The organism is Marisediminitalea alba (genome assembly GCF_002993365.1).
In the GTDB taxonomy this organism is placed as follows: domain Bacteria; phylum Pseudomonadota; class Gammaproteobacteria; order Enterobacterales; family Alteromonadaceae; genus Alteromonas; species Alteromonas alba.
The window spans coordinates 1-115,343 of sequence record NZ_PVNP01000204.1; the positions used below are offsets into that span (position 1 = coordinate 1).

General features: G+C 49.9%; 108 protein-coding genes and 1 pseudogene (1 of these 109 running past the window's edge). 67 read left to right on the forward strand and 42 right to left on the reverse strand.

The annotated features are described in order from the left end of the window. Nucleotides 1-211: pseudogene (locus C6Y40_RS21195) on the forward strand (IS1595 family transposase); the annotation flags it as partial. Nucleotides 212-369: 158 nt separating this feature from the next. Here C6Y40_RS21195 and C6Y40_RS21200 read toward each other — a convergent pair. Further along, nucleotides 370-2,151 (reverse strand): choice-of-anchor I family protein, encoded by a 1,782-nt coding sequence (locus C6Y40_RS21200; RefSeq protein WP_105936391.1) that lies wholly within the window; start codon nucleotides 2,149-2,151, stop codon nucleotides 370-372. 200 nt (nucleotides 2,152-2,351) lie between these two features. On the opposite strand from C6Y40_RS21200, the gene C6Y40_RS21205 reads away from it, so the two are divergent. Then, on the forward strand, nucleotides 2,352-3,152 hold the full coding sequence (locus C6Y40_RS21205) for a M48 family metallopeptidase (protein WP_105936392.1): 801 nt from the start codon (nucleotides 2,352-2,354) through the stop codon (nucleotides 3,150-3,152). A gap of 51 nt (nucleotides 3,153-3,203) precedes the next feature. On the opposite strand, the gene C6Y40_RS21210 is transcribed toward C6Y40_RS21205, so the two are convergent. Continuing rightward, entirely contained in the window at nucleotides 3,204-4,052 is an 849-nt protein-coding gene (locus C6Y40_RS21210; RefSeq protein WP_105936393.1) for a mechanosensitive ion channel family protein, read from the reverse strand. Nucleotides 4,053-4,442: 390 nt separating this feature from the next. Between C6Y40_RS21210 and C6Y40_RS24845 the strand changes: the two genes are divergently transcribed. The 6 genes from C6Y40_RS24845 (at nucleotide 4,443) to C6Y40_RS21235 (ending at nucleotide 8,050) form a co-directional block, all read left to right on the forward strand. Continuing rightward, nucleotides 4,443-4,595, forward strand: coding sequence for a hypothetical protein (locus C6Y40_RS24845; RefSeq protein WP_164464649.1), 153 nt, complete (start codon nucleotides 4,443-4,445; stop codon nucleotides 4,593-4,595). A gap of 108 nt (nucleotides 4,596-4,703) precedes the next feature. Then, nucleotides 4,704-5,432, forward strand: a complete 729-nt coding sequence (locus tag C6Y40_RS21215) for a 16S rRNA (uracil(1498)-N(3))-methyltransferase (protein ID WP_105936394.1) — start codon at nucleotides 4,704-4,706, stop codon at nucleotides 5,430-5,432. Between the two features lie 114 nt (nucleotides 5,433-5,546). Further along, a complete protein-coding gene (gene gshB / locus C6Y40_RS21220) occupies nucleotides 5,547-6,494 on the forward strand; it encodes a glutathione synthase (protein WP_105936395.1) in 948 nt (315 codons plus the stop codon). Nucleotides 6,495-6,536: 42 nt separating this feature from the next. Continuing rightward, entirely contained in the window at nucleotides 6,537-7,103 is a 567-nt protein-coding gene (locus C6Y40_RS21225; RefSeq protein ID WP_170308554.1) for a YqgE/AlgH family protein, read from the forward strand. Beyond that, nucleotides 7,096-7,527: a Holliday junction resolvase RuvX gene (gene ruvX, locus C6Y40_RS21230; protein WP_105936396.1), complete on the forward strand. Its 432-nt coding sequence runs from the start codon at nucleotides 7,096-7,098 to the stop codon at nucleotides 7,525-7,527. The genes C6Y40_RS21225 and ruvX overlap by 8 nt, the downstream gene beginning before the upstream one ends. A gap of 130 nt (nucleotides 7,528-7,657) precedes the next feature. Continuing rightward, nucleotides 7,658-8,050 carry a phosphate-starvation-inducible PsiE family protein gene (locus C6Y40_RS21235; protein WP_205664810.1) on the forward strand — a complete coding sequence of 131 codons (393 nt, stop codon included), beginning with the start codon at nucleotides 7,658-7,660 and terminating at the stop codon, nucleotides 8,048-8,050. Here the strand turns inward: C6Y40_RS21235 and C6Y40_RS21240 are convergent. The 4 genes from C6Y40_RS21240 to C6Y40_RS21255 form a co-directional block, all read right to left on the reverse strand. Then, entirely contained in the window at nucleotides 8,047-8,835 is a 789-nt protein-coding gene (locus C6Y40_RS21240; protein ID WP_105936398.1) for a lipase family protein, read from the reverse strand. The two genes, C6Y40_RS21235 and C6Y40_RS21240, sit on opposite strands and share 4 nt — an antisense overlap. A gap of 87 nt (nucleotides 8,836-8,922) precedes the next feature. After that, a complete protein-coding gene (locus C6Y40_RS21245; RefSeq protein WP_105936399.1) occupies nucleotides 8,923-9,228 on the reverse strand; it encodes a putative signal transducing protein in 306 nt (101 codons plus the stop codon). Between the two features lie 3 nt (nucleotides 9,229-9,231). Then, the gene (locus C6Y40_RS21250) at nucleotides 9,232-10,347 is read right to left on the reverse strand and encodes a PilT/PilU family type 4a pilus ATPase (RefSeq protein WP_105936400.1); all 1,116 of its coding nucleotides are present in this window, start codon (nucleotides 10,345-10,347) and stop codon (nucleotides 9,232-9,234) included. Nucleotides 10,348-10,358: 11 nt separating this feature from the next. Continuing rightward, on the reverse strand, nucleotides 10,359-11,402 hold the full coding sequence (locus tag C6Y40_RS21255; RefSeq protein ID WP_105936401.1) for a type IV pilus twitching motility protein PilT: 1,044 nt from the start codon (nucleotides 11,400-11,402) through the stop codon (nucleotides 10,359-10,361). A gap of 38 nt (nucleotides 11,403-11,440) precedes the next feature. Between C6Y40_RS21255 and C6Y40_RS21260 the strand changes: the two genes are divergently transcribed. The 6 genes from C6Y40_RS21260 to C6Y40_RS21285 all read left to right on the forward strand — a co-directional run bounded on the left by C6Y40_RS21260 (nucleotide 11,441) and on the right by C6Y40_RS21285 (nucleotide 17,521). Beyond that, entirely contained in the window at nucleotides 11,441-12,136 is a 696-nt protein-coding gene (locus C6Y40_RS21260) for a YggS family pyridoxal phosphate-dependent enzyme (RefSeq protein WP_105936402.1), read from the forward strand. 9 nt (nucleotides 12,137-12,145) lie between these two features. Further along, nucleotides 12,146-12,967 (forward strand): pyrroline-5-carboxylate reductase, encoded by an 822-nt coding sequence (gene proC / locus C6Y40_RS21265; protein WP_105936403.1) that lies wholly within the window; start codon nucleotides 12,146-12,148, stop codon nucleotides 12,965-12,967. A gap of 13 nt (nucleotides 12,968-12,980) precedes the next feature. Beyond that, complete coding sequence (locus C6Y40_RS21270) at nucleotides 12,981-13,520, forward strand: YggT family protein (protein ID WP_105936404.1); 540 nt, start codon at nucleotides 12,981-12,983, stop codon at nucleotides 13,518-13,520. A 13-nt stretch (nucleotides 13,521-13,533) separates the two neighbouring features. Beyond that, complete coding sequence (locus C6Y40_RS21275) at nucleotides 13,534-13,971, forward strand: DUF4426 domain-containing protein (protein ID WP_105936405.1); 438 nt, start codon at nucleotides 13,534-13,536, stop codon at nucleotides 13,969-13,971. 89 nt (nucleotides 13,972-14,060) lie between these two features. Then, on the forward strand, nucleotides 14,061-15,125 hold the full coding sequence (locus C6Y40_RS21280) for an FUSC family protein (protein ID WP_170308555.1): 1,065 nt from the start codon (nucleotides 14,061-14,063) through the stop codon (nucleotides 15,123-15,125). A 104-nt stretch (nucleotides 15,126-15,229) separates the two neighbouring features. Next, complete coding sequence (locus C6Y40_RS21285; RefSeq protein ID WP_420836950.1) at nucleotides 15,230-17,521, forward strand: S9 family peptidase; 2,292 nt, start codon at nucleotides 15,230-15,232, stop codon at nucleotides 17,519-17,521. 77 nt (nucleotides 17,522-17,598) lie between these two features. Here C6Y40_RS21285 and yaaA read toward each other — a convergent pair whose 3' ends face one another. Then, nucleotides 17,599-18,372, reverse strand: a complete 774-nt coding sequence (gene yaaA, locus C6Y40_RS21290; RefSeq protein WP_105936408.1) for a peroxide stress protein YaaA — start codon at nucleotides 18,370-18,372, stop codon at nucleotides 17,599-17,601. A 320-nt stretch (nucleotides 18,373-18,692) separates the two neighbouring features. Here yaaA and tal point away from each other — a divergent pair, with 320 nt between their 5' ends. From tal to C6Y40_RS21305, 3 genes are all read left to right on the forward strand, one after another. Further along, nucleotides 18,693-19,655 (forward strand): transaldolase, encoded by a 963-nt coding sequence (tal, locus tag C6Y40_RS21295; protein WP_105936409.1) that lies wholly within the window; start codon nucleotides 18,693-18,695, stop codon nucleotides 19,653-19,655. A 66-nt stretch (nucleotides 19,656-19,721) separates the two neighbouring features. Further along, nucleotides 19,722-21,371, forward strand: coding sequence for a glucose-6-phosphate isomerase (gene pgi / locus C6Y40_RS21300; RefSeq protein ID WP_105936410.1), 1,650 nt, complete (start codon nucleotides 19,722-19,724; stop codon nucleotides 21,369-21,371). A 226-nt stretch (nucleotides 21,372-21,597) separates the two neighbouring features. Further along, nucleotides 21,598-21,774, forward strand: a complete 177-nt coding sequence (locus C6Y40_RS21305) for a DUF3545 family protein (protein ID WP_105936411.1) — start codon at nucleotides 21,598-21,600, stop codon at nucleotides 21,772-21,774. Between the two features lie 122 nt (nucleotides 21,775-21,896). Here the strand turns inward: C6Y40_RS21305 and ung are convergent, their stop codons facing one another. From ung to C6Y40_RS21340, 7 genes are all read right to left on the reverse strand, one after another. Then, nucleotides 21,897-22,556, reverse strand: coding sequence for a uracil-DNA glycosylase (ung, locus tag C6Y40_RS21310; RefSeq protein ID WP_105936412.1), 660 nt, complete (start codon nucleotides 22,554-22,556; stop codon nucleotides 21,897-21,899). Next, complete coding sequence (thrC, locus tag C6Y40_RS21315; RefSeq protein ID WP_105936413.1) at nucleotides 22,556-23,845, reverse strand: threonine synthase; 1,290 nt, start codon at nucleotides 23,843-23,845, stop codon at nucleotides 22,556-22,558. The genes ung and thrC overlap by 1 nt, the downstream gene beginning before the upstream one ends. An 11-nt stretch (nucleotides 23,846-23,856) precedes the next feature. After that, nucleotides 23,857-24,813 carry a homoserine kinase gene (gene thrB / locus C6Y40_RS21320; protein WP_105936414.1) on the reverse strand — a complete coding sequence of 319 codons (957 nt, stop codon included), beginning with the start codon at nucleotides 24,811-24,813 and terminating at the stop codon, nucleotides 23,857-23,859. Between the two features lie 22 nt (nucleotides 24,814-24,835). After that, nucleotides 24,836-27,301 carry a bifunctional aspartate kinase/homoserine dehydrogenase I gene (gene thrA / locus C6Y40_RS21325; protein ID WP_105936415.1) on the reverse strand — a complete coding sequence of 822 codons (2,466 nt, stop codon included), beginning with the start codon at nucleotides 27,299-27,301 and terminating at the stop codon, nucleotides 24,836-24,838. A gap of 329 nt (nucleotides 27,302-27,630) precedes the next feature. Further along, nucleotides 27,631-27,822: a hypothetical protein gene (locus C6Y40_RS21330; protein ID WP_105936416.1), complete on the reverse strand. Its 192-nt coding sequence runs from the start codon at nucleotides 27,820-27,822 to the stop codon at nucleotides 27,631-27,633. Nucleotides 27,823-28,167: 345 nt separating this feature from the next. Next, the gene (locus C6Y40_RS21335) at nucleotides 28,168-28,686 is read right to left on the reverse strand and encodes a PepSY domain-containing protein (protein ID WP_105936417.1); all 519 of its coding nucleotides are present in this window, start codon (nucleotides 28,684-28,686) and stop codon (nucleotides 28,168-28,170) included. Nucleotides 28,687-28,824: 138 nt separating this feature from the next. Then, the gene (locus C6Y40_RS21340) at nucleotides 28,825-29,208 is read right to left on the reverse strand and encodes a SpoIIAA family protein (RefSeq protein ID WP_105936418.1); all 384 of its coding nucleotides are present in this window, start codon (nucleotides 29,206-29,208) and stop codon (nucleotides 28,825-28,827) included. A 149-nt stretch (nucleotides 29,209-29,357) separates the two neighbouring features. Between C6Y40_RS21340 and aceK the strand changes: the two genes are divergently transcribed. Beyond that, a complete protein-coding gene (gene aceK, locus C6Y40_RS21345) occupies nucleotides 29,358-31,076 on the forward strand; it encodes a bifunctional isocitrate dehydrogenase kinase/phosphatase (RefSeq protein ID WP_276309531.1) in 1,719 nt (572 codons plus the stop codon). Nucleotides 31,077-31,184: 108 nt separating this feature from the next. Here aceK and C6Y40_RS21350 read toward each other — a convergent pair whose 3' ends face one another. The 4 genes from C6Y40_RS21350 to C6Y40_RS21370 form a co-directional block, all read right to left on the reverse strand. Further along, complete coding sequence (locus C6Y40_RS21350; RefSeq protein WP_105936419.1) at nucleotides 31,185-31,691, reverse strand: outer membrane beta-barrel protein; 507 nt, start codon at nucleotides 31,689-31,691, stop codon at nucleotides 31,185-31,187. Between the two features lie 301 nt (nucleotides 31,692-31,992). Beyond that, nucleotides 31,993-32,376 (reverse strand): MAPEG family protein, encoded by a 384-nt coding sequence (locus tag C6Y40_RS21360; RefSeq protein WP_105936421.1) that lies wholly within the window; start codon nucleotides 32,374-32,376, stop codon nucleotides 31,993-31,995. Between the two features lie 33 nt (nucleotides 32,377-32,409). After that, nucleotides 32,410-32,940, reverse strand: coding sequence for a DUF3833 domain-containing protein (locus C6Y40_RS21365; protein ID WP_105936422.1), 531 nt, complete (start codon nucleotides 32,938-32,940; stop codon nucleotides 32,410-32,412). A gap of 2 nt (nucleotides 32,941-32,942) precedes the next feature. Next, nucleotides 32,943-33,479 (reverse strand): chalcone isomerase family protein, encoded by a 537-nt coding sequence (locus tag C6Y40_RS21370; RefSeq protein ID WP_105936423.1) that lies wholly within the window; start codon nucleotides 33,477-33,479, stop codon nucleotides 32,943-32,945. 87 nt (nucleotides 33,480-33,566) lie between these two features. Between C6Y40_RS21370 and C6Y40_RS21375 the strand changes: the two genes are divergently transcribed. The 4 genes from C6Y40_RS21375 to nspC all read left to right on the forward strand — a co-directional run bounded on the left by C6Y40_RS21375 (nucleotide 33,567) and on the right by nspC (nucleotide 37,467). Further along, nucleotides 33,567-34,550: a 1-aminocyclopropane-1-carboxylate deaminase/D-cysteine desulfhydrase gene (locus C6Y40_RS21375; RefSeq protein WP_338065268.1), complete on the forward strand. Its 984-nt coding sequence runs from the start codon at nucleotides 33,567-33,569 to the stop codon at nucleotides 34,548-34,550. Between the two features lie 41 nt (nucleotides 34,551-34,591). Next, nucleotides 34,592-34,999, forward strand: coding sequence for a hypothetical protein (locus C6Y40_RS21380; RefSeq protein ID WP_105936425.1), 408 nt, complete (start codon nucleotides 34,592-34,594; stop codon nucleotides 34,997-34,999). Between the two features lie 112 nt (nucleotides 35,000-35,111). Further along, nucleotides 35,112-36,314 (forward strand): saccharopine dehydrogenase family protein, encoded by a 1,203-nt coding sequence (locus C6Y40_RS21385; protein ID WP_105936426.1) that lies wholly within the window; start codon nucleotides 35,112-35,114, stop codon nucleotides 36,312-36,314. Nucleotides 36,315-36,336: 22 nt separating this feature from the next. Continuing rightward, nucleotides 36,337-37,467 carry a carboxynorspermidine decarboxylase gene (gene nspC, locus C6Y40_RS21390; RefSeq protein WP_105936500.1) on the forward strand — a complete coding sequence of 377 codons (1,131 nt, stop codon included), beginning with the start codon at nucleotides 36,337-36,339 and terminating at the stop codon, nucleotides 37,465-37,467. Between the two features lie 155 nt (nucleotides 37,468-37,622). Here the strand turns inward: nspC and C6Y40_RS21395 are convergent, their stop codons facing one another. Together C6Y40_RS21395 and C6Y40_RS21400 are read right to left on the reverse strand one after the other, a co-directional pair. Next, nucleotides 37,623-37,886 (reverse strand): Txe/YoeB family addiction module toxin, encoded by a 264-nt coding sequence (locus tag C6Y40_RS21395; RefSeq protein ID WP_105936427.1) that lies wholly within the window; start codon nucleotides 37,884-37,886, stop codon nucleotides 37,623-37,625. After that, nucleotides 37,879-38,133, reverse strand: a complete 255-nt coding sequence (locus C6Y40_RS21400; protein ID WP_105936428.1) for a type II toxin-antitoxin system Phd/YefM family antitoxin — start codon at nucleotides 38,131-38,133, stop codon at nucleotides 37,879-37,881. The genes C6Y40_RS21395 and C6Y40_RS21400 overlap by 8 nt, the downstream gene beginning before the upstream one ends. Before the next feature lie 230 nt (nucleotides 38,134-38,363). On the opposite strand from C6Y40_RS21400, the gene C6Y40_RS21405 reads away from it, so the two are divergent. Both C6Y40_RS21405 and C6Y40_RS21410 read left to right on the forward strand, forming a co-directional pair. Beyond that, the gene (locus tag C6Y40_RS21405; RefSeq protein WP_105936429.1) at nucleotides 38,364-38,648 is read left to right on the forward strand and encodes a type II toxin-antitoxin system TacA family antitoxin; all 285 of its coding nucleotides are present in this window, start codon (nucleotides 38,364-38,366) and stop codon (nucleotides 38,646-38,648) included. Next, on the forward strand, nucleotides 38,645-38,926 hold the full coding sequence (locus C6Y40_RS21410; protein ID WP_105936430.1) for a type II toxin-antitoxin system RelE/ParE family toxin: 282 nt from the start codon (nucleotides 38,645-38,647) through the stop codon (nucleotides 38,924-38,926). The genes C6Y40_RS21405 and C6Y40_RS21410 overlap by 4 nt, the downstream gene beginning before the upstream one ends. An 89-nt stretch (nucleotides 38,927-39,015) precedes the next feature. Here C6Y40_RS21410 and C6Y40_RS24650 read toward each other — a convergent pair whose 3' ends face one another. The 4 genes from C6Y40_RS24650 to rsmI form a co-directional block, all read right to left on the reverse strand. Next, the gene (locus tag C6Y40_RS24650) at nucleotides 39,016-39,294 is read right to left on the reverse strand and encodes a hypothetical protein (protein ID WP_146129625.1); all 279 of its coding nucleotides are present in this window, start codon (nucleotides 39,292-39,294) and stop codon (nucleotides 39,016-39,018) included. A 130-nt stretch (nucleotides 39,295-39,424) separates the two neighbouring features. Beyond that, complete coding sequence (locus C6Y40_RS21420; RefSeq protein WP_105936432.1) at nucleotides 39,425-39,862, reverse strand: DUF4262 domain-containing protein; 438 nt, start codon at nucleotides 39,860-39,862, stop codon at nucleotides 39,425-39,427. A 752-nt stretch (nucleotides 39,863-40,614) separates the two neighbouring features. Further along, nucleotides 40,615-40,881, reverse strand: coding sequence for a hypothetical protein (locus C6Y40_RS21425; protein ID WP_105936433.1), 267 nt, complete (start codon nucleotides 40,879-40,881; stop codon nucleotides 40,615-40,617). A 137-nt stretch (nucleotides 40,882-41,018) separates the two neighbouring features. Then, complete coding sequence (rsmI, locus tag C6Y40_RS21430) at nucleotides 41,019-41,852, reverse strand: 16S rRNA (cytidine(1402)-2'-O)-methyltransferase (protein ID WP_105936434.1); 834 nt, start codon at nucleotides 41,850-41,852, stop codon at nucleotides 41,019-41,021. Nucleotides 41,853-42,029: 177 nt separating this feature from the next. Here rsmI and C6Y40_RS21435 point away from each other — a divergent pair, with 177 nt between their 5' ends. From C6Y40_RS21435 to C6Y40_RS21485, 11 genes are all read left to right on the forward strand, one after another. Next, nucleotides 42,030-43,940 (forward strand): penicillin-binding protein activator, encoded by a 1,911-nt coding sequence (locus tag C6Y40_RS21435; RefSeq protein WP_105936435.1) that lies wholly within the window; start codon nucleotides 42,030-42,032, stop codon nucleotides 43,938-43,940. Nucleotides 43,941-43,944: 4 nt separating this feature from the next. Next, nucleotides 43,945-44,289 carry a YraN family protein gene (locus C6Y40_RS21440; protein ID WP_105936436.1) on the forward strand — a complete coding sequence of 115 codons (345 nt, stop codon included), beginning with the start codon at nucleotides 43,945-43,947 and terminating at the stop codon, nucleotides 44,287-44,289. A gap of 40 nt (nucleotides 44,290-44,329) precedes the next feature. After that, the gene (locus C6Y40_RS21445; protein WP_105936437.1) at nucleotides 44,330-44,929 is read left to right on the forward strand and encodes a phosphoheptose isomerase; all 600 of its coding nucleotides are present in this window, start codon (nucleotides 44,330-44,332) and stop codon (nucleotides 44,927-44,929) included. Further along, complete coding sequence (locus tag C6Y40_RS21450; RefSeq protein ID WP_240622048.1) at nucleotides 44,889-45,512, forward strand: BON domain-containing protein; 624 nt, start codon at nucleotides 44,889-44,891, stop codon at nucleotides 45,510-45,512. The genes C6Y40_RS21445 and C6Y40_RS21450 overlap by 41 nt, the downstream gene beginning before the upstream one ends. A 93-nt stretch (nucleotides 45,513-45,605) precedes the next feature. Continuing rightward, on the forward strand, nucleotides 45,606-48,599 hold the full coding sequence (locus C6Y40_RS21455) for a ligand-binding sensor domain-containing diguanylate cyclase (RefSeq protein WP_205664811.1): 2,994 nt from the start codon (nucleotides 45,606-45,608) through the stop codon (nucleotides 48,597-48,599). Nucleotides 48,600-48,915: 316 nt separating this feature from the next. After that, complete coding sequence (locus C6Y40_RS21460; protein ID WP_105936501.1) at nucleotides 48,916-49,578, forward strand: GntR family transcriptional regulator; 663 nt, start codon at nucleotides 48,916-48,918, stop codon at nucleotides 49,576-49,578. A 24-nt stretch (nucleotides 49,579-49,602) separates the two neighbouring features. Further along, a complete protein-coding gene (prpB, locus tag C6Y40_RS21465) occupies nucleotides 49,603-50,481 on the forward strand; it encodes a methylisocitrate lyase (RefSeq protein WP_105936440.1) in 879 nt (292 codons plus the stop codon). 98 nt (nucleotides 50,482-50,579) lie between these two features. Continuing rightward, nucleotides 50,580-51,704: a bifunctional 2-methylcitrate synthase/citrate synthase gene (gene prpC / locus C6Y40_RS21470; RefSeq protein WP_105936441.1), complete on the forward strand. Its 1,125-nt coding sequence runs from the start codon at nucleotides 50,580-50,582 to the stop codon at nucleotides 51,702-51,704. 60 nt (nucleotides 51,705-51,764) lie between these two features. Continuing rightward, nucleotides 51,765-54,356: a Fe/S-dependent 2-methylisocitrate dehydratase AcnD gene (gene acnD / locus C6Y40_RS21475; RefSeq protein ID WP_105936442.1), complete on the forward strand. Its 2,592-nt coding sequence runs from the start codon at nucleotides 51,765-51,767 to the stop codon at nucleotides 54,354-54,356. A 60-nt stretch (nucleotides 54,357-54,416) separates the two neighbouring features. After that, nucleotides 54,417-55,595, forward strand: a complete 1,179-nt coding sequence (gene prpF / locus C6Y40_RS21480) for a 2-methylaconitate cis-trans isomerase PrpF (RefSeq protein WP_105936443.1) — start codon at nucleotides 54,417-54,419, stop codon at nucleotides 55,593-55,595. Between the two features lie 150 nt (nucleotides 55,596-55,745). After that, a complete protein-coding gene (locus tag C6Y40_RS21485; protein WP_105936444.1) occupies nucleotides 55,746-56,165 on the forward strand; it encodes a hypothetical protein in 420 nt (139 codons plus the stop codon). On the opposite strand, the gene C6Y40_RS21490 is transcribed toward C6Y40_RS21485, so the two are convergent. Beyond that, nucleotides 56,162-56,596: a hypothetical protein gene (locus C6Y40_RS21490; RefSeq protein WP_105936445.1), complete on the reverse strand. Its 435-nt coding sequence runs from the start codon at nucleotides 56,594-56,596 to the stop codon at nucleotides 56,162-56,164. The genes C6Y40_RS21485 and C6Y40_RS21490 overlap by 4 nt on opposite strands. 24 nt (nucleotides 56,597-56,620) lie before the next feature. Further along, a complete protein-coding gene (gene arcB, locus C6Y40_RS21495; protein WP_105936446.1) occupies nucleotides 56,621-58,981 on the reverse strand; it encodes an aerobic respiration two-component sensor histidine kinase ArcB in 2,361 nt (786 codons plus the stop codon). Between the two features lie 741 nt (nucleotides 58,982-59,722). Here arcB and gltB point away from each other — a divergent pair. Both gltB and C6Y40_RS21505 read left to right on the forward strand, forming a co-directional pair. Further along, nucleotides 59,723-64,189, forward strand: a complete 4,467-nt coding sequence (gltB, locus tag C6Y40_RS21500) for a glutamate synthase large subunit (protein WP_105936447.1) — start codon at nucleotides 59,723-59,725, stop codon at nucleotides 64,187-64,189. Between the two features lie 15 nt (nucleotides 64,190-64,204). Then, a complete protein-coding gene (locus C6Y40_RS21505) occupies nucleotides 64,205-65,620 on the forward strand; it encodes an FAD-dependent oxidoreductase (protein WP_105936448.1) in 1,416 nt (471 codons plus the stop codon). A gap of 327 nt (nucleotides 65,621-65,947) precedes the next feature. Here C6Y40_RS21505 and C6Y40_RS21510 read toward each other — a convergent pair whose 3' ends face one another. Together C6Y40_RS21510 and C6Y40_RS21515 are read right to left on the reverse strand one after the other, a co-directional pair. Further along, nucleotides 65,948-66,976, reverse strand: a complete 1,029-nt coding sequence (locus tag C6Y40_RS21510; RefSeq protein ID WP_105936449.1) for an IS110 family RNA-guided transposase — start codon at nucleotides 66,974-66,976, stop codon at nucleotides 65,948-65,950. Between the two features lie 349 nt (nucleotides 66,977-67,325). Further along, entirely contained in the window at nucleotides 67,326-69,014 is a 1,689-nt protein-coding gene (locus C6Y40_RS21515; protein ID WP_105936450.1) for a protein adenylyltransferase SelO, read from the reverse strand. A 301-nt stretch (nucleotides 69,015-69,315) separates the two neighbouring features. Between C6Y40_RS21515 and C6Y40_RS21520 the strand changes: the two genes are divergently transcribed. Together C6Y40_RS21520 and C6Y40_RS21525 are read left to right on the forward strand one after the other, a co-directional pair. Further along, a complete protein-coding gene (locus C6Y40_RS21520; protein ID WP_105936451.1) occupies nucleotides 69,316-69,765 on the forward strand; it encodes a hypothetical protein in 450 nt (149 codons plus the stop codon). Between the two features lie 132 nt (nucleotides 69,766-69,897). Beyond that, entirely contained in the window at nucleotides 69,898-70,497 is a 600-nt protein-coding gene (locus tag C6Y40_RS21525) for a DUF2726 domain-containing protein (RefSeq protein ID WP_105936452.1), read from the forward strand. Between the two features lie 70 nt (nucleotides 70,498-70,567). On the opposite strand, the gene C6Y40_RS21530 is transcribed toward C6Y40_RS21525, so the two are convergent. Together C6Y40_RS21530 and C6Y40_RS21535 are read right to left on the reverse strand one after the other, a co-directional pair. Beyond that, the gene (locus tag C6Y40_RS21530) at nucleotides 70,568-71,008 is read right to left on the reverse strand and encodes a hypothetical protein (protein ID WP_240622049.1); all 441 of its coding nucleotides are present in this window, start codon (nucleotides 71,006-71,008) and stop codon (nucleotides 70,568-70,570) included. After that, entirely contained in the window at nucleotides 71,008-71,847 is an 840-nt protein-coding gene (locus tag C6Y40_RS21535) for a hypothetical protein (RefSeq protein WP_105936453.1), read from the reverse strand. The genes C6Y40_RS21530 and C6Y40_RS21535 overlap by 1 nt, the downstream gene beginning before the upstream one ends. 194 nt (nucleotides 71,848-72,041) lie before the next feature. Here C6Y40_RS21535 and C6Y40_RS21540 point away from each other — a divergent pair, with 194 nt between their 5' ends. The 6 genes from C6Y40_RS21540 to C6Y40_RS21565 all read left to right on the forward strand — a co-directional run bounded on the left by C6Y40_RS21540 (nucleotide 72,042) and on the right by C6Y40_RS21565 (nucleotide 75,966). Beyond that, nucleotides 72,042-72,755 carry a 5'-methylthioadenosine/adenosylhomocysteine nucleosidase gene (locus tag C6Y40_RS21540; RefSeq protein ID WP_105936454.1) on the forward strand — a complete coding sequence of 238 codons (714 nt, stop codon included), beginning with the start codon at nucleotides 72,042-72,044 and terminating at the stop codon, nucleotides 72,753-72,755. Nucleotides 72,756-72,764: 9 nt separating this feature from the next. After that, nucleotides 72,765-73,712 carry a cobalamin biosynthesis protein gene (locus C6Y40_RS21545; protein WP_105936455.1) on the forward strand — a complete coding sequence of 316 codons (948 nt, stop codon included), beginning with the start codon at nucleotides 72,765-72,767 and terminating at the stop codon, nucleotides 73,710-73,712. Beyond that, nucleotides 73,709-74,521: a cobalamin-binding protein gene (locus C6Y40_RS21550; protein WP_105936456.1), complete on the forward strand. Its 813-nt coding sequence runs from the start codon at nucleotides 73,709-73,711 to the stop codon at nucleotides 74,519-74,521. Before C6Y40_RS21545 ends, C6Y40_RS21550 begins: the two co-directional genes overlap by 4 nt. Before the next feature lie 8 nt (nucleotides 74,522-74,529). Beyond that, on the forward strand, nucleotides 74,530-74,907 hold the full coding sequence (locus tag C6Y40_RS21555; RefSeq protein ID WP_105936457.1) for a rhodanese-like domain-containing protein: 378 nt from the start codon (nucleotides 74,530-74,532) through the stop codon (nucleotides 74,905-74,907). A 92-nt stretch (nucleotides 74,908-74,999) separates the two neighbouring features. Beyond that, nucleotides 75,000-75,395 (forward strand): DUF2721 domain-containing protein, encoded by a 396-nt coding sequence (locus C6Y40_RS21560; protein WP_105936458.1) that lies wholly within the window; start codon nucleotides 75,000-75,002, stop codon nucleotides 75,393-75,395. After that, the gene (locus C6Y40_RS21565) at nucleotides 75,343-75,966 is read left to right on the forward strand and encodes a GNAT family N-acetyltransferase (protein ID WP_105936503.1); all 624 of its coding nucleotides are present in this window, start codon (nucleotides 75,343-75,345) and stop codon (nucleotides 75,964-75,966) included. The genes C6Y40_RS21560 and C6Y40_RS21565 overlap by 53 nt, the downstream gene beginning before the upstream one ends. A 42-nt stretch (nucleotides 75,967-76,008) precedes the next feature. Here C6Y40_RS21565 and tyrS read toward each other — a convergent pair whose 3' ends face one another. Next, complete coding sequence (tyrS, locus tag C6Y40_RS21570; protein ID WP_105936459.1) at nucleotides 76,009-77,208, reverse strand: tyrosine--tRNA ligase; 1,200 nt, start codon at nucleotides 77,206-77,208, stop codon at nucleotides 76,009-76,011. A 184-nt stretch (nucleotides 77,209-77,392) separates the two neighbouring features. Between tyrS and C6Y40_RS21575 the strand changes: the two genes are divergently transcribed. The 4 genes from C6Y40_RS21575 (at nucleotide 77,393) to C6Y40_RS21590 (ending at nucleotide 81,539) form a co-directional block, all read left to right on the forward strand. After that, a complete protein-coding gene (locus C6Y40_RS21575) occupies nucleotides 77,393-78,709 on the forward strand; it encodes an OapA family protein (RefSeq protein WP_105936460.1) in 1,317 nt (438 codons plus the stop codon). Between the two features lie 4 nt (nucleotides 78,710-78,713). Continuing rightward, nucleotides 78,714-79,841: an anhydro-N-acetylmuramic acid kinase gene (locus tag C6Y40_RS21580; RefSeq protein ID WP_105936461.1), complete on the forward strand. Its 1,128-nt coding sequence runs from the start codon at nucleotides 78,714-78,716 to the stop codon at nucleotides 79,839-79,841. A gap of 33 nt (nucleotides 79,842-79,874) precedes the next feature. Further along, nucleotides 79,875-80,339 carry an Lrp/AsnC family transcriptional regulator gene (locus C6Y40_RS21585; protein WP_105936462.1) on the forward strand — a complete coding sequence of 155 codons (465 nt, stop codon included), beginning with the start codon at nucleotides 79,875-79,877 and terminating at the stop codon, nucleotides 80,337-80,339. Between the two features lie 75 nt (nucleotides 80,340-80,414). Continuing rightward, a complete protein-coding gene (locus C6Y40_RS21590; protein WP_105936463.1) occupies nucleotides 80,415-81,539 on the forward strand; it encodes an alkene reductase in 1,125 nt (374 codons plus the stop codon). 72 nt (nucleotides 81,540-81,611) lie between these two features. Here the strand turns inward: C6Y40_RS21590 and C6Y40_RS21595 are convergent, their stop codons facing one another. Beyond that, nucleotides 81,612-83,393, reverse strand: a complete 1,782-nt coding sequence (locus tag C6Y40_RS21595; RefSeq protein WP_105936464.1) for a trans-sulfuration enzyme family protein — start codon at nucleotides 83,391-83,393, stop codon at nucleotides 81,612-81,614. Between the two features lie 102 nt (nucleotides 83,394-83,495). Between C6Y40_RS21595 and C6Y40_RS21600 the strand changes: the two genes are divergently transcribed. Further along, nucleotides 83,496-84,458 carry a D-2-hydroxyacid dehydrogenase gene (locus C6Y40_RS21600; protein ID WP_105936465.1) on the forward strand — a complete coding sequence of 321 codons (963 nt, stop codon included), beginning with the start codon at nucleotides 83,496-83,498 and terminating at the stop codon, nucleotides 84,456-84,458. Here the strand turns inward: C6Y40_RS21600 and C6Y40_RS21605 are convergent. Beyond that, complete coding sequence (locus tag C6Y40_RS21605) at nucleotides 84,455-85,027, reverse strand: glutathione S-transferase family protein (protein ID WP_105936466.1); 573 nt, start codon at nucleotides 85,025-85,027, stop codon at nucleotides 84,455-84,457. The two genes, C6Y40_RS21600 and C6Y40_RS21605, sit on opposite strands and share 4 nt — an antisense overlap. A gap of 76 nt (nucleotides 85,028-85,103) precedes the next feature. Then, complete coding sequence (gene erpA / locus C6Y40_RS21610; protein ID WP_105936467.1) at nucleotides 85,104-85,448, reverse strand: iron-sulfur cluster insertion protein ErpA; 345 nt, start codon at nucleotides 85,446-85,448, stop codon at nucleotides 85,104-85,106. A 210-nt stretch (nucleotides 85,449-85,658) separates the two neighbouring features. Between erpA and C6Y40_RS21615 the strand changes: the two genes are divergently transcribed. From C6Y40_RS21615 to C6Y40_RS21630, 4 genes are all read left to right on the forward strand, one after another. Continuing rightward, a complete protein-coding gene (locus C6Y40_RS21615) occupies nucleotides 85,659-88,103 on the forward strand; it encodes a CHAT domain-containing protein (RefSeq protein WP_146129626.1) in 2,445 nt (814 codons plus the stop codon). A gap of 26 nt (nucleotides 88,104-88,129) precedes the next feature. Continuing rightward, nucleotides 88,130-88,909 carry a phytanoyl-CoA dioxygenase family protein gene (locus C6Y40_RS21620; RefSeq protein WP_170308556.1) on the forward strand — a complete coding sequence of 260 codons (780 nt, stop codon included), beginning with the start codon at nucleotides 88,130-88,132 and terminating at the stop codon, nucleotides 88,907-88,909. A gap of 86 nt (nucleotides 88,910-88,995) precedes the next feature. Further along, nucleotides 88,996-89,535 carry a PH domain-containing protein gene (locus C6Y40_RS21625; RefSeq protein ID WP_105936470.1) on the forward strand — a complete coding sequence of 180 codons (540 nt, stop codon included), beginning with the start codon at nucleotides 88,996-88,998 and terminating at the stop codon, nucleotides 89,533-89,535. 2 nt (nucleotides 89,536-89,537) lie between these two features. Continuing rightward, nucleotides 89,538-91,073, forward strand: a complete 1,536-nt coding sequence (locus tag C6Y40_RS21630; RefSeq protein ID WP_105936471.1) for a PH domain-containing protein — start codon at nucleotides 89,538-89,540, stop codon at nucleotides 91,071-91,073. 26 nt (nucleotides 91,074-91,099) lie between these two features. Here the strand turns inward: C6Y40_RS21630 and C6Y40_RS21635 are convergent, their stop codons facing one another. Continuing rightward, a complete protein-coding gene (locus C6Y40_RS21635) occupies nucleotides 91,100-91,810 on the reverse strand; it encodes a DUF6776 family protein (RefSeq protein WP_146129627.1) in 711 nt (236 codons plus the stop codon). Nucleotides 91,811-91,963: 153 nt separating this feature from the next. Between C6Y40_RS21635 and C6Y40_RS21640 the strand changes: the two genes are divergently transcribed. The 3 genes from C6Y40_RS21640 (at nucleotide 91,964) to C6Y40_RS21650 (ending at nucleotide 94,343) form a co-directional block, all read left to right on the forward strand. After that, the gene (locus C6Y40_RS21640) at nucleotides 91,964-93,640 is read left to right on the forward strand and encodes a chloride channel protein (RefSeq protein WP_105936473.1); all 1,677 of its coding nucleotides are present in this window, start codon (nucleotides 91,964-91,966) and stop codon (nucleotides 93,638-93,640) included. 14 nt (nucleotides 93,641-93,654) lie between these two features. Further along, complete coding sequence (locus C6Y40_RS21645) at nucleotides 93,655-94,083, forward strand: CopD family protein (protein WP_105936474.1); 429 nt, start codon at nucleotides 93,655-93,657, stop codon at nucleotides 94,081-94,083. Nucleotides 94,084-94,154: 71 nt separating this feature from the next. After that, nucleotides 94,155-94,343 (forward strand): hypothetical protein, encoded by a 189-nt coding sequence (locus C6Y40_RS21650; protein ID WP_105936475.1) that lies wholly within the window; start codon nucleotides 94,155-94,157, stop codon nucleotides 94,341-94,343. A gap of 3 nt (nucleotides 94,344-94,346) precedes the next feature. Here C6Y40_RS21650 and C6Y40_RS21655 read toward each other — a convergent pair whose 3' ends face one another. After that, on the reverse strand, nucleotides 94,347-94,976 hold the full coding sequence (locus C6Y40_RS21655; RefSeq protein ID WP_105936476.1) for a UPF0149 family protein: 630 nt from the start codon (nucleotides 94,974-94,976) through the stop codon (nucleotides 94,347-94,349). 101 nt (nucleotides 94,977-95,077) lie between these two features. On the opposite strand from C6Y40_RS21655, the gene C6Y40_RS21660 reads away from it, so the two are divergent. After that, a complete protein-coding gene (locus tag C6Y40_RS21660) occupies nucleotides 95,078-96,262 on the forward strand; it encodes an Nramp family divalent metal transporter (protein WP_105936477.1) in 1,185 nt (394 codons plus the stop codon). Between the two features lie 54 nt (nucleotides 96,263-96,316). On the opposite strand, the gene C6Y40_RS21665 is transcribed toward C6Y40_RS21660, so the two are convergent. The 3 genes from C6Y40_RS21665 to typA all read right to left on the reverse strand — a co-directional run bounded on the left by C6Y40_RS21665 (nucleotide 96,317) and on the right by typA (nucleotide 99,815). Then, nucleotides 96,317-97,447, reverse strand: coding sequence for a MalY/PatB family protein (locus tag C6Y40_RS21665; protein WP_105936478.1), 1,131 nt, complete (start codon nucleotides 97,445-97,447; stop codon nucleotides 96,317-96,319). 39 nt (nucleotides 97,448-97,486) lie between these two features. After that, nucleotides 97,487-97,873 (reverse strand): response regulator, encoded by a 387-nt coding sequence (locus tag C6Y40_RS21670; protein WP_105936479.1) that lies wholly within the window; start codon nucleotides 97,871-97,873, stop codon nucleotides 97,487-97,489. A gap of 112 nt (nucleotides 97,874-97,985) precedes the next feature. After that, on the reverse strand, nucleotides 97,986-99,815 hold the full coding sequence (typA, locus tag C6Y40_RS21675; protein WP_105936480.1) for a translational GTPase TypA: 1,830 nt from the start codon (nucleotides 99,813-99,815) through the stop codon (nucleotides 97,986-97,988). 409 nt (nucleotides 99,816-100,224) lie between these two features. Here typA and glnA point away from each other — a divergent pair, with 409 nt between their 5' ends. From glnA to glnG, 4 genes are all read left to right on the forward strand, one after another. Further along, nucleotides 100,225-101,634, forward strand: a complete 1,410-nt coding sequence (glnA, locus tag C6Y40_RS21680; protein ID WP_105936481.1) for a glutamate--ammonia ligase — start codon at nucleotides 100,225-100,227, stop codon at nucleotides 101,632-101,634. Nucleotides 101,635-101,730: 96 nt separating this feature from the next. Then, nucleotides 101,731-102,225: a DUF4124 domain-containing protein gene (locus C6Y40_RS21685; RefSeq protein WP_240622050.1), complete on the forward strand. Its 495-nt coding sequence runs from the start codon at nucleotides 101,731-101,733 to the stop codon at nucleotides 102,223-102,225. A gap of 141 nt (nucleotides 102,226-102,366) precedes the next feature. Further along, nucleotides 102,367-103,446, forward strand: a complete 1,080-nt coding sequence (gene glnL / locus C6Y40_RS21690) for a nitrogen regulation protein NR(II) (RefSeq protein ID WP_105936483.1) — start codon at nucleotides 102,367-102,369, stop codon at nucleotides 103,444-103,446. Then, on the forward strand, nucleotides 103,446-104,858 hold the full coding sequence (gene glnG / locus C6Y40_RS21695; RefSeq protein WP_105936484.1) for a nitrogen regulation protein NR(I): 1,413 nt from the start codon (nucleotides 103,446-103,448) through the stop codon (nucleotides 104,856-104,858). Before glnL ends, glnG begins: the two co-directional genes overlap by 1 nt. 54 nt (nucleotides 104,859-104,912) lie before the next feature. Here the strand turns inward: glnG and C6Y40_RS21700 are convergent, their stop codons facing one another. Beyond that, nucleotides 104,913-106,067, reverse strand: coding sequence for an HD domain-containing phosphohydrolase (locus C6Y40_RS21700; RefSeq protein ID WP_105936485.1), 1,155 nt, complete (start codon nucleotides 106,065-106,067; stop codon nucleotides 104,913-104,915). A 267-nt stretch (nucleotides 106,068-106,334) separates the two neighbouring features. On the opposite strand from C6Y40_RS21700, the gene C6Y40_RS21705 reads away from it, so the two are divergent. Then, complete coding sequence (locus tag C6Y40_RS21705; protein ID WP_105936486.1) at nucleotides 106,335-107,060, forward strand: 1-acylglycerol-3-phosphate O-acyltransferase; 726 nt, start codon at nucleotides 106,335-106,337, stop codon at nucleotides 107,058-107,060. A gap of 39 nt (nucleotides 107,061-107,099) precedes the next feature. Beyond that, nucleotides 107,100-107,477, forward strand: a complete 378-nt coding sequence (gene rraB / locus C6Y40_RS21710) for a ribonuclease E inhibitor RraB (protein WP_105936487.1) — start codon at nucleotides 107,100-107,102, stop codon at nucleotides 107,475-107,477. Between the two features lie 212 nt (nucleotides 107,478-107,689). Here rraB and C6Y40_RS21715 read toward each other — a convergent pair whose 3' ends face one another. Next, nucleotides 107,690-108,151, reverse strand: a complete 462-nt coding sequence (locus tag C6Y40_RS21715) for a hypothetical protein (RefSeq protein WP_105936488.1) — start codon at nucleotides 108,149-108,151, stop codon at nucleotides 107,690-107,692. Between the two features lie 156 nt (nucleotides 108,152-108,307). Continuing rightward, nucleotides 108,308-109,495: an FAD-dependent oxidoreductase gene (locus tag C6Y40_RS21720; RefSeq protein WP_105936489.1), complete on the reverse strand. Its 1,188-nt coding sequence runs from the start codon at nucleotides 109,493-109,495 to the stop codon at nucleotides 108,308-108,310. 493 nt (nucleotides 109,496-109,988) lie between these two features. On the opposite strand from C6Y40_RS21720, the gene C6Y40_RS21725 reads away from it, so the two are divergent. The 3 genes from C6Y40_RS21725 to C6Y40_RS21735 all read left to right on the forward strand — a co-directional run. After that, nucleotides 109,989-114,395 (forward strand): ExeM/NucH family extracellular endonuclease, encoded by a 4,407-nt coding sequence (locus C6Y40_RS21725; RefSeq protein ID WP_105936490.1) that lies wholly within the window; start codon nucleotides 109,989-109,991, stop codon nucleotides 114,393-114,395. 21 nt (nucleotides 114,396-114,416) lie between these two features. Continuing rightward, nucleotides 114,417-114,998 carry a hypothetical protein gene (locus tag C6Y40_RS21730; protein WP_105936491.1) on the forward strand — a complete coding sequence of 194 codons (582 nt, stop codon included), beginning with the start codon at nucleotides 114,417-114,419 and terminating at the stop codon, nucleotides 114,996-114,998. A 183-nt stretch (nucleotides 114,999-115,181) separates the two neighbouring features. Then, nucleotides 115,182-115,343, forward strand: the 5' end (the start) of a protein-coding gene (locus tag C6Y40_RS21735) for a porin (protein ID WP_105936492.1). Its footprint extends 957 nt past the window's final position; 162 of the gene's 1,119 nt are visible here — the first part of the coding sequence; the start codon lies at nucleotides 115,182-115,184; its stop codon lies beyond the right edge, outside the window.

Sequence of the window (115,343 nt, forward strand, 5' to 3'; positions counted from 1 at the left end):
GGCGGGAGGTGTTAAGGTGATAGATAAAGTCTTTCATATTCAGAATGTTAACGCCTATCACAGCCGTCTGAAAGCGTGGATGAAACGGTTTCACGGAGTAGCCACAAAATACTTGGAACACTACCTGGGTTGGTTCAGGTTTATGGATAATCCAGAAAACCTTAACGAAAACAGGCTCTTTTCGATTCAACAACAGTTAATCCGAACATAGCCAAACGTATAGTAAATCAGCGATTTTTCAAATTAACAGACAGAGAGGCTGAACGGCTATGGAGTAACACAGCATTGTTGGTTTGCAGTTGGCACCCCCTGCGCAAATTTACAGGAGGTGCAATCTTTAGCTATCCAGTATTACCGGATCTTCAGGGATTATTTTTGGGTAATTGAATATACCGCCACCGTACCGCTCACTTCGTTGCCCACAATCAGAGCGGGGGCACCGGTTGGGCTTTCATCTGCAGCAACAAACAGTAAGCTTTCGGGTGCCAAATCACCAATCGCATCACCTACAACCAATCCTTCGGTCACATCACGGTTATTGATGTATTCAACGAAGGACGCGTCGTAAGGGTTGGTGATGTCATAAACAAAAATGCCGCCCATTCTCTCCAGACCGATAAATGCGTAGGTACGCTCACCTACCTGACCGACGGTCAGTGCTTCAGGCTCAGGCCCCTTGTTTTCAGAACGTGAATCACCTTCGTTTTCATCGTCACCATTGTTAAAGGCACTTCCGTATAATGATGCCGTGATGCGTTCAAAGTCATCACCGGAATCAAATACGACTAAACCATTTTGGTCCCAGATAGTGAATGACCGGGCGCCATAACTATAAGCGGCATCGTACAGTCCATTGCCATCAGCATCGCCTAAGGCGTTGGTCACCCGCAGATCGTCGGCTTCACCATTCATCTGCAGCATTTCAAGCGCCGAGCCGGGCTCAGCATCAAGAGCCTTAATTTTCACTTCTTCGGTATACGCCAGACATTCTCTGTCGTCCCAATCCTGGCCGCCAGCAGCAGTACAATCCGTCTCACTCATGTCTTCAGAAATAAAGTATTCCCGCGCATCACCCTCGTTGGCAGTTAACAGAAAATCCGCGCCTTTCCAGCTAAACATAGCAATCGTGTCGGGCATATACACACCGTACAATCCTTCGTACTGACCGAAACTTACTTCACCGTCTTCCTGCACGTCGATATTCAGCCCGGCCCAGTTTTTGAACCCCAGACCCACTATGTCCATTGTCATCGTGTTCAGGTCAATTACCGCCACACCATTGTTTTCCTGCAATGTCACGTATGCCATCTCATTGCTGGCCGTGATGTATTCAGGCTCTAAATCCTGGGCAACCGAAGTTGTGATGGTCACACCATTGATTGTACGTCCGGCCGGGTTAGGGAAATGCATCCCCATAGCCATTAACTCAGCCTTTTGTCCGTTGAAGTCTGTAAAATCGAGCAGTGTAGCCTCATCAGCAGGAACGCCGTCGGTGACGTCGATAACGGCTACAGAACCTTCCGGGTCAACAGTATAATCGCCACCTGGTTCACCTTCATTGGCCACCAGCACTTTGCTACCATCCGGCGTAAACGTCACCATATCGGGTAGATTACCTACTTCTACCGCCTTTAATAGCGTTGGCGCAGACGCGGATACGCCGGTGTAGAACAGCACAAAACCGTTATCAGCCTTGGCGTCAGCAGGTACGGCTACAGCCAGTAAATCACCGGATAACGCAATACTGGTTAATCCGTCCAGAGCAACCCCGTCTACCTCGGTGGGCAAGGTAACTTCTGAACCTACGGTCAGATTTAAATCGGTAATCGGACTGTCCAGCGGCGCGTCAGACAAGTCACTGATATCTACCAGCGCAACCGTATTAGAATCACTGTTAGTGACGTAAACCATGCCACTTGCCACATCGTACTGAACAATTTCAGCAGCGCCTTCGGCTTCCAGTGATGCGCGGCCAATAACGGCCAGCTCAATGCCACGGGTTGCATCCTGACCATCTGCACCCACCGGACCGGCTTCCCCCTGAGGTCCTTGTGCACCGTCAGTACCGTCATCACCATCCAGGCTACAACCGCTTAACAGACCCGCTACAGTTAGCGCAAGTAAACTCGTTTTGAACATTGACGCTTTCATTGCATTTCCTTTTTTATAGTTAATTGAAGTATGCTTAGCAAAGACACTCACTGATCGAAACTTAACTATTTCAGCGTGTTAATCCTGCTTAAACGTCCAAGCGTAGAAAAGCCGAGTGACAGTTTCATGTCCCTTGAGTGACAGAAATGTGAAATCCCGAGTCGTAGCACGGCTGGCAGATTGAAAAAGGAATCAAATTGATGAAGTTATCCGCTTATGTACTGGCAATGGCAATGACTGCCAGCACCCTTGTTGGGTGTGCAACCTCACCTACCGGTCGCAATCAGATACTGTTGTTTGGCAGCGATCAGCTTAATGCCATTGGCGTTCAGGCCTTTGATGGCATGAAAAGCGAAATCCCGGTGTCCAAACAGCCTGCACAGAATCAGTACGTTCAGTGTGTGGCCGACACCTTATTACCCTACGTACCCTCGGGCGTGTATTCAGGCGACTGGGAAGTCGTGGTGTTCAATGACGATCAGGTTAACGCCTTCGCACTGCCCGGCGGTAAAATTGGCGTTTACACCGGCTTGCTAAAAGTGGCCACTAATCAGCATCAGTTGGCTGCTGTCATCGGTCATGAAATCGGCCACGTTATTGCGCAGCATGGTAACGAGCGGATGTCGCAGACGACCCTAATTCAAACCGGTTCGCAGGTTGCCAATCAGGTACTGGCAGCAAATCAGGTGCCTTATAACGCCGAAATTATGGGCGCACTGGGGCTCGGTTTGCAGTTGGGTGTACAGCTGCCGTTTAGCCGTACTCACGAATCAGAAGCCGATCTGATTGGTTTGCAGCTCATGGCTAAGGCCGGGTTTGATCCCCGTCAGTCCGTTGACTTGTGGCGTAATATGGAAGCGGCCAGCGGTGGGGAACGGCCAATGGAGTTGCTGTCAACTCACCCGGCCCCCGATAGCCGGATTAAAAATCTGCAGGCCAATATGGATGCGGCAATGGCCGACTATCAGGCCAGTCCCACAAAAGCCCGTTGCAGCCCGTAAATCGCGAACAAAAAAAACGGCTCTGAGAGCCGTTTTTTGCCTTTAAATGATTTATTCAGCGCTTTCTTTCTTCTCGGTGTTATCCGCTTCTTTGAAGAAATGCACATCCATTTGAGGGAATGGTATTGAAATACCTTCCTCGTCGAATCGTAATTTTACATTTTCAGTAAACGCCCACAATACTGCAAAATAATCTTCCTTTTTGACCCATGGGCGAACGGTAAAGTTTACACTGGAATCGCCTAGTGAAGACACGGCTACTACTGGCGCAGGCTCTTCTAAAATCCGCTCATCTTCCTTAACCATCTGCTCCAGAACATTTTTTGCCTTTAACAGATCATCGCCATACCCAATACCAAAAGTCATATCAACGCGGCGGTTTGTCATGGCTGAATAATTAATGATGTTGTCACCATAAATTTTACCATTTGGTACGATGATCTCTTTGTTGTCAGGGGTGTTCATAGAGCTGGTAAAAATGCCTATTTTCTTTACCGTACCTGCTACACCTGCAGCTTCAACATAATCACCGGCACGAAACGGTTTGAAAACAAGCAACATTACACCCGCAGCAAAGTTCTTCAGCGAGTCCTGTAACGATAAGCCAATTGCCAGACCAGCGGCACCTAGAATGGCAACTAACGACGTGGTATCGACACCTAATTCATCTAACGACGCTACAATCACAAACAGCATGAGAACTGCGTTAAGAATCGACTTCAAAAAATCGACCAGCATATCGTCGTACTTCGATTTCGACATCAACTTGCCGAACATTGAAATAATAATTCCAACAACCATCCTACCGATGACGAAAATAATAAGCGCCATCGCAATATTAATACCCCACGGAATCGCATAGGTATTAACGTACATTTCAATGTCTTCTTGAGTGAACATACTAAAATTCCTTTATTGTTTAGCTAACAGTAAGTTACCAGTGTTCGTGTGAACTGCGCAACAGAATTGGTTTTTTTGGGCTATAATTTCATTAAGCTGTCACACCCGCGACGTACTATTTTTTACAGATTTTACTGCTTAATTTGCTAATCAGTTGATTGCATTTGAGTTTTTAAAAAGGCCGTCTGAGCCCTTTTTTTTACTGGATCTGAGGACCGTAAACGACTATATTTTTTAGCGCAATTTTTCCAAAAGTTGGGAAATCGAATGCGCCTGAAAAGGTATTTAGGGTCATTCAGAAGTATTTGTAAGCATGCTTATGCATCATGTCTGGTCTGGCATAGTGTTGCAACTGCTTATAATCAGTAGAAATTTTTTAAGGAATAGAAAATGTTACTACTTAGTTGTCTATTTTTGGTTGTGTTATTTATTCTTGGTTATGCGCTCAAAGGCGACAAGGGAAAACACACCGTTCATGCCCGTCGCAATAAATCCATGGCGGTCAATCAGGCACAATCCATAAATACTTTTGCCTCGAAATAACAGTCGGCATCGCTGCAATAGCGCAGAATGTTGCAGCGATGTTTTGTTGTATTCCCCACGCAATGAAAGCTAAACTACCTGCCGTTTCACTTTGGTAAGATAGTCTTTATGCGTATCCCTCGTTTATTTCATCCTGACACCATCACTGTAGACAGTGAACTAACGTTAACTGCCGACGCAGCGCATCACGTAGCAAACGTTCTGCGCCTGAAGAGTGGTCATCCGATAGTGTTATTTAACGGTGACGGTAATGAATATCCGGCAACCATTATTCTGGCTCAACGGCGTCAGGTTGTCATCGAAGTGGATTCCCGGCTGGCCATCGACACGCAGTCGCCATTACCCCTGCACTTGGGCCAGGGGGTATCAAAGGGTGACCGTATGGACCTGGTTCTGCAAAAGGCCACGGAGCTGGGTGCAACAACCATCACACCATTAATTACAGAGCGCTGTCCGGTAAAACTGGATGAGTCCCGCTGGCAGAAAAAAATACTGCAGTGGCAAAAAATCATTCAGGGCGCGTGTGAGCAATGCGGCCGCAATACGCTGCCGGAGTTAAAGCCGGTCACCCTGCTTAAAGACTGGCTGGCCGACTCCACCTCACAAACCCGGCTGGTATTATCACCAGGCAGTCAACAACGCCTGACTCAGCTTACCACTAACCATGCGGGTTACCGTTTACTGATTGGTCCTGAAGGCGGACTATCCGATACCGAAGTGCATCAGTCTCAGGAAGCCGGTTTTACTGCCTGCTCCCTTGGGCCCAGAATTTTACGCACAGAAACTGCCGCAATCACCGGGCTTTCTGTGTTACAGGCAACGTTTGGCGATTTGTAATCGTTAATCCTGCGCCTGTAAGCTACTAAATAATACGACCAGTAACCGCATAATGACTTGAATTAAGCGGTTATTACCTCCATTTTTGTCTTATATGACTAAAGAGAGTGCGCTATGACCTATACCGTTGGCGTGGTAATGGACCCCATTGCCAAAATAAAACCAGAAAAAGACACCAGTTTCGCAATGATGTTAGAGGCCCAGCATCGCGGTGCGACAGTTATTTACCTCGAACTCAAAGATCTCTATATCGACAATGGCGTGCCTAAAGCCATTGGTTACCCGGTGACTGTGAGAGATCAGGCGCAGGATTTCTATACCCTTGGCGAAGAACAACAGTATCTGCTCGGTGAACTCGACGTTATTCTGATGCGTAAGGATCCGCCCTTCGACAGTGAGTTTTTGTATGCTACGCATATTCTTGACCTGGCTGAGCGTGCAGGCGCACTGGTAGTAAATAAACCGCAAAGCCTGCGGGACTTTAATGAGAAGCTGTTTACCGCCTACTTCCCGGCGCTTATACCGGATACGCTGGTCACCCGCAATGCTGCTCTGGTGCGCCAGTTCCATGCCAAACATAAGGATGTTATTTGCAAACCGCTTGATGGCATGGGCGGCGCTTCTATTTTCCGGATTAAGGAAGATGGTACTAATTTGGGCGTAATCATTGAAACCCTGACCAATAATGGCCAGAGCCAAATGATGGTGCAGGCCTACCTGCCGGCCATCAAAGACGGTGACAAGCGGGTACTGATAGTCAATGGTAAGGTAATGCCTTATTGTCTGGCTCGTTTACCTTCGGCTGGAGAAACACGTGGCAACCTGGCAGCCGGCGGCACAGGGCGACCCCAGCCCATCAGTGACAGCGACCGGGCACTGGCAGAAACCATCGCTCCGGTGTTGGTTGAGCGCGGGTTAATGTTTGTCGGGCTCGATGTGATTGGCGATCGCATCACTGAAATCAACGTTACCAGCCCTACCTGCGTTAGAGAAATCGAGCGCGCGTACGATATAAACATAATGGGCGAGTTATTTGACGCCATTGAAGCTAAACTTAACTAAGCCGTCGCCATTTTTGTAAGTCGGCCCAACGAGGTACTGAACATGACTGAACTGAAAAATCTGGCCAATCATTTTCTGATTGCCATGCCGTCAATGGAAGACCCGTTTTTTTCCCGCAGCCTGACCTATATTTGTGAACACAACGAAGAAGGTGCTATGGGTCTGGTGGTGAATCAACCTACCAATATGACCCTTAAAGAACTATTGGAACAGGCCGATAAAGACGCAGAAGTGGATGATGAGAAAGGTCAGCAAATCGTGCTGGCCGGTGGACCGGTGAGCCAGGAGCGCGGTTTTATTTTGCACAGCCCTCAGCCTGGCTGGAGCTCAAGCCTCAACCTGACCTCAGAAATTATGGTCACCACCTCCAAGGACATATTGGGTGCACTCGGCAATCACCGCGGGCCCGATCAGGCTATCATCACTTTAGGTTATGCCGGCTGGAGTGCGGGTCAACTGGAGCGGGAAATTCAGGAAAACTCCTGGCTGACTATCGAAGCTGATCCGAAAATTTTGTTTGATACGCCTATCCACCAGCGCTGGCAACTGGCGGTCAGCAGCCTGGGTATTGATGTCTGGCAGATCGCACCTGAGGTGGGTCATGCCTGAGGCCGGGCAACGCACTGTTCTGGCGTTTGATTTTGGCACTAAAAGCATTGGTGTGGCAATTGGTCAGGAAGTCACCGGCACCGCTGCGCCCTTAGAAGCGCTCACAGCCCGGGATGGCATCCCTGACTGGGATAAGATTCAAAAAATCTATGATGAATGGCAGCCGCATATCGTAGTAGTGGGTTTACCACTGAACATGGACGGCACTTCTCAGACCATGACCGAGCGGGCGCAGAAGTTTGCTAATCGCTTACACGGCCGCTTTAAGACACCAGTGACTACCTATGATGAGCGTTTAAGTACTGCCGATGCCAGAGCAACGCTTTTTGAATTAGGCGGTTATAAAAAACTGACCAAAGGTAAAGTTGACAGCGTGTCGGCCTGTTTGATTTTTACCAGTTGGTTTGAAAGCCTTTGGGATTAAATTTTCCGCTGCCAAAAACAATTCACGTGATCAATTAGCACTATAAAAATCATACTAAATAGTTATAGCCTTCCCCCAACGCTTCCATCACACTGATGAAAATTCCAACGGTAAGGGAGTGGTTATGTCGATGGCTAAATTTATTGAGCAAATCGAGAAGCTGCTGTTGATCCTCATCATGCTGGCAACGCTGGTAGCGGTGGGAGCAGAGATTATGCACATGGTTGAATATCGCACGGTGGAGTTGTCAGACCTGCTGCTGCTATTTATTTACGCCGAAGTTATGGGCATGTTGGCGGCTTATTACAACAGCAACCGTATTCCGGTAACCCTGCCGCTGATAATTGCCATGACTGCTCTCAGTCGAATGATAATCCTGCAAAGTAAAGAGCTGGATAAAATTGTCCTGATTTACGAATCTGGCAGCATTTTGCTGCTCAGCATCGCTGCGCTGATCATGAGTATTAAAGACAAATACAGCCTGGACAAACTGAAAAACCGGGTTATCCGCCAACCCGATTAGTGTTCATCAAACAAGCTTTTATTGCGGATATACTTGCGCATGTAATGGTAAGTAATCGGCCGCAACAGCCAGCTGTGCAACGACTTTAAAAAGCGTTCGTGGGTAGGCGTATTCTCGTAAATCTGATCATCGTGAAGCCAGAGCATCTTGCCCACATGCCAGAAGTAATAAGGAAACGGCGGCATAAAGGTCACCATATCCAGATCGCAACAAATGCGGTAGGTTTTATGGTGTAACAAATAGTGTTTGTTCCAGGCCCGGGTGGCCACAGCCGGTTGACCAAAGGTCACCACCCGTTTCACTGCTTTCTTATTCTGCCGCTCAAAGTAATCGGCCATCAACACCGCTACCGCGCCACCGGAAGAGTGCCCGGTAAACGTAAAGCGTTTGCCCTGCAGGCGTAATGGCTCCAGTACCTTTACCAGCAACTCGCGCAGGGGTAGCGCTTCGTTAATGGTTTTGGTGCTGGAAAACATGGGCTGATTGAGCAGCCGCTTGAATCCCCAGTGCACATAAAAATGGCGGTCTACTTGCTTAATCTTCGCCGGTACAAACACCATGTTAGCCAGCCAGTCTCTGATTCCCAGTGAGCCTCTGAACACTACGATGGCTTCTTTTTTATTATCCGTCCACAGAATGCGCACACTCATGCGACCATATTTATCCACCAGTTGGCGTTCATGAAAGGGCTCCAGCACCTTCTGGTAATTCTCTTCGGCGTCAGGATAAGCAAGCTGACAAAGAATGGCGTATCGCTCGTATTGATAACGCTTGAGTTTTTTCATGGATTAGTCGACAGACGGCAAATATTGCTTTGATGTCACTAATATACGGGAAAGCGCCGCAATAAGTACACTCTGTTTGTGTTTAAGCTAACACTTGGGGGACTGGCAATTCCAGCACAGATTAAATTCGGCGTCCTGAGGTTCCTGGCAGGTGCTGCATATCCAGGCTTCGGCGTTGTTATCTTCTTTAAGAGAAGTTAATACCCGCTCAGCAAACACCAGATCGTCGGCATTAATTAACCACAGTTCCGGTTCCAGATCCTGCGCCGGCAGTTCGCCCATGGCGCCACTGATAAACTGATTGCGCACCACACAAGGGATCCCCTGTGTGGTGAGTGCATCATAGTATTGCTGAATGACAAATGGCGTCACCCCTGATTTAAATCGGATCAAGGTTTAATCCATATCAATGGACACGCCGGATAACGAGCCCAGACCGTCGCTCTGTGGATTATTCGAATCCAGCTTAACCATCAGGCGCAAATCGTTCGGTGAATCAGCATGATGCAATGCCTGTTCAAGGTTGATTCGTCCGGTTTTATACAAATCAAACAAGGCCATATCAAAGGTTTGCATGCCCTGCTCCTTACCTTTTTCCATGGCCTCTTTAAGACTGCCAATTTCATTGCGCTGAATAAGGTCCCTAATCAGTGGCGAATTAAGCAGGATTTCAATGGCTGCTACCCTGCCCTTACCATCCACGGTGGGTACCAGTTGCTGAGCTACAATGGCACGGATATTCAGGCTTAGATCAAAGCGCAGTTTGTCGTGCTGATCTTTGGGCGCTAAATGCATGATCCGTTCAATGGCCTGGTTAGCATTATTGGCATGCAATGTAGCCACACACAAGTGACCGGTATCGGCAAACGACATAGCATATTCCATGGTTTCCATAGACCGGATCTCACCAATCAGGATGACATCTGGCGCCTGACGTAATGAGCTTTTCAGGGCATCATCAAAAGATTGCGTATCAATGCCTACTTCACGCTGGGTGACCACGCAATTTTTGTGTTCATGCACAAACTCAATAGGGTCTTCTATAGTCAGAATATGGCCATGGGAATGGGTATTGCGATGGCCTATTAAGGCCGCCAGTGAGGTAGATTTACCGGTGCCGGTTCCCCCCACAAACAACACCAGCCCTCGTTTAGACATAATAATGTCTTTAAGGACCGGCGGCAGGCCGAGATCCTCGGCATTGGGAATTTGCGTTACAATCCGCCGAATCACCATACCCGCCTGATCACGTTGCCAGAACGCGCTACAACGAAAACGACCAATGCCCTCCCGCGCAATAGCAAAGTTACATTCCTTGGTGGTATGAAACTCATCGCGCTGTTTATCACTCATGGCCTCATGGACTAAATCCAGCGCGGCCTGTTCGGTTAGCGATGTTTCCATCAGCGGCGTCAGCTTGCCGTTAATCTTGGCGCTTACCGCAAAGCCTGATGTCACAAATAGATCAGAGGCATCGCGGTCAACCATATTCTGTAACAGCTGATCAAGCATGGTAATTCTCCTTAAAACCCGGGCCGCTGTTGTTTATCAACCATCTTAGCCATGGCATCCTGTTGGGTAATCACGCCGGTAGCCACCAGGCGTTGTAAGCACTGATCCATGGTCTGCATGCCATGGGACTGGCCGGTTTGGATTACCGAGTACATTTGCGGCACTTTATCTTCACGAATTAGGTTACGGATTGCCGGTATGCCCACCATGATTTCATGAGCCGCAACCCGGCCACCGCCAATTTTCTTCAACAGGGTTTGCGAAATAACGGCACGCAGCGATTCCGACAACATAGAACGTACCATGGCTTTTTCTTCAGCCGGGAACACATCGATGATACGGTCGATGGTTTTAGGGGCCGAGTTGGTGTGCAGGGTACCAAACACCAGGTGGCCGGTTTCCGCCGCCGAAATGGCCAGACGAATGGTTTCCAAATCCCGTAATTCACCTACCAGAATCACGTCTGGATCTTCACGCAAAGCAGAACGCAGGGCGTTTGAGAAGCTGTGCGTATCGCGGTGAACTTCCCGCTGGTTAAGTACGCTTAACTTGTTTTCGTGCACAAATTCGATAGGGTCTTCGATGGTCAGGATGTGCTCGCGCTTGTGCGAGTTAATGTGATCGATCATGGCAGCCAGGGTGGTACTTTTACCCGAGCCGGTTGCACCGGTAACCAGTACAATTCCCGTGGGCTGGTTGATAATTTCCTTAAAAATGGCGGGCGCGCCTAAATCGTCCAGGGTCAGTACCTTGCTGGGGATGGTCCGAAGTACAGCCGCGGCGCCGCGGTTCTGAACAAAGGCATTAACCCGGAAGCGAGAAAGGTCTTTTACTTCAAAAGAAAAATCGGTTTCGAGATTTTCTTCGTATTCCTTACGTTGTTTGTCGTTCATGATTTCATAAACCAGCGCATGCACTTGTTTATGATCGAGCGGGTCAACGTTTAACCGACGCATTTCGCCATCCACCCGGATAATCGGAGGAAGGCCTGCGGACAAGTGAAGGTCTGATGCGTTATTCTTAACACTAAATGCTAAAAGTTCGGTAATATCCACAGCCTGACTTCTCCATAACCTGTAGGTAAGTTGTATTAATGCAAACAATAGCAGATCGACTGATAAACGCACGTCAAGAAATCGATAACGCCATAGCGTCTGCTAACCGTAATCCTCATTCTGTTAGATTACTGGCGGTTAGCAAGACCAAACCCGTATCAGATATCGAGCTAGCGTATGAAGCGGGACAACGATTGTTTGGTGAGAACTACATTCAGGAAGGCGTCGATAAAATTCAGACGCTTGAGCACTTGTCAGACATTGAATGGCACATGATTGGCCCCATACAATCAAATAAGACGAAAATTGTGGCTGAACATTTTGACTGGGTGCAGAGCATCGATCGTCTGAAAATTGCCAGACGACTTAACGACCAGCGCCCTGAGGGTATGCCACCATTAAACGTGTGTATTCAGCTCAATATAGAGCAGGAAACCACCAAGTCCGGCATTATTCCGGGCGAGCTGCCGGCACTGGTGCAAGAAATAATTAATCTTCCGCGGTTATGCTTACGGGGATTAATGGCAATTCCGGCAGCCGATGTAACACCACAAGCTCAGCATCAGACGCTCGCTGCACTGCAATCGTTGTATAATGATGTGGCAGCGCAGGTCGATACCGTGGATACCCTTTCTGTAGGGATGAGCGGTGATATGTGCGAAGCTATCGCCTATGGTTCAACCATGGTACGAATTGGCACCGCTATTTTTGGTGCCCGACAACAGCAAAATTAAAGGAGACTCATGCAACATCGTAAACTTGCATTTATTGGCGCGGGAAATATGACCCGTAGTATCGTTGCCGGACTGGTCGCGTCTGGTTATCCCAAAGAGGCCATCATTGCCAGTAACCGTTCTCGGCCAAAACTCGACGCCTTACAGGAAGAACGGGGCATTAATGTTACCCAATCCAACGACGAAGCCTGCCAGTTTGCCGATGCCATTGTGTTATCCGTAAAACCGCAAATGATGGCGGATGTGTGCGCGGCGATGCAGCAAAATACCGATTTTGCCGGCAAACTTTTTGTTTCCATCGCAGCAGGCCTGCCGGTGGCCCGGTTACAGGAAATGCTCGGTGGTGAGTATCCGGTAGTACGGGTAATGCCCAACACGCCAAGTTTACTGGGCAAAGGGATGTCGGGACTGTATGCCGACGACAGTGTGGAGCAAGCAGACCGCGATTACGTTGCCGATGTAATGGGCGCCGTAGGTAAAACTCTGTGGGTTGAAAAAGAAGACGACATCAATGGCGTTATTGCTGCTGCCGGCAGCAGTCCTGCCTATTTCTTCTTATTTTTACAGGCCATGCAGGAAGAGTGTATGGCGCAGGGATTTTCTCAGGCCGACGCCCGAGTATTAGTGCAACAGGCAATGCTGGGCGCAGCCGAAATGGTATGCGAAAACCCACAGTTGGAGCTCAGCGAGCTGCGTGCTCAGGTCACATCGAAGGGAGGCACTACTGCCGCTGCATGTAATTCGTTAATCGACAGCGATTTGCAGGGCATTGTTGCCAAGGCAATGCAGTCCGCCGTTGCGCGGGCTGAAGAAATGGCTACTTTATTTTAGATAGGAACATTCAATGAGCGCTTCGGTTTTTCTGATCACCACGATATTTAACCTTTATCTGATGGTGGTGTTATTGCGGCTTTGGTTACAGATGGCGAGGGCTGACTTTTACAATCCGTTTAGTCAGTTTGTGGTTAAAGCCACGCATCCGATTGTTGGTCCGTTGCGACGGATTATTCCGTCCATTGGTACCTTTGATGTGGCCACCCTGGTGCTGGCGATTCTGGTCGCGATGGCGAAGTACCTGGTGCTCAACCTGCTGTTTGGTGGCAACATTAATCCCGTGGGCCTGGTGATCATTTCATTACTGGATGTGGTCAAAGAGTTTCTCACCCTGGTATTCTGGGTGCTTATCTTACGTGCCGTACTGAGCTGGGTTTCTCAGGGACGTAATCCCATCGAATACGTCATGCAACAACTCACAGAGCCGTTTCTGGCCCCTATCCGGCGCATTATTCCGCCGATTGGCGGACTCGACTTATCGGTACTGATTGCCATTATAGCCCTGCAGGCGTTACAGCTGGTACTGCGTGATTACTTACCTTATTACTAAGCAGAGGTGAACTATGGGTCGACTCCGCGTTTTTTATAAACTGTTATTTGCGCTCCTGTTACTGCCGTTGGCATTTACTGCCAGCGCCGAACAAAAAGAGCAGCTGGGGGACTGGGACGTTCATTACATTGTAGTCAACTCGACGTTTTTTAGTCCCCAAATCGCCCGTCAGTACGGCGTAGTCCGCAGTAAGTACAACGCGCTGGTAAATATATCTGTGCTTAACAGCGACACTCAGCAAGCACAAACAGTGAGTATGCAGGGCACGGCAACCAACCTGCTTGGCACCGAAAAAAAACTTAACTTTAAAAAAGTTCAGGAAGGTGAAGCGATTTACTACCTGGCCGTGTTTAGCTTTCGCCATGAAGAAACTTACCGCTTTAATATCGAGATCCGCCGGGGTAACACGGTAGAAAATCTTAAATTTCAGCAGAAGATGTACGTGGACTAATCCTTAGCAGGTACCCCGGCACGGTAATTCCGTTGCCGGGGTAGCTAAATGCAGACTCAATGTCAGCAACCCGTAACGGAGAAACCAGGGTGACGCGCCCAATACGGCATAAACTATCAGCCACAGCAAAACAGGCACATAACGGTTTCTTATATAGCCTGAAATCACTTTTTACTATTAATCCCATTCCCCGTCCGTTATCGCTAATCGCTCTCTGCTCTTTTTGCATGGCTTTGCCACTGTTACTTGGCGTACTCAGTGACAACCTGGAAGCTGGCCTTACAGCTTGTATTGGTGCGCTTCTGGGATTGTACAGCCCCTCTTTTACCCCTGGCTACCGGGCCCGTGCGCTGCTGAAAATGATAATTCCATTTGGCGCTTCGTTTACCCTCGGGCTTATAACTGCTCGCTATTTACCCGCCTCAGCTTTTTTCCTTGGGCTGGTTGCGCTGATAGCGATCTACCTTGCCTTGTATAAAAAGATGCGCCCACCGGCCGGGTTCTTTTTCATTATGGTGTGCTGTCTGAGCAAAACCCATCATGTACCAACAGACCATATTCCTGTCATTGCCAGCGCTTTTTTTGCCGGTAGCCTGATGGTAACGATTGCCGTTTGGCTTCACGACCGCATAATGGTGAAAGACAAACCGAAACAAGTCACCGACCCGGCACAACCACTCTGGCAACCTGCCGCATTCGTAAAAGCGCTGGTCGCCGGAATAACCGTTGGCGGCAGTTATTATCTGGCCAGCCTGGGTGGTATTGATAATCCGTACTGGGTACCCATTACAGTTGCTGCCATCTTGCAAGGCCAACGGATGACCGAGTTCTGGCAACGCTCTTTGCACCGGGCCACGGGCACGGCGCTGGGCATGTTACTTGCCGCTGGTATTTTTGCCCTGTCTCCTTCGCCGCTGGTACTGATCCTGCTGTTGTTTGTGCTGGCGTTTACTATCGAAATGCTGATCACCAAAAATTATGCACTGGCGTGTATTTTCATTACGCCATTAACCGTTATCCTTGCCCACACTGCGCCGATTGGTTACAGCGCTCAAACGCTTATCATTGCCCGTATGACAGATGTATTAATTGGCGTTGCTTTTGCTCTGTTGGCCGGGGTAATACTCAAACTTCTGCCGGTAGAAAACCGCTGAGCGGTATCTTTCAGACTACCAAATTGCTTGTTTTAAGTGCCCTATCCATTACACTTTTGCTGGAAGAATAATCCTCTACATCAATAATAACGACGGAACTCACATTGAAAAAGTTAACGCAATCCCTGATCACAGGCGTTGGTTTGCTTGCTCTGTTTGGCTGTGCCCCGAGCGGGCAACAAAACGCTGAGCCTGCCCCAACCTTATCTCTCGAACGCATTTATACTGATAAAGAATTTAACAGTGAACGTGCGCCCTATTTTCGCTGGCTGGATGATGGCAGCGGCTACACAGTGCCCGAAGCGCGCAGTAAAAATACTCAGCAAACTGATGATGACAGCCACGGCGTAACCGGCAATGACATCGTTTTTTATCAGCCTGATGGCAGCGGCCGCAAGGTGCTGGTAACTGTAGAACAGCTCACTCCTGAAGGCGCAGATGACGCCCTGAGTATTGAAAACTACCAATGGTCCGAAGACGGCAAATGGGCTCTGATTTTTACTAACGGGCAAAAGGTCTGGCGGCACCGCACCCGAGGTGACTACTGGGTGTTGAACCTGGAGTCTGACTCACTCTACCAACTCGGTGGCGAGACACCCAAAGAAACGAGCCTGATGTTCGCCAAGTTCAGCCCTGACAGCCAGAAAGTGGCCTATGTACAGGACAACAATATCTATGTGGAAACCCTGGGTAGCAAAAACGTCACCGCGCTTACTACCGATGGCAGCGATACCATTATCAATGGTAATTTCGACTGGGTATATGAAGAAGAGTTTTCAATTACCGATGGTTTTCGCTGGAGTCCTGATAGTAAAGCAATAGCTTACTGGCAGCTTGATCAATCCGGTGTTGAATACTTTACCATGATCAACAATACCGACTCGCTTTACCCAACCCTCACGCGTTTTCCCTACCCCAAGGCTGGTGAGCAAAACTCAGCAGTAAAGGTGGGTGTGGTGTCACTTGCTGACCAACAAACTCACTGGGCACCGCTCTCCGGCGACAATCGCGACCGCTATGTGCCACGCATCAGTTGGGCAGGTACCGGCGAGGAAGTGCTGATTCAGGATGTTAATCGTCCACAAAATACCAATGTACTGCGGTTGTTTAACTGGCAGGAAAATACCCTGAAAACCATCTATACCGATCAGGATGATGCCTTCCTTGAGTGGTATTATGCGGCTGAGTGGCAAGAAGATGGCAGTCATTTTGTGTTCCACAGTGAGCGTGACGGCTGGCGGCATCTGTACCGGATTTCCCGGGATGGCAAGTCAATTATCGATCTGACCCCCGGTGACTATGATATCGTGGATTTGATCACGATTAATGAAGCCACTAACAGTATTTACTTCACCGCTTCACCGGATGCACCAGAACAGCGCTTTTTGTTTAAAGGTTCATTGGATGGCACTACCCCGGTTGAACAGCTGACACCGGCAAAATTTACCGGCAATAACCGCTATTACATGTCAAAAGATGCCAGCTATGCCATGCATACCCACAGCCGGTTTAATCAACCAGCCAGTAGCCAGATCATCAAAACAGCGGGTCATGAGCCTATCACCCAACTGACCACCAATGAGGAACTAAAAGCGCAATTGGCCAAAGAATCTCTGCCACAACACAAGTTTTTCCGGGTTGAAGCCAGAGATGGTGTACCGCTGGACGGCTGGATTATGTTCCCGCCAGATATGGCCCCTGAAAAGAAGTATCCGATTATTTTTTACGTTTATGGCGAACCCTGGGGCTCTACCGTTCAGGATAGCTGGGGTGGTAGCGGCTATTTGTGGAATAGTATGATGGCGCAGAAGGGCTTTATCATGGTATCGGTAGATAATCGCGGCACCCGCGCCCCGAAAGGCCGGGACTGGCGCAAATCGATTTACAAGAAAATAGGCAGTATCACGGTGCGCGATCAGGCCGATGCCCTGGACGCCATGGCGGTCCGTTGGCCGCAAATAGACACCAGCCGGGTTGGTGTATGGGGCCATTCCGGTGGCGGTAGCTCAACCCTTAACCTGTTGTTCAGACACCCAGACAAATTCCATGTTGGGGTAGCCCAGGCACCAGTGGCTGATATCCGCTATTACGATACCATCTACCAGGAACGCTACGCCGGTAATCCTAAAAACGATCCGGGCAGTTACACGCAGACATCGCCCATCACCTTTGCCAAAGACTTACAGGGCGAGCTGCTACTGGTGCACGGTACCGGCGATGATAACGTTCACTATCAGGGCACGGAGGCATTAATTAACGAGCTGGTGAAACACAATAAACAGTTTGAGTTTATGTCCTACCCCAACCGCAGCCACCGCATTAGTGAAGGCGACGGTACCACGTTGCACCTGCAAACAATGAAAACCAACTTCTTCCTTGAGCACCTGCAACCTTAAGCAGCGCTCAGCACAGCAAACATAAAAAACGCAGCATGGCATCACGCCTGCTGCGTTTTCTTAGCTTAACGCATGCGCTACTGCTCTTCGCGTAAAAACACCAGCTCCGTCGTTGTACTTTGCTCTTCACTATAATAATAACCGGCCGTATCAAAGGCTTTCAGACCGTCTACATCCTTAACCTGATGTTGGATAATATAGCGGGCCATCAGTCCCCGTGCCTTTTTGGCGAAGAAGCTGATAATTTTGTACTGACCGTTTTTCTTGTCTTTAAACACGGGCGTGATGATCATGCCATCAAGCGCTGCTTTCTTAACAGACTTGAAGTATTCGTTCGACGCCAGGTTAATCAGCACATTATCACCCTGAGCTTCGAGCGCCTCATTAAGCACTTTGGTAATTCTGTTGTCCCAGTATTCATACAGGTTTTTACCGCGGGAGTTCTCCAGCTTAGTGCCCATTTCCAACCGGTAAGCCTGCATCAGGTCCAGCGGTCGCAAAACACCATAAAGGCCCGAAAGGATCCGCAGATGCTGCTGGGCGTAAGCGATATCTTCATCACTTAAACTCTGGGCATCAAGGCCAGTGTACACATCACCGTTGAACGCAAACAGTGCCTGGCGCGCATTGTCGTCGGTAAACGGCACGCTGAACTCAGCAAAACGGTTGGCATTCAGGGTCGCCAGTTTGTCACTGATCTTCATCAGTGAACCAAGTTGAGCAGGGCTTAATTCCTTACATTCTTCGGCGAGCGTCGAGGCATCATCCAACAGCTCAGGCTGGGTATATTCGCTAACCGGAACAGAGGACTCGTAATCTAAATTTTTGGCTGGGGATACAACAACTAACATGCTTTCTCCTATTTCTTTACCGGAGAGTATACCACTGTTAATTACGTCAATCAGGCACTAAAAATCGATTAGCAGGTTCAATAAAATGGGTCAGAACAAACCGCAAAACGGGTTTTACCCACACCGGTGCTTATGAAAACTGTACAGCGCTTTATTTTAAAGCGATAGCGCACCGTCAGCGGTTAACCTCAACCGAAGATTGTTATACACTGAGTAAAACACGTCATAAAAATTCAAGACGGCACCCTACAGCAAATTTAACCGGCCCGTACCATCTGTACTGATGGCACGGCCACCACTTATTCAGGATATAACAGACTATGAGTAACCAGCTTGAATCGCTCCGTAAATTAACCACTGTAGTTGCCGATACCGGCGACATTGATGCCATTAAAAAGTATCAGCCAGTGGATGCGACCACCAACCCGTCACTACTGCTTAAAGCCGCCAGCCTGCCACAATATGCTGCGCTTATTGATGACGCAGTCAGCTGGGCCGCCAGTCAGTCTGATGATGCCGGGCAACAACTTACCGACGCATCAGACAAGCTTGCGGTAGCTATTGGTAAAGAAATTTCTGGCAGCATTCCTGGCCGTATTTCTACCGAAGTGGATGCCCGTTTATCGTTTGATACCGAAGCCACCATCGCCAAGGCGAAGCGCCTGGTCCAACTGTATGCGGATGCCGGTATCGACAAGTCGAAAATCCTTATTAAGATTGCCTCTACCTGGGAAGGTATCAAAGCAGCAGAAGTACTGGAAAAAGAAGGCATCAACTGTAACCTGACACTGCTATTCAGCTTTGCCCAGGCTCGTGCGTGCGCAGAAGCCGGTGCGTTCCTGATCTCCCCGTTTGTTGGGCGTATTCTGGACTGGTACAAAAAAGCAACAGGTAAAGACAGCTACGCAGCTAACGAAGACCCGGGTGTAGTTTCTGTTACCAGCATCTACAATTACTACAAAGCCAATGGATATAAAACTATCGTGATGGGCGCCAGCTTCCGTAACATTGGCGAAATCCTTGAGCTGGCCGGTTGCGACCGTCTGACCATAAGCCCGCAGTTACTTGAAGAACTGGCCAATGCGCCGGGTGAAGTGGCCGCTAAACTAACCGATAACGGCGCTACTGAGCAGCCGGGTGCAGCGCTTACCGAAGCTGAGTTCCGTTGGGATATGAATGAAGATGCCATGGCAACAGAGAAGCTGGCAGAAGGTATTCGCAACTTCGCTGCCGATCAGGAAAAACTGGAAACAATGTTAAAAGACAAACTTGATAATTTGTAATACAATATTAACATTAAATTGAAATTATCAACCATCTTTACTGATTAGTTTTTGTAGGAAATAAGTATGACAACGCTCACGGAATCAGCCCAGTGGCAAACGCTTGAATCACTGGCCCAACTGGTTAAAAAAGAACATATGCGTAACTGGTTTGCCGGTGACGAAAACCGCGCTGCCGAAATGAATGCAGAGGCCTGCGGTATTTATATCGACTTTTCCAAAAACCGGGTGACCAAAGATGTATTAAAAGCCCTGTTTGACCTGGCTGATGAGCGTGGTGTCGCCCAGCATCGCGATGCAATGTTCAACGGCGATATCATTAACAATACCGAAGGCCGTGCAGTATTGCATACCGCGTTACGTAACTTTTCGGGTCAGTCGGTGATGGTCGACGGCGAAGATGTGATGCCGGAAGTGCTCGCCACGTTGGAGAAAATTGAGGCATTCACGCACAGTATTCACAGCGGTGAGCACAAAGGTTATACCGGCAAAGCGATTAAACACATTGTGGCGATTGGTATCGGCGGCTCCTTCTTAGGGCCGAAGATCATGACCGAAGCCCTCAAACCCTATCAGCAGGATGCAGTAAAAGTGCATTTTGTGGCCAACGTTGATGGCTGCCACATTACTGACGTACTTGCTGAGATGGACCATGAAGATACACTTATCGTGATGTCTTCTAAGTCTTTCTCAACGCAGGAAACTCTGCAAAATACGCTAACCGCCAAAGACTGGTTCCTTAAACAGGGCGGTAAACAGGAAGATATCGCCAAGCACTTTGTTGCCGTATCTTCCAATGTTAAAGCCGCTACCGAGTTCGGAATTGCTGAAGAAAACATCTTCCCGATGTGGGACTGGGTAGGCGGTCGTTATTCGTTGTGGTCTGCCATCGGTCTGCCAATTTCCTTATGCCTCGGCTTTGCCAATTTTAAAGGCCTGCTGGAAGGTGCTTTTGCCATGGACGAGCACTTTAAATCGGCCCCTAATGAGCAGAACCTGCCGGTTATCCTGGCAGTGCTGGGCATTTGGTATCGCAACTTCTTTGGGGCGCAGTCTCACGTTATGTTGCCTTACTACCATTATCTGCGAGGTTTACCTGCGTATGTACAGCAACTCGACATGGAAAGTAACGGCAAGATGGTGACACAGGATGGCGATGCTATCGGTTACGAAACCGGACCGATCATCTGGGGTAGTGAAGGAACTAACGGTCAGCACAGTTTCCACCAGCTTATTCACCAGGGGCACGGCGTTATTCCGGCAGACTTTCTGCTGCCATTAAACGTGCCTAATCAGGACGACACCCATCACGCGATGCTGGCCTCTAACTGCTTTGGTCAGGCCCAGGCTCTGATGCAGGGCAAATCCTTTGACGACTGCTATGCAGACTTAGCCGACAAAGGGCTGGACGAAGCAGAGCGTAAACGTCTGGCTCAGCATAAAACCATGCCGGGCAACAAACCCAGCAACACCATTTTATTTGAAAAGCTGGATCCGTTTACACTTGGCGCGCTGGTTGCAATGTATGAACATAAGGTGTTCGTACAAGGTGTTATCTGGCAGCTTAATTCCTTTGACCAATGGGGCGTAGAATTAGGTAAAGTCCTTGGAAATCAAGTGTTAGCGGGAATTCAGGGGAATACAGAAGCAGAGACTTTTGACAGCTCAACCCAGGATCTGATTAACCGCTTTAAGCAAGCCAATGCACCAAAATAAACATTACTGGTTATAATCTGAGCCAATAATGTGCAAAACAGAGGGAACCGTTCACGGGGTCCCTCTGTACATAAGAACACCACGGATTGTCATCGCAGCGTCATAATTTGTTAATTAAAAGTAAACAAAACTATTTTAATCTAACGATAGCTGTGGTACAAAAATTGTCAGGGGTCAATAAAGACACACTGACAGTGTAGTTAGCGGTAATAACAAGGAGATCTCCGTGGATACTTCAGATCTATTTGCAATGCTTAACCTAGACGAAACTTCTACCAAAACCAAGAGTAAAAAACGAAAGTGGAGAGAAATCGAAGCAATTAAAGACCGGTATCAACTTGAAAAGGAACTCGCTGATATCGACATGAGTTTTGACATGGCTTTAGAAGAAAGCGCACGCTAAGAATACACAACGACCACATCAATGATGTGGTCGTTTGCGTTTAGGGTGTCTGTTTTTTAAAACGGGCTACTAAGTGACTTATTAACTGGTGGCAAGTACTAATCTGCATAGAGGTTAGTATTTTATAACTGCCAGTTAATGGGTGACTTGTTCTGGCTACTCAGAAGCTGGTTAGTCTGGCTGAAGTGTTTACAGCCCAAAAATCCCCGGTGTGCAGACAACGGTGACGGGTGTGGTGCACTCAGTACATGATGTTTGCTGGTATCGATATGCATGCCTTTCTTTTGCGCGTGGCTGCCCCACAGTAAAAAGACCACACCTTGTTGATGGCGGTTAACGGCATCAATCACAGCGTCAGTAAAGGTTTCCCAGCCCCATTTCGCATGGCTGTGGGCTTTTCCCTGCTCTACCGTTAACACGGTATTTAACAGTAAGACTCCCTGCTCCGCCCAACGGGTGAGTGTGCCATGTTTTGGTATCACAAACCCATCGATGTCGGCGGCCAGTTCTTTGTAGATATTAACCAGCGACGGCGGCGTTTTAACTCCCGGTAATACCGAAAAACACAAGCCGTGGGCCTGGTCCGGACCATGATAAGGATCCTGACCAAGGATAACCACTTTCACGCTTTCCAGCGGTGTGAACTTAAGCGCATTAAATACGTCTTGTTGAGGCGGATAAATTACCTTACCCGCCTCACGTTCAGACTGAATGCGGGCCATCAGCCGGGTAAAGTACTCAGCCTCTTTTTGTGGCCCCAGGGCATCATGCCAGGTGGTCATTACTCGCCTTTGAGTAACGCAATCATATGCGCTTTTAGAGCTTCGTAATCGGCCGGCAGCTCCGCTTCCAGGCTGTCCTGATTGGCGCAATCAGCCAGCGGCTTAGGCAGACTCAGCGGCGTACCTAAAACGTTTTCAACGGTTTCACGGAATTTGGCCGGATGCGCAGTACCTAAGAATACGCCAACTTCATCGTCATTCAGGTCGTGGCTCACCGCACGGTAAGCAATGGCGGCATGGGGCTCAGAGGTATAGCCTTCTTTGAGCAACTGACGCATAGCAAGCTGCGTATACTCTTCGTCTACAGACTCACCGCGCAGGATGGCTTTGTCAACATAACCGCGCTCTACAAGCGCTTCAATGCGTGGCCAGTTGTTAGGCTGGCTGACATCCATGGCATTAGACATGGTAGCCACAGTAGCATTAGGCGCCCATTCACCGGTTTTCAGGTAACGTGGTACGGTGTCATTCAGGTTAGTTGCTGCAATAAAGCGTTTAATGGGTAAACCCATTACCTTGGCAATCATGCCAGCGGTAAGGTTACCAAAGTTACCACTGGGTACCGAAAAGACCGCTTTGCTGCGCTTGTCTTCAGGCAGTTGTGCTACCGCTTCAAAGTAATAACAGACCTGAGCTAACAGGCGGCTGATATTGATAGAGTTGGCAGAGTTAAGATGCAGGCCTTCGCGTACGTCAACATCATCAAAGGCGTGTTTAACCATTGCCTGACAGGCATCAAAGTCACTCTCAATAGCAACGGTATGAATGTTATCGCCCAGGGTGGTAAACAGCTTTTGCTGCAGTGGGCTGATCTTGCCTTTGGGAAACAGGATAACCACGTTGATGTTATCCAGCCCGTGGAAGGCATGGGCAACCGCAGCACCGGTGTCACCGGAGGTTGCAGTCAGAATGGTGATAGGTGCGCCGTCACTGATGCGAGCCAGGCACTGGGCCATAAACCGGCCGCCAAAGTCTTTAAAGGCCAGTGTGGGGCCGTGGAACAATTCCAGGCAGTAGGTTTTATCATTCACCTGCTCCACTTTGGCCGGAAAAGTAAACGCGTCTTTTACAATATCGGCAACAGTGTCTTCACCCAATTCATCGCCAATAAAAGCCGACAGGATTTTAGTGGAACGCTCCACAAACGGCATTGCCAGCAATTCATCAATGTTGTCAAAGCTGGGGATTTCAGTAGGAAAAAATAACCCCTGATTACGTCCCAGCCCCTGCTTTACTGCCTGCGCAAATGATACCTGTTCACTTGCGTCTTTTAAATTTACCAATTGCACTTTGTTATACCTTACTCTTGTTCCTGCTGTGATCCGGCGCCTTGCGCTGGGATACGGCATACATGGCTGAAGCCATCTTCATTTTGAATATAGTTCTCGGTTAACCAGTTGGCTATATCATTGGCCTGGCGATAATCATCGCACACGGCAAACACGGTTGGACCAGAACCTGAAATCCCAAACGCCAGCGCGCCATTGGCCATGCTGTAATCCCGGGCTTCATCAAACACCGGCAATAACGACTTACGGTAGGGCTCAGCAATCACATCCTGCATCACGCTCGCAGCCATGGAAAAATCATCGTTGTACAGCGCGTGTACAAAGATACCTAGCTGACGGCCAAAGGTGAGTGTGTCTTTAAGCGGCACTGCATTGGGCAGGATATTACGCGCTGCAGAAGTGGATACGCTGATACCCGAATAGCACACTACCCAGTACCAGCTTTTCACTACCGGCAGCGATACGGTAACGTTATCTTCCTGCCCGGTCATCAACGTCATACCGCCCAGATAACACGGTGCAACATTATCGTAATGGATACTGCCGCTGATTTGCCCTTCAAGCTCACCCATCATTTTCAGCAGGGTGGTTTTATCAAACGGACGCTCAAAATGTTCGTTCAAACCATGAAACGCCGCCACAATCGAACTGGCACTAGAGCCCAGACCACTGCCGATGGGCAGCGATTTGAGCAAAGTAATGTGTACCGGTGTAGTGGCCAGATTCCTGGCCTGCATGGCTTTCACAAAAAAGTGATAGCAGTCGGTAACGATATTCTCATCGGCATTGGCCGGCAGTTTGTGCGCAAAGACACCGGCAACAGTAAGTCCGTACTCGTCTGCATCACTGATAATGACTTCGTCACCCAGTAAGCTACCATCCAATGGTTGTAAGGCTGCGCCCAGAACATCAAAGCCGAGGCTGATATTGCCTATTGATGCGGGTGCGTAAGCTCTGGTTGTTTTCATTTTTACTAATCTCTAAAACCGGTTAATACGCGTTTTGTTTCCATGGCATGGTACGAAGAATATCTGCAAACACGCCTGCAGCAGTTACCGTAGCGCCAGCACCGTAGCCGCGGATAACATAAGGAATAGGCGTATAATAATCACTATGGATTGCCAACGCGTTTTCACCATCTTTCACTGCTGCCAATGGGTGTGAGCCTGGTACCGCCTGAATGGTGACTTTACATTTATCACCTTCAATCGAGCCAATGTAACGTAATACTTTACCCTCCGCCGCGGCACTTTCAACCCGCTTGGCAAAGTCAGCATCAAGCCCGGGCAACTGTTCCATAAAGCTGGCCACATCGCAGTCTTCGGCAAACCCTTCCGGCAGCACTGATTCAATCTCAATGTCGCTGAGTTCCAGTTCTAAATCGGCTTCGCGGGCCATAATTAACAGTTTACGGGCCACATCCATACCGCTTAAGTCGTCGCGTGGATCGGGCTCAGTAAAGCCGTTTTCTTTGGCAGTGGCGGTAGCCTGAGATAAGGTCAAGCCTTCTTCCAGCTTACCAAAGACGTAGGATAAACTGCCCGACAGAATCCCCTCAAAGCGGTGCAGTACGTCACCGGCAATAAACAGTTTCTGCAGGTTATCAATTACCGGCAAACCAGCACCCACCGTGGTTTCATACAGATACTGGCGGTTAGTATTTAAAGCGGTTTTACGCAGCTTTTTGTAATAGTCAAGGCTGTCTGTATTGGCCTTTTTATTCGGTGTGACTACATGGAAGCCATTTTCCATCATGTCGACATACTGACTGGCAATGGCTGCATTACTGGTACAGTCGACAATCACCGGATTCACCAGCGCATTGCTGTTCACAAAATCATGCAAACGCTCAACAGAGAACGCATCGGCGGATTCATTTAACTGGGCTTTCCAGTCGCTGTTAACATCCACACCTTGACTGCTGAGCAGCAACTTACGGCTGTTGGCGATGCCATATACACGAAGCTGAATGTTGCGCGCCAGTAAGGTAGGTTGCTGCTTGGCAATCTGCCCCAGCAACTCTGCGCCTACTACACCACAACCAACCAGGAATACATCGATAGTATGCAGGTCTGAGAAGAAGTTCTGGTGAATCACCTTAACCGCTTTCTTGGCACGCTTGGCTTCGATGACCGTTGAAATAGAGCGCTCAGAAGATCCCTGGGCAATGGCAATATTATTCACCCGCGCCTGGGATAACGCATTAAAGAAGCGTGCTGCCAGCCCTTTGGTATGACGCATGCCATCACCTACCAGGGTCACAATGGCTAGTTCGTGGCGCACTTCAATGGGATCCAGTAACTGGTTTTGCAGTTCCAGGGCAAAGGCATCTTCGAGCAGATTCTGTGCACGCAGTGCATCTTTGCTGGAAATACAGAAGCTGATGGAATATTCAGAGCTCGACTGGGTAATAAGACTGATAGAGATATGCGCGTTAGACATTACCTCAAACACCCGGCTTGCCATGCCAACCATGCCTTTCATACCCGGACCGGCCACATTAAACATAGAGATGTCATCAAGCTGAGAAATCCCTTTTACGCTGGTCCAGGTGGTGCTCGCCTCATTGCTGATAAGCGTACCCGGTGCGCTGGGGTTTAAGGTGTTTTTAATTAAGCAGGGAATATGATGCTGGGCGATTGGGCCAATTGTTTTAGGATGCAGTACCTTGGCACCAAAGTAAGACAGCTCCATGGCTTCCTGATAAGTTAGCTTATCAAGTAATACCGCGCCCTCAACCTGATTCGGGTCGGCATTGTAAACGCCATCCACATCGGTCCAGATTTCACAACATTCAGCGTCAATACAAGCGGCCAGTACAGCGGCAGAATAGTCAGAGCCATTGCGACCCAGAGTCACCTTCTCGCCTTCTTCATTGGCGGCCACAAATCCTGGCATAATGATCAACTGGCTGCCATCGGTAACCACTTCACTGAAATTGGCTTTGCTCAGCGACACATCCGCAATGCTATCGAGGTAATCACCCTCGGCTAATACATATTTAACCGGATCAAGGACCTGGTTACTGATCCCTTTCGCCGCCAAAATGCCGCTAAACAAATTAACGCTGATGTATTCGCCCAGACTCATGATGCTGGCGGTTACGGCATCCGGAGAACGCCCTAATAGCGCGATACCTTGTAACTGCTTTTTCAGTCCGGCTAACTGAGTAGTGATAAAATCGTTGATGGTGGCAACATCAAAACCGGCAACCTGTTCGCTGAGTTCAGCAGCGATGCCCAGCACTTTGTCATTTAATTCGCCAAACAGAGCCTCGTAGTCTTCGCCCGCCGCAGCTTGTTCGCAAAGCGCACCAAGAGCGTTAGTGACGCCTTTCGGGGCCGATAATACTACCGCAGCTCCATTGGCCTGGTGGATCGTCATGCTAATCTCGGTCACTCGCAAATAACGTTGCGCATCGGCCAGAGATGAACCACCAAACTTTAAGACTTTCATTGAATGCTCCTTGACTGCATCGTGTTTTGGGCATTGCCCATTTTCTTTACCGCAAAAAAAAACCCGCTCTTGTGAGGGCGGGCTTTCGTTGTCTGTTTGCTTACGCGCACTAGCCAGCGACCGCCCTCGTTGAGGTGGTAATAATCATGCCGGTGGTGCTCATAATCGTCTTCATGTGGTCAATTTGCCGTATAGACGTCTATATGTCAACAGCCATTTGCACAATTTTAGACCGTTCCCTGACCTTTTTGCGGCGGGAATCTTTATTTTGGGCGCGCATAATATCACGAGAGTACGCCTCACTTCTACACCCACAACCCGCCTTTATGCTACTGGTCTACCGTGCTCTCCTGCATCATCTGCCGGGCACTGGATAAAGGGAGCGGTTTATTCGGGGTTGCCGTCACGCGCTCATCATCGGCGCGCCACTCAAAATCGGCATAATACTGCTTGCGATACGCTGTTGGTGTAACGCCACAGTACGTTTTTGAACGCTGCCAGCATAGCTCTGTGCTCGGCATGACTTACCTGCACCATAGCCAGATAATCCGAAGGGCTGTAGCCGCTGACTTTTCTATATATGCGGGAAAAGTGGAAATAACTTAGAACAGCCCCTTAGGCTTAGTTCGCGGCGGTAAGCGGCACAGCCAGGTTGTTATGATACCCACCTCAAACCAGAGTATGTTTCTCACAATCCCCTGCGCGTAGCATGACTGCGCCAGTTTCTGACCGACCCGAAACAGCCTGTGAACCGCCCCTGCCTATCCGAATAAGCTAGCAAACCAACATCTATCATTGCACCCTATGGTAAAATGCAAAAAGCCGCTGTAATGAGCGGCTTTTGTGGTTCTGGTGGCCTGGCAGAATTAGCTACTGAACAACACCATCAGTACGGCAAACACAAAACCTACACCGGCTATTTTAAGCCCGTTTTTAAACGGTAATGCGCGCGGGATAAACATCAGGAAAGCCGACACCACGAAAAACAGCAGCGCAATACCAAAGGCAATGTTCATAAAAAATAACGGGCTGTTAGTTGTTGCCTTGTGCAGCTTAACCATTTTATTGAGCGGGAACGGATAATCCTTGCTCGTTACGCGGGCTTCACCGGTTTGTTTGTTGTATTCGCCCTGGGGAAAAACAATTTTACCGTCTGTTTCCTGTTCTACTTTAAACCCACGCATGCGCAGTTGTTCGCCAAGCCCTTTACCGTTTAAGCCTGCTTCTAACTGACGATGAGAGGTTTGTTCAAACTTCAGAAAGTCGGTGGAGCGAAAAATCAGTAACACGCCACTAAGCGCATAAACCGCCATGATGCCGGCCAGAAAAAAACCAATCCAACGGTGATACTGTCTGAAACTATTATGAAATTTGGGCGACGCCATGGGGTCCTCTTTAAAACTCGTAATGCGGCAGAAATCTTGCCTGGGATTATTGAACAGGCGCTATTCTGCCGAAAATTCCATGTGGAATACAGCGAATTAACCTTTCTTAACGCTGAACCCAAAATCGCTGACGATGGATTATTCACACAACCAGTTAATGGCTTCGCGACTTTCGTTAAAATAATTGATTTCGCCGCTGATAAACCAACTGCCGATACTGGCCATCAATGCCTGCCATTCGGCATTGCCAACAATAGCAATTTTGCTGAATTCACTGCCATGGCGTAATCCTATTTTAAAATCATCCCAGGCGGCCCACAGTTCCCAGCCCTTAAATTCGGTAGCATCAAAGAGCATTCGAACCTGCGGTGATTCAATCGTCTCGAGCGCGCCTTCCAGCAAAGGCATGAACGCTTTGTAATCCTCGTGGGTTAACTTACCTACTGCTTTCATCGACACATACAGAGTGTTGTCAAACCGTTCTATACCAATAGCAATACCATGAGTAACCTGGGCAGCCATAACGCCTCCTTATACTTTAGTTTCAGGCACAGTTTACTGTAGCGCACTACTATTCATGCTGATTTATATCAACATAACGCAGCGGGGCGTACCGAATCAGGGCCTGCCTGTGCTATGTTCTGTTCATTGAGTTCAGGCGGATACCCACAGTGTCAGATAAAGCGCAGGCAAAAAAAATGGCCTATCAGATTATGACCAGCTTCGACAAAAACTATCGCTGGTTCACCCGTGTCACCCGTGGCGCGCAGGAGCGTTTTGAAAAAGGACAGTGGCAGCAGGCCCTGGCGGCCTCTAGAGAGCGTATCTCGCTATACGAACAAAGTCTGGCGACAGCAGTCGCCGAGTTATATGACTTTATCATGGACCACCGCAAGGACCGGCAGTTTTGGGAGCTGCTAAAAAAAGCTTTTGCTGAGCTCATTGAAAACCACCCGCAGTACGAATTAGCAGAAACTTTTTATAACTCAGTCATTGGTAAGGTGTTCCGACATAAATCCATCGACAACAGTATTATGTTTGTGACCTCAAGCCGTTGCTTCCTGGCCGGCCAGGACAGACATAAAGTGATCCACAGTTTCGATACCACCACCACAGTAATGGAAATGTACGAGTCCATTTTTGCCTGTTACCGGTTCAATATTCCCTTCGAGGACCGTGGCCGGGATATGCAGCAACTCGATGATGCCCTGCGCCAGCGCCTGAGCAAAGAAGAACTAGCCAGCGTTACCGCGGTTGAAATGCTGAAACCGGTGTTTTACCGGGGTAAAGCCGCTTACCTGGTTGGCCGGATTTGTATGCCTGAGCGCACCGTGCCTTTTGTAATAGCCCTGCATACCAACGAAAATCGCCAGATCTATGTAGATGCTCTGCTCACCGAGCGCCAGGATCTCAGCGTGGTTTTCGGCTTCGCCCGCAGTTACTTTATGGCTGATACCCAGTTTCCCGGCGAGTTGGTGGCGTTTTTGCACGAGCTACTGCCAAATAAAAAACAGTTTGAGCTGTTTATCGCACTGGGTCATTACAAACACGGTAAAACGGCCTTTTATCGTAACTTTCTCGAACATATGGATAACTCAGACGATCAGTTTGAAATTGCACCGGGGATCCGTGGCCTGGTTATGATGGTGTTTCATCTGCCTTCCTACGGCGTAGTGTTTAAGATTATTAAGGATGAATTTGCCGAAAGTAAGAAGATTACCCGTGAGCACGTTATCGATCGCTACAAGCTGGTAAAAATGTCAGACCGGGTGGGCCGTATGGCCGATACCCACGAGTATGTGAACTTTCGTTTTCCGCTCAGCCGGATATGCCCGGCTTTACTCGAAGAGTTACAGGATACCTGCGCATCCAGTGTCGAAACAACCGACGATGAGCTGATCATTAAACACCTGTATATCGAGAAAAAGCTCACGCCGTTAAATCTGTACCTGCAGCAGGAAACGGACCCAGAGAAACTACATAACGCCATTGATGAACTCGGCACCTGCATTAAACAAATTGCCATGGCAAACATCTTTCCCGGCGATATGCTGCATAAAAACTTTGGCATAACCAAGCATGGCCGCGTGATCTTTTACGACTATGATGAAATTTGCTGGATGGATGAACGTAATTTTCGCTCAATCCCGAAATCGGACGATCCCTATGCCTTAGACACCCTGTCGGTAGCGCCGAACGATGTATTTCCTGAACAGTTTGAACACTTTATTGTGGGGAAGCGGCCGTTTAAAGAAATGCTGAAATCCCTGCATGGCGACCTGATGACACCAGAATACTGGCGCGATGCGCAAAAAGAAGTCTCCCAGGGCACCATTCATAATTTTACGCCTTATCCGGGTTCGCGCCGCTTTAAACGCCAGAATCAGTGATAAGAGGGTGTTTGTAAATCGGTGAGAATTTGCTGGAGTTCAGTGTAACAGGAAAGACATGGGCTAAATGGTAAAGGCGCAAGTGTAATCTGCGCCTCAATATTAGCATTAGTAGCTATAACGAACCCCTAAAGATAATACATCGACTTCATCAAAGGCTTCGTACAGAGCTTCAATTGCTACTTGATCACTTACCTTAAATGATGCGCCACCACCGAAACCAAATTCCCAGTCATCTTCAGAAACAGACTCGCCACCCGCACTGGCTGTTGCTTCTAAACGACCGTACGACGGTTGCAGGAAAACGCCGAACTTTTCGTTTACGTTGTACTGTGCGCGAACGCTTGCCACGATCAGGCTGTCGACTTCAATATCAACACCGTAAACCGTATCGTCACCTACGCCAAAGCCCACACGTAATTCCGGCATGAAAGTCAGCGAGTCATTGTCATAGGTATAGCCAACACTGCCGTAGACAGCGCCGAGTGAAATATCATCAGCTTCAATGTCCTCATTCAAGCTGGAATAACCGCCTGACAGGTTCCATTGGGCATTGGCAGAAACGGATGCGCCAATTAATAGAGAAAAAGAGAGTGTTTTAAGAAGTGTTTTCATTTTACATTTTTCCTTTGTAATGATGACCAACACAGGCAGGGACCCATCAAATGGGAGAAAGGCAAATCCACTGCCCGATGTCCGGTCAGGAATTTATCACAGGAATAACGTTACTCACCAGATTATTTACGTTTTCTTTATCGAAATGTTCAAGTTACGCAGTTTTGCAATGGATTCGCTCTTGCAACGCATTGAGGCATTCTATGGTGTGATGAAAGCCTGCAGGCAGATCGTTCAAATTTGCCTGCAAACGGGAGCCTGATATTAATTTTTGTGCAATCCACCACTAGTCTAATTTCACTTATAAAAGAGTAGCGAACAAGGCAACGCTAATGCCCAGCCCCGCCACAAACATGATGCTGCGCAGCTTGTCGATGTCATACCAATAGCAAAGCAGGTACACAATGCGACAAATCACGAAGGCCACAGCCAGGTAGACGTGGGTTGCCCCAACCGTGCTTAAAGCCAGTACCGCCAGTGCTGCAGGGGCAAAATAGGTAATCGCCTCAAAACAATTATAATGTGCAGCATTAGCCCTAGCGCCAAAGCCTTCAAGGGATTGCTGCTGAGCACGTGGGTGGCGATTGTCGTAGCCACCGGCGCGCTGCATGGCCACCGCCAGTGGCACCTTGGCTAAAAATGGCATGACGCAAACCAGCATCAGGCAAAGTAAAAAGATTGTCACCGGTGTTCCTCCTTGTCTGGTGTCAGACTTACGTTATTGTTGTTGCATAAATATGGTGACTTCGGCCATAACCAGACCAAACTTTTTCACATAAGAACGGTTCATCAGGGTGCCGTCGCCCATGGCCCAGAACCAATCGTCAAACGCCACCTGATATGTAGTATCGTCTACCGGTAAGTCCATTTCGTATTGAAAGTTAAATGCATTGCCGTACGACGTGCCCTTTGCCACACCCAGAATATCTCCGGCCCGGCCTTCATAAACACCGTTGCCGGTTGGCGTTATCCGCCAGGTGCGTTGCATTGGCCCCTCGCCCACCTCGTAGTTGAACGACTCGTCCAGCACCAGCGTGTTGCCATCCATACTGCCTTTAATGTCTACCGTGAAGCGCTGCACCACATCTCCGGATCGGTTTTGTACGATGCCCCAGGCTTTTACATCACCAACAAAAAATGACTCCAGCGACAATGGCGGTGTAGTCTGCTGATACTTGCTGCCATCAATAGAGGCACTGCACCCGGCTAATGCAAAAAATAAAATCCCTAAAACCAATATACGATACATTTCTATTCCTCCAACTCCAGTAATTTTGCTCTGAATTCAGGCTCGGTGGTTTGTGGTCCCAGCCAGATATTAAAAAACCATTCGCCAAATGCCACTTCCTCTACCTCGCCCACCAGCTCATCGTTGTGAAAAAAGCGCGTGACGCCGGCACTGGTTTTGATGCCGGTGATAGTGTCCTGTTCTTTCACATCCGGGAAAATCTGCTGCATCGTACTCTGCCAGCGTTCAATGCGGGATTTGTCCGACAGCCCTTGTTCGCGCATTTCCTTAATCGAACGCTCAGCGATGTCTTCACCGTCAAAATCACGCAGATAGGTAAGCGCCAGAGCAAAAGACTCCTGTGGCTGCCATTTTCCCTGCGGGGCAAACAAGCGTGCGTCATACACGTCCCAGAACAGGTACGAGTAGCGGGCCTCCCCCACTTTGGCTGCGCCGGGTATCGCTGAGGTAACCAATTCAGGCACGCCGCTACTGGCCTGAGCAGTATAACTCAGTACGAAAAAAGTCAGCGCGCCTAGCCGCTGCAGATAACTTTTCATAAAATCTCCGAAAAATCTGATACTGCTTATACCGTGGCAACCACATTCGTGATCACATTGGCAAAGTACCGGCGATTGATCTTTGTAATGGCTGGGATTACCCTGCCCTTTTCGTTACTAATAGCAATAGCCACCATGACTCCCGAACATCTGCAAAAGCAGTTAGGACTCAGTCTGCCTTCTCCGTTACAGCGTTTTACACCAAACTGGCCAGGTGCAGAAAATGTCACCCTGTGGGTGAAACGCGATGACCTCATCCACCCTATTATTTCGGGTAATAAGTGGCGCAAGCTGAGTCAGTTGTTGGCAGACCACGCTGCCACAACGCAACACATTGTGAGTTTTGGTGGAGGCTTCTCAAATCACCTGCACGCCCTTGGCTGGTGCTGCCAGCAACTGGGTATTGAGTTTACGGCGCTGGTCAGAGGCAACTATGGAGCATCGCCAACGCCGATGCTGACCGACCTTAGCCGCTGGCAGGCCAATATTCGCTATCTCACTAAACTGGAATACAGGCAACGTGATGAGCCTGACTTTTTAGCCGACCTGAGCGAACAATATCCCGGCGCCCTGATCATTCCCGAAGGCGGCAGTCAACATGCTGCGCTGGCGGGCGTCCAAACTATGCTGGCGGAATGTCCTAGCCCGTTTGATAAGATTATTACTCCCGTAGCAAGTGGCGCGACTATGGCGGGAATAATAAATGGCGCCGGAATGATTGCTGGCGTTAGCGCCAGGCAGCAAGTATTGGGTATTGCAGTTCTTAAAGGGGTTGGGTATCTTGAGGACTTGGTAGCTCAATTTTTACCCGCTAAATCAAACCGCGACTGGCAGATCCTGCATCACTACCATCACGGCGGTTATGCCCGCACCTCGCCGGCATTACTGACTTTATGTGAAGAAATGCAGCAGGCGTATGCGATCCCGGTAGAACCTGTTTATTCAGGCAAAGTATTTTATGCCGTAAAAGCATTGCTGGCCCAAGGCGCCTTTGCGGCCGGCGAGCAGGTTATCATTGTGCACACCGGCGGGCTACAGGGGGCCCGAACTGATCCTGACAGCCATTCGTAACGTTACCAACTAAGAGCATCAAAAACTAACAGGGAGACTACATGAGTGACAACCACACCGTTTTTTCACGTCCCAGCCAGTTGTTAATCGACCGCTCGTTAACCCTGTGTAAATCGCTACTGCGAATGGAAAACTCCTTTTATCCCTTTGCAGCGATTTATGAAAACGGTCGCATAGGCTGTTTATTCAGTGAAGACTTCGGCGTAGAGAATCCCGGTGAGATGCAAATTCTTGAGCATCTGCAATGGCGGATTATCGACAACATTACCGACAACGATGCCTACGCGACGTTAGTATACGCGGCACAAATTGAAATTAATGAGCAGGAAGCCCAGGACGCCATTGTGATTACACTGTGCGAACCCAACCGTCCTGAACGTTCGGTGGTCTATCCTTATTATCGACAAAACCAGCGCGTCATCCTTGCACCGCCACTGGTCGAAAAGTAATCATCATCTATAATTCTACAGCACGGCAGACGGTCAACTTTGCTTGCCTATTTTGCGCCGTCTGATAGCATTCAACGCAAATTTTAAATCCATTACAAAAGGGATAAAGACTATGTCTCGTGTTCTGATCATCGGCGCTGGTGGCGTAGCGGCAGTTACCGTAAAAAAATGTGCTCGCCTGCCTGAGTACTTCGACGAAATTTACCTGGCCAGCCGCACCGTTTCCAAGTGTGAAGCACTGCAACAGGAAGTGGGCATCGACCGTGTAAAAGGCGTATTCGCCGTTGATGCTGACGACGCTAAAGCCGTTGAAGCGTTAATTAACAACGTTAACCCGGATCTGGTGGTTAACCTGGCGCTGCCGTATCAGGATCTGCCCATCATGGACGCCTGTCTGGCCACTAAAACCGATTACCTGGATACCGCCAACTATGAGCCCAAAGACGTTGCTAAGTTTGAATACAGCTGGCAGTGGGCCTATCAGGATAAATTTAAAGAGGCCGGTATCATGGCGCTGCTCGGCAGTGGTTTCGATCCGGGCGTAACCAACGTTTACACCGCCTATGCTGCAAAACACTATTTCGACGAAATCCATTATCTGGATATTGTCGACTGTAACGGCGGCGACCACGGCCAGGCCTTTGCCACTAACTTTAACCCTGAAATCAACATCCGTGAGATCACCCAGCGCGGCCGATTCTGGGAAGATGGCGAGTGGAAAGAAACCGATCCGCTGAGCGTTCGTGAAGATCTGGATTATCAGAACATTGGTGTTCGTGCGTCTTACCTGATGTTCCATGAAGAGCTGGAGTCTATTGTTAAGCACTTCCCGTCTCTGAAACGCGCCCGTTTCTGGATGACCTTTGGCGATGCTTATCTTAACCACCTGCGGGTACTGGAAGGCATCGGTATGACCAGCATCGAGCCGGTGGAATTCCAGGGTCAGCAAATTGTTCCGCTTGAGTTCTTAAAAGCGGTATTGCCTAACCCTGGCTCACTGGCCGAAGGCTACACCGGCATGACCTGTATCGGTACTTATATTACGGGTATTAAAGACGGCAAAGAAAAGACCATCTTCATTTATAACAACTGCGACCACGCGGTATGTAACGAAGAAGTGGGCGCTCAGGCTGTCTCTTACACCACAGGTGTACCGGCCATGATTGGCGCGATGATGATGCTGCAGGGTAAGTGGCATAAGCCAGGTGTGTGGAATATGGAACAGTTTGATCCGGATCCGTTTATGGAAGAGCTCAACAAACACGGCTTGCCGTGGCATGTGCTTGAATGCGATAGCAGCCCATTCAGCAAATAACGGTATTGACGGAGACGACGGCGTGACCGATTTAACCCAACGCACTGATATTCCCTCCCCGTGCTACGTGCTGGAGGAAGCGAAGCTGGTTAACAACCTGGAACTGATGAAACGCGTACAGGATGAATCCGGCGCCAGAATTATTCTGGCCCTTAAAGGATTTTCCATGTGGTCTGTGTTTGACATTGTAAAACAGTACCTCCATGGCGCTACCGCCAGTTCGGTGTGGGAAGCCAGACTCGCCAGTGAAATGGGCAAAGAGGTGCATGCCTATGCGCCGGCTTACAAAGCCAAAGACATTGCTGAACTGGCAGGGTTAGTTAATCATCTGTCGTTTAATAGTCTTACTCAATGGCAGGCGTATAAGGATGCTTTGCCTGGTGTTTCGCTGGGCTTGCGCATTAATCCTGAACATCAGGAAGCAGACACGCCGTTATACGATCCGGCCGCACCGGGTTCGCGCCTTGGGATCCGCGCCAGCGAACTGGACGGTATCGATTTAAGCGGTATCGAAGGGTTTCATTGCCACAACCTCTGTGAGTGCGACTCTTTTGCAACGGCTCGCACCCTCGAAGCCATCGAGCAGCGCTTTGGTAAATGGCTGGGTCAGCTAAAATGGTTAAATTTAGGCGGCGGGCACCTGATGACCCGTGCCGGCTATGACGTTGACCATCTTATTAGCACGTTGAAAGCCTTTAAAACCAAATACCCGCACCTGGATGTGATCCTCGAACCGGGTTCTGCAGTGGCCTGGCAAACCGGGCCTCTGATTGCCGAAGTAGTGGATATCGTCAACAACGATGGGCCCATTGCGCTGCTGGATATATCTGCCACCGCGCATATGCCGGATGTACTGGAAATGCCCTATCGCCCAGCGATATTGCACAGCGGTCAACCCGGTGAGCTGGGTCATGATATCAAGCTTGGCGGCAACTCCTGCCTGGCAGGTGATGTAATAGACACCTACAGTTTCGCCGAGCCACTGGCTATCGGAACGCGACTGCAGTTTGAAGACATGATGCACTACACCATGGTAAAAACCACGTTTTTTAACGGTGTGGAGCACCCGGCTATTGGAATTTTACGCTCCAACGGGAATTTTGAAATAGTCCGTCAATTCCATTACGACGATTTTAAAGCGCGCTTATCCTAAGCGCGTTTCCATCACTCCGATTTTAACGCCATATTAGCTTTCATCAATCTAACGCCCTAATTGGGCGGCACAAACGCGTGGGCTATATTGCGAAGCGCCCGCGTGCTTTTGCCCCAGAGAACGGGCGAGTGCCTGAATTTGTTAGCTGCCACCTACTAGTAATGGTAACGACACGAGATAACCGTAATTGCTGTACCGTCTACCGCATATACCAAACGGTTAGTATCATCTATTCTACGGGACCAGAAACCTGCAAGATTTTCTTTAAGAGGTTCCGGCTTTCCAATTCCATCAAATGGAGCGCGCTTAACATCAGAAATTAACTTATTGATACGTTTCAAGGTTTTCTTGTCTTGAGTCTGCCAATATACGTAACTATTCCAAGCTTCATCAGTCCATGATAACAGCCTGTTACTCATCAATAAGTTCTCGCTGGGTCGTTTTTGCCGCTTTAAACTGCTCTATTGAACGATTTAAGTGTTCAGCGTTCGCTGGAGAACGAAGTAGATGAACGGTTTCCATAAGGCTGTTGTAGTAATCTAATGACATTACAACAGCATCTTCAGAGTCACGACGAGTAATTACGGTAGTATCTGCATCGTTGATTACATTGTCCAACACGGCTTTTAGACTATTTCGTGCTTCGGTAAAAGAGACAATTCTCATTTTGCACCCCACTTGTACATTATATTGGACAAGTCTAGATCGGAAATAAGCACATGTACAGGATATTGTGCATTACTGCCCCGTGGCAGCTAACGCCCTAATTTGGCGGCACACACGCGTGGGCTATACTGCGAAGCAGAGCCTGCGAGTTTGTGTCACCAACATTTGTTAGTTGCCGTAAACTCAAACTACGTGCTAACATTTGTGCACACGCATGTACGGAGTTGAAAATGGATACCCGCATACAATTCAGAGTTGACGAAGAAACGAAACGCCTAGCCCAATTAATGGCTGAAAGCCAAGGGCGTACCTTAAGTGATGCATGTAGAGAGCTTACTGAAGAACTAGCTGAGCAGCAACGCAAAGTTATGACTCATGACCAATGGCTTACCGATCAGGTCAACGCTGCGTTTAGCAAATTGGATAGTGGGAAAAGTGAGTTTGTTACTCATGAAGAAGCTTCCTTGGACATGGAAGTGAGAAAGATGAAAGTTAGGAATAAAGCCAAAAAATGATCGTTTGGGAAAAAGACTCATTGGACGATCGAGAAGTGATTTTCGAATTTTTATACGAATTTAACCCATTAGCTGCGGAAAAAGCTGACACCATTATTGAGGCTAAAGTTGAAAACTTGATACAGCAACCGTTGATGGGCGTTGAAAGAGAAGGAATACCTGGACGGCTTTTAATTATTCCTGAGATATCAATGATTGTTTCGTACTTTGTAAGAGAAGACGTAATTCATGTTCTCAGGGTTTTACACCAGAAGCAAAAATTTCCCGTAGGCAACTAACGCCCTGTTAACGGGCAAAATTTTGTTGGCTAAAATGTGAAGCGGAGCGAAACCAAGCCAACATAATTTTGTCCACTTTAAACAGCTTGTTATACATTCTTTTCATCAGATTCTGATTCTTTGGCACTAACTTCATCAAGAATAGCAAAGCCAGCTTTTTGAAATCCTATTGCCATTAAGCCTAAAGTGCTACCAATAGCGATATATGGACCAACCCAATCACCTTGTAGATATTGACCAGCATCACTTTTTGCAAGATATGTAATTGGAACAGCTAAGACAGCCCAAACAATTTTCTCACTCAAAGAAATCATTAGGTTCGCGTGTTTTTCGTTTGCTGCTTTAGATTTGTACTTTGAATATGACATGTACTCAGGTTCCTCCATGAATGTATAACGCCGCTGTATGGGGCATTTTTTGTGTAGTGTAGTTTTGGGGTAAAGTGGCGTAGCCACCCCAAAACGGAGCGAAGCAAAAAATGTCCCTATGACAGCCTTGTTATACGATTGTAAGCGCTTCATTCTGAATAGTTACCTCACAACCGTCTTCAGTGGGCAAAATATTGGACTTATCTGGCCAAAACATTATTTGGGCTCTGAATGGTTTGTCATAATAATCTACGGCCGTTCCTAAGTACTCTTTATATGCTCTGATCTTGATTGGCTTGAATATCACTTCGAAGTTACCACCAATGACATTGCCTAGTTTTTTGTCTGATTCCATTTTAATACCAGACTTAATGTCTTCGACGATATCAGAAATGATTGCGTGAGCAGATTCTTTTTTTAATCCAAATATTACAATTTCAGGATGATCGAAGCTTTCCTCTAGTCCAATGCTGTAGGAAAAATCTTCGTGTTCTCCGTTCGGATCAAATACGAAAAGAAAGTGCCATCCATATTCTTTAATATTCTTCTTGATTTCTTCTTTGCTCATACTCTTCTCGTATAACGCCTAGCACACGGGCAATAGCGAAGGGCCACTTTTTTGCGCTCTTTGCAAAAAAGGGGAACTGCGCGTTATTGTCCGGTGCTGCGCCTTGTTAGCCCTAACACTGAACGTTCGCAGCTTTGCTGCCCTGTACCAAAATGTTTGCATTACTTAATTGCCCTTCCCTGATATGCATTTACCTTAAACAACCAACAGAAAAACAACAACTGATTTTTGCAGTAATCATTAGCCAGAACTGAAAAAGTTGCGTTGCCAATGAACCTGAGAATTACGCGATACAATTGTTGATAAAAGCACCAGCCAATTACAAGGAGAGACCGCCCGCGCCGCGCAAACCAGTGGAAGAAATAATCAAGGTTGGTTGGTAACCCTGGACACAAAAACCACCTACAACGGTAGGACGCTAAAACAAGAAAAGATACCGGCGTAAGCGCTGCCTCGATTTTTTATTTTTGAACGGATTAATGATTGGGGCTAACTGTTAAATAGACACCAAAACAGTCCGAATAAAACTACCATTTTGGTGCTTATCAATTTCCTAATATCTTCAGATTATCTTAAATGTCCCACAGATAATAGAATGCGGCTGTGATGGTGTTTTCTATCCAACATCAAATACACCACTGCCTTCTAAAATTGAAGTTTGGTGTAAAACGCGCACCGGAGAATAAATTACGCTCTCTCGGCAGCTACCATCGCTTTAATTTATGGCTGATAACTGTGCGCTTAAGATTAAGCTAAATAATACCGTGCCCACGGCTTATACCGCTGGCAGCAATTTTGCCTTCTGCCAGTACCGTATCGTCGAGTTTAATTTTGAACGGGCTGTCAGCTTTGCCAACAATACTGTATTCAAACCCGTAAATGTGGTTGTCATGAATATGCACCGTTGCCGAGCGGGCCGGTGAGACTAATTCGTAAACCCCGTTGTCGGCATGCTCATTGATGATGTTCACCATCCAGTTACCGCGGTCCATATCGATATTGAGCGTTTTCTCAAGCATTCGTTATTCTCCGAAAAACGTTGTGTGTCACCTGAAATAACTAAAGAAGCACACCGCAACTGCCAGTGTGTTGATATTTGAATTATTGAAATAACGGCCTTAGAACTAACAGCCGGATGTAGGACAAATTGTTAGATTTATTCTAGGGCCAAACCAGCCTGATACAAAGCGTTTTTCTTTAGCTGATAATGATCTGCCACAATGGCAGCTGCTTTTTTCAGTGGCAAGTCCTGCTTCAGGCGTTTAAGCAGAGCCATGGCTTCGCTGGGCAGTTCGTCACTGGCAGGCGGCGCACCGGCCACCATCAGCACAAATTCACCTTTTTGATGCACAGCATCTGCTTCCAGCCAGGCGATAATACCGTCCGGCGTATCACTGACGTAGGTCTCAAACGTTTTGGTCAGCTCTTTGGCCAGTACCAGATGCCGATCTGGCCCCAGAGCGGTTTTGATATCGTTAACGGTATCCAGGATACGCCTCGGCGCCTCGTAAAATACACTGGTACAGGTTCGGTCGAGCAGCGTTGCCAGTACGTTCATACGGGCCTGATTTTTAACCGGTAAAAACCCTTCAAATATAAACCGATCGGTAGCCAGTCCGGAGGCGCTCAACGCCGTTATCGCCGCACAAGGGCCTGGCAGGGCGACCACATTAATGCCGGCTGCCCGGCACGCACGCACCAGTACAAAACCCGGATCGCTGATTAATGGAGTACCGGCATCACTGATTAACGCAACGGCTTCACCGCCGAGCAATTTGTTGCACAGCATCTGAGTTCGCTTTTCTTCGTTATGATCGTGCAGCGACAGGGTTTTCGCCTGGATAGAGAAGTGTTGTAAAAGCTTCTGGCTATGACGGGTATCTTCCGCGGCGATCCAGTCTACCGCACCTAGCACGTCGATAGCCCGCTGGGTAATATCCTGCAGATTACCAATGGGCGTGGGCACGATGTAAAGGGTTGCGGCGGTCATAGGGTATAATCCGGCAAAGCTGAAAGGCTGCCAATATACCTGTTTGTCACGAAGGCGGAAACCTTTGTGTGGTATTCACTGGTCATTGGGCCAGAATTTAGATTAATCCGTAGATTTTAGTTATCAGTCAGTTAAACTGACGGTTCAGGAATAATTGTATGGAATCGCGGAACGTTTATGCGTCGATGTTACCCATGGTTACTGGTTGGTTTAAGTGTGACTTTGCTGTTGAGTGGTTGTGGTTCAACCGCGCCCACTACCCGCGCCCCGGTGAAAACCTCAGTGCCGGAGGTAGAAACCGAAGATAACACCGAGACAACGCTGACGCCGGCGATGATGGTCTCCCGGGCGCAGGAAGTCTGGCAGACAACCGGCGACATAAATATACGCAACGGCTACCTGCTGGATGCGGCGCAAGCCTTTCTGGCTGAAGGCGCGCCAGCTAAAGCCAGCCAGATTAGTTACATGCTGCGCGATCAGATCCGCTTACCAGAACAGCAAAATCGCTATCATTTACTGCTGGCCGAACTGTATGGTAACGATCCCCGGGTAGGCAGTGCACAACGGCTCGAACTGCTGCAATCCATCACCGCTTCGGCCCCTGCAGCCAAGGCAAAAAAGTTTGCTTTGATGGCCACCGATTATGCCCGCCTGGGTAAGTGGCTGGCGGCTGCTAACGCGCTACTCAATAGTGATGATGCCAACCCTGAACATGTGGCGCAGGCCTGGCAATGGGTTAATCAGGCCTCGGCGCAGCAATTACAGGACAGTACCCGCTTTAACAAACTCCCCGCCTACGTTTCTTTGCGTCAGCTTATTCTTGAGCATGGTTTTGAACCTGACGTACTCAGGCAGCAACTGGCTCAGTATCAACGCGTATTTCGTAATCACCCGCTGGTAACTCATTGGCCGGACAACCTGAGTAACCTTGATAAGCTAGCCCAGACTAATCGCGAAAATATCGCCGTGATGTTACCACTCAGTGGTCGTTTACAGGTCACCGGCATGGCGATTAAAGAAGGGATCCTCGCCGCGTATTTTAATGATGCCAGTGCCATGAATGCGACCCGGATCCCCCAGTTACAATTTTTCGACACCAATGGTGCAACCGCCGATGAGTTAATCGCAGCCGCTGCCGACGCAGACTGGATCATTGGCCCCCTGCTGAAAGAAAATGTCGATGCACTGTTGCCGAAGCTCAGCCCGCAACACCGCATATTGACCCTCAACCGCCCTGAAGCATCAGTTTCGGCGCTTGGCAATAACGGACAACAAGAGTTGCTGCCTGCCAGCTTCAGCTCACAGGTTTACTATGCCCTGGCCCCAGAAGATGAAGCCCGTCAGCTGGCCGAGCGGGTATTTACCCAGGGCCGACGTTCACCGGTGCTGGTTGCCTCAGAGAACACGCTCCACCAGCGCATGCAAGACGCCTTTCTAATCCGCTGGCAACAACTCACCAGCGGCCTGGCAGCCAGTCAGCACAGCGCCCCGACACTGGTAACTTATTCCGACAACAATACGTTGCGTGAAGGCATTCTGGATGCTCTGGACGTAGCCCAGAGTAAGGAACGCATTAAAGAAATACAGAGCTTCGCCGACGGTGAGCTCTATAACATGGCGCGTAACCGGCGGGATATTGATGCGGTAGTGGTTTTTACCTCGCCGGAACAAACCGAACTGGTTAACCCGGTGATAGAAGCGAGCATCAGCCCCTTTGGTGGCGTTACTGTACCGGTATTTGCAACCTCCCGCTCCATCGATTATGCCCAGTCGCGCAATCAGTGGCGTGATTTGGAGAATCTGCATTTCCTCGATATGCCGTGGGTACTGCCCGACAACCCGGCGCCGGAGCTGGCCGCTCAAACCGATGCGCTTTGGCCACAGCGCCCTACTCCACTACAACGTCTGTTTGCTTTTGGCGTGGATGCCTACAACCTGCTGCCGCGGATTAACAGTATGGCGTGGTTACCACAGTTACAGTACGAGGGCCTTACCGGCGCGCTCAGTGTTAATCAGAACAATGAGATAGTGCGCAGTTTACCGGAAGCCGTGGTAACCCAGGAGCGTGTAAAGGTACTGGCTGAGTAATGGTATGGCACGTTGGATTGGTCACAACCAGGAAAAACGTGCGCAACAATACCTGCAACGAGCAGGACTCACTCTGGTGGCCAAAAATGTAACCTATCGGGGCAGCGAAATCGACCTGATAATGAAAGAACAGCAAACCTGGGTCTGCGTGGAAGTAAAATATCGCCAGCAGGATAGCCATGGTCATGCTGCCGAAACGATCAGCCCGGCAAAAATTCACCGCATGGGTACTGCGTTTCAACGTTATTTAAGTGATAATGGGATTAATTCCAATATGGTTCCCATGCGGCTTGACGCAGTAGTCATTGACGGTGACACCATCAACTGGCTGAAGAACATCGCTCAGTAGAGTCATGGGCCTGTGCAGTTAAGAGAAACGATATATCTACATGATCGAAAATATCAAAGCGAATTTTACCGAAAGCATCCAAACTAAAATTGCAGCGTCTGAAATGCTGCCGCCAGCCATCGATAAAGCCGCCATGATGATGGTTGAAGCGCTTATCCGTGGTAACAAAATACTCAGCTGTGGAAACGGCGGTTCAGCCGGCGACGCCCAGCACTTTTCATCAGAAATGTTAAACCGTTTCGAACGTGACCGCCCCAGCCTGCCAGCGATAGCCATTACCACTGATACGTCAACGCTAACGTCTATTACCAACGACTACAGCTATGATGAAGTATTCTCCAAGCAGGTACGTGCGCTGGGTCAGCCGGGCGATGTATTACTGGCGATTTCTACCAGCGGTAACTCCCGTAATGTAATTAACGCCATGGAAGCCGCGTTGTCACGAGACATGACCATCGTCGCCCTAACCGGTAAAGACGGCGGTGAGATGGCGGGATTCCTGGGTGAACATGATGTGGAAATCCGTGTTCCTTCCAACCGCACAGCGCGGATCCAGGAAGTACACCTGCTGGTCATTCATTGTTTATGCGAGTGTATTGATGACAGTCTGTTTCCAGCCCATGACCCTGATGGCTATTAAACCTCTGCTACGCAACATACTCACCATTGGCGCTGTGCTGATTATATCAGGCAGCCTCAACGGCTGTGCCGTTGTGGCAGTGGGCGCGGTGAGTGCTACCGCCGTATCAGTCTCCAACGATCGCCGCACGGCTGGTACCCAGTTAGACGATTTTAATGCCCAAAATACGGCTTCCCGGCTGCTCGGAAAGCAGGACAACCTTAACGAAACGGCCAATATTGAAGTCACCGTTTATAACAAGGTGGCATTACTCACTGGTCAGGCGCCAAGCCAGGCCGATATTAACCAGGCCGAAGAGCAGGTTCGCAGCATTAGTTATGTCAACAAGATCCACAACCAGATCCGTATCGGCCAACCTATTGCCACCTCCACTGAACTTTATGATCGCTGGCTGGCAACTAAGATCCGCACTAAGATTCTGGCCTCAGATAATGTGCCGACCTCGCAAATCAGTATTATTGTCGAAGACTCTGAAGTGTTTTTAATGGGTCTGGTTACCAATCAGGAAGCTACCGCAGCGGTCGATATCGCTCGCCATGTGGACGGCGTCGCGCGGGTCGTTCGAGCTTTTGAAATTTACTAACAGGGCGAAGACTTTCAACAACAGGTAACGCAAGCTTTTCCCTGATAGACAAAAACGCATAGTGCAATTATGCTAAAGGGAATTACTCTGAGAATGTTGATTGGAAAATCGTGGATGTCCAGGTACGTCTGTCATCAGACTGTTAATCGAGTCGCCTTACGTGTAGTCCTTTACTCCCTGGCTGTATTTTTCAGTATCACGGGCAAAGCTGCGCCGTCGCAGCTCAGCGATTATTTTAGAGAAGTCTGGACCACCCGCGACGGACTCCCGCACAACACTATTAATGCCATTTCACAAAGTGAAGACGGCTACCTGTGGATAGGCACCTGGGAAGGCGCGGCCCGCTTTAATGGCCGTTCATTTACCGTATTTGGCCGTGGCGAGCCCAGTGGCATGCCTGATGTCGGTATCCGCACCATCCATAAAAATCGTCAACAGAATTTAATATTTGCCGGTGCCCGCGGTGGATTAAGTGAGCGTCGTCCGGATGACTGGCAGAGCTGGCAGCCTTACCGGGTGTTAATTAACGGCGTGGCCGACGATAAACAGGGTAACCTGTGGCTGGCAACTGAAGGACAAGGGGTCTACCGTCAGGCAGCCCGTGGCGAACGAACCCAACTAACTATTCAACAAGGCTTACCGAGTAACGTAGTATCCAGCGTACTGAGCACAGATGATGGCAGTATCTGGCTAGGCACCGGGCGCGGCCTGGTGCGTCTGAACAGCGAAGATGAAAGCTTTGCGCTGGAACAGGTCAACGGCTTACCTGAAGTCCCGGTGCTGGCATTAACTGCATACAACAACGGCTTATTAATCGGTACGGAACGGGGCCTATACCAGTATCAGGCCGGTCAGGTCAGCGTTTTCTCACCACAGTTAATGAATCTGCCGGTCTCGGTGTTACTCGCTTTCGATAACCAAATCTGGATAGGCACCACCGACCGCGGCCTCCTGCGCTACAGTGACGCAGGCCTGGAGAGCCTGAATATGGCAGCCGGGCTGCCAAATAATCGTATCCTGTCACTGTTTCACGACCGGGAAAACAGCATCTGGGTAGGCACTAATGGCGGCTTATTCCGGCTTCGTGACGCGCCCTTTGTTACGCTAACCACAGAGCAGGGGTTAGCCGGCAATTACATTCGCTCGGTATTATCGCACAGTGACGGCAGTGTCTGGGTCGGCAGCAGTCAGGGCGTCAGCCGTATTACAAAGCAGGGCGTAGAAGCTATTGACCTTTCAGCATACAGTGACGCCCAGTCAGTACTGAGTATGGTTGAAGGGCCTGATGGCTCAGTCTGGATAGGCACCTATTCTGATGGTGTCCTGCAGTGGCAGAACGATGCCATTGTACAGCAGTACAACCGGCGCACGGGTTTACTCGCTAACGAAGTCCGCGCCATCGCCGTTGCCCCACAGGGCGGCCTGTGGGTGGGGACTGGCCATGGCCTTAACTATGTCGACAGTAACGGCGTGCGCAGTTTCACTACAGAAGATGGTCTGCCCACACCATTTGTGATGGGGCTGTATTTACACAATGACGGTCGCCTGTTTATTGGTACCGGTGGCGGTGTAGTTATCCGCAGTCCAAACGGCGACATTACCCCGGTGGATATCAGTAACCTCGATGATGCGGAATATGCCTTTGGTTTTGCGCCAGATCCGGCTGCAGGCCTGCTATGGATGAGTACCGATCGGGGCCTGGTGGCCTATGAACTGGCCACAGGCCGTTTAACCATGCTTGGCCGGAATGCAGGTCTGCCTTTCGATAAGGTCTTTCAGGCGGTTATCGACCAGGACAGGCACCTGTGGTTAAGCAGTAACCGCGGTATATTGCGTTTCAGACGCGAACAAATTGAGGATTACCTCGCCGGGCAACGCGAGCAGGTTGATTACGAACTCTTTGGCGAAAGCGATGGCATGCAAAGTGCGCAAGCCAACGGCGGCTCTATGCAGGCTGCCACATTGGCTCAGGACGGCACGGTATGGTTTGCAACATCTAAAGGTGCCAGCCGGGTGAGCCCTACCCAACTGAAGCGCTTTTCGGCGAATACCCCGCCGGTGGTAATAGAAGGCTTTAAAGTCAATGGTTTAGCACTGCCGTTACACACTGAAAAAGACATCGCTCCCGGCGCAGACCGAATTGAGATCCAGTTTGCCGGACTGGGCTTTGTTATGCCCGAGCGAATTCAATACCGCACCCGCTTGCAGGGTTTCGATAACAGCTGGGTCGACCGGGGCTCCAATACTATTGCGGAATACACTAACCTGGCACCGGGCGACTACCAGTTTATGGTAAGCGCTTCCTATCCGGGAGGCGCCTGGGGCGAACAAAATGCCAGTTTCCGCTTTACCATTGCCCCTTATTTTTGGCAACAAACCGGCTTCTGGCTGGTGGCATTGCTGACGGTTATCGCCATGGTCATTGTGGCTCACCGCTGGCGTATGAAAAGCTTGCGCCAACGTGCCGAGGAACTCAGTAACCAGGTGGCCGAGCAAACTTATACGCTCAAACAACAGGCCGACAACCTACGTAAAGTCGATGAAGAGCGCTCGGCGTTATTACTGGAAATAAAGCGCCAGGCTGCTGAGTTTGAGCAACAGGCCCGATCCGACAAGCTTACCGGACTCGCCAACCGGCGGGCATTCGATGAATCACTGCACCGCGAGTGTGCCCGTTCCAAGAGACGCAATCTGCCGCTTTGTCTGGCCTTGTTGGATATCGATCACTTCAAGCAAATTAACGATACGTTTAATCACAGCATAGGCGACAGAGTGCTTAAGCTGGTGGCCGATGCTATTAGTCAGCATTGCAGGGAAGAAGACCTGGTCGCACGCTGGGGCGGTGAAGAGTTTGCCATACTGTTGCCCAACTGCGATAACCAGGCGGCACAGGATATTTGCGAGCGCATTCGCCAGGCAGTTAGCGAGACCGACTGTTCTGCCATCGCGCCGGACATTTCCCTGACTATCAGTATTGGGGTCACGGCTTATCATAGCGACGATACTTTTGATAAGTTGATTTCGCGGGCGGACAAAGCGTTATATGCCGCTAAAGAAGCAGGCCGCAATCGTCTTACCCAGATTTAAGCGACCAGGCTTTAGCCTTTTGCCGGGTAACACCGACTGTCAAACGAGGGAAGACAGATCGGCATCGCCACTTTATCGTCGACATAATACTTTGGTGGTACGGTACCACTGCTCAAATAACCATCAGCTATACTACCCTTACTACAGAGCGCAGAACTGGCAGGGGCTGGCGACTGGTCAGCCGTAATTAGTACCATTTCATTCCCTTTCCGCTGCACAGCTTTGTCGACAATACAGCCTCATCCATATTGACTGACTTGGTTAAAACGCCTATATTGTCGACATCATTTCCAACAGTGAGTCGTGAATTGTGAGTATCGCAGCCTTTGCTGAACAAGCGGTTACCAGTGCTGATAAAACCTTTTTACAGCTTCGGGTAGATATTGTTGAAGGAGCCATTCCGGCAGGCAGTAAACTCAGTGAAACCGAACTGTCGACAAAGTATCAGGTCAGTCGTGCCGTTATCCGTGAAGCGATTAATCGCCTTGAATCCTGTCATCTGGTAGAGCGTAAAGCCAACGTCGGCGCGCGGATTGTATCGCTAACGCCTGAAGGTTTAATTCAGCTGTACCAGGTTCGCGAAGCGCTAGAGGGCATGGCCGCTCGTTTGGCAGCAAAAAATATGTCGGACGAAGAAATTGCCGATCTCACTGCCCTGCTCGACAACCACTTTCAAACTGTCAAAGGCGGCGAGTCCTACTATCAGGAAGCCGGCGATCTGGATTTTCATTATCGGATTATTCTGGGCAGTAAAAATCAACACCTTATCGAAGTGCTGGTTAACGGCATCTACCATTTGATTCGCATGTACCGCGTGCAGCTCGGCATGGCCGGGCCGCGGGTAACTACCGCATTTGATGAACACAAACACGTGGTACAGGCGATTGCAAACCGTGACGAAGAGCTGGCTGAAATGCTCATGCGTCGTCACATTTTGTATTCAAAAAACAACATTGAACGCAAGTTGCTTCAATCCTAATCAACCTAAACCAAGAGAATGATTATGAGCGCAGGTAAAAAATTTCGTCAGGCACTGGCCGACAATAAACCTCTTCAAATCGTAGGCACCATTAACGCCTACAGTGCCATGATGGCAAAAGCCATTGGCCACAAGGCTATCTACCTCTCTGGTGGTGGTGTTGCTAATGCTTCTTACGGTCTGCCGGATCTGGGCATGACCTCGTTAAATGACGTTATTGTTGACGTTCAGCGCATCACCTCTGCCTGCGATCTGCCATTACTGGTAGATATCGATACCGGTTGGGGCGGCGCATTTAACATTGCCAAAACCATTAAAGACATGGAAAAAGCCGGCGCCGCAGCAGTGCACATGGAAGACCAGGTAGCGCAAAAACGTTGTGGTCATCGCCCTAATAAGGAAATTGTATCAACCGCCGAGATGGTTGACCGTATCAAAGCGGCCGTTGATGCCCGCACCGATCCGGACTTTTTCATTATGGCGCGCACCGATGCCTTTGCCCAGGAAGGCCTGGAAAAAGCCATTGAACGTGCCAAAGCCTACGTTGCAGCAGGTGCTGATGGCATCTTCGCAGAAGCGGTGAAAACTGAAGAACACTACCGCGCCTTCTCTGAAGCACTGGATGTACCAATTCTGGCTAATATCACTGAGTTCGGTCAAACCGAACTGTGGAACAAAGAAGAGCTGGGTGAATGGGGTGCCGCCATGGTGTTGTACCCGTTAAGTGCCTTCCGAGCCATGAATAAGGCCGCCGAAACCGTCTATACCGCCATCTTAAAAGACGGCGATCAAAAAGCGGTAACAGACATGATGCAAACTCGCATGGAACTCTATGATTATCTGGGTTACCACGAGTACGAGCAGAAGCTCGACGCGTTATTCGCAGAAGGTAAAAACAAGTAAACCATTAACCGGCTGACGCCGCCCAATCGGGTTTTGCCACCCGCACAGCGTCAGCCCGAATATATGTACTCTACAAAAATTACATTAGGAGAAAAACGATGGCTAAAGTACTCAGTGGTGCAGGCTTACGTGGTCAGGTAGCCGGTAAAACCGCATTATCAACCGTAGGCGTTTCAGGTTCCGGCCTGACCTATCGTGGTTACGATGTAAAGGACCTGGCCAATAACTGTCAGTTTGAAGAGGTTGCCTATCTTATCCTCAAAGGCAAGCTGCCAAACCAGGCCGAGCTGGATGAATACAAAGCAAAACTGAAAGGCATGCGCAGTCTGCCACAGGCGCTGCTTGATGTACTGGAGCGTATTCCTGCCGATGCCCACCCAATGGATGTTATGCGTACCGGTTGTTCAATGCTGGGTAACCTGGAAATGGAAAATGACTTTAGCGAGCAGGACGCAGTTACCGACCGCCTGTTAGCGTGCTTCCCGAGTATTATCTGCTACTGGTATCGTTTTTCTCACGATGACGTGCGTATCGACGTTAACACCGACGACGACTCCATTGGCGCGCACTTCCTGCACATGCTGCATGGTGAGAAGCCTAACGATCTGCACGAACAGGTCATGCACGTATCACTGATCCTGTACGCAGAGCACGAGTTTAATGCGTCAACCTTTACCGCTCGCGTGTGTGCCTCAACCTTGTCTGACATGCACTCATGTATTACCGGTGCGATTGGTTCACTGCGTGGTCCTCTGCACGGTGGTGCTAACGAAGCGGCCATGGAACTGATTGAAAACTTTACCTCACCTGAACATGCTGAAGCCGAAATGATGGGCAAGCTGGAGCGTAAAGAGAAGATCATGGGCTTTGGTCATGCGGTTTACTCTGAGTCTGACCCTCGTAATGAAATCATTAAAGGCTGGTCTGAAAAACTGGCTGCCGATGTGGGCGATACTGTGCTTTATCCGGTTTCTGTGCGTTGTGAAGAAGTCATGTGGCGCGAGAAGAAACTGTTCTGTAACGCTGACTTTTTCCATGCCTCGGCTTATCACTTTATGGGCATCCCCACTAAGCTGTTTACGCCTATCTTCGTAATGTCACGTTTAACAGGCTGGGCTGCTCACGTTATGGAGCAACGTGCTGATAACCGCATTATCCGCCCATCTGCAGACTACACCGGCGAAGATCTGCGTCCGGTGCCTGCTATCGCAGATCGCGCTTAAATCCTTATTGCCGCTTCGTGACCGTCGAAGCGGCAGTTTTGCTACGCTTTAGGATACGTCATGAATACCGAATACCGTAAAAGCCTGACAGGCACTAATCTGGACTACTTCGACGCGCGTGAAGCCGTTGACGCCATTAAACCCGGTGCGTTTGATACCCTGCCCTACACTTCCCGCGTGCATGCAGAAAACCTGGTTCGTCGTTGTCCGCCAGACCAACTTAAAGACTCGCTTATTCAGTTAATCGAGCGCAAACGCGACCTCGATTTTCCCTGGTTCCCGGCCCGCGTGGTGTGTCACGACATTCTCGGCCAGACCGCGCTGGTTGACTTAGCCGGCTTACGTGATGCCATCGCCGAAAAAGGCGGTGATCCGTCTAAGGTAAACCCCGTTGTGCCTACTCAGCTGATTGTGGATCACTCACTGGCGGTTGAACACGCAGGCTTTGAAGAAGACGCCTTTGAAAAAAACCGCGCTATTGAAGACCGTCGTAATGATGACCGCTTCCACTTTATTAACTGGACTAAAACCGCGTTTAAAAACGTGGACGTGATCCCTCCCGGCAACGGCATCATGCACCAGATTAACCTGGAAAAAATGTCGCCGGTTGTTCACGCCAAAGACGGCGTAGCCTTCCCGGATACCCTGGTGGGTACCGACAGTCACACACCACACGTTGATGCCCTGGGCGTTATCGCTGTAGGTGTAGGTGGCCTTGAAGCGGAAAGCGTTATGCTGGGCCGCGCCTCATACATGCGCTTACCGAATATTGTGGGTGTAGAGTTAACCGGTAAACCACAGCCTGGCATTACTGCTACCGATATCGTATTAGCGCTTACTGAGTTCCTGCGTAAAGAACGTGTTGTTTCAGCCTACCTTGAATTCTATGGCGAAGGTGCAGCGCACTTAACCTTAGGCGACCGCGCCACTATTTCTAACATGACGCCGGAATACGGTGCCACGGCAGCGATGTTCTACATTGACGACCAGACGCTGGATTACCTGAAACTCACCGGCCGTACCGCTGAGCAGGTCGAGCTGGTAGAGACCTATGCAAAACAGGCAGGCCTGTGGGCCGACACCCTGACCAAAGCCGAATACGAGCGCGTACTGACCTTTGATTTATCATCAGTAACCCGCAACATGGCTGGTCCTTCTAACCCTCATGCACGTTTAGCCACCAGCGACCTGGCGGCACGCGGCATTGCCGGTAAATGGGAAGAACAGGAAGGCCTGATGCCCGATGGCGCAGTCATCATTGCCGCCATCACCAGTTGTACCAACACCAGTAACCCGCGAAACGTGGTGGCAGCCGGTCTGTTAGCCCGTAATGCCAACGCGAAAGGTCTGGTGCGTAAGCCGTGGGTAAAAAGCTCACTGGCACCGGGTTCTAAAGTCGTAAAAATGTACCTGGAAGAAGCCAACCTGTTGCCAGAACTGGAACAACTAGGCTTTGGCGTGGTGGCGTTTGCCTGTACGACCTGTAACGGTATGAGCGGCGCGCTGGATCCACGCATTCAGCAGGAAATCATCGACCGCGACCTCTATGCAACAGCGGTACTTTCCGGTAACCGTAACTTTGATGGCCGTATCCATCCCTATGCCAAGCAGGCTTTCCTGGCCTCACCACCGCTGGTAGTGGCCTACGCGATTGCCGGTACCGTGCGTTTTGATATCGAAAAAGACGTACTCGGCCATGATCAGGACGGCAACCCGGTAACGCTTAAAGACATCTGGCCATCCGATGAGGAAATCGATGCGGTAGTGAAAGCCTCAGTAAAACCTGAGCAGTTCAACAAGGTGTATGAGCCAATGTTTGATCTCTCGGTTGACTACGGTGATGACATCGATCCGCTTTACGAGTGGCGCGAAATGAGCACTTATATCCGTCGTCCGCCCTACTGGGAAGGCGCACTGGCTGCCGAACGTACCTTAAAAGGGATGCGTCCGCTGGCGATACTGCCGGACAATATCACCACCGACCATTTATCGCCGTCGAACGCGATTCTGGCGTCGAGTGCAGCCGGTGAGTACCTGGCCAAAATGGGCCTGCCGGAAGAAGACTTCAACTCTTACGCTACCCACCGCGGTGACCACCTCACAGCCCAGCGTGCCACCCTGGCTAATCCGAAGATTTTCAACGAGATGGTCCTTGAAAACGGCGAGGTGAAACAAGGCTCACTGGCGCGTATTGAGCCGGAGGGCAAAGTCACCCGCATGTGGGAAGCCATCGAAACCTACATGGAACGCAAGCAACCGCTAATTATCATTGCCGGTGCCGACTACGGTCAGGGCTCGTCGCGTGACTGGGCGGCCAAAGGGGTGCGTTTAGCCGGAGTAGAAGCCATTGTGGCGGAAGGCTTTGAGCGTATTCACCGCACCAACCTGATTGGTATGGGCGTATTACCGCTTGAGTTTAAGCCGGGCACTACCCGCAAGACGCTGGAGCTCGATGGTACTGAAACCTACGATGTCATTGGTGAACACACGCCAGGCAATACCCTGACACTGGTTATCCACCGTGCCAACGGGGAAACCGTGGAAGTGCCGGTAACCAGTCGTCTGGATACGTTCGAGGAAGTATCTATCTACTCAGCTGGCGGTGTACTTCAGCGTTTTGCCAAGGACTTCCTGGAAGCCGAAGCAAATTAATCTGATATCAGGGGGGCTTTACGCCCCCTTAGCAGTTAACAATCCCTTAGTGAGAGACTTATGGCTTTTGCACCACAAATAAAAATTCCGGCCACCTATATGCGTGGCGGTACCAGTAAAGGCGTGTTTTTTAATCTGACCGACTTGCCTGAGGCAGCGCAACAACCGGGCGCTTATCGCGACGCCATGTTGCTGCGCGTTATTGGTAGTCCTGACCCGTACGGCAAGCAAACCGACGGCATGGGCGGCGCCACTTCAAGTACCAGCAAAACCGTTATTCTGAGTAAAAGCGAGCATGAAGGTTACGATGTAGATTACTTGTTTGGTCAGGTGTCTATCGATAAAGCCTTTGTGGACTGGAGCGGTAACTGCGGTAACTTAACGGCTGCGGTGGGCGCTTTTGCGGTAAATAATGGTCTGGTAGATGCTGCTCGTATCCCTGACAACGGCGTTGTTGTGGTCCGTGTATGGCAGGTGAATATCAGCAAAGCGATTAACGTGCATGTTCCCATTACCAATGGCGAAGTGCAGGAAACCGGTAACTTTGAGCTCGACGGCGTTACCTTCCCGGCTGCCGAAGTGAAAGTGGAGTTTATGGATCCGGCCGATGGCGAGGGTGATATGTTCCCCACCGGCAACCTGATTGATGAACTCACTACACCGGAGTTTGGCACACTTAAAGCCACTATGATCAATGCCGGCATCCCAACCATTTTTGTTAATGCGGCGGATATCGGTTATACCGGTACCGAGTTGCAGGACGATATAAATAGCGACCCGGCAGCACTGGCCAAATTTGAATCCCTGCGCGCTCACGGCGCGGTAAAGATGGGGCTAATCAGCGATATCAGTGAAGCGGCGGCTCGTCAGCATACGCCGAAGATAGCCTTTGTTGCGCCTCCCGCCGAATACACTTCATCAAGTGGTAAGCGGATTGAGATTGATGATATCGACGTACTGGTACGTGCACTATCCATGGGTAAATTACACCATGCGATGATGGGTACGGCAGCCGTAGCTATCGCCACCGCAGCCGCTATTCCCGCCACCCTGGTGAATGATGCAGCCGGCGGTGTCGACCGTTCTAACGTAGTGTTTGGCCACCCTTCCGGTACCCTGGGTGTTGGCGCGGAAGCGGCGTTAGTTAACGGCAAATGGACTGCCACCAAAGCGGTGATGAGCCGTTCAGCGCGAATTCTGATGGAAGGACGCGTGCATATCCCCGAACCTCAGGTATAGCTTTTACTAAGCTGTTTCTCTGGGTGGCCAGCTACTATTGGGCATGGGCTGGTCACCCCTTTTCTTTTGCAACACTGGCAATCTGCTTTTTTAAAGCGCACAATAACCATTCATCAGCGTAGTGGAGATGGACATACCTGGAGATGGAATATGGCAGGTAAATTTAATAAACACGGCTCTCTGAGTGTTGCCATTGACGGCAGACTGATTGTGTTAAATGGTGAAGGCCCGTGGAATGCAGAGTCACTGCACTTATCTGACGATAAGATCATGCAGAATTTACGCGCCATGTATGGCTCTCCCTGGGGCGTGCTGGCCATTTTTCGTGGCGAGGCCGTATACGTTCCCGAAGCCTTCGCGTTACTTCGCAAGCAAATTAAAAAAGAAATCACTCTCGGCCGTGTCGCCACAGCAGTAGTATTTGAAGACGTAAACTCGCCGTTGTTGTCAAAGCATCAGTTCGAATCGATTTATGAGATGCCGGGCCATGAGGTGGCGTTTTTTGATTCAGCCGACGACGCCAAAACCTGGTTGAATTCACTGATTAATCAGCAGCAACAGCAAGCTTAAAAACGGTAAGCAATTGAGGCCAGTGGCGACCAGTCCTCACCGTCATACAGATAACTCGCCCCCAGCACGACGCCAGGCTTATTTTTACCCGCAAAGTAGATTTTAATGCCGGTGGAGCCACCAAACTCATGGTCTACATTACCGCTGTACGCATTGCTGGTAGAATTCATCCCGCCATAAGCACTGACTGCGAAATACTTGTTGAGAAAAACACTGGCGCCCATGCCGCCGCGAAACGAGCCACCGGCTTCAGATGACCCGTCAACGCCAACGGTGGCGAAAATCTCTAATGGTTTAAATGGCGTTTGCAAGGCTACCTGAGAGCCGATGACGCCATACTCCCAGCCAATGCCTGCTTCGGCCCGCAGACGCTCTGCACACTGACCGGCTGAAGCGGTCAGTAATAAGATAACAAACCCGATCCCTTTCATAACACTTCCTTGTTATTTCTTGTATCAATCGTCGATGGTTTGCTCTTTTAACCAGTCGTGCAGTTTTTCCATGTCGTGAGGTACCGCCATTTGCAATTCCTCTACCCAGTCATGCACATTTTGCCACCACGCCGGGTGGTCGCCCTGCTGGATTTGATTGGCGATTCGTTGCACCCGCGCCAGGCCAACAGAGCTGGCTGCGCCTTTAATTTTATGCGCCTGGGCGCACACTTCCGATTTCTCATCGGCGCTTAAACTGAGCTGCAGGATTTCCATATATTCCGGCATTTTTTCGTGGAACACTTTCACACTGGCGCGCACCATATCCTCGCCAATGGTATCCACCAGCATCTGTAGCAACTCCATGTCCAGAATATTGGTCAGCAGTTTACTGCTGTCGAGCTTCTTACGCGGCGGCGCTTCCGGCGCAGGCTGATCCAATTCTGACTCAGCAAACAGCATGTTCAGTACTTCAACCACGCGGCTCTTCTTAACCGGCTTGGCGATCACATCGTCCATACCGTTTTGCAGGTATTCTTCGCGCTTTTTAATCACATTGGCGGTAAGCGCCACGATTGGCGTTTGCATCACCAGATCTTCTTCATGCAGTGTGGCTGCCACATCAAAGCCAGTCATATCCGGCAATTGAATATCGAGTAAAATCAGGTCGTAGGTGGTTTCCCGGGCTTTATCTATGGCTTCCTGACCGGTCATGGCCACATCCACGTGCTGGCCTAATTTTTCCAGCAATGCTTTGGCCACCATTACATTAAGTTCAATGTCTTCAACCAGTAAGATATTGAGTCCGGTTACCTGTAATTGCGCCACCTGCATCGGACGACTGGAAACCTGTAGCGGCAGTTCAACGATAAAGCGAGTGCCTTTGCCCTGCTCGCTCTCAACCCGGATGTCACCGTGCATCAGATCAACCATTTGCTTACAAATTGCCAAGCCGATACCGGTACCGGTAGCCGATTGATGATCCGGGTGATCCACCTGATAGTACATGGCAAAGATTTTATCGATTTCACTATCCGGAATACCCACACCGGTATCTTCAATCACATAGGTAACCAGTGAGATATCGTTATCCGGAGGGGTGGCCGAAACGGTAAGCGATACGTGCCCCTTCTGGGTGAATTTCACGGCGTTGAACAGGATGTTCCACAGGATCTGACGTAACCGCGTACCGTCTACCTCCACCTGCTTAGGTAACGGTTCAACTATATTGGTGATCAGCTCCAACGATTTGTCTTTTGCCAACAAGCGGATTATCGAGCTCAGCTCTTCAGTGAAATCGCGCAATGATACCGTTTTCAGTGAGAGCTCCAGCTTATCGCGGTCGAGTTTATCCAAATCGATAATGTCGTTAAATATGTTGCCAAGGGTAATAGCACTGGCATAGATGGTGCTCACCCAGCTCCACTGTTCTTCGTTAAGCTCGGTATCACGCAGCATACGACTTAGCCCTACAATACCATTAAGCGGCGTACGCAATTCATGGCTGATGGTGGCAATAAAGCGGGTTTTGTCGGTACTGGCTTTGGCTGCCGCACTTTCGGCCTGCTTGCGCTCGGTCATATCACGACCAAAAGCAAGTAACCCCAACCGGTTACCTTCGTGGTCAAAAAAAGGCACCCGACGCATTTCAAAGAAACGCCGACGGCCGTCGGCAAAACGTAACCATAGCTCATCAGTGATGCTGGCATTGGTTTCAAGTACTTCATGATCACTGGCCACTACCTGGCGGGCGAGTTCTTCTTCATAAACATCGTGTGGAGTAAGGCCAAGCAATTCTCTCTCAGACATACCAGTCAATTGCTCCGCCACCCGGTTACAACCGGCAAAGCGCCCTTCTTCGTTGCGGTAATAAATCAGATCCGGCGAGGCATCAATAATAGAACGTAGCAACGTAGATAAGCGTCGGGCCTGGGCCTCTTTCTCCGACTTATCCTGAATTTCTTTTTCCAGTTCCTTAAACACCGTTTCCCGTTCTTCCTGGGCGTGTTTACGCTGCTCTATTTCGTGGTTGAGCTGACGAATATTGTTTTGCAGCTCGCGGTTGAGAAACACATCTTCTTCACGCAGGTGTTCCAATTGGCTGACCACTTCTTTTAAATTCGTTCGCGAATGTTCCAGTTGCTTTACCAGTTCACTGAAAAAGTACAACACCCAGGGCGCCGACAGCATGGTAAGGATAACGGCGCTGATAAAGTCATCAGGCTGCACGCCACTACCAAGGCTCACGCGGATGACGTACGAGCCGCCCACGGTAAATGCCAGCGTTAGTACGACAAACAATACACTTAGCTTAATAGTGCCAAAGCGCTCTACAAACTGCGCAAAACGTATCGCCCAGGAATCATTCGGAGTTTCTTGTTGCATAACTGAAATACTTCGTTGTTTAGTGCCGCTATCCTAGCAGGTCTTAGCGACATTCGCATAGGTTACTACGCAGCGAAAAGCCGATAAAATGGCCCGGTGTTAACTGTTTACTTTTATTCTCTTGCAATAATTGTCTACGCAACACTGGGCTTTTGCGGTAATTATTGGTTTAATGGAATCCTAGCCTGCCTTTATAATTGGTTCAATCTAACCGTACAGCGGACACCACCTGGTAAGACTGATACGGTAGCCTTGTTCACTGCTGTCTATGAAGCAGCCAGATTAATTTAAAATAAACATTCAGTGTTGCTTACGAAAATTGGGTAAACACCCAAATATTACGACTTTTTATGCAACTTAAGTTGTAGACATAAAACCCTGACAATGGTTTTCCAGCTACGATTGAGTATTTTTTTTCGATTTTTTTTGCGTCCAAGAATACAGCTAAGTCATTGATATTTATACACAACAAAGATTGTATACGATTTCATAAAACCCGGCCTACACATTCCGATTGATTTTAGGAATCAATATCGGTATTTTGTACGGCCCGCTTGGCAATAGTGCATAAAAATGCGGTACATGACTGGTATCCACTAATAATAATTAACGACAAACCGGCGCAAACTGATTTTTCTATATTTTTCAGTTGATTACGCGTTGTTACGACGTTGCAAAGCCACTTCTGGCCAAAAATGCAGCGCATACCTTGCCCAGTCTAAGGTTTAAGGAGTTAAGAGAATGAGTTTATATAATCCCAACGATTCACGGGATAACTGTGGATTTGGTTTGATTGCCCACATAGAAGGTGAAGCCAGCCATAAGCTGGTAACTACTGCTATTGAAGGGCTTGACCGCATGCAACATCGTGGCGGTATTGCCGCAGACGGCAAAACCGGTGACGGTTGTGGTCTGCTATTACAAAAGCCCGATGCCTTCTTCCGCATGATCGCAGAGCAGCATGGCTGGAAGCTCAGCAAGAAATATGCTGTGGGAATGATTTTCCTTAATCAGGACGAGACACTGGCGCAAGCTGCGCGGGAAGTCGTTAATGAAGAGCTGCAAAAAGAAACCCTGGATGTTGTGGGCTGGCGTGAAGTGCCGGTTAATCACGACGTGCTGGGTGAACTGGCGTTAACCGGTGTACCACAAATCGAACAGGTATTTGTTAACGCGCCGGCAGGTTGGCGTAAACGCGATCTTGAACGCCGTTTATTTATGGTGCGTCGCCGGGTAGAGAAACGCCTCGAAAACGACCCTGACTTTTATGTTGCCTGCCTGTCTGGCCTGGTAACTATTTATAAAGGCCTGGTAATGCCCAAAGACTTACCTGCCTTTTATAAAGATCTCGCCGATGAAGATCTGAAAAGCAGCATCTGTGTATTCCATCAGCGCTTTTCTACCAACACGTTGCCCAAATGGCCGCTGGCCCAGCCTTTCCGCTATCTGGCGCACAACGGCGAAATTAATACCATTAAAGGTAACCGCGACTGGGCAATGGCCCGTACCGGTAAATTCGCCACGCCACTGATCCCGGATCTGAAAGACGCTGCCCCTTTTGTTAACACTGAAGGCTCTGACTCATCGTCGCTGGATAACATGCTGGAACTGTTCCTGGCCGGTGGTATGGACCTGTTCCGTGCCATGCGCTTACTGGTGCCACCAGCATATCAGAACAATGACACCATGGATCCCAAGCTGCGTGCATTTTACGAGTTTAACTCAATGCACATGGAACCCTGGGATGGTCCTGCCGGTATCGTAATGACCAACGGTCGTCACGTTGCCTGTAACCTGGACCGTAACGGCCTGCGCCCGGCGCGGTATGTGCTGACCAAAAACGGCTTCATTACGCTGGCCTCAGAAATTGGTATCTGGGATTACGAACCTGAAGACGTAGTAGAAAAAGGCCGCGTTGGTCCGGGCGAAATGCTTGCAGTTGATACCTACAACGGCAAAATCTGGCGTTCAACCGAAATTGATGACGAGCTAAAAGACCGCCACCCTTACCACGAGTGGATTGAGAAAAACATCCGTTCATTAACGCCGATTGAAAATATGGATGCCTCTCTCATTGGTCAGCGGGTATTCAACGACGACACCATGGCGGTGTATCACAAGCTGTTTAACTACAGCTATGAAGAAATTCATCAGGTGATTAAAGTACTGGGTAAAGACGGTCAGGAAGCCGTAGGCTCAATGGGTGATGACACGCCAATGGCAGTGTTATCTTCCAAACACCGTACCCTGTACGATTATTTCCGCCAGCAGTTTGCGCAGGTGACAAACCCGCCTATCGATCCGCTGCGGGAAAACCACGTAATGTCACTGGCGACCTGTATTGGTCGTGAGCAAAACGTGTTTAGCGAAACCAGTGGTTATGCTGATCGCGTGTTATTTAAATCGCCCATCCTGATGTACACCGATTTAAAACAGTTACGTGAATTCAACCCTGAACACTATTATTCAGAAGTTATTGATCTGCAGTATTCACAGGATGAAGGCCTGAAGAAAGCCATTGAGCGTGTGTGCCACGAGGTAGAGTACCTTGTGAAACAAAAACGCGCCGCTTTTGTAGTGCTGTCAGACCGTAACATCAAGCCGAACAAGCTGCCTATCCCTGCCGCGATGGCCGTTGGTGCAGTTCACCGCCGCTTGGTGGATCAGCAGTTACGTTGTGACGCCAACATCGTGGTAGAAACCGCTTCTGCCCGTGACCCGCATCATTTCGCCGTACTGATTGGTTTAGGCGCTACCGCGGTCTATCCATTCCTGGCATATGAAACCATCGAACAGCTGTGCGAAAAAGGTGAGCTTGACGTAACCGCTATGCAGGCAGTATTGAACTACCGTAAAGGTATCAATAAAGGCCTGTATAAGATCATGTCGAAGATGGGTATCAGTACCGTTGCGAGCTACCGTAGCTCTAAACTGTTTGAAGCCATCGGTATCAGCCGCGACGTAGTGCAAATGTGCTTTAAAGGGGTAACCTCCAGAATTGAAGGCGCGTCTTTTGACGACTTCCAGCAGGACGCCATCAACCTGTCACGCATTGCCTGGCTGAAGCGTAAGAAAATGTCGCATGGTGGCTTACTTAAGTATGTTCACGATGGCGAATACCATGCGTACAACCCGGATGTCGTCAAAACCCTGCAGAAAGCTGTGGTTAGCGGTGAATATACCGATTACCAGCAGTACGCAGCACTGGTTAACGACCGTGCTCCGTCTCACCTGCGCGACTTAATGAAAGTGCTGCCAGCAGGTGAAGCAGTGGATATCAGCGAAGTTGAACCGGCGGAAAATCTGTTCCCACGTTTTGACACCGCGGCCATGTCTATCGGTGCGCTAAGCCCGGAAGCCCACGAGGCGCTGGCAATTGCCATGAATCGTTTAGGCGGTCAGTCAAACTCCGGTGAAGGTGGTGAAGATCCGAAACGCTTCAACACCGAAAAGAACTCGAAAATCAAGCAGGTTGCCTCTGGCCGTTTTGGCGTTACGCCACATTATCTGGTTAATGCCAATGTCATCCAAATCAAGGTTGCACAAGGTGCAAAACCAGGTGAAGGTGGTCAGTTACCTGGTGATAAAGTCAATAAGTATATCGCTCAGTTGCGTTTCTCGGTGCCAGGCGTAACCCTGATTTCACCACCACCGCACCACGATATTTACTCTATTGAAGATTTAGCTCAGTTAATTTTTGATCTGAAGCAAGTGAACCCAACCGCACTTATTTCAGTGAAACTGGTTTCTGAGCCAGGTGTAGGCACCATCGCAACCGGTGTTGCTAAAGCCTATGCCGACCTCATCACAATTTCTGGCTACGACGGTGGCACCGGTGCCAGCCCGTTAACGTCAGTAAAATATGCGGGGAGTCCGTTCGAGCTGGGTCTGTCTGAAACACAACAGGCACTGGTTGAGAATGGCCTGCGCCATAAAGTACGGGTGCAAACCGATGGCGGTCTGAAAACCGGTCTGGACGTAATCAAAGCCGCTATTCTTGGCGCAGAGAGCTTTGGTTTTGGTACCGGCCCGATGGTTGCCTTAGGCTGTAAATACCTGCGAATTTGTCACCTCAATAACTGTGCAACCGGTGTAGCCACTCAGGATGATAAACTGCGCAGCGACCACTTTATTGGCCTGCCGGAAATGGTCATGAACTACTTTAAGTTTGTGGCACAGGAAGTCCGTGAAATCATGGCATCTATGGGCGTTCGTAAGTTTGATGAACTGATCGGACGCACCGAATTACTGGAACTGCTTGACGGTCATACCGCTAAGCAAAACAAACTGGATCTGTCACCTATTCTGGCCAAGCCGGTTGCCGGTGAGCACACCCGTCTGTTCTGCTCAGAAACCACCAACGTGCCACTCGACAGAGGTGTGCTTAACGCGAAGATGCTTAAGGATGCTAAAGAGGCCGTTGTTAAAGGTTGTGGTATTAACTTAAGTTACCCAATTCGTAATACCGATCGCTCAGTAGGTGCTTTACTGTCTGGTGAAATCGCCAAACATTACGGCAACCACGATATGGAAGAAATGCCAATCACCGTCACCTTCAAAGGGACGGCGGGGCAGAGCTTCGGTGTCTGGAATGCCGGTGGCCTGAACATGTACATCGAAGGCGACGCCAACGATTACGTGGGTAAAGGCATGACCGGCGGTAAGCTGGTTATCTATCCGCCGCGCAAAGGCGAATTCAATGCCCACGAAAGTGCCATTATGGGTAACACCTGCCTGTACGGCGCAACCGGTGGCAAGTTGTTTGCTGCTGGCCGTGCCGGTGAACGTTTTGGTGTTCGTAACTCTGGTGCGATTGCCGTAGTAGAAGGTGTTGGCGACAACGGTTGTGAGTACATGACCGGTGGTATTGTGGCGGTACTGGGTCCGGTAGGCATTAACTTTGGTGCCGGTATGACAGGTGGTTTCGCTTATCTTTACGATGAGCAGGGCGATCTGAACAGCCGTGTTAACCAGGAGTTGGTTGAAGTACTGGATATCGACGATAAAGTCATTCTGGCCGAGCACTTACGTGGCCTTATCAACCAGCACTACGAAGAAACCGGCAGCCAGTTCTCACTGGATCTGCTGCACGATTTCGCCAATACCATGAAACGCTTTAAACTGGTTAAACCAAAAACCAGTGATGTGAAAAATCTGTTGGGCCATATTAGTCGTTCCAGCGCGGAACTGCGCATTCAGGCGCAATAGAGAGGTTAGAAGATAATGGCTAAGAATGTATATCAATTTATTGACGTAGAAAGGATTGATCCGCCTAAGAAGCCGATAATGGATCGTAAAAACGGCTTTGCTGAGATCTACCATCCTCTGACCAACTCACAGGCAGAAGGCCAGGCAGATCGCTGCCTGGACTGTGGTAACCCATACTGCGAATGGAAGTGCCCGGTACATAACTATATTCCTCAGTGGCTGGCACTGGCTAACGAAGGCAAGTTTATTGAGGCAGCCGAGCTGTCTCACCAAACCAACAGTTTGCCGGAAGTGTGTGGCCGGGTTTGCCCGCAGGATCGTCTGTGTGAGGGTGACTGTACCCTTAACGACGAGTTTGGTGCGGTAACCATTGGGTCTATCGAAAAACACATTACCGACACCGCCTTTAAAATGGGCTGGCGTCCGGATATGAGCGGCGTTACCTGGACCGATAAGAAAGTGGCTATCGTAGGCGCTGGCCCGGCTGGCCTTGCCTGCGCAGACATCCTGGTGCGTAACGGCGTGAAGCCTGTGGTATTTGATAAATACGAAGAAATTGGTGGTCTGCTGACCTTCGGTATTCCTTCTTTCAAACTGGAAAAAGACGTCATTAAACTGCGTCGCGAAATCTTTACCGAGATGGGTGTTGAGTTTGTAATGAATACCGAAATTGGTAAGGACGTACCGTTTCAGGATCTTATTGACCAGTACGATGCCGTGTTCCTGGGCATGGGTACTTACAAGTCAATGAAAGGTGGCTTCGATAACGAAGGTGCCGACGGTGTTTACGAAGCCCTGCCGTTCCTGATTTCAAATACCAACCGAGTCATGGGTCTGGAAAAAGACGCCGCAGACTTTATTGATATGAAAGGCAAAAAGGTTGTCGTACTGGGTGGTGGTGATACCACCATGGACTGCGTAAGAACCTCCATTCGTCAGGGTGCTGAGCAGGTAACCTGTGCTTACCGTCGTGATGAGGCAAGCATGCCCGGCTCACGCCGTGAAGTGGTGAATGCCCGGGAAGAAGGCGTTGAATTTGAATTTAACGCCCAGCCGCTCGATATTGCTGTGGATGAAACCGGTAAAGCCATTGGCGTTAAACTGGTACGCACCGAAATGGGTGAACCCGATGCAGCAGGACGTCGCCGTCCGGTTGTGGTGGAAGGCTCTGAGTTTGTCCAGGAAGCCGACGCGGTCATTATCGCTTTTGGCTTCCAGCCAAGCCCGGCCCCGTGGTTTGCCGACTACGGTATTATTCTGGACGAGAAAGGCCGCGTGCGTGCGCCGGCAAAAGGTCAGTTCGCTTATCAGACATCTAATCCGAAAATCTTCGCCGGTGGCGATATGGTTCGCGGTAGTGATCTGGTGGTAACTGCTATTGATGAAGGCCGTAAAGCCGCTGATGGTATCCTCGATTACATCGGTGCCTGATATAGCCTGACAGCAAGCTAAACGAAAAATGGAGCCGCATGGCTCCATTTTTTTGTCTGGTGTTTAGGGGCTGTATATGGTCTCCTCCAATATTGCAAGAATAAACTGGCTGTTTTGAAAGTCAGGTTTGCGTTCGTATATCCGGCTTCTTGATGAAGTGCTATAACTTCGAGCCTCGATGAACTTCGCCCATATCGTCCTTATCGTTGACACGGATTGTTAATCCATAGCCCCTATCAGGTTTTCGATATGTCGGTCTAACCAGGTTGTCATCACATTATGTTTATTCAGCAATCCTTGGAAGTGAACTCGTTAAATTCGTTTAAATTAAGCCGATGCCCATTCAGGCGTATAACGGCCACCTTGAGCTAATAGTGCCCACGCTATACGGGCCAGTTTATTGGCCAGAGCAACAGCGGCTTTGTTGCGCCCGCGTGTTTGCTCAATGCGCCTTACCCATCGCGCCAGTGGCGTGTCTTTGGTTTTACTCACACGCATCACTGCCCGAGCTCCGTGTATCAATAGCGTTCTAAGATAGCCATCCCCTCGCTTACTGATACCTAATAAATTCTGTTTGCCACCTGAGCTATGTTGCTTGGGCACTAAACCCACTGAAGCCGATACAGCTCGTCCATTTTTAAATTCACTACCGTTGCCAATGTGTTGATACAGCGCACTGGCGATGATCGGACCAACGCCTGGAATACTCTGTAAACGCTGGCAGGCTTCATGTTGGCTTAGGGCATGGATTTTCTTCGTATACCATTCTAAATGTACGTCTAACTCAACCAGCTTTTGATAGTGCTGCTCGAGCAATGTTTTGAATAACTCGCTTAAACCATTGTCAGCTTGTCTATCATATAAATCAGGAAGGGCTTTATACACATTATGTACTCCCATGGGCAGCACTACCCCATATTCATAAAGCAGGCCACGAATTTCATTACAATTCGCCGTCCTATCTCGCTCGCACTTTTTACGCATAACATGCAGCGCTTGGATATCCTGCTGTGTTTGCGTCTTTGTACGCACTACTCGCATCTCAGGACGTACGACGGCTTCTGCAATTGCCAAAGCATCGTTATAGTCTGTTTTATTACCGCGAACATAAGGTTTCACATGCTGCGGCGCGATTTGCTTAACTGTATGCCCTAACTTCTGTATCTCACGCGCCCAATAATGCGCACTTGCACAAGACTCTATGCCGACTACACACTTATCAAGTGTAGTGAAAAACGCAAGTATCTCAGAGCGCTTAAGCATTCTCTTACGAACAATCTTTCCTGCTTGATTGCAGCCCACAAAATGGCTGACATTCTTTGCTAAATCTAATCCAACAGTTGTAATATTACTCATGGTCTTCTTCTCTTGTTAACTTGAATTATCAACTCCAAGTTTGGCACATTGCGATGCCGTTAGAGAGGAGGAGACCATTTCATCGTTGATCTTTGCTGTACGAATTTTGGTCTATATGAAAGCATTTTAATCGCGAAACAGTCCTGCAGGCATAGTTGTTCTACGTCAAAGGGCTGTGACAAAGAGTAAAATGCTTTCATGACGACCCCTTCGGGCAGCGCCTGTGTGTCATTTATACTGTGTTGACTGTTTTTGATTTAGCCCACTAGACCTGCAAACAGTCGCCTTGTCTAAATGACACACAGACTGCTGCAAAAGTGTACAACAAAGAGCAACAGCCCCTAGCTACTCAAGAAGAACAGCTGTAATGCGAAACGCCGCCGGCGTCAAAATACTCAGCAGGTCGTAAGCGATAATAACTTGCCTCAATGTTTTCAGATTGCTCCTCAAAAGGGGCAGATAACACCTTCTGCAGCTCCCTTAATAAGGTGAAATCGCCCTTTTCAGCCTGCTTATAGGCAGGGACTACCAACCATTCCCGCCAGGTGTATTTGGGGTTTACCCCTTTCATCCTGGTTGTGATTTCAGCATGACTAAAGCGATCGTCGAGATGTTGATGCCAGCTCTGCAGCCAGTTATTCCACTGCTGCTCTAATGCCTCATCCACCGGCTGATAGAAACACTTTGTTATCGCTGTAACCGTATCGGGAAGCTGACACAGCTCGCGAAACAGCATGGTGTAGTCCACTGACGTACGCACCATCAGCCTGAGCAACGCCATTACCAACTCAGGTTCGTAAGCTTTTAGGCCCAGTTTAGACGCCCACATGCCCGCCAGTTTGTTTTCCATCATGGCGGCAAAGCCAGTGCCAATTGCCTCCAGTTCGTTGAGCCGGTCAGGTTCGTCCTGAAGCAGCGGTGCCAGAGCCCCGCAGAACATCATAAAGTTCTTCCCGGCTGCCGCGGTTTGATTAAAAAAGGAGAAATGCCGGCCTCCGCCCGTCCAGGGTTGATAAACGGGATCAAACAGTTCGCAGAACCCGAATGGGCCATAGTCCAGCGTAAAACCGCCGGCTGCGCAATTATCACTGTTAAAATTACCCTGGCAATAGCCGACCCGTATCCAGTTGGCCACCAGTGAGGTCAGACGTTCCTGAAAGATTTCGGCCAGCTGTATGATCTGTTCAGGCAATGCCAGACTGCTGTCTATTTCGAGGGAGTATTCGCGCTCAATCAAATGGCTTACCAGCGCGTGTAATTCAGCAACAGCCTCGGAGTGCTGTTGACTGCGCGCCCGCCGGGCGAACAACTCCAGTTGACCCACTCGAATAAACGACGGTGCTACGCGCGTGGTAATCGCCACCGGATTGGCCACCATCACCTCAGGCTCAAAAGACGACAATCCTTCGTAATACCACGGCCGGTTAACAGTTTCAGCATGCGACATGACTAAACTGAGGGAGCGCGAGGTGGGTACCCCGAGACTATGCATGTGTTCCTGGGCCAGAAACTCCCTGACACTGGAACGTAATACCGCACGTCCGTCTGCGCCACGACAATAAGGCGTCCGCCCGCCGCCCTTAAGTTGCATCTCCCAGCGCTTACCATTAAACATCCCCTCAAACACCGACATCGCCCTGCCATCCCCATAGCCATTGCCGGTCCCAAAGGGGCATTGCTGGATATATTCAGTGCCGTAGATAGACAGCGCATAGCCGGTGGCCCAGCCGGTTTTGCGCATAGGCAGAGGAGCCTGAGAGAGATCGCCAGAGAAGAAGCGAACAAACGCTTCGGTTACTGCCAACTCGTCATCCAGACCCAGCTCGCGAAACAGTGAGTTGCTGTGCGCAACATAACCTGGCGCTTTTAATGGCGTTGGTGAGACCGGCACATAGTGACCGCAAAACACCTGCCGTGGCTGATGATCAACGCCATCAGATGTGGCCTGAGGGTCTGCCTTGAGAGAAGATATAAAAGAGTAATCGGCGCAGGCCGCCATGTCACTCAGGGTGGTAATGGAGGAAGTCTTGTCTGGCATTATGTCATACCCCTTATTCACCCACGGCAGCGATCACTGCCGTAGACTGAAGAGCACGCTCCTGGTTGAGGGTGCTGAAGTGAATTGCACTGGGGTATTGTGCATTATGGTACATAGTATGGAAAGCCTTCCCAAACTATTGCTCCGTCGCAATGGTATTCCCCACTGCATTTTGTGTTGCCATACCGTCGCTATGGCAGCATAAACCTGTCCTCAGGAAATATACTTATGATTGCTACGCAATACTTTAATCGAGGCTATTGCAATTGCTTAGCGTGCAGAGCTCTCCTATAGTAACAGTATGTATAAAAGTAAACGTCAGACTATGAAATTCACGCCGCGTAAACTCATTCTGGTAACCAGCCTGATGGTGATGGCTTCGTCGCTGATGGCAACCGACTCAATGGCCACCACGGCTCCGCAGTCACAGCCACAAATCACTAGCTGTCCGACTGAGTTTTTTGCCGTCAAAATTCACGAAGACGCCAGGCAGTGTCAGCCTTTTGACACCGAAATGCCGGCCTCCATGGTTTACTTTATTGGCGATACCCCAGACGCTATTGTGGCTTACTATCTGGCACTGATGCCAGACTTATCGCTGAAAGGCGAGCACAACGAACGTATGCTGCTGGTTAATGACGCCCAGAATGTCCGCGTGGTGGTGTCACCCGATGGTGATGGCGCCCAGGTAGATATCCTGGTGCTGGGCTCAGAAACACCCGCTCCCCTGGCCAGTCTGACCAACGACTAACTTTTATTTCCCTCGCCTGCCAGTGTTTCGAATAACTGGCACCGCCTTTGCTATTTCTCTAACAAGTTTGTCCTGCCGCCCGGGGCTGTCATTTTATTGACGCTCGTGCGCATTGAATTGTTGAGGAAGCGTATGGAACTTGCCATTATTTTGTTTATGCTGCTGATAATTGTCACTGTTGGTGCACTTAAACTCTCTGATCACGGTATGAGTTTTCCCTTTCGTAAAAAACAACAGCTTTTTACTCAGGTAGAGCATACCTTTATCAATTTGCTGGAACAGGCCGTTGGCCGTGAATTCCGAATTGTCTCACGGGTTCGTCTTAACGACCTGCTGGCTGTACGCGATAGCACCAATAAACGCCAGGCTCGCCAGGCGTTGCTGCGCGCTGGCAGTAAGCAACTCGACTTCGTGCTGTGTCGTCGCGACGACATGACGCCGGTGCTGGCCATTGATTTGGTCCACAAACAGGGGAAGGAAGGTTACAAAACCCAACGCGACTGGTTTGTGTCTGGCGCCCTGGATGCGGCTGGCATTCCCCACGCCCGCTTCAAGGTAAAATCCGGTTACTCGGTGGATGAGGTCAAAGAGTGCGTAGAAACCAAGTTGCTACCACTGCGCAAACAGCAGGCCAGAATGGCTGCCAGTAAAATGAATCCACCGCAGCCAACGCGTCCTACCCGGCCGCTGCGTTCCAGTCGTCAGCCTGGCGGTGAGCAGGTCGCGGCGTAACTTCAGTAGCCATCTAAGCTCAAGCGCAAAAAAAGGGCCCCTCGGGCCCTTCTTGTATTTATAAGCAAGCCTACATCTTTGCCGTTGAATATACTACGGTAAGATGAGCCGGAATGTCAGCGCTGGCCGGTACAAACGCCACCGTATCCTTATGGCTGGATACATAACTGATCAATTCATCAACCGCCGATATTTCTCTGGGCGGACGAGAGCGCCCGCTAAAGCGCATCTGCGACCAGTACGACTGGATCCGGGACTCGGTTAAACCGATTATCTTGGTGTTAAATACGGCTCTGGCGAGAGTTTGTGGCGGCAGCGACACCGGTTCAAGCACCACATCGCTGGCATTACCCATAAACAGATTGCGGATATCGACCTTGTCCAGTTTCACAGTCTGGTTATCGATGTTGGCCACCACCATAATGTCGTGTTCCTGCGCCGGGGCGTTTACAGTGTAAATCCCGAACACGGAAGCCATTAACAGCTTTCTGAGAGAATGTGTAATTTGCATCAGAAGACAAACTCCATACCCACCTGATAGAGGTTCACCCGCTCATCGAAGGCGTCTCTGTCACCCAACGCCTCAAAGGTTGAGATCCCCAGGGCTCCCCGGTAATGGGTGACCTCGCCTTTAAAAGCCACCCTCACCCCGGCATCCCAGCGCACACCAAGCGTTACGCTTTCCAGATCCGCAGCCTGAGTTCTGGCAAAGACGGTTTGATAGGCGTAATAAAGCTGGTCGAGATCCGGTGCTAAACCCAGCGGAATGTCGGTTGCCGCCGACTGCGGATTCGTTGCCATATCAGCATAAGTCAGATGGACGGTAAATGGCTGGAACACCAGCCCGCCCTGCACATAGTAACTTTCAATATTCGGCGCCAGTACGGTATCAGATTCAATTTTCATCCATTCCCAGGCAAGGTTATAGTCGAGCTCATCCAATGCCAGACCCACCTGGTAAATATCAAACTCACCTTCCATAGTCAGAGAGTCGGCACTTTCAGCAAAGCCAGAGCTACGAAGCTGATCGGCAAACGCAGAGATTTCGGCCAGATTCACACTAAAATCGGCGGTGGTGTAAGATGCTCTGAAACGCACATTTGTGTTGTAAACACCGTTGAAAACAAGTCCGGGCAGGCCATCAATATTGGTGACATAGCGGCGATCCTGAAACGACAGCTCATTCTCGTAGCCTTCGAAAGACACATCAGCATCATCAGTAAACCCGGCTACCACCCGGCCAAAACCGGAGAGTTCCAGTTTTTCACTGCTTGCCAGTGCTGCCGGTGAGGCCAACAGGCAGCTACACAGTAAGGCAGCAGACAATTTGTCGTTAAAATTTGCGTTCATAGGTTTTGAAAACAACCAAATCAAAATGCCATTACAGGCCAGTGGCAGGCTATGTCGCCGATTGGCCTTCCTTTTACGAATCCCTGTGTACCCGATAACACATTCATATTACACTTCATCCCTAGTGTAGGGTAGTGCATCAGTAAATCCTGCGCACTCATTTCCCAGTTAAATAAGCAATTTAAAGGCAGATTATGAAAATTGGTATCCTTGGCGCCATGGACCAGGAAGTCGCCCTGTTAAAAGATTCTCTCGACCAGTTACAAACGCAGGAAATCGCTCACCTGACTTTCTACACCGGCACCCTGCACGGTGTTGATGTGGTGCTGGTAAAGTGTGGCATCGGTAAGGTAGCCGCCGCAGTCGCCACTACCATTCTGATCCAGTCATTTAAACCGGACTTCGTGGTCAATACCGGCTCTGCGGGCGGCTTCGATACCAGCCTTGATATTGGCGACATTGTCATTGGCAATGGCGTTCAACACCATGATGTGGACATTACTCACTTTGGCTATGAAGCAGGTCAGTGTGTTGGCATGCCAACTGTCTTTGAATGTGATGAGCAACTCATTACCGCAGCAGAACAAGCCGCAGCCAATGCCCTGCATGTTAAAACAATCCGCGGCCTGATTTGCACCGGTGACTCATTCATCGGTACAGATGAAGCAGCCGCCCGGCTGCGTGAAGCCTTTCCGGCCATCAGCGCCTCCGAAATGGAAGGCGCCGCTATTGCTCAGACCAGCCACATGTTAGGCACGCCGTTTCTGGTGATCCGTTCACTTTCGGATATCGCCGGTAAAACCTCCACGGTTTCCTTCAATGCTTATCTGGAGACCGCAGCAAAGCACTCTGCAGAGCTGGTGATGGGTATGATAAAAGTCATGACCGACCGCACAACCGGCGCCTGATTAAGCCTGATGATAGCGTTGCCGCCCCCTGTCACACTGTCATTGATCATCGCGCTAAGCGTGATCCTGCTTGATCGGGTGTGGCGGATACCTCCCCAAACGCATCCAATGACACTTTACCGGATGCTGGTCACTAATCTGGCAGCCAGGGTTTGCCCGGCTCCCTCCGCTCCGCTTTCGCAGCATTATATTAGCGGTACGCTGGGTATTGTGGTGTTGACCCTGCCTTTTCTGGTGGTACTGGCTTTTGTGCTGAGCCTGGCCGAGTACACCTGGTTTTTTGATGCACTGGTGCTGTTCTGCTGCATAAATTTCTACCCGGTACGTCGCCAGTATAAGTTGATCACGCAAGCCCTCAGCGGCAACAAAAAGCTGCTTGCCCGCGAGCGCCTGGGCGTGCTGGTTGCCCGTCAGACGGATTCTCTATCTGATATTGGCATCGCCAAAGCGGCTATCGAAAGCTACCTACTGCGCTTTATGCAGCAGTTTGTGGGTGTGCTGTTCTGGTTTTTGCTGGCTGGCCCACTGGCCGCCCTGACTTACCGACTATTGCTGGAGTTTCGCTGGCAATGGCACCGCAAAAAACACCAGTTCAGCGCATTTAGTCTGCCGGCCTACTGGTTGAGTCAGGCTATGATTATTATTCCCTATTGTCTTGGTCTGTTATTTATTGTTTTAAGCACTTCACCGCTTGCTGCCATCAAGGGGCTACAGCACGCTACAGAACGGGATTTAACCTCTTTACTGCTGGCGGCATTTGGCGGCGGCATGGGGATCAAGCTCGGTGGCCCGGCCTTGTACGACGGCACCAAATTACGTCATTCCCGAGTGGGCGGCTTTCGTCAGGTGCGCTTTTCAGATCTGACCTATGTGTTACGTGCCATAAATCGTCAGACCTGGCTGGTTACCGTGCTGCTCACTCTGCTATTAATACTTTGCTGGCAATTAAAATTATGAAAAAACAGCTCCTCTGGCTATTAATGCCACTATTCTTCGCCCCCTTACAAGCGCTGTCAGCAGAACGCATTGTGACCCTGTCGCCTCATCTTACTGAGTGGGTGTACAGCTTAGCTGCACAAGACCGCCTGGTGGGGGTAAGCGCCTTCAGTGATTACCCGGCACAAGCGGCTGAACTACCGGTTATCGCCGACTATCAGGGCGTGGATTTCACTGCGCTGATGGCTCTCGAACCTGATCTGGTACTGGCCTGGGGCGGCGGCAACAAACCACAGGACATTGCCCGCCTCAAAAGTCTTGGGCTTGAAGTGTACATTTCCCAGCCACAAACCTTAGATGATATTGGCACTGAGTTACTCGAAGTCGCAGCTCTGACCGGTCAAACCGATATTGGCCAGACACTGGTCACCGGCTATCGCCATGAGCTTGAACAAATTAAGCAGCAATACCAGCATCTCGCCCCGGTTAAAGTATTTTACTACATGTGGTCACAGCCACTGATGACCATTGGTAAGGGCGCATGGGCCAATAAAATTCTGGCCAGCTGTGGCGCTGAATCGGTTTTCATAGACTCCCCCATCGATTACCCTGAGGTGTCGGTAAAGCAGGTTTTATTACGTCAACCGGAATTACTGATTGCGGCAAGTGATCAATCGGTGGAGACACTTGAACATTTCTGGACACCTCACCGGTCTGTTATTAAGGCACCGCTGGTTACTGCTGATGCTAACGCCCTGCATCGTTTTACTCTGCGAATTACCCAGGCAATAGACACCCTGTGCCAACGAATCGATAGTTATCGACAATAGGAGCGTACATGCGATTACTCACCTTAACTCTGGCTCTGCTAAGTTTACTGCTGTCAGCTACCGCCAGGGGGCATGAGGCTATACCCGACATAAGCCCTGAAAGCCTGCACAGCAACGGCTTTGAAGGCCTGATTCTGGATGTGCGTAGTGCCGAAGAGTTTGCTGAAGGTCATGTTCCTGGTGCGCTCAACGTTCCCCATTCCGAGATTGCCTCTCGCCTGGCCACGCTCGGCTCTATCCAAAAACCGGTGCTGGTTTATTGTCGCTCCGGGCGTCGTGCGGGCATTGCTCTGGAGACACTGACCAACCTTGGTTTTGAGCAGTTGTATCACCTCGATGGCGATATGCAGGCGTGGCAGAGTGAATCACTGCCGGTTGAACAATAACCCTCTGCTGTACCGCCCGGTTCACATCCTGGCATAGACATATTGCGGCTTTGGCGGCATCATAGCGGTCTTATTGCTCCACGCGTTTTATTATGACTATTGATATTTCCACGCCGGCCATGTTGTTTCCGGCGATTTCCCTTTTGCTACTGGCTTACACCAACCGTTTCCTCACCCTGGCGTCGTTAATTCGCCACTTTGACAAGGGCGAAGACAACGAGAGTACCCAGGCGCAAATCAAAAACCTGCGCAAGCGTATTCACTACATTAAACGCATGCAGGAAACCGGCGTGTTCAGTTTTTTTCTGTGCGTATTGTCGATGCTGGCCATCTATCTGTCGTATCAGTTAGCCGGTAACTGGCTGTTTGCCGCCAGTCTGGTTTTTCTACTTTATAGTCTTTGGCAGTCGGTTCTGGAGATCCGAATATCACTGGATGCCCTCGACGTCCACTTACAGGGAATGGATCTTGGCAAAACTAAAAAATAGCACAGACATTACCTATACAGCACTCACTCCGGACCACTTTGCCTCGGTCCTTGAGCTGGGTAACCGGGTGCAGGGCGAAGGTTATCTGAATCTGGATAATTTAACCGATTATTACCAGCGCGGCCTAAAAGACGGCATTAATGCTGGCATCGTTGCTTTTTATCGCGACCAGTTAGTCGGCTTTCGCCTCACCTTTGCCCAGGGCCAGTGGGATATTGATCAGTGGGCAACCCCGGCGGAGTGGGACGTGGATCCCGCAACGGTTTGTTACTTTAAATGTAATACGGTGGATCCGGCGATGCAGGGTTACGGGATTGGCTCCACGTTGCTGAGCAAAGCCATCGACGCTGCTCAGCGCCAAGGTAGTAATGCGGGCCTTGCCCATATATGGCTTGCCAGCCCGGGCAACAGCGCGTTTAAATACTTCAGTAAGAATGGCGGCCGACTAATTAAAGAACATCCCAATAAATGGCAATATGCGGCCATGTACGAAGGCTACGACTGCCCGGTGTGTTATTCACTTTGTGCCTGTGTGGCGGCGGAAATGCTGCTGACGTTTAGCCAGCAGTAATAACGTCTGAAAGTGCGCTGCAGGACGCAGCGCACCAAAAGCTTACGCCAGGGTGACGCGGGCAAACTTACGTTTACCTACCTGATAAACCTTTTCACCCTGTTCAGTGAGTACCAAACGGGTATCAGTGACTTTTTCACCGTCGATTTTTACCGCGCCCTGCTTAATCATGCGCATCGCATCAGACGTTGAGCCAACCAGTCCGGCTTCTTTCAGCAGGTAACCAATCGCTACTTCACCGTCGGTTAATGCAACAGTGACTTCCGGCATGTCATCAGGAATGGCATTTTTCTGAAAACGCTGAATGAAGTCCTGATGCGCAGCTTCAGCGGCCTCTTCAGAATGGAAGCGGGCAATGATTTCTTTCGCCAGGGTGATTTTAATGTCACGAGGGTTCGCGCCATCCGCCATTTGTTGCTTAAGCTCAGCAATTTCGTCCAGCGGCTTAAAGCTCAGCAGATCGTAATAGCGCCACATCAGTTCATCAGAAATGGACATGATTTTGCCAAACATGTCATTCGGCGCATCGGTAATGCCAATGTAGTTGTTTAACGACTTGGACATCTTTTGCACGCCATCAAGGCCTTCCAGCAACGGCATCATCAGTACCACCTGTTGAGACTGGCCCTGCTCTTTTTGCAGTTCACGTCCCATCAGCAGGTTAAAACGCTGATCGGTACCACCAAGTTCAACATCGGCTTTTAGTGCCACAGAATCCCAGCCCTGAACCAGCGGATATAAAAATTCATGAATGGCAATAGGCTGCTCGTTGGCATAACGCTTTTTAAAGTCATCACGCTCAAGCATTCTGGCTACGGTCTGACTGGCTGCCAGCTTGATCATGCCAGCCGCGCCCAGTTGATCCATCCACTCGGAGTTAAACCGAATTTGCGTTTTCTCCGGGTCTAAGATTTTGAATACCTGTTCCTGATAGGTTTTAGCGTTAGTAAGCACTTGCTCTTTGGTAAGTGGCTTACGAGTAACATTCTTACCCGTCGGGTCGCCAATTAAGCCGGTAAAATCACCAATCAGGAACACCACGTTATGGCCTAATTGCTGGAAAGCGCGCATTTTGTTGATCAGGACCGTGTGGCCTAAATGCAAATCCGGTGCGGTCGGATCGAATCCCGCTTTAATGGTTAGCGGCTTGCCTGACTTTAATTTTTCAATCAGGGCATCTTCGGGCAATATTTCGTCAGTACCCCGTTTAATTTCGGCCAGGGCTGCTTGCCAGTCACTCATTTTTCTGCTTCCATCTAACTTCATTCTGGGCGGGCATTTTACGCGCGCCGACCGCCTATTAAAACCCTTTATGCACTTTCTGAGCCCTACAGCGCGAATATTTGCCGTTTTAAGCCTCTGATCCTTTGAAATTTACTTGATCCCTCTAGCATCTCAGGGCCGAAACCGCTATTCTCAGGCTGTTATGAGAAAGATATATAGACCTCAATTACTCACTGATTTATTTAAGCAAATGCCGCGGCCGCACCGTATTGGTCTGGTGGCAGCCAGTGCATTTGTTGGATTACTCATTTTACTGCCATCAGAAAAGGTGGAAGCGTCGCGTCATACCGAGTCGCTGATCCTGGAAACCGGCAAGCGTTATCCCCTGTCGATGACGTTAACGCAATCCGATGTGATCATTGAGCAGGATGATGAACCTCAGTGGCAAACCTACACGGTGAAAAGCGGCGATACGCTGGCCAAAATATTCAAACGCGCCGGATTAAGCCCTAAAGATACCTACGCAGTCAGCCATGCAGGTGAACAGGCAAAAACCCTGGTAACCCTGCTGCCCGGTGACAAGCTGGATCTCAACGTGATTGATAATCAGTTTGCCGGTTTACGTTATGCCCTGTCGCCTACCGATACTTTGTATATCGAACCTCAGGAAGACAGCGACGAACTGCTATCCCACATAGACAGCAAAGCGGTAGAAGTGCGTCACAATTTTGCCCAGGGTGAGATTACCTCAAGCTTCTGGAACGCTGGTGTAGCCGCTGGCCTCACAGATAACCAGATTATGCACCTGGCCGGTATATTTGGCTGGGATATCGACTTTGCCATGGAAATCCGTGGCGGCGATACGTTTAACGTAGTGTATGAAGAACGCTATATTGACGGCGAGTTTGTTGGCTATGGCGATATTGTTGCTGCAGAATTTGTTAACCAGGGTGAAAAATTTGCCGCCATTCAGCACGAAGACGGCAGCTACTACACTCCTGAAGGTCGCAGTATGCGCAAGAGCTTCCTGCGCGCGCCAATCAACTTTAAGTACGTTAGCTCCAACTTTAGCAAGGCACGTTTTCACCCGGTTCAAAAGCGCTGGAAAGCGCATCGCGGTACCGACTATGTTGCAGCCGTAGGCACTCCGGTGATGGCAGCCGGCGATGGTAAGGTGATTGAAGCCAGCTACAACAAATACAATGGTAATTATGTATTTATCCAGCACGGTGAAAAATACACCACCAAATACCTGCACTTTAAAAAGAAAGCCGTAAAGAAAGGTGACATTGTAAAACAGGGTCAAACCATAGGTTATCTTGGTAGTACCGGGCTGGCATCAGGCCCCCACGTACATTACGAGTTTTTAGTCGACGGTGTGCATCGCAACCCGCGCACCGTAGATTTACCCAAGGCACTGCCTATCGACCCGAAACAGCGCGATGCCTTTATGCAAATCGCCGAGCAACGCCTCGCTCAACTCGGCACTTCACGCCGTATAATGCTGGCCATGCAATAAACCCATGGCCTACTATATTGGCGTGATGTCGGGAACCAGTATGGATGGTGTAGACGCCATCCTGACTGATATTACCGATACTTCCATCGCGCCAATAGCCGCAGTTTCAATACCTTACCCAGCCGAACTTCTCGAACTACTGCATCAGCTTTGCACTGTTAGTCCCAACGAAATCAATCACCTTGGCCAGGCCGATCGGGCCGTAGGCCGGGTATTTGCTGAAGCGGTAAACAAATTGCTGGCAGAACAGCACTTGTCACCGGCGGACATCCGCGCTATTGGCTCTCATGGTCAAACCGTTCGTCACTATCCCGATGGCCCTCCCGGCCACCAGGATGACAATGGCTTTACCCTGCAAATCGGCGATCCTAATACTATTAGCTCTCTAACAGGCATTGATGTGGTCGCCGATTTTCGCCGTAAAGACATTGCCTATGGTGGCCAGGGCGCGCCATTAGTACCAGCCTTTCACGCAGCCAGGTTTGCCGAAGCCGGCGAACATCGTGCAATCGTAAATATCGGCGGCTTTGCCAATATTACCGTGCTCGAGGGCGTTGATGCCGGAGCGACCCGCGGCTTTGATACCGGGCCAGGCAATACGCTGATGGACGCCTGGTGTTTACAGCACCTGAACCAACCCTTCGACCGCGACGGTAACTGGGCTGCCAGCGGCACGGTTAACCAGCCATTATTGAATAGCCTGCTCGCCGACCCGTATTTCTCGGGTACCGGGCCAAAAAGTACCGGCCGGGAATATTTTAATCTGGTCTGGCTACGCCATCACCTGCATGACATGGGTACCAGTATCGCCCCCGAAGATGTTCAGGCCACCCTGCTGGCCCTTACGGCTACTACCATTGCCAATGCAATACGAGCACTGGAACAGGTAAAGCAGTGTTATGTGTGCGGTGGCGGTGCGTTTAACGGTGAGTTAATGACGCAGTTAGGCGAACTACTCCCGGACTGTACAGTTAAAGCCACGGATAGCCTGGCATTGCACCCGCAGTGGGTTGAGGGCGTTGCCTTTGCCTGGCTGGCGTGGGCCTATTTACACCGGGTGCCGGGTAATGTGCCAAATGTCACCGGCGCATCCCGCGCGGTGGTGCTCGGTAGCCTGACACTGGCTGATTGATTAACCTACCTGAATCGTAAGGGAAAACGGATAATGCGTAAACTTGATGAAACCGATATAGCCATACTGGCCTGTATCTTTAAAGACCCCTGCATTACCAACAAAGCCATTGCCAGCCATGTGGATCTGGCGCCGTCTTCCTGCCTTGAACGCATCAAACGCTTGCAAAATGAGGGGATAATTTTAGGCGCCCGCAGCCAGTTTAATTACACCTTACTCGGCGGCCATATTCAGGCCATGGTGGCGGTCCGGCTGGCCTCACATAACCGTGATACCGTTGCTCAGTTTCAGCAGCAGCTGGTCGGGCAAAAAGAAGTGCTCAGTGTGTTTCATATGGGCGGTGAAAACGACTTTTTACTCCATGTGTGTGTACCCGATGCATTGCATCTGCGCGACTTTATTTTTACTCAGGTAACCGGCCGGGATGAGGTAGTCCACGTAGAAACCACCCTCATTTACGATCACGTCACCAGCAACTCCCTGCCCTACTTCGGATAAACTAAAAACCACCTTGCTGCGTAATAAAGAAGTTGGCGCATGAGCGCCAGATTTACTACACCGCAAGGAGATTTGATGACAGCACCGCATTTATTATCCCCGGTCACATTTGCTGGCCAGGAGCTGAAAAACCGTATGGTACTTGCCCCACTCACCCGAGGCCGTGCCGGCCCGGACCGAGTCCCAAATAAAATTATGGGCGATTACTATGTACAGCGCGCTTCAGGCGGCCTGCTGATCAGCGAGGCCACCAGCATTTCACCAGAGGGCAATGGCTGGGTGGACGCACCGGGCATCTATACCAGCGAGATGACGGCCGGGTGGAAAAGTATTACCGACAGAGTACACGCTGCAGGTGGTCGAATGGTGTTACAACTGTGGCACACCGGCCGGGCCTCGCACAGCGACTTCCATAACGGCGAGCTGCCTTTTTCTGCATCGGCGGTTGCCATTAACGATGGCGATGGTATTTATACCCCAAAAGGCAAAAAGCCCTTTGAAGTGCCGCGCCCCATGGCTGTTGAAGACATTAAGCGCACTGTGGAAGACTATCGTCAGGCTGCTATCAATGCCAAAGAAGCAGGTTTTGACGGCGTTGAAGTTCACGCTGCGAATGGCTATCTGATTAATCAGTTTCTTGATAGCCGCAGTAATCAGCGTGACGACGACTATGGCGGCAGTCTGGAAAATCGTTACCGTTTCTTAGCCGAAGTCATGCAGGTGGTTCTTGAAGTCTGGCCTGCCGAACAGGTTGGCGTGCGCTTATCCCCTAACGGCGTGTTTAACGATATGGGCGCCGACGACTACAAAGAAACCTATATGTTTGTGGCAGATAAGCTCAATCAATTGGGCATCGGCTATCTGCATGTGATGGACGGCCTGGCTTTTGGTTTTCATGAACGCGGCGAAGCCATGACCCTGCAGGAGTTCCGTCATGTGTATAAAGGATTACTGATAGGTAACTGTGGCTACGACAAAGACACCGCCGAGCAACGTATCAGCAGCGGCGACGCTGATATGATTGCCTTTGGCCGCCCCTGGATCACTAACCCTGATTTACCGGTCAGGTTTGCTAATGACTATCCGCTTGAGTCATTCGATGATCCGAGTCACTGGTACGGTGGCGGTAGCGAGGGCTACAGCGATTATTCAGACTACGAAGAAGCGACTGGCATCGACCAGGCCGAAAAGCTCGTATAAAAGCCTCGTATAACCTGGCAATTAAGTAACAATGGGGTATCTGCAGATACCCCGTTTTACTCTCTAGCTCAATTACTTCAGCATTTCTACCAGTGTCGGTTGCGAGCCGTAATATTGAGCGTGGACCTCTGCCGCCACGCGCTGGTGTAATTCATCCAGTCGGGCCGCCGCCATAAAGCTATCACTAAACCCGGGATGAATCGGATCGATAGCCTGCTTTAGCGCCAGTACAAAATGCGCGATGAGTGATTTAACACAGTCACAGCCCATGGCAATACGCATGGTGGTTAGTGCAATGCTGGCCTTTTGCTGCTCCGCCCGACTCATTTCAGAATGAGAGGTTAGCGCCGGGCACAGGATCAGCGTGTTGGTCTGACCGATGCTTATCTGATGGCCGAAAGCAGGTTCCAGCGAATCAAAGAAGCGCGCAAATTGCACCCGGTCGAGTTCCGGCAGATCAAGCTCAGCGGTAAACAAAGCACAAGGCCAGCCATGACTGTGTTGCTGTTCGCGCAGGCCAGCATTTTCATGGTGACTCAGGGCATGACTGTTTACTTTAATGTGCGGATGGGAGTCGAGGAAATGGGTAAATACCTGAGTATTAATCACCTTGGTTAGCATCCGTTGAGTCAGCGTTTTCATGCCGGTCAGCACGTCAAAGGCCTTCTCTGAATCAAGGAATGCGCCCTTAATATAATACACGTCCCAGAACAGGGTTTGCGACCAGTCGACGCCCTCACAGCTGGTGCCTTTGGGTTGGAACATACGGTGATTTTCGCCAATGACCACGCCTGCTGTAGTGGTGCCGGTACCGCAAATATCTTTGGTGTAACTGTGCACTACATAGTCCGGCCGGCATTGTTTATCGGCATGTTGCAGGGGCTTATGCAGCACTGGCGTAGCCAGCGTGGAATCAAGCATGACCAGCAGTTGCTGTGCATGGGCCAGTTTGCAGATACCCGGCACATCCAGTACCAGTCCATGAGGGTTGCAGGGCGATTCAATGTACACATGCAAACGGTTACCGGCTGCCAGCTTATCGGCATACTGCTGTTGAACGTTGGCAAGATGATCGGCAAATTCCTCTGCCGAATAGCCGTCGAACCAGGCCAGCGTTACGTTTAAGCGGTTCTCGCGGGCGAAGAAATCATGTAGCAACTGATACACGCCACCATACACATTACGCGACACAATCAGAATATCACCGTGGCTTAGTACATTTGATAACAGCGCATCAATAGCCGCCATACCGGAGTTGAAGTTCCAGGCCAGATAAGCACCAGCCTGATCCCCTGCTTCCAGATCCACAATGGCATTGGCCAGTGAAATATTGGTTGGATTCATTAACCGACTGTAGATCTGATGCGTTGATTCTTTACCTTCAAAAGCGTCTTCTATCCACTCCGTGCAGGCATATACGTATGTTGCGGTTTTCACTACCGCAGGTGTCGCCGAGAACAGCGCCGGCACATTGTCAAAAATCGGGTAGTGTTGCGGCGCGGATTTATTCAGACTCTGCCAGGTTTGCCGAAAGGGGTTTTGCAGAGTATCGAGTACTTTGGCTATCTGAAACGACAGGAACTTTTTTGCATTGAAATAGCTCAGCTTGTCGCTTTGATCTAACCTTTCCAGGGTATCTCGTGTAACCTGCCAGAGTTGCTGGACACCCTGCTGCGCACCATACAGGTGTCGTGCCGTATCAGCCAGCGCCTGACCGTAAGCGGTATCAGGGCGAATGTTAAAATGCGCCAGTTGCTCTTCTACCAGTTGCTCTACCGAGTTAGCGTCGCTGGTATGACGGCGGGGCGACAGTGGACGACAGGTCTCCACGGATAACGATTGGTTTGATTTCATATGAGTTCCTTTTTGCTTTAAGCTGAATATAATTCGGATTTAACACAAAATTAAGGAATATAATTCACATAAAAATCACAAATAGGAAACTTTTCTTTACTTATGTCCACTTCCACGTCATCTGCCATCTGGCAATTCAGCATCTTAAGCCGCGACTACCAGGTTTACTCAGAGCTTCTTGCGCCTTTGTTACCAGACAACGTCCGCTTGTCGGTTGCTACCGATGACCCTGAACAGTTTGATTGCCAGCACGTCCAGCTAGCGCTGGGCGATCCCGATTTGCTGGCACAGGTCGTTAACCAATGCCCGCAATTATGCTGGCTACAATCCACCTTTGCCGGAAATGCGCCGTTATTACGCGCAGGCAAACGGGATTATCAGCTAACCGGAGTAAAGGGGATATTCGATCAGCAAATGCGCGAGTACGTGTTTTCCTATTTGTTATATTTTACGCGCAATATTGAGGGCTTTGCCCTGGCGGGGCAGGCGCCGGCGAATAAATGGCAACCGCCGGGATTTGACGCGCTGGCCGGAAAAACGCTGGGCATCGCCGGGGCCGGTGATATTGCCGCGAGTCTGGTTGATGTGGCAACGGTATTTGATATGAAAGTGGTGGGGCTTAATCGCCGTGGCAGCGCCACAGCCGACTACACGCAGGTGTTTACGCCCGATAACAAACTGGAATTTGCCGCTGCCTGTGACTTTGTGCTGAGCCTGCTGCCAGACACACCCGCAACCCGTCATTTCATCGATGCGGAATTTTTAGCAGCCATGGCACCACACAGTATTCTGATAAACGCCGGAAGAGGTGTAGTGGTTGATGATAATGCCCTGATCCAGGCACTTTCCACACGGCAACTGCACGCAGCGGTGCTCGACGTTTTTGTGGATGAACCTTTAGCCGACGATCACCCCTACTGGACATTGCCCAATGCTTACGTCACCCAGCATACGGCGGCCATTTCCAGAGAGCAGGACGTGGCGGTGATATTTAAGGGCAACCTTATCCGGTTTCTTGAAAACGCCCCGCTCATCTACCTTTTTGACTTCGATCGGGGGTATTAAACCCGTGGATCGGTTGTGGCGATATCGGCCTGAGTCTGCTGCTGTTGCCAAAAGTCCTGTAGCGCAGGATATGCATCGAAGCTGGCTAATTCTCTGAAGGCTACCCAGTCTAATAAACAGAACAGGCAGATTGCCGGATAATCCCATTGCGAGAAATGCCCGGCCTCAACATCACCGTTCAGCGTGGTCAGCAAGGTGTCGATGCGTTCGTTATTGAGTTTGAAAAACAGCTTTTCCGGCTGATTAGCAATGTCGGAGCGCTTAAGCATCATCAACTGCACAAACGTATCGTTGGCCGCATCAATCAGGGTCAGACGATTTTCTTCAAGCCAGCTTAGAGGGGCCAGCGCAAACTTTTCGCTCAGATACCGAAACACCACTCTGGAGTCATAAATAATTAACTCGCCATCTTCCAGCATTGGTACTTTGAGGGCCGGATTCTTGGCTCTCAACAGTTCGCGGCCTGGCCCGGCAAAAATATCCATATTGATAAACTCATAGTCTTTACCGGATAAAAATAAGCGAATGCGACGAACATAGGGCGACGTGGTAGAGCCATAAAGTTTCATAGAGTTATTCCCTGTACACTAAAATTAAAAGAAGCCAGAAAGTAAAAAGCAGCCCTTAGGCTGCTTTAGATAATCATTAAACGCTGAAGCTGGCTCCGCAGCCGCAGGTAGTTGTAGCATTCGGGTTATTCACCAGAAACCGTGAACCCTCCAAGCCATCCACGTAATCAACCGTGCCGCCCACCAGGTACTGTAGACTCATCGGGTCAACAACCAATGTGACCTCGTTCTTTTCAATGGCCATATCGCCTTCATTCACTTTCTCGTCGAAAGTAAAACCGTACTGAAACCCCGAACAACCGCCGCCGGTAACATAGACCCGCAGCTTCAGGTTCGGATTTTCTTCTTCTTCCACCAATTCGCGGACTTTCAATGCCGCCGCATCTGAAAAATCAATGGGTAACGCCATTTCTACTGACATATTCACCTCAATCCTGGGCCGACCACACTCGGCAATTAATAGCGCTATTATCTAATACCTGAGTAAATACATCAACTATTGTCAGCCGTGTTCTGACCGCGGCTGACCAGTATATACACCTCGCCTTCTATACGCATTCTGCCCTTAGTGGGTTTACTGTCGCCAGGTTTGTGACTAAATTTGACAGACAGGCTGAAGAAGGTGATTGCCGTGCGTCGTATTTTACTCCTTGCTATCGCAATATTTGTTGCCGGGTGTACCTCAAATGTTACCCGCTCAACCTTAAGCGGGGATTATAAAACCCTGGCCGATGAAGGGCAGCAAACGCCGGAACTGCTATCACTGCCCACCAATGAGCTGTGGGCCTATTGCCAGAGCTTCGTGAAGAGCCGGGTATTTACCCCCATTGATGGATGCTTTAACGAGCTCGATAAACGCTTTGAAGACGCCGATGACACCCTGCTGTATATGGTACAGGGCTGGTTTGATACGCAGTTTATTGCCCCCGGTGCATTTGGTGAGGGCATGCTTACCGAACTGAAACTCGAAGCGGCGATGGCCAGAGGCAATATCAAGAACACCGAAAGTCTTGCAAACTCACTTTACAACCTGACCACCACCTACGCCTATCCGCTGGCGGTCACCAACAACGACTATGCCGAAAGATACCCGCAAATTGCCGGCTACGATGAAAGTGGCTACAGCAATATCTACCGCCTGAAACATCAGGTGCTGGCACTTGGTACGCTGGGCTTGATGGCGGCCCGCAATAACGAACCTGAACTCGCCAGCCGTTATGCCAGTGAGATCGCCGCCATAGACGCGTCATCAACCAATGCCGCACAGTGGCGACTGCCCCAGGCCAAAGCGCTGTGGCTGGGCCGCATCTATCTGACCCTTGGCGATTTTGAGAAGGCCTATCAGGCTTCCATTATCGAGAAGAACGCCATGTATGAATTTCTCGACGGCCTGACGACCGCGCTCGATGTGATTGGCCCGATAATGTATGCAGCCATGGTAGATGCTTACGGCGACACCGACTATAAAACCGCATTAAATTTTACCGCTGAGTTTGAACCGCGTTTTATGCGCCATCAGGCAGAGCTTGAAACTGGCCGCCTCGCCGCGGCACAGGAAGGGTATCAGGCCATTATTAACGAGCCTAAGGTAAAAGGCTTCGGCACCGTGTACTGGCAGGCACTTTATGGCCTGGGCCGCATTGCCGACTTACAGGGCAACAACAGTCAGGCTATCAATTATTACCAGCGAGCCATTGAGGTTATTGAACGACAGCGCAAGAGCATGGATACCGAAGCCGGGCGCATTGGTTTTGTTAACGACAAGCAGGCCGTGTACGGTGATATGGTGTCGTTACTGGTAAAGGAACAGCGCTTTAACGAGGCCTACAACTATGTGGAACGTGCCAAGGCCCGCGCCCTGGTGGATTTACTCGCCACCAAACAGCGCTTTGGCAGCCAGCTACCGCCCGCCGCCGAACAAGCTCTTACGTCTTTACAGTCTATCGAACAACAAGCGCTAGTGAACGATAGCGGCATCACCAATGAAGCCACTCGCGGCATTGCCGTGCAATTAAAAGTTATAGAACAAACTACGCCGCAGCTTGCTTCACTGCTCACCGTATCACCGCCTTCGCTGTCCTCGATACAAAACCGCTTAGGCAAACAGGAAACCCTGCTGCTGTATTTTTTCAGTCAGGGGCGGCAGCCGGAGTTATTTGCTTTTGTGGTAACGGCCTCATCTATCGCCGTGCATTCTCAGCCGTTACCGGCACTTGAAGAGTCCATTACAGCCCTGCGGGATGCTATTAACCGGGGTGACGGCGATGCCTGGCAAAAAGAGGCGGCGCAGCTTTACAGCCATTTAATTGCGCCGGTCGCCAATGAACTCAACGCGGCCGGAACGCTCACCGTTGTGCCCCACGGCGCGCTTCACTATCTGCCGTTTACTATTCTTACCGCCCCTGATGGTCGCCTGCTTGGTGAGCAATTTAACTTGCGCTTGCTGCCTGCTGCCTCGGTATTGCAATTTGTCGATGAGAAGGTGGCCGGCGAGCAGTTGCTGGCTCTGGCTAACCCGGATTTAAACGCGCCGGAATTGGATTTGCCCGGCGCTCAGCGTGAAGCACAGCAGATCAGTAAACTCTGGCCACAAAGTCAGATTTACAGCCGCACACAAGCGTCTGAAAGTTTATTAAAACAACAGTCGGCGAATTTTCAGATTATCCACCTGGCCTCGCATGGTGTGTTTAATCCTGATGCGCCGTTGCAGTCGCGGTTGTTTCTGGCTGCCGACGCTGCCAACGATGGTATGCTAACCGTGCCTGAAATTTACGATTTAAATTTAGATGCCAACCTGGTGGTCCTGTCGGCCTGCGAAACGGGTTTAGGCGATATCTCGGCCGGTGATGATTTGGTGGGCTTAAACCGGGGTTTTCTGTTTGCCGGAGCCAACGGTATTGTCAGTAGCCTGTGGCAGGTGCCCGACGAAGCCACCAGCTATCTGATGAGCCGTTTTTATACTTATTTGCAGTCTGAGGCACCGAGTTCAGCCCTGGCAGCCGCGCAGCAGGATACCCGCGCGCTTTACCCGCATCCCTTTTACTGGGCCGCGTTTCAACTAACCGGCGGGCAATAAGCCGCCGCTAAAAAGGAGTTTTGGCCTTGGCCAGCGAAGACATCGCCACGCAATATGAACAATCAGGTTTCGTGTACCAGCCTGCTTTTCTTGACCAACATGAACTTGAGCAATTGCGCCGGATCACCGCGCGCTTTCACCAGCACTGGCTGCAGGAAAATCAAAATTTTTACCGGCAACGGGCGATTAACTCAGCCTACCTTACCCATGCGGAGCGTATGTCAGACGAAGACCGGCAAGCAATGTTCAGCATTATTGGTTCTGCCAGAATGGCGTCAATGGTAAAGCCTTTGCTGCCTGATGGTGCCGCATTTATGAATACCCAGTTGTTTTTTGACCCGCATAATCCGCAGCAGAAAAATTACTGGCATCGGGACACCCAGTACCTTTACTCACCCGAGGAAGAACAGGCTCAGCTTGGCTCTACCCGTGTATTGCATTACCGCTTAGCGCTGTATGATGAACCGGGGATTGAGCTTATCCCTGGTTCGCACAATCAATGGGACAGTCCGGAAGAACTCGACGTCCGTTTGGCCCGCAATGGCCGCGAGTCCTATCACGATTTACCCCGTGGGCAGCAAGTACCATTGAACGCCGGCGACTTGCTGATTTTCGATGCGTCGATGATGCATCGCGGGTTATACGGCAATAATCGTTTTGCGCTGGATGTGCTGTTTTGCGAAGTGCGTCAGGATCTGCTGCAACATGTGGACGCAAACTGTCTGCCCGGCGAGGTTATCCTCAGCGAAATCGACTACCCGGCGCCTTTTGCAGCCAGCCGCAACGCCCTACGACAAACTCCGTAACAATTTAACCCGGCACGGATATTTCACCGCTTTTCGGCAGTGGTATAGTAGAGCTACGTCAATCCCGGTTAAGTAACATTACTACTATGGAACATCCGTCAGTCACTAATAATCCGCTTTATTCACAGGAGCTGCCCTGTCTGGGTGAACTGCCAAGCGAAGCGATCTCACCCGGTTACCGCAAACTGAACCTGACGGTCACGGTAGTTATTTCGCTGCTGGTGTTTACGGTACTGCTGATTGTAGCTTATCAGCCCTGGTTTACTCTGCCGGTAAAACTGGAATTTTCCTTAGGCGTTGCTGGTGCGATCACTGTCCTGCTTGGTGGCCTGATATTTACTTACCACTATTTTGCCGATCGGCTGATTTACTACACCCTGCGAGAGCAGGACATCATCCTGTTTAAAGGACTGATCTTTAAAAAGGTCATCTGTCAGCCCATGTTACGGATCCAGCATATTGATATTCAACGGGGGCCTCTGGAGCGCCTGGCGGGATTGGCAACACTGAAAGTCTATTCCGCCGGCGGCAGTGACCATACGCTGGCGATTCCGGGACTGCCCGAAGAGACGGCCGAGAAAATGCGCCAGTTTGTGTTAAACCATTCAGACCTCACCAGGGATTAGTCGTGACAACCCCAACAGAGTCTGTACAGACAACATCAACACAGTGGCAGCGGTTATCGCCCTGGTCGGTTTTACATTTTTTGTTTTTACAGTTGAGGCAGTCGGTTAGCTTTGCCATCTACGTTATTCCTGCCTACGTGGTGGGCGGTCATAAACTGATTGATTCTGAGTACTTTCCCTTGTTGCTACTGGCAATGGGTGCGGGCTGGGCTATTTCGTCGGTGCTCAAGTATTACTTTTTTCAGTTTACGGTAACGGATAAAGGCATAGCCATCCGTTCCGGTGTACTGGACCGAACTTTTACCGATTTGCCCTATGAGCGGATCCAGAATGTGAAATTCGATCAGCCCTTTTATTTTCGCTTTAATGATTTACGTATCGTCACTCTGGACACAGCTGGCTCGGCTAAACAGGAAGCCCACTTTGCCGGGGTGACCTCAGCATACGCGCAGTTTGTTAAAGAAACAGTAATGCGCGCACATCGCCAGCAATCGGCAACCACTACAGAAGAATCACTCTCCTCAACTGCCACCGACGAACAGCTACTTAACGAACGCTCCATTCGCGACCTTATTTTACATGGCATTACCAATAACCGGGTGTGGATTGTGCTGGGCACCTTGGCGCCTTTTTATGAGCAAATCTCCGGGTTTATTTTTCGCCAGATGAATGCCCTGCGCCCGCAGGCGGAAGCCTGGCTTGGTGAGCAAGTGGTGGCGTTATGGTATGTGGGAGTAATGAGCGTGCTCACTGCCATTGTACTGCTGATCCTGATGGCCCTCTTCTCTATTGGAGGCAGTGTACTGATGTTTTACGGCTACCGCCTTACCCGGCAAGGGGATAAATACATTCGCAACAGTGGTCTGCTGAATCGTCAGGAAGTCAGTATGAAACGCACGCGGGTACAAATAGCCCGTCAGCAACAAGACTGGCTCGACCGGCTACTCGGTCGGGTAAACCTTTACTTTGAACAAAATGTCACCGGCCGGAGCAACCCCAACGAACTTAAGGCCACCCATAAACTGCTGGTACCCTCTGTGACTGTTGCCGAATCAGATGAGCTTACCAGTAACGTCTTCGCTGCACAGCAGGCCCGGCACATGAACTTTGAGCCAATTCACATACGCTTCTTCTGGCGTCAGTTGATGCTGTGGATCCTGCCTCTGACGGTTCTGGCGAGCATTGTCAGCTTTAAAGTCCTTGGCGCCACAGGCGCGTTACCACCACTGCTGATATTATGTGCTATGGTCACCCTGACCTACCTTCGCTGGCAGCGCTGGGGAATTGCCAGCGACGCTGACTACATTTACGTTCGCAAAGGCATCATTGGCATCGACTACTGGTGTTTCCCGTTGGCTAAGGTGCAACAGGTTGAGGTAAGACAGAGTCTGTTTATGCGCCGTCGGCAGCTCAGCACCTTAGGTTTTGTGCTGGCCAGTGGCAGAGTAAAAATCCCCTTTGTTGCCACTGATTTTGCCTCACCGCTGATTGAAAGGGTATTGTATGAAGTCGAGGTGAAAAAGCCCGGCTGGATGTAACTTACCCGACCGAAGAGGGGCGAGTCTTACTGATCGGCTACCAGTATGTCCTGCCAGTTGTAGCTGCGCTGGTAGTCTCCCCGGCGCCGCTTATACTGATACACCGTCGTAGTAAACTCGATGCTTTCGGGCTCGAAATTTTCCGGCAGTTGCAGGTATAGGGTTACTGGCTGGAAATATTTAAAGCCGTAAGTCACATTGCCCTCAGGTAAAATCGCATTGTCGTCAGAGGTAAGAATGCGATGTTTACCATTTTGGATGCCGGTAACCGCGACTTTAAGATCGCCACGAACAATAGCGCTGACTGCGCGTTGCTGCAGTAACACCATGGTCGCCTTAAAATAGCCCTCGGTTGTGGTCTCAAAGAGTTCCAAACCATCAATAAAAAAGCCGTCCTGAGTAGTTTCTGGCGCTACTACATGCTGATAAAACGCTTTATCTTTTTGCAGATTAAACACCACTTCTTCCAGACGCACCACTTCCTGCTTAAGTTGCTCGGCACGCATTTCGGCCAGTTCCAGCTTTACCTCCAGCTGATTAGCCTGGGTCTGCAGCTGTTCATTCTCTGTTTGCAGGTTGCTGATAGAGTGTTGCAGTTGCCGGGTTTCATCAACTAACTGGCCACGGTCTGCGTTGGCAAGAAACATCCCGAATACCAGCATGGCCAGCAGACTGGCGCCTAACAGCAAAACGGTGCGGGTCTGACCCAGCTTCTGAGGTATTTCAGATAAGTGCATGGCAATCACTGTGGAACTAAAAACCGAACTTTGCCCGTTTTACCGCAATTATTCAAATATTCCTCGGTTTATGCCCACCATTGGCAGGCCATTACTTTGCAAACCAACTACTTGTGATACTATTTAGCTATTCCTCACCGGCGTTCCTTATTTATGCAATTGCGCGCACTGCGACAAGAACTGGCTCACCCCCGCACCTCCGTTCAGGTATGCTTGCTGGGGATCATTGCCGGTGTTACGTCGGCGCTGCTGATTGTGCTTTTTCGTTTAGGCATCGACTGGTTACAATCTTCCGGCGTTAGTCTGCTACAACAGTGGGGATTGAGCGCTAAATGGGTGTGGGTAGTGATGCCCATTTCAGCCGTAATACTGATTCTGCTGATTGCTTATCTGACCGGTTTTAAGCATTACCGGCTGGGCATTCCGTTTGTTATTCACCGCGTGAAGCAACACTACGGCCATATCCCCTGGCGTACTACCGTGAATCAGTTTTTTGGCGGAATGCTGGCGCTGGCTGGCGGTTTTGTGGTTGGTCGTGAAGGGCCATCGGTTCATCTTGGCGCGGCCGGCAGCAGTTTGTTTGGTCAGGCCCTGAAGCTGCCTCAAAACAGTATTCGTACACTGGCCGGTTGCGGCATTGCAGCGGGCATATCAGCCTCGTTTAATACGCCCTTTGCAGCAGTGATTTTCGTGATGGAAGTGGTATTAAGAGAATATAAAATCCACGTTTTTGTACCGGTAATGCTGGCAGCAGCCTGTGGCTCGGTAATCACCCGCATCGTGTTTGGTGAAGGCAACGAGCTGGCCTACTTTTCTTTTTCATCCTTCAGTCAGTGGTTGTATCTGTATCTGATTGTATTTGGCTGTCTGCTAGGCGTTCTGGCTACGTTATTTAATCAGTTGCTGATGTCGGTGATGAGAGCTTTCCGTAAGGTTTCCATGGTTTGGCGGTTGTTACTCGCCGGGCTCCTAACGGCCATTGGCGGCGCCTTATTACCCGAAGCGCTTGGTGCCAGTTTCGAGGACGTCAACGCGTTGTTCTCTACCCATCCAACGGCGCTGATCCTGCTTGAAATTCTGCTAATGAAATTCCTGCTCGCCACCTTTGCCATTGGCCTTGGTATCCCGGGCGGGATTATTGGCCCGGTAATGGTTCTGGGTATGTTGTCTGGTGCTGTTTTGTTGCTGCCCGTGGCACACTGGTTACCACTGGAAGACTTTACCTCCAGCTTTGCCCTGCTTGGCATAGCCGGTATGCTTACCGCTGTACTGCACGCGCCGCTGGCCGCGCTGTCGGCGGTAATGGAGTTATCTTACCGGCCGGAGATCATCTTACCCGCGATATTAGTAATTGTGCCGGCTTACGTCACTGCTACGCAGTTTTTAGGTAACCGCTCTATTTTTATTCAGCAGCTGGATTTCCAGAAACTACCCTATGCTATTACCTCGATTCGTGAGGCACTGGAGAAAACCGGCGTACTGGCGGCCATGGAAAGGGACTTTAAGCTCTTTTATGATGCACCGGAAGCGGCACTGGAAAAAGTGCTGTCGAATAATCCGACCCAAACCGTTATTCAGCAAAAACGCTTTGAGCAGGATATTAACTACTCCTGGGTGCATTATGATGTCAGTTTGGATCGCCACGCTCACCCCATTAGCTATCAGGCTATGCAAGGTGTATCAGCCCAGGCCACCCTGGCGGAAGTTTATGAATTGCTGAAAAGTACCCGCTCCGGGGCGGTGTATATTTTTGACGATGATCCGGCCAAACTCACCGGCGTAATTACCTGGAACCGGTTGCAGAGTTTTCTGCAACGTGCTCAGTTTTAATAAGAGAAAAGAGAATGACAATACTGTGGTTAAAAGCCCTGCACATTTTTTTTATGGTGGCCTGGTTTGCCGGTATCTTTTATTTACCCCGCTTGTTTGTTTACCATGCTGAGACCGACGAACAGGCGGTTAAAGACCAGTTTAAAGTGATGGAACGTCGCCTGTGGCTGTTTGTTACCCCTTTTGCGCTGTTGACCTTGGTATTTGGCCTGGCTCTCATCTACACTTATGGCTATGCATGGTTTGCCGCATCGACCTGGTTGCATATCAAGATAGTGCTGGTGACTTTGCTGTACGTTTATCACTTTTACCTGTGGTCACTGGTTAAACAATTTGCAGCCGATAAGATCACGCATTCGTCGCGCTATTTCCGTATTTTAAATGAAGCACCTGTACTGATTTTGCTCGCCGTGGTATTACTGGCGGTGGTAAAATTTATTTAGGGCAAAATGGTTTAAGCCCTGCTAACCCACACACCCAAATGGAAGTCTGGTGTTTAAAAGGACCAATTTAAATGGATGTAAATAACCAACTGCTAAAGGAACTTCTGCATAAGACCGACATTGCCTTTCGCGCCCTGATGGATGAGCCAGGGTGTTCTGAACGCCAGTCGGCCTACGACGAGGCAAAGATGGAACTTGATCGCTACGTGGTTAAGTTTCGCGAACAACTCCAGTACCGTAATAGTCAGAAAGTCCGCTAAGCGCTATTCTCCGGTTGTCTTTGGGACTACCTCAAACTGATTCGGCAGAACCTGCACTAATTCGCCGCTGATCGCTACGTATTCTCTTAACATAGGTGGCAAACTGGCTGCCAGCCGAGGCAGTCCGTCGGTGAGTTCCTGGCGCTTTTCAGGCGATGTTTGTTGCAACCTCGATTGCGGATCGGCCAGCGTAGTAAATAGCTTTAAACAGCGGTTGAGCCGGCCAGACAGCGCTGGCAAATCCAACGTTTGCTCACTCATTTGCCACGCTTGTTGCCATTGTTTTTCCAGTTGCTGATGCGCGGTAAGCAGGCCTCTCAGCCACTGTTGCAGCTCGTCATGTTGCAACCCATTGCCGCGCCACTGGCACTCTTCAGGCAGTAAACGCTCCTCTTTACGCATGCTGTCCAGCGTATCCCGTAACCGGCCCATCAGGTAATCGGCCAGCTCATCGGCCTGCTGCTTGCTGATAGCGGTATTCGCATCGGCCCGGATCGCCCAGGGCATCCACTGCTCAGGCATGGGGATTTCCGGGCAGGCCGCGACGCCAAAAATAAGCCCTTCCAGATACGCCTGTTCTGGTAGTACCGCTACCATTGCCAGTTTTTCATAGTCAGTTTTGCTGCCAACCATGCCATTCCCCTGAGATACTAAATGGTGTTAATGTACTTTATACCGAGCGTAACCGCTCACAGCACTTGTGCCCGTACATCCAATAATAAGAAGAGTGTAACATGTCGCAACGTCGAACCAAGTCAGGGTTTATTATTGCCGCCGCCTTTATCGGCCCCGGTACCGTATCCACCGCCAGTCTGGCCGGTGCTAACTTTGGCTTTCATCTGGTCTGGGCCTTAGTCTTTTCGGTGCTGGCCACCATTATTCTGCAGGACATGGCGGTAAGACTCGGCTATGCCACACGCTCAGGTATGAGCGAAGCGTTAAGAACTCAGATTGCGAATCCGTTTATCCGCGTGCTGTTGTCATTGCTGGTAGTCGGCGCCATTGGCATTGGCAATGCGGCCTATGAATCAGGAAACCTGACCGGAGCCGCCATTGGCCTGAACAGTATTGCGGGCATTGGCATCCCGGCCTGGAGTTGTCTGCTCGGCGGTTTAGCCGTCTTGCTACTGTGGAGCGGCCACTACAAGCTAATCGAAACCGTACTGGTGATGCTCGTTGCCATTATGGCCATGGTATTTGTGGTTACGTTTGCGGTGAGTGAGCCAGACTGGGGAGCAATGGCTGGCCAGTTGTTCGCACCGGTGGCCTCTATGGACAGCATTACCACCATTCTGGCCCTCATCGGCACCACCATTGTGCCCTACAACCTGTTTCTGCATGCCAGTCTGATTGCGCAAAACGAGCAGGATGGCTCACAGCCTGCCGGCTACTATCGTCGGCAGTCGGCGCTGGCCATTGGCGTTGGCGGTCTGATAACGCTATTTATTATGGCCACCGCCATGCAGGCATTTTACGGCCAGGCCGAGGCGCTGAATGCCGGAAATCTGGCCAAACAACTGGCGCCGCTGTTAGGTGACTTCGCCGAACTGTTTTTTGCCCTGGGGATGTTTGCTGCAGGCTTAACCAGTGCGATTACGGCGCCTCTGGCGGCGGCCTATGCTGTAACCGGCGCATTAAACAAACCATCAGATATGCGTGGTATATGGTTCAGGGCGGTCTGGCTTAGCATTATTCTTATTGGCGTAGGGTTTACTTTAAGCGGCACTAAGCCTTTGATGGCAATTATGTTTGCCCAGGCGGCGAATGGCTTGTTGTTACCTGTTATTGCACTGCTGTTGTTATTTATGATGAATCGCCACTCGCAGTTAGGGTTGTTAAAAAACCACTGGAGTGCCAATGTGGCCGGGCTGGCTGTGGTGGGCTTAATTGGCTGGCTTAGCTGGCAAAAGTTTATGTAAAAAATGGGGCCCGATAGCTATCAGGCCCCGGGGAAATATTCCCGCTAAGCCAGTCTAGCTGCTCAGTCGGTCGAGAATATCTTTAAGCATGGCGCGGCTGCAGCCAAAGTTGACCCGGAAGAACCCTGGTGCACCAAAGTCCCGGCCCGGAGATGGCCCTACGCCTTTGCTCTCACACCATTTAAGCACGTCTTCAACCCCTAGGCCGGTTGCATCAATCCAGGCCAGGAAGGTGGCCTCTGATGACACTACCTCGAGTCCGTCAATGGCGTTGATACGCTCTACCAGGTAATCGCGGTTACTACGCAGATATGCAATCTGCTCTGCCAGCCAGTCATCACACTGCGTAAAGGCTGCCTCGGTGGCGACCAGTCCCATTACATTTGCCCATGGCACAATACCCGCAGCACCCTGAGTAAACTTACGACGTAAAGAAGCATCCGGAATAATCGCAAAAGAGGTACCCAGGCCAGCCACATTAAAGGTTTTACTGGCTGCCATCAGAGTAACACTGCGGTTAGCCAGTTGCTCTACACGCCCAGCAGGAATGTGACGCACACCCTCTTCCAGAATCAGATCGCAGTGGATCTCATCAGAACACAATGTCACGTTATGACGGGCACAAATTCCCGCAATGGCATCTATCTCTGCCTGAGTCATTACTGAGCCCACCGGATTCATCGGGTTACACAGAATCATTAGCTTACACAGCGGATCGGCGGCATGTTCTTCCAGCGCAGCCAGATCAATGGTCCAGCGTCCGGCTTCCAGTTTGGTGGGAATATCTACCCGCTGAGTGTTATTCAAGCCCGGCGCTGCCAGTAAGGGCGGGTAATTAGGCGTTTGGATAAGCACCTTATCACCCGGCTCGCAATAGGCCTTAATGGCCACATTGAAGGCTGGTACCACGCCTGGAGTCCAGACGATCCAGTCGGCTTCGATGGCCCAGTCGTGCTTATCTTTAAGCCAACGTACCACGGCCTGATTAGCCGGCTGATGCTGAGCAGGCAGTGAGTAGCCTAAATTGCCGTACTCGGTTTGTTTCTGAATCGCCTCAAGAATCGGCTGGGCACAGCGAAATTCGGTATCGGCTACCCAACAGGGGATCACGTCCTGCCCCGCGTATTTTTGCCATTTGAAAGACCAGAAGTCACGACGATCGGGGGTATTATCAAATTGACTCAATGTTGCTACCTTTTAATTCGGAGTTAGCGGCATACACCACTATTTTGCATATGACGACATAGTTTGCTTGATCAGACTCACCAGCTTTTTGCGCACAATAGGCTTAACCAGATAGGCTACCGCACCTAATTGACGGGCAAGCAATTTGGTTTGTCTGGATTCGTAGGCGGTCATAAAGATAAAGGGAAACATTAAATCTGCCGATCGAACGTCCCGCAGTAAGGCCAGCCCATCAAATCCGGGCATCACCATATCACTAATTACCATGTCGAGTGAATCGGATGTTTGTTTAAGCAGGAATTCACGCGCCAATGCACTGTTGGAAAAGCTAACAACATTTACCGGCAACTCAGACTCCAGTACATCCACTATGAGTTCGAGTGTGATTTCGTCGTCGTCAATTACAGCGATATTAAGTGGTTGCATGAGCCGTCTGTGAATAAATAGTCAGACTATGATTCTAATAGAAAAAGGCCGATTGTGTTAACAACCGGCCTTTTTACTTGAACCATTCAACGTTTCACTTGCAAGCAGTGAATTACTTCGGCGCGCGTGATGCCCGCTTACGATCGTTTTCGGTCAGCAGCTTCTTACGAATACGAATGCTTTCTGGCGTAACCTCTACCAGTTCGTCTTCGTCGATGAACTCAAGCGCCTGTTCCAGTGACATCTTCACCGGTGGTACCAGGGTTTGAGCTTCGTCGGTACCTGAAGCCCGAACGTTAGTCAACTGCTTGCCTTTTAACGCGTTTACGGTCAGGTCGTTGTCACGGCTGTGAATACCAATAACCATCCCTTCATATACTTCAACACCGTGTCCGATAAACAGACGGCCACGTTCCTGCAGGTTAAACAGGGCGTTGGTCAGTGCTTTACCGTTAGCGTTCGCAATCAGTACACCATTCTTACGCTTACCAATTACGCCGCCTTTGTGCGGGCCGTAGTGGTCGAATGTATGGTACAGTAAGCCTGAACCTGAAGTCAGTGTCATAAAGTCAGTCTGGAAACCAATTAAGCCACGGCTGGGGATCATAAAGTCGATACGTACACGACCTTTACCATCTGGTGACATGTCGGTCATTTCTGCTTTACGCAGACCCAGTTGCTCCATGATAGAGCCCTGGTGCTGCTCTTCACAGTCGATAGTCAGCGTTTCAAACGGTTCCATCAACTGGCCGTCTTCTTCTTTGATGATTACTTCAGGACGTGATACCGCCAGCTCGTAACCTTCACGACGCATGTTTTCAATCAGGATACCCAAGTGCAGTTCACCACGGCCTGATACGCGGAATTTATCCGGGTCGCTGGTTTCTTCAACGCGCAGTGCAACGTTGTGTACCAGTTCGTCCTGCAGACGTTCAAGGATGTTACGTGAAGTGACGTATTTACCTTCTTTACCGGCAAATGGTGACGTGTTGACCTGGAAAGTCATGGTTACCGTTGGTTCATCAACGGTTAACGCCGGTAATGCTTCAACAGTGTTAACGTCACAGATGGTGTCTGAAATTTTCAGTTCACCCAGACCACTGATAGCAATGATGTCGCCAGCGGTCGCGTATTCTACTTCGTGGCGTTGCAGACCAAGGTAGCCATATACCAGACCAACCTTACCGTTACGCTTCTTGCCATCAGCACCAACAATAGTAACCTGCTGGTTAAGCTTAACGCTACCACGCTTGATACGGCCAACACCGATTACACCTACGTAAGAGTTGTAATCAAGTTGCGAAATCTGCATTTGCAGCGCGCCTTCGATATCGGCATCCGGTGGTGACACCTGATCAACGATAGTCTGGAACAGCGCAGTCATATCTTCTGCTGGCTCATCAGCGTCCAGTGACGCCCAGCCGTTCAGTGCTGAGGCATAAACCACCTGGAAATCCAGTTGATCGTCGCTGGCACCCAGGTTATCAAACAGATCAAATACCTGATCCATTACCCAGTCAGGGCGCGCGCCTGGCTTGTCGATTTTGTTGATTACCACAATCGGCTTTAAGCCCTGGGCAAATGCTTTTTGCGTTACGAAACGCGTTTGCGGCATAGGGCCTTCCTGCGCATCAACAAGCAGCAGTACCGAGTCAGCCATTGACATTACGCGCTCAACCTCACCACCGAAATCGGCGTGTCCGGGAGTATCTACGATATTGATGCGGTAATCGTTCCAGTTGATGGCGGTGTTTTTCGCCAGGATGGTAATACCACGTTCTTTTTCAATATCGTTAGAATCCATCACGCGTTCCTGTGCCTCGCCTCTGGTTTCTAAAGTACCAGACTGCTGCAGCAGTTTATCTACCAGGGTAGTTTTACCATGGTCAACGTGCGCGATGATCGCGATATTTCTTAGCTTATTGATGTCAGTTACATTCATTGAATTTCAACCCGCAAAAATACTCCCACGCAGCATCATTACCGATGCGACAAAGAGATTTTGCAATTTTCTCGTACAGATAAAAGGAAATGAGCGCGGATTGTACAGAAATTCTCGCTGCATTGCGCATGTTTTTTTAGGTTTAAACAAAAATTAATCTGTTGATTAAGCCTGCGGGCAGTGAAAGAATGCAAGGAGGAAACAAAGCTTTGCTGGCACTTCCTTATGCACCAAAATAAAACACAAAATCACCATAATGGTGCATAGTGAGTTATACGAATTGACGACAGCCCGGAATATTGCGTTGTTCAGCCTTTACAAGTAGCTGGCATGAATATCGCTTACGATTTTTCCACCTGATGATTCGGCTCCCCGAACATCAAATTTACGAAACAACCTGGAGGACACGATGTCAATTGAGAAGGCATTAGAATTAATTAAATCAAGCGAAGCCAAGTTTGTTGACCTTCGCTTTACCGACACTAAAGGTAAAGAGCAACACGTCTCTATCCCTGTATCATGCGTAGATGACGATTTCTTCGAAGAAGGTAAGATGTTCGATGGCTCTTCAATCGCTGGTTGGAAAGGAATCAACGAATCAGACATGATCCTAATGCCTGACGCGACAACTGCCGTTGTTGACCCGTTTGCTGAAGAAACTCAGGTTAACATCCGTTGTGACATCGTTGAGCCTTCAACTATGGAAGGTTACGACCGTGACCCACGCTCTATCGCACGCCGTGCTGAAGAGTACCTGAAGTCTACTGGTATCGGTGACACCGTTTTATTTGGCCCAGAGCCAGAATTCTTCCTGTTTGACGACATCAAGTTCCACACTGATATGTCAGGCTCAATGTACAAAATCGACTCTTCTGAAGCAGCCTGGAACTCAGGTTCAGAATTCGCTGACGGTAACATGGGTCACCGTCCAGGCGTTAAAGGCGGTTACTTCCCGGTTCCACCAGTAGACTCTGCACACGATCTGCGTGCTGCAATGTGTATGGTTATGGAAGAAATGGGTCTGGTTGTAGAAGCACACCACCACGAAGTAGCCACTGCTGGTCAGAATGAAATTGCTTGTCAGTTCAACACTATGGTTGCTAAAGCTGACGAAATTCAGATCTACAAGTATGTTGTTCACAACGTAGCTCACGCTTACGGCCAGACAGCGACTTTCATGCCTAAGCCACTGGTTGGTGATAACGGTTCTGGTATGCACTGCCACCAGTCTATCGGTAAAGATGGCAAAAACATCTTCGCTGGCGACAAGTACGCAGGTCTGTCTGAAGAAGCACTGTATTACATCGGTGGTATCATCAAGCACGCTCGCGCGATCAACGCTTTTGCTAACGCTTCTACTAACTCGTACAAGCGTCTGGTACCAGGCTTCGAAGCGCCGGTAATGCTGGCATACTCTGCACGTAACCGTTCAGCTTCAATCCGTATTCCATACGTAACCAGCGATAAAGCGCGTCGTATCGAAGTACGTTTCCCTGACCCAACAGCTAACCCATACCTGGCATTCACTGCCATGCTGATGGCGGGTATCGACGGTATTAAGAACAAGATCCACCCTGGTGATGCAGCGGATAAAGACTTATACGATCTGCCAGCTGAAGAAGCACTGGCTATCCCAACTGTTGCAAGCTCGCTGGACATGGCACTTGAAGCACTGGATAACGACCGTGAGTTCTTAACTGCTGGCGGCGTAATGTCTGACGACATGATCGACGCTTACATCGAACTGAAGATGGAAGAAGTCACTAAACTGAACATGACAACTCACCCTGTTGAGTTCGACATGTACTACAGCGTATAAAACGTTGTATTAAGATATATACCAAAAGCCCGCATTTGCGGGCTTTTTTTTTGCCCGTAAATCACTACAATCAAAGACATGCTGAGATTATTTTTAATGCTTAGTTTGTGTGTCACACCAGGCTACGCTCAGGAAATCTACAAAGTTGTCAATCAGGACGGCTCGGTGACCTATACCGATAAACCGGTGGTTAACGCTGAGCCGGTCGAACTTGGCCCGGATAACCGTATGAGTACGCCAACGCCGCAACCGCAACCGGTGCAGACTGCCACTACAACCAGCAAGGCCAGTAAGCCCAAGCCGGTTATCGAGGTCGTTCAGCCTAAGCCCGAGGCTACAGTGCGTAATAATGCCGGTAATATGACCATCGCCGCCAATGTGAGCAATGCAGACAAGCAGGGCAAATTTAAGCTCTATATCAATGATAGTCTGGTAAAAGAACAATCCAACGCGGTGTTTCAGCTGCAGGGAATTAACCGCGGTGCCCACACATTTTATATTACCCACACAGACAATACGGGCAAGACTCTTGCATCTACCTCACCACAAACTTTTTACCTGCATCAGGCATCACGTTTAATCAACAATTAGTAAAGTGATTATAACAGTGCAAGCTAGGGATCCCGCGCACCATGGGGGGTCAATCAGACTTTTAATCGGAAAGTCGTTGCACGCCTGAAAGCAGCCTGAAATAATAAGGCACCATATTGGTGCAACTGGAGAAAGCCCGGCATGCACGCCACGCCGTTTGATACCAATAACTTGCTCGAAAACCTCAATACAGTGCTGGTTGTAATCGATAACTCACTGCGTATTGTTTATGCCAACCATGCCGGACAGGCGTTGTTCGCAACGGGCACCAAGCAACTTTACGGTCAGCCGCTGGCTGATTTCTTTGTGCCAAACACCATCAACAAAGCCAGGCTTCGCGCCGCTTTTCGTCGCGGTGAAGACTTCACCGAGAATGAAATCAAATTGTATTTTCGCGATAACCGCGTAGTGCTTGCCGACTTAACGGTAACCAATCTGAGTACCGAAGATGGCCCCACACTGCTGTTCGAAGTGAAAAAAATCGACCAGCAAAAGCGTATCTCCCGGGAAAATCAGCAGCACGCTCAGCATTATGCCGCCCGCGAGTTGATCCGCGGCCTGGCGCATGAAATTAAAAACCCCTTAGGTGGCATTCGCGGAGCAGCACAATTACTTGAGAAAGCCCTCGAGTCTGCCGAGCAAAAGGAATTTACTCAGTTAATCATTGAGCAGTCAGATCGGTTACGCAACCTCGTAGACCGTTTACTTGGGCCTAATTCACTGCCCCGTCTGGAATGGTGTAACCTGCACCGCCCGCTGGAAAAAGTGCGTAGCTTAATGAAAGCCGATACCACCCAGGCGATTGCTATTACCCGGGATTACGATCCCAGTATCCCGGAGGTGCGGGTTGACCCGGATATGCTCCAGCAGGCAGTACTTAATATTGTGCGCAATGCGGTACAGGCATTACGGGATTCAAAAACGCCAAATCCACAAATTCGCCTGGTTACACGCATCGAAAGGCAGCTGACTATTCACGGCCACCGCCATCCGCTGGCGGCGCAAATTAAAATCATCGACAACGGCCCGGGCATTCCCAGTGAAATTCGGGACACGTTATTTTATCCCCTGGTTACCAGCAAAGACTCTGGTTCAGGACTGGGCTTATCCATAGCCCAAACACTTGTGAATCACCATGATGGAAAAATTGAAGTTGATAGCCGACCCGGCCATACAGAGTTTATCTTATCCCTGCCAATCGACCGTAAGGAGTCACAATAATGAATACTGAGTCTGTATGGATTGTTGATGACGACAGCTCTATCCGATGGGTACTGCAAAAAGCCCTGCAAACGGCCAACATTGAGTGCTGTAGCTTTGAAAACCCGCAGGACTTGCTGTTACAACTCGAGTCTGGTCATTACCCGGAAGTGGTTATATCGGACATTCGGATGCCACAAATGGACGGTATGACGCTGCTCAATGAGGTGCATCAGATTGCCCCCATGATCCCGGTGATCATTATGACCGCCCACTCCGATTTGGACAGCGCAGTAAACGCTTACCAAAGCGGTGCGTTTGAGTACCTGCCTAAGCCGTTTGATATCGACGAAGCAGTGACACTGGTAGAGCGGGCACTGGTGCATGCCAGGGAGCAATCTCGGACCATTCAGGTCCCGCAGCAGGAGTCGGCTACTGAGATCATTGGTGAAGCACCGGCCATGCAGGAAGTATTCAGAGCCATTGGTCGTTTGTCCCGCTCCTCAATTAGTGTATTGATCAACGGTCAGTCCGGTACCGGTAAAGAACTGGTAGCGCACGCTTTGCATCGTCACAGCCCGAGGGCCGCGAATCCGTTTATTGCGCTGAATATGGCGGCGATTCCAGCCGACCTGGTTGAGTCGGAATTGTTCGGTCACGAAAAAGGCGCTTTTACCGGCGCGCAAACGGCCCGCCAGGGCCGCTTTGAGCAAGCTAATGGCGGCACGCTGTTTCTGGATGAAATCGGAGATATGCCACTGGATGTGCAAACCCGGTTATTACGGGTTCTGGCCGACGGCCAGTTCTATCGCGTGGGCGGCCATCAATCGGTGACTGTTGATGTCAGGATCATCGCCGCTACTCACCAAAACCTTGAACAAAGGGTCGCCGAAGGCAAATTCCGTGAAGATTTATTTCACCGGCTAAACGTTATTCGGATCCATATCCCTTCGTTATCAGAACGTCGTGAAGACATTCCGCTACTCGCTCACCACTTTTTACGCCGGGCCTCCAAAGAACTGGACGTAGAAACCAAGGTGCTGAGTAAAGAAGCCGAAAAAGTCATGGCGCAACTGCCCTGGCCCGGTAACGTGCGACAACTGGAAAACGTTTGCCGCTGGTTAACCGTTATGGCGTCTGGCCAGGAAGTGTTACCGTCAGACTTGCCACCGGAAATTCATGCCGATAACAGCGCCGAAAAGAATGCCCCACAAAGTGGCGACTGGACGGAGTTACTGTCAGTCTGGGTCGACAAACAGCTTAAGGATGGTCAGCACAATATTCTCGATGATGCGCTGATGACCTTTGAGAAAATCATGCTCGAAAGAGCATTGCATTATACCCACGGCCACAAGCAGGAAGCCGCTAAGCGCCTTGGCTGGGGGCGTAATACGCTTACCCGTAAACTCAAGGAACTGGATATCGAAGAGTAGTTCAGGCGCTGAGCCGGCGGGCTGTGTATAGCCTCCGGCTCCGAATTTCCACGGCTAGCGGGTTAATACGCGGGCCATTGCCTGATTAAAGTAATTCAGCCAGGTGGTATTAAACTTATTCTGGTTATAACGGTTTAACGCCACCACAGCCTGCTTTTTGGAGTACTGCGGTTTATCCTGACGTGACTGACAGTGCGTCATGGAATCAAAGGTATCCAGAATGGCCAGCAACTTGGCGCCATCACAGATATCATCATCTTTTAAGCCCAGCGGGTAACCACTGCCATCGGCGCGCTCGTGGTGTTGCATCACAATCTTGCGGGCCATATCCCATTGATCAAGGTGCTCCAGCAAGCGGGAGCTTTTATAGACATGAGAACGCATCAGGTTAAATTCATTATCGGTGTAAGCCTGTTGCTTGTGCAGCAGTTTTAACGGCATGAATGCCATGCCAAAGTCGTGCACATAACAGGCAACGGCGAGCTGATCTTCTTCAATTGGATTACCGGCAATATCGTTAACATATAACGCCAGTTTGGCAATCCGGTCGCCCTTTCCTACCCATTCTTCCGAGCGCTTTTCGATGGTTTGCATCAGATCGCGGAAGAACAATATGTCCTGGCGCTTTTCTGCGCTGATATCTTTAGGTACTCCGGTTTTAGACAGCTTGGGCTCACTCGGCTGTGGTGCTTTTTCTGTTTCTACAGGACTGTCTGGCTCAGCCTGCGCCCGCGGCTGATCCAGCTCCGGATTAAGTAGCAGCACGGCCTCACCAAGCAGCCGGTCATGGTCGCCCTGATTCTCCGGCGTGATGCGGGTAATAGCCATAATCAGCTGCTGATACAGTACCCCATCATATTCTGCCTTGCCGATTGCGATAACGCTTTCAACAAACTGCTTCACCCGATCCATGGTCAGCAACACCAGGTCGCTCATAATGCTGGTGTAGTCCACCTGCCCTTTACGCAGGTAATCCAGTAAATCCTCAACATGTTGCAGTAGCGGAATGATAGGTGAGAAGTTTACCAGCCCAAGGTCGCCCTTAATGGTATGCACCGAACGAAACAACGCCCGCTGAAGTTCGTTATCCTCGGGCTTGAGTTCCAGTTCGATTAAGGTTTGTTCACTGGCCTCGTATAGCTCATTAATCTCTTCAATCAGATCAGTGAGGATCTCGGGTTCAAGGTCTTCAGGGATAAATGTCTGCATTGTTTAGACAACTCAATGATAAATGCCGTTTAATACTGCTAACCAGTCGCCAGGCCTGCTCAACAGTTCAGGTGGCGAATAACGACATTAAAACTATGTTTATATGACATTTAGCATAGCACGAGATTTTTGATCTTGGATACTTTTAGACCCTCCGGGCACGAACAAACACAGCCTTGCACAGATTTTAAAAATCAGACTGATCGGACATGCACTGCGCATGTAAACCGTTATAATCCCAGGCCAAATTTTGTAACAGGTAAATAAGTGTTAGCTCTCATCCGAATTCCAGTCGTACTGGTGGCTTTTTTAATCCTCAATGTACTGGTGCTCATCGTCTGCCTGGCCCGACCCTTTCATCGCGATAATGTCTACCTCGCCGGCCAGCTCTACAGCCAGATAGCCAAATTACTGGGCCTGAAAATCACTATCCGCCGCCCACCCGGGCTTGATACCGATAAGTCGTATGTGGTGGTGGCCAATCATCAGAACAGCTACGATATTATCACCATCTGTAAAGCCGCTTTTCCTGGTGTGGTAACTATTGGTAAAAAGAGCCTTAAGTGGATCCCCATCTTCGGCCAGATGTACTGGCTGAGCGGTAACATCATGATCGATCGTAAAAACACTGCTAAAGCCCTGGATACGCTGCAGTTAACCGCTAAAAAGATCACTGAAAATAACCTTTCTGTGTGGTTTTTCCCGGAAGGAACAAGGTCTTATGGTCGCGGGATCCTGCCTTTTAAAGTCGGCGCTTTTCGTTTAGCCATTGCTACCGAAACACCGGTGATCATGGTCACCGCCAGCAACCTGCACGATAAAATAAAGTGGAACCGCTGGAATAACGGCGAGCTGATCATCGACATGAGCGCTCCCCAACAGCTTGATAGCAGCCGCTCAGCGAAAGGCTGGATGGCTTTTTATCATTCCGAAATGGAAAAAAAGTTTGCCGCTTTAAACGACGAAGTCGCCGAAAGCGATAAATCGCGATAAAATAAAAGAGACAACTCTTTTGCTAATCAGGCTTTTATTATGACTCAATATGACGAACGTACCGAATGGTACGAATTCAATCAGGAAACTATCGATGCGCTGTTGAGCGACGGCAGCGAAGCTGACGCTACCTACACCATCGAGCATCACATGGCCTGTAAAGACTTTGATCGTCTGGAAAAAGCCGCGGTTGATGCCTTCAAGGCCGGCTTTGAAGTAACCGATGCCGAGGAAGTATACCTCGATGACGGTGGCACGGTATTTTGTTTCGACATTATTGCCGAGCGTCAGTTAAACCGCGAGCTACTCGATACTGACATTGACGCCCTGCTGCAAATCGCCGACAAGCACCAGGTGCACTACGATGGCTGGGGAACCTACTTTATTGGTGATGGCGCCACCGGCGAAGAAGAGTAACCCTTTGATATAGCTGCCCCCGCCAGTGCCATGCTGCGGGGGACAGTGTCTTGTTAACTGCCTCAGGCGAAAATCATTACCTCACTAAGAAACTCTTCCCTGCTTTTGATATTCCTCTACCTGGTCAAATTTAACGGCGAAAAGATAATTAAAAGCCTATCTGATTTCTCATTTAAGTGAATATGTAGCCGTATAACCCTGCCGGGAGGATTTTATCGATTCACCTGATGGCATACCGCGCAACCACCAGCAACCTTGCCGGCAAAATAGTAGCGGGGCTCAGCCAATGATGCGGCACCTCGTGCTTTGTCGACCTTAGCCACAAAGTCACGCATAAAATCCTGCATGTAAGGGTGATTGGATCCCCCATCCACGCTTTGCAGGCCAGATGCAATATTTTCAATATTGTTCAACGCTGCCATCACTTCTTCACGCTGATTTTCACGCGCGGCAATATCGCTGCTATCTACCGGTGCCAGAGCAATATCCAGCAGGCGAATTTGCGCCGCCATTCTGGCCATATCAGTTTTGATATCCTGGGGTTCAATATAATTAAAATCAGGTGGATAAGTGACTTTTCTGACATCAGACAAGTTATAACTGCAGCCTGCCAGCAATGCTGTGATAACAACCGCTGCGCCAGCCAGCTTCCGGTGTAAATTAGTTAACCGCATAACATCAACTCCTCTTTAGCCTACAGCAAAGCTAAGCCGGTAAGGGATGTTATGCAAACATCAGCGGCGATTCAGTTGACCTGTAACAATAAAAGCGTTGCTTTTATCCGCTCGCCGCCGATGTGTTATACCAAATCGCATAGAAGCTTAGTATGACTACCTTTTCATCTCTGCCATGATAGCAGCGAGTTGCTCTACTGCCTTTATCGACTCCTGAGGGTCAATGTTTGCCAGCGGATTATTAAAATCGCCCTCAGCGCCTGCCTGCACCAACAACCCATCGCGACGCGGATACACCGAAGTGTGCCGGTCGAAATACTGAATGCCATATTTCACTTCCGGTTGCGGCATTAATTTGCAGGTTTGCCCTCGCACCGGAATGATAGTGTCATCATTCAGTAACGCCTTTGCGCCATACCCGGTGCAGTTAACAATTACCGATTCATCAAATTGCTGAAAATCGGCCATTGAGGTCAGGGTTCGGTCTATGATTTGGCCACCGCTACGATAAAACAGGTCGAGTAAATACTGTGAGTAGGCGCTGATGTTAAACATCAAAAGAGGAAATTGTCTGACGTGGGGGGTGGCAAAAGGATTCTGCGATGGCGATACGTCCCGGGCTTTGGGATTTAAATCACTGAGCAACTCCTTACGATAATTCGGATAGGCCGGCTCGCCAGGGATATTGTGCCCGCCGTGATCATCAAAGGGTTTGTCAGCCAGACGGAACATGGTAGTCCACTCCACCGGATTACCGGTCAGCCCCAACAGCGTTTGAAAACGCAGGTAAGACATCCTGGCCATCCATTGCCAACGCTCGGCAAAGGGCTGAGCATTGGCCAGTGTGACGATACGGGAGTCCGGCGACCAAATCCCGGAGGCATAAGAAGAACGCACGTAAGGCGGTTGTTCTTTGGCATAAATCGTCACTTTATAGCCCGCCCGCTGACACTGAATGGCAGTGGTTAGCCCAACGGCTCCACAGCCCACAACGGCAACCGGCGTTTGTTTATCGGCATTGATCAATGATTCGGCCAGCGCAGCGGTGCCCCAGGATAACGACCAGCCACTGCCGCCATGACCATAATTATGAATGAGAGTCTTTTTACCAACGGTTTCGGTTTCTATCCGTGGTCCGGTTGCCCGAAAAGGCCGGGTACAAACGTTGGTACTGATGATCCGATCCGGATAAGCATTGATTGGGGCCATCTCCGGTAGTGATAATGGTAAGCTTGCGGGCGATAAAGGTAACTGAGAAGAAGAGGGTTTAGCCGTGACACAACCACCAAGGGTTGCAGCGATACCTGAGCCTGCGGCTCCCTGAAGAAAACGACGACGATGCATGAGGGCTCCATTAACTTCCCGCCTGATACAGGCAGGATTCAATTAAGTCCTGATGTCAACAGTGCAAATGCTAAGGGTATGGTCTTTATGCCATTTCCCCCAGATTACCCAGTCACCCACTGGTAAACAAGGTTAATTGTCGCGGTATCCGGGGATCTGCCTCTAACGAATCGAATTTCCGGCACCTGGGCAGTGCGCAAAGATACTTGCGAATCCTCAACTAAAACGGCTGCAACCAGCGCAAGCCAGGTGCCAAAAAACCGTATTATTTTGCTTAAATAAGCTTATTTTAAGCCGGTAAGCTTACCGTAAATAAGTAATTTCCCCCCCCTATCTGCCAGCCAGAGCGCATGGCTACTGCACTAATAAAAGAGCTGCTCAACAATTCCACAGCTCCGTCAAAAACTTGTCATTTCTCTGTAGCAAAGCACTTATAGTGTTACCTGCACTTCAGGACAGTAATCCAAAAATATCAAGCAGGAGCAACACACAGATGAAAGCAAAAATCCTGTTGCCTCTTGTACTCGGTTTACCGGTTTCAGCACTTGCTGACGACCTGTTTATTTCCGAATACATAGAAGGCAGCTCAAACAATAAAGCGATAGAAATTTATAATCCCACAGACACTGCCATCGACCTGACAGGCTATCGTCTGGAAATCTATTCAAATGGCGGCACTTCTGCCGGCACCACTATCGCTTTATCAGGCATGCTCGCGAGCGGCGATGTATACGTGGTAGCCGATAACGACGCCGATTCCGCTATTCTGGCCGTTACCGACCAGACCAGCACCAGCTCTTTCTATAATGGTGATGATGCAATACTGCTGGTTAATGGTACCGCTGTGGTAGATAGTTTCGGTCAACTCGGAGTTGACCCGGGCAGTTACTGGGAATCCAACGGCGTCAGAACGCAAAACCGAACCCTGGTTCGCAAAGCTTCGGTGACTGCCGGAGATATCGTCCCTGATGATGCTTTTGATGTATCGCTGCAATGGGAACAATACTCTGAAGACTACTTTGCCAATCTTGGCGCTCATAACTCAGACGGCGATACTGGCGGCGGTGATGACGACGAAGATTTAACTGACGTGTGCACAAACTGTCCGGATCTCGACAAAGTAGCAGACGCTGCAACCTTCGATCCGGTTAGCTATTACGCACCGGTACAAACCGAAATCGACGCCAACTCACCGGTCGAATTTATCAAAATGGCCCTCAACACGGTTATCAGCGCCGACCATACCGTGCTGACCTACAGCGAAGTCTGGACTGCACTGACAGAAACCGACGAAGATCCGGCAAACTCAGACAACGTAGTGCTATTCTATTCAGGTATTTCACTACCTAAAACCAGCAATCAGTCTGGCGTCAACAATGACGATTTCTGGAATCGCGAACACGTATGGCCTAACAGCCATGGCTTTAGCAGTGATTCCTACGAGGGTTATACCGATATTCATCATCTGCGTCCTGAAGATGTAACGGTAAACGGCTCCCGGGGTAACCTGGATTTTGATTACAGCGACAGCCCGCTGGCTGAAGCCCCGGAAAACCGCATTGACGGCGATTCCTTTGAGCCTCGTGACGCAGTAAAAGGCGACGTAGCGCGCATGATGTTGTACATGGACGTGCGTTATGAAGGTTCAGGTAGCGACAGCACTCCTGATCTGGTGCTGGTTAACCGCACCACCGGCCCGGGTGAAGCCGCCTTGGGTCAACTGTGCACCCTGATAGCCTGGCATAATGCCGATCCGGTTGATGCATCTGAAGCACAACGTGCAGATACAATTTATGAGTACCAGGGTAACCGTAACCCGTTTGTGGATCACCCTGAGTGGGTAGAGTTGCTGTATCCGGCTGATAGCTGTGATGACGAACCTACCGACCCTGAAGAGCCACCAGTGGATCCGGAAGACCCGCCAGTCGGCGGCGCCAGCCCGCTTATACTGAGCGGTGTTATTGACGCCGATTTAAGTGGCGGCTTACCGAAAGCCGTTGAAGTTTTCGTGACTCGTGATATCGCCGACCTTAGTGTTTGTGGTATCGGTTTCGCCAACAATGGTGGTGGTACGGATGGACAGGAATACACGTTCCCGGCTGACTCTGCCCTGGCAGGCGAGCGTATCATCGTAGCATCAGAAACTTCGCAATTTGGCGCCTTTTTTGATAGCACACCAGACTACAACAGCGGTAGCGTATCCATCAACGGTGATGATGCCATTGAACTGTTCTGTGACGGTGAAGTCGTCGATGTGTTCGGTGATCCGGATGTAAATGGTGACTATGAAGCATGGGATTACACCGATAGCTGGGCATACCGCAAATCTAATACAGCGGCCAGCACCTCCTTTAATGTAAATGACTGGATCCTGCCTGGACGCTCTGCGTTAGACGGTGAGAGCACCAATGCTACGGCAACTACGCCTTACCCTTATAAATCCTTTACTGCTGTGCAGCCTGAACTGTTTTTCTCTGAATATACCGAAGGCAGCGGCTTTAATAAGGCTCTGGAAATCGTCAACCTTGGTTCGCAAAGCGTTGATCTGTCGGCGCACAGCTATGTGATCAGTGTGTACTCAAATGGCGGTAACAGCCCGTCTTTCAGTGTTACCCTGAGCGGTAGTATTGCACCAGGCGATGTATTTGTGGTTTCTCATCCTGATGCTGACGCGCCACTTCCTGAGGTTTCAGATCAGGAAGCTTCGTTAAACTTTAACGGCGACGACGCGGTAGTCTTCTTTAAAGACGGCGAAGTGATTGATGCTATTGGTCAGGTAGGTGTAGATCCGGGTTCCGAGTGGGGCACGGGTGATACCAGCACAAAAGACAACACCCTGCGTCGTCTGCTGTCGGTAACTACCGGCGACACTAACGCAGACGATACCTTTGACCCGTCTCTGGAATGGCAGGGTTTTGCCAATAACACCCTTGATCACTTCGGCATTTATGGCAATGGTGACCCGGGCGATCCTGGCGAACCCGGTGAAGAGTTTGGCGCCTGTTATGACTCAGCAACCTACATCAGTGCAGTTCAGGGCAATGCCGATACCTCACCTCTAAGCGGACAAACCGTAATAGTGGAAGGTGTGGTAACCGCTGTATTCCCTGATTTAGGCGGTTTCTTTATGCAGGAAGAAGACGCTGATCACGATGCCGATCCACAAACCTCTGAAGGTTTGTTTGTTGAACTGGCAGACCTCCCCTCTGGCCTGCAGGCATCAGACGTTGTCCGCGTTCAGGGCAGTGTGGAAGAACAGTATGGTCGTACCATTTTGTCCACGGTTACCGAGTCTGCTATCTGTGGGACTGGCGCTGTGACAGCAACAGTTATCAGTCTGCCTCAGGACAGCATCGACGGCTTTGAAGCGGTGGAAAACATGCTGGTTGTGAATGACACCAGCTGGGATATCTCAGACACATACAGCTTCATTCGCTATGGCGAGATCCTGGTCTCTAATGGCCGTCTCTACAACCCGACCCAACTGTTCGATGCGGGCAGTCAGGATGCTGTTGATTACGCAGAATTTAACGCCCGTAACCAGTTAATCATCGACGATAACCGCGATGGCTCTGACAATGCCGCGCCATTACTGTCTATTGGTGATGTTGGTCCGTACAATCCGCTGCGTTCTGGCGACAGTGTTACCCGGGTTGAAGGGATTATGGATTATGGCTACAGCGCTTACCGTATTCGCCCGGTCACTGACGTTACCGTGGTAAATACGAATGTGCGTAATGACGCGCCGGTCATTGCCGACGGAAACCTGCGGGTTGCCAGCTTTAACGTTCTAAACCTGTTTAACGGCAATGGTGACGGCTCTGGCTTCCCAACCAGCCGTGGCGCCGACAGCTTCTCTGAATACGAGCGTCAACTGGCTAAAATTGTTAATGCGATTGTCGCTATCGATGCTGACGTGCTCGGCTTAATGGAAATTGAGAACGATGGCTATGCCAGCACCAGTGCGATTGCACAACTGGTTGCTGCGATTAACGCACAAATGGGCGCTGGTACCTATGAGTACATCAGTGTGGGTAACGGTATTGGCACCGACGAAATTGCAGTAGGTATTATTTATAAACCTGCGGTAGTGACGCCGGAGGGTGCGCCTGAACTGCTGACTTCAGCAAACAGTATTGTTGATACCGACGGACCGCTGTTTGATGATTCACGTAACCGTCCATCACTGGCTCAGGCATTTGTTCACAGCGAAACCCGCCAGACCATTGTAGTGGATGTTAACCACCTTAAATCCAAAGGTTCAAGCTGTGGCAGTGGTGATGATGATACGTCTACCGGCCAGGGCAATTGTAACCTGACCCGTACCCGTGCCGCACAGGCGCTGGTTGTCTGGTTGAATGACACCTTCCCGGATATGCCATTCACCGTACTGGGTGACTTGAACAGCTATGGCATGGAAGATCCTATTCAGGCACTGACCGAAGCCGGATTAACCGATACCGCCCGCACTATTCTGGGCGACACCGCTTACAGCTATACCTTTGATGGTTTAGTGGGCAGCCTCGACTATCAGTTGGTTAATGCCGCTATGGGTGAGTGGTTAGTCGATGCTACCGAGTGGCATATTAATGCCGATGAGCTGAGCATTCTGGATTACAACGAAGAATATAAAACTGCCGACTTCCTCAATGAACTGGTGTTCCGAGCATCAGATCATGATCCGGTAGTGGCCACTTACCAGTTGGATATGGCGCCACTGCCAGGCGACATGGATGGTGACTTCGATGTGGATATGCTCGATATCCGTGCCTTCCAGATGGCTATTGTACGACGCCAGCCATTGGGCAGTGAGTATGACTTTAACAATGATGGTCGCGTAAACATGCGTGATCTGGTTGCCATGCGCGCGCTGTGTACTCGCCGTGGTTGCCGTCCTTAATTGAAAATGGAGTAACAGATAATGAAGAAGTTTTTATTAACCCTGGCCAGTCTGGTTGCGTTTAGCAGCCAGGCGGCGGTCATCTCGGTAGACCTTGCCGATAGTGAAATTGCCGTGGGTGACACCACCACCGTAAACATTACTGGTGAGTTCGATAGTCAGACTGAAGCATTTGACAATGCCTTACTGCGCGTCTTTTTCGACACGAGTTCACTGTTAGTCGATAGCACCAGCTTTGCCTCGGGTTTACCTAATGATGAGATTTTCTTCGACCCATTCTTATTTATCGAAGAACAACCCGGTGAAATGTCGATGAGCTGGACAAGTTCTGTAGGCACCTATACAAACGCGGCTCCCTTTTTGCTGTTCAGTTTTGACGTAACAGCAACGGCCGAGGGTATCTTCGATTTAACGATGGATGCGTCAGACTTGTTAAATCTGGACTTTTTTGACTCAAACACGTTTGCGCCGATGTCTTACACGCTAAATGAGGCAAGCCTAACGGTTTCAGACAACGTTACAGCAGAGGTGGCCGCTCCGCAAACAGCACTGCTGTTAGCCCTGGCGTTAGGCGGTCTTGTGGTCGCTCGTCGCCGCAGCTAATCAGGCTTACCTCAACGATTGAAAACCCCGCCCTGGCGGGGTTTTTTATTCTCTGCACTTACCGATTTTTTGTGCGGGCAATCTTCACTTGAGTAACCCAAACAATCAGCACGCATGTTTCAATCACTCCCGGGGTTTGTTACCCTGCCAGCATGCTGCCTCAGACCATTTCAGGATCGAATAATGAGCAAGGCCAGGCTTCTCCGGTTAGCACCGGTACTTTTGTTAGTGTCCGGCACGGCACAGTCAGCCGACGACTTCCCGGTCAATATCGGCGGCCATGTGCGCCTCAATTACAGTTATCAGGACTGGCAGGAAGTTGAATTGCGTGATGGTTTTGGTTTT

Bases quoted from the DNA above. Each gene is read 5' to 3' on its own strand.
- C6Y40_RS21375 (WP_338065268.1), top strand. From the start codon at position 33,567: ATGGCTGGGATTACCCTGCCCTTTTCGTTACTAATAGCAATAGCCACC.
- C6Y40_RS21435 (WP_105936435.1), top strand. From the start codon at position 42,030: ATGCGTCGATGTTACCCATGGTTACTGGTTGGTTTAAGTGTGACTTTG.
- C6Y40_RS24650 (WP_146129625.1), bottom strand. From the start codon at position 39,294: ATGTCATATTCAAAGTACAAATCTAAAGCAGCAAACGAAAAACACGCG.
- prpC (WP_105936441.1), top strand. From the start codon at position 50,580: ATGGCTAAAGTACTCAGTGGTGCAGGCTTACGTGGTCAGGTAGCCGGT.
- erpA (WP_105936467.1), bottom strand. From the start codon at position 85,448: ATGTCAGTAGAAATGGCGTTACCCATTGATTTTTCAGATGCGGCGGCA.
- C6Y40_RS21560 (WP_105936458.1), top strand. From the start codon at position 75,000: ATGACTATTGATATTTCCACGCCGGCCATGTTGTTTCCGGCGATTTCC.
- acnD (WP_105936442.1), top strand. From the start codon at position 51,765: ATGAATACCGAATACCGTAAAAGCCTGACAGGCACTAATCTGGACTAC.
- C6Y40_RS21595 (WP_105936464.1), bottom strand. From the start codon at position 83,393: ATGAAATCAAACCAATCGTTATCCGTGGAGACCTGTCGTCCACTGTCG.
- C6Y40_RS21505 (WP_105936448.1), top strand. From the start codon at position 64,205: ATGGCTAAGAATGTATATCAATTTATTGACGTAGAAAGGATTGATCCG.
- C6Y40_RS21240 (WP_105936398.1), bottom strand. From the start codon at position 8,835: ATGAAAAAACTCAAGCGTTATCAATACGAGCGATACGCCATTCTTTGT.
- C6Y40_RS21235 (WP_205664810.1), top strand. From the start codon at position 7,658: ATGGCTAAATTTATTGAGCAAATCGAGAAGCTGCTGTTGATCCTCATC.
- C6Y40_RS21385 (WP_105936426.1), top strand. From the start codon at position 35,112: ATGTCTCGTGTTCTGATCATCGGCGCTGGTGGCGTAGCGGCAGTTACC.
- C6Y40_RS21590 (WP_105936463.1), top strand. From the start codon at position 80,415: ATGACAGCACCGCATTTATTATCCCCGGTCACATTTGCTGGCCAGGAG.
- C6Y40_RS21440 (WP_105936436.1), top strand. From the start codon at position 43,945: ATGGCACGTTGGATTGGTCACAACCAGGAAAAACGTGCGCAACAATAC.
- pgi (WP_105936410.1), top strand. From the start codon at position 19,722: ATGACAACGCTCACGGAATCAGCCCAGTGGCAAACGCTTGAATCACTG.
- C6Y40_RS21370 (WP_105936423.1), bottom strand. From the start codon at position 33,479: ATGAAAAGTTATCTGCAGCGGCTAGGCGCGCTGACTTTTTTCGTACTG.
- C6Y40_RS21645 (WP_105936474.1), top strand. From the start codon at position 93,655: ATGACAATACTGTGGTTAAAAGCCCTGCACATTTTTTTTATGGTGGCC.
- C6Y40_RS21670 (WP_105936479.1), bottom strand. From the start codon at position 97,873: ATGCAACCACTTAATATCGCTGTAATTGACGACGACGAAATCACACTC.
- C6Y40_RS21525 (WP_105936452.1), top strand. From the start codon at position 69,898: ATGGAACTTGCCATTATTTTGTTTATGCTGCTGATAATTGTCACTGTT.
- gltB (WP_105936447.1), top strand. From the start codon at position 59,723: ATGAGTTTATATAATCCCAACGATTCACGGGATAACTGTGGATTTGGT.
- C6Y40_RS21350 (WP_105936419.1), bottom strand. From the start codon at position 31,691: ATGAAAACACTTCTTAAAACACTCTCTTTTTCTCTATTAATTGGCGCA.
- C6Y40_RS21340 (WP_105936418.1), bottom strand. From the start codon at position 29,208: ATGGCTGCCCAGGTTACTCATGGTATTGCTATTGGTATAGAACGGTTT.
- C6Y40_RS21490 (WP_105936445.1), bottom strand. From the start codon at position 56,596: ATGAAAGGGATCGGGTTTGTTATCTTATTACTGACCGCTTCAGCCGGT.
- C6Y40_RS21565 (WP_105936503.1), top strand. From the start codon at position 75,343: ATGCCCTCGACGTCCACTTACAGGGAATGGATCTTGGCAAAACTAAAA.
- C6Y40_RS21725 (WP_105936490.1), top strand. From the start codon at position 109,989: ATGAAAGCAAAAATCCTGTTGCCTCTTGTACTCGGTTTACCGGTTTCA.
- typA (WP_105936480.1), bottom strand. From the start codon at position 99,815: ATGAATGTAACTGACATCAATAAGCTAAGAAATATCGCGATCATCGCG.
- C6Y40_RS21635 (WP_146129627.1), bottom strand. From the start codon at position 91,810: ATGCACTTATCTGAAATACCTCAGAAGCTGGGTCAGACCCGCACCGTT.
- C6Y40_RS21400 (WP_105936428.1), bottom strand. From the start codon at position 38,133: ATGAGAATTGTCTCTTTTACCGAAGCACGAAATAGTCTAAAAGCCGTG.
- C6Y40_RS21640 (WP_105936473.1), top strand. From the start codon at position 91,964: ATGCAATTGCGCGCACTGCGACAAGAACTGGCTCACCCCCGCACCTCC.
- proC (WP_105936403.1), top strand. From the start codon at position 12,146: ATGCAACATCGTAAACTTGCATTTATTGGCGCGGGAAATATGACCCGT.
- glnG (WP_105936484.1), top strand. From the start codon at position 103,446: ATGAATACTGAGTCTGTATGGATTGTTGATGACGACAGCTCTATCCGA.
- rraB (WP_105936487.1), top strand. From the start codon at position 107,100: ATGACTCAATATGACGAACGTACCGAATGGTACGAATTCAATCAGGAA.
- C6Y40_RS21550 (WP_105936456.1), top strand. From the start codon at position 73,709: ATGAAAAAACAGCTCCTCTGGCTATTAATGCCACTATTCTTCGCCCCC.
- C6Y40_RS21540 (WP_105936454.1), top strand. From the start codon at position 72,042: ATGAAAATTGGTATCCTTGGCGCCATGGACCAGGAAGTCGCCCTGTTA.
- C6Y40_RS21210 (WP_105936393.1), bottom strand. From the start codon at position 4,052: ATGTTCACTCAAGAAGACATTGAAATGTACGTTAATACCTATGCGATT.
- C6Y40_RS21250 (WP_105936400.1), bottom strand. From the start codon at position 10,347: ATGCTTGATCAGCTGTTACAGAATATGGTTGACCGCGATGCCTCTGAT.
- C6Y40_RS21700 (WP_105936485.1), bottom strand. From the start codon at position 106,067: ATGCAGACATTTATCCCTGAAGACCTTGAACCCGAGATCCTCACTGAT.
- C6Y40_RS21520 (WP_105936451.1), top strand. From the start codon at position 69,316: ATGTATAAAAGTAAACGTCAGACTATGAAATTCACGCCGCGTAAACTC.
- gshB (WP_105936395.1), top strand. From the start codon at position 5,547: ATGACCTATACCGTTGGCGTGGTAATGGACCCCATTGCCAAAATAAAA.
- C6Y40_RS21200 (WP_105936391.1), bottom strand. From the start codon at position 2,151: ATGAAAGCGTCAATGTTCAAAACGAGTTTACTTGCGCTAACTGTAGCG.
- C6Y40_RS21410 (WP_105936430.1), top strand. From the start codon at position 38,645: ATGATCGTTTGGGAAAAAGACTCATTGGACGATCGAGAAGTGATTTTC.
- C6Y40_RS21535 (WP_105936453.1), bottom strand. From the start codon at position 71,847: ATGAACGCAAATTTTAACGACAAATTGTCTGCTGCCTTACTGTGTAGC.
- arcB (WP_105936446.1), bottom strand. From the start codon at position 58,981: ATGCAACAAGAAACTCCGAATGATTCCTGGGCGATACGTTTTGCGCAG.
- C6Y40_RS21600 (WP_105936465.1), top strand. From the start codon at position 83,496: ATGTCCACTTCCACGTCATCTGCCATCTGGCAATTCAGCATCTTAAGC.
- C6Y40_RS21365 (WP_105936422.1), bottom strand. From the start codon at position 32,940: ATGTATCGTATATTGGTTTTAGGGATTTTATTTTTTGCATTAGCCGGG.
- prpB (WP_105936440.1), top strand. From the start codon at position 49,603: ATGAGCGCAGGTAAAAAATTTCGTCAGGCACTGGCCGACAATAAACCT.
- C6Y40_RS21420 (WP_105936432.1), bottom strand. From the start codon at position 39,862: ATGAGCAAAGAAGAAATCAAGAAGAATATTAAAGAATATGGATGGCAC.
- tyrS (WP_105936459.1), bottom strand. From the start codon at position 77,208: ATGAGTGACTGGCAAGCAGCCCTGGCCGAAATTAAACGGGGTACTGAC.
- C6Y40_RS21530 (WP_240622049.1), bottom strand. From the start codon at position 71,008: ATGCAAATTACACATTCTCTCAGAAAGCTGTTAATGGCTTCCGTGTTC.
- thrB (WP_105936414.1), bottom strand. From the start codon at position 24,813: ATGAAAACAACCAGAGCTTACGCACCCGCATCAATAGGCAATATCAGC.
- glnL (WP_105936483.1), top strand. From the start codon at position 102,367: ATGCACGCCACGCCGTTTGATACCAATAACTTGCTCGAAAACCTCAAT.
- C6Y40_RS21580 (WP_105936461.1), top strand. From the start codon at position 78,714: ATGGCCTACTATATTGGCGTGATGTCGGGAACCAGTATGGATGGTGTA.
- yaaA (WP_105936408.1), bottom strand. From the start codon at position 18,372: ATGTTAGTTGTTGTATCCCCAGCCAAAAATTTAGATTACGAGTCCTCT.
- ruvX (WP_105936396.1), top strand. From the start codon at position 7,096: ATGCCTGAGGCCGGGCAACGCACTGTTCTGGCGTTTGATTTTGGCACT.
- C6Y40_RS21205 (WP_105936392.1), top strand. From the start codon at position 2,352: ATGAAGTTATCCGCTTATGTACTGGCAATGGCAATGACTGCCAGCACC.
- C6Y40_RS21715 (WP_105936488.1), bottom strand. From the start codon at position 108,151: ATGCGGTTAACTAATTTACACCGGAAGCTGGCTGGCGCAGCGGTTGTT.
- C6Y40_RS21335 (WP_105936417.1), bottom strand. From the start codon at position 28,686: ATGGCGTCGCCCAAATTTCATAATAGTTTCAGACAGTATCACCGTTGG.
- C6Y40_RS21660 (WP_105936477.1), top strand. From the start codon at position 95,078: ATGTCGCAACGTCGAACCAAGTCAGGGTTTATTATTGCCGCCGCCTTT.
- C6Y40_RS21270 (WP_105936404.1), top strand. From the start codon at position 12,981: ATGAGCGCTTCGGTTTTTCTGATCACCACGATATTTAACCTTTATCTG.
- C6Y40_RS21720 (WP_105936489.1), bottom strand. From the start codon at position 109,495: ATGCATCGTCGTCGTTTTCTTCAGGGAGCCGCAGGCTCAGGTATCGCT.
- ung (WP_105936412.1), bottom strand. From the start codon at position 22,556: ATGACCACCTGGCATGATGCCCTGGGGCCACAAAAAGAGGCTGAGTAC.
- C6Y40_RS21515 (WP_105936450.1), bottom strand. From the start codon at position 69,014: ATGCCAGACAAGACTTCCTCCATTACCACCCTGAGTGACATGGCGGCC.
- C6Y40_RS21215 (WP_105936394.1), top strand. From the start codon at position 4,704: ATGCGTATCCCTCGTTTATTTCATCCTGACACCATCACTGTAGACAGT.
- thrA (WP_105936415.1), bottom strand. From the start codon at position 27,301: ATGAAAGTCTTAAAGTTTGGTGGTTCATCTCTGGCCGATGCGCAACGT.
- C6Y40_RS21545 (WP_105936455.1), top strand. From the start codon at position 72,765: ATGATAGCGTTGCCGCCCCCTGTCACACTGTCATTGATCATCGCGCTA.
- rsmI (WP_105936434.1), bottom strand. From the start codon at position 41,852: ATGACCGCCGCAACCCTTTACATCGTGCCCACGCCCATTGGTAATCTG.
- C6Y40_RS21655 (WP_105936476.1), bottom strand. From the start codon at position 94,976: ATGGTTGGCAGCAAAACTGACTATGAAAAACTGGCAATGGTAGCGGTA.
- C6Y40_RS21445 (WP_105936437.1), top strand. From the start codon at position 44,330: ATGATCGAAAATATCAAAGCGAATTTTACCGAAAGCATCCAAACTAAA.
- C6Y40_RS21485 (WP_105936444.1), top strand. From the start codon at position 55,746: ATGGCAGGTAAATTTAATAAACACGGCTCTCTGAGTGTTGCCATTGAC.
- C6Y40_RS21395 (WP_105936427.1), bottom strand. From the start codon at position 37,886: ATGAGTAACAGGCTGTTATCATGGACTGATGAAGCTTGGAATAGTTAC.
- C6Y40_RS21730 (WP_105936491.1), top strand. From the start codon at position 114,417: ATGAAGAAGTTTTTATTAACCCTGGCCAGTCTGGTTGCGTTTAGCAGC.
- tal (WP_105936409.1), top strand. From the start codon at position 18,693: ATGAGTAACCAGCTTGAATCGCTCCGTAAATTAACCACTGTAGTTGCC.
- C6Y40_RS21575 (WP_105936460.1), top strand. From the start codon at position 77,393: ATGAGAAAGATATATAGACCTCAATTACTCACTGATTTATTTAAGCAA.
- prpF (WP_105936443.1), top strand. From the start codon at position 54,417: ATGGCTTTTGCACCACAAATAAAAATTCCGGCCACCTATATGCGTGGC.
- C6Y40_RS21625 (WP_105936470.1), top strand. From the start codon at position 88,996: ATGGAACATCCGTCAGTCACTAATAATCCGCTTTATTCACAGGAGCTG.
- C6Y40_RS21510 (WP_105936449.1), bottom strand. From the start codon at position 66,976: ATGAGTAATATTACAACTGTTGGATTAGATTTAGCAAAGAATGTCAGC.
- C6Y40_RS21260 (WP_105936402.1), top strand. From the start codon at position 11,441: ATGCAAACAATAGCAGATCGACTGATAAACGCACGTCAAGAAATCGAT.
- C6Y40_RS21555 (WP_105936457.1), top strand. From the start codon at position 74,530: ATGCGATTACTCACCTTAACTCTGGCTCTGCTAAGTTTACTGCTGTCA.
- C6Y40_RS21425 (WP_105936433.1), bottom strand. From the start codon at position 40,881: ATGCTTGAGAAAACGCTCAATATCGATATGGACCGCGGTAACTGGATG.
- C6Y40_RS21455 (WP_205664811.1), top strand. From the start codon at position 45,606: ATGTTGATTGGAAAATCGTGGATGTCCAGGTACGTCTGTCATCAGACT.
- C6Y40_RS21275 (WP_105936405.1), top strand. From the start codon at position 13,534: ATGGGTCGACTCCGCGTTTTTTATAAACTGTTATTTGCGCTCCTGTTA.
- C6Y40_RS21330 (WP_105936416.1), bottom strand. From the start codon at position 27,822: ATGCCGAGCACAGAGCTATGCTGGCAGCGTTCAAAAACGTACTGTGGC.
- C6Y40_RS21585 (WP_105936462.1), top strand. From the start codon at position 79,875: ATGCGTAAACTTGATGAAACCGATATAGCCATACTGGCCTGTATCTTT.
- C6Y40_RS21405 (WP_105936429.1), top strand. From the start codon at position 38,364: ATGGATACCCGCATACAATTCAGAGTTGACGAAGAAACGAAACGCCTA.
- C6Y40_RS24845 (WP_164464649.1), top strand. From the start codon at position 4,443: ATGTTACTACTTAGTTGTCTATTTTTGGTTGTGTTATTTATTCTTGGT.
- C6Y40_RS21380 (WP_105936425.1), top strand. From the start codon at position 34,592: ATGAGTGACAACCACACCGTTTTTTCACGTCCCAGCCAGTTGTTAATC.
- C6Y40_RS21225 (WP_170308554.1), top strand. From the start codon at position 6,537: ATGACTGAACTGAAAAATCTGGCCAATCATTTTCTGATTGCCATGCCG.
- C6Y40_RS21450 (WP_240622048.1), top strand. From the start codon at position 44,889: ATGACAGTCTGTTTCCAGCCCATGACCCTGATGGCTATTAAACCTCTG.
- glnA (WP_105936481.1), top strand. From the start codon at position 100,225: ATGTCAATTGAGAAGGCATTAGAATTAATTAAATCAAGCGAAGCCAAG.
- C6Y40_RS21650 (WP_105936475.1), top strand. From the start codon at position 94,155: ATGGATGTAAATAACCAACTGCTAAAGGAACTTCTGCATAAGACCGAC.
- C6Y40_RS21605 (WP_105936466.1), bottom strand. From the start codon at position 85,027: ATGAAACTTTATGGCTCTACCACGTCGCCCTATGTTCGTCGCATTCGC.
- C6Y40_RS21685 (WP_240622050.1), top strand. From the start codon at position 101,731: ATGCTTAGTTTGTGTGTCACACCAGGCTACGCTCAGGAAATCTACAAA.